At 35.4% G+C, this 111,877-nt stretch carries 113 protein-coding genes, 7 tRNA genes, 1 rRNA gene, 2 riboswitches and 1 other annotated feature; of the genes, 95 read left to right on the top strand and 26 right to left on the bottom strand.

Annotation, left to right across the window (positions count from 1 at the left end; all coding sequences use genetic code 11):
• The first annotated feature begins 10 nt into the window (after positions 1-10).
• The 3 genes from rrf to FHL05_RS00575 all read left to right on the top strand — a co-directional run bounded on the left by rrf (position 11) and on the right by FHL05_RS00575 (position 314).
• Positions 11-127: ribosomal RNA gene (gene rrf / locus FHL05_RS00585) — 5S ribosomal RNA — on the top strand.
• Between the two features lie 9 nt (positions 128-136).
• Positions 137-209 (top strand) — tRNA-Asn (locus FHL05_RS00580).
• Between the two features lie 14 nt (positions 210-223).
• A tRNA-Ser gene (locus FHL05_RS00575) sits at positions 224-314 on the top strand.
• Between the two features lie 177 nt (positions 315-491).
• Here FHL05_RS00575 and FHL05_RS00570 read toward each other — a convergent pair.
• From FHL05_RS00570 to FHL05_RS00530, 10 genes are all read right to left on the bottom strand, one after another.
• Positions 492-1,670: a tyrosine-type recombinase/integrase gene (locus FHL05_RS00570; RefSeq protein WP_153385070.1), complete on the bottom strand. Its 1,179-nt coding sequence runs from the start codon at positions 1,668-1,670 to the stop codon at positions 492-494.
• Between the two features lie 164 nt (positions 1,671-1,834).
• Positions 1,835-2,173: a hypothetical protein gene (locus tag FHL05_RS00565; protein ID WP_153385069.1), complete on the bottom strand. Its 339-nt coding sequence runs from the start codon at positions 2,171-2,173 to the stop codon at positions 1,835-1,837.
• A complete protein-coding gene (locus tag FHL05_RS00560; protein ID WP_153385068.1) occupies positions 2,174-2,665 on the bottom strand; it encodes a hypothetical protein in 492 nt (163 codons plus the stop codon). It abuts the gene before it with no gap.
• A 101-nt stretch (positions 2,666-2,766) separates the two neighbouring features.
• The gene (locus tag FHL05_RS12660) at positions 2,767-2,889 is read right to left on the bottom strand and encodes a hypothetical protein (RefSeq protein ID WP_272950448.1); all 123 of its coding nucleotides are present in this window, start codon (positions 2,887-2,889) and stop codon (positions 2,767-2,769) included.
• 138 nt (positions 2,890-3,027) lie between these two features.
• Positions 3,028-3,348, bottom strand: a complete 321-nt coding sequence (locus tag FHL05_RS00555) for a hypothetical protein (RefSeq protein WP_153385067.1) — start codon at positions 3,346-3,348, stop codon at positions 3,028-3,030.
• Between the two features lie 85 nt (positions 3,349-3,433).
• The gene (locus tag FHL05_RS00550; protein ID WP_153385066.1) at positions 3,434-4,807 is read right to left on the bottom strand and encodes an SNIPE associated domain-containing protein; all 1,374 of its coding nucleotides are present in this window, start codon (positions 4,805-4,807) and stop codon (positions 3,434-3,436) included.
• A gap of 113 nt (positions 4,808-4,920) precedes the next feature.
• A complete protein-coding gene (locus FHL05_RS00545; RefSeq protein ID WP_153385065.1) occupies positions 4,921-5,592 on the bottom strand; it encodes a hypothetical protein in 672 nt (223 codons plus the stop codon).
• A 1-nt stretch (position 5,593) separates the two neighbouring features.
• Complete coding sequence (locus FHL05_RS00540) at positions 5,594-5,962, bottom strand: hypothetical protein (protein WP_010019093.1); 369 nt, start codon at positions 5,960-5,962, stop codon at positions 5,594-5,596.
• Positions 5,963-6,044: 82 nt separating this feature from the next.
• Positions 6,045-6,455: an ImmA/IrrE family metallo-endopeptidase gene (locus FHL05_RS00535; protein ID WP_153521781.1), complete on the bottom strand. Its 411-nt coding sequence runs from the start codon at positions 6,453-6,455 to the stop codon at positions 6,045-6,047.
• Positions 6,445-6,807 (bottom strand): helix-turn-helix domain-containing protein, encoded by a 363-nt coding sequence (locus FHL05_RS00530; protein WP_153521779.1) that lies wholly within the window; start codon positions 6,805-6,807, stop codon positions 6,445-6,447. The genes FHL05_RS00535 and FHL05_RS00530 overlap by 11 nt, the downstream gene beginning before the upstream one ends.
• A gap of 139 nt (positions 6,808-6,946) precedes the next feature.
• On the opposite strand from FHL05_RS00530, the gene FHL05_RS00525 reads away from it, so the two are divergent.
• Both FHL05_RS00525 and FHL05_RS00520 read left to right on the top strand, forming a co-directional pair.
• Positions 6,947-7,165: a helix-turn-helix transcriptional regulator gene (locus tag FHL05_RS00525; protein WP_153521777.1), complete on the top strand. Its 219-nt coding sequence runs from the start codon at positions 6,947-6,949 to the stop codon at positions 7,163-7,165.
• Positions 7,166-7,288: 123 nt separating this feature from the next.
• Positions 7,289-7,516, top strand: coding sequence for a hypothetical protein (locus FHL05_RS00520; RefSeq protein WP_152999977.1), 228 nt, complete (start codon positions 7,289-7,291; stop codon positions 7,514-7,516).
• Positions 7,517-7,718: 202 nt separating this feature from the next.
• Here the strand turns inward: FHL05_RS00520 and FHL05_RS00515 are convergent, their stop codons facing one another.
• Entirely contained in the window at positions 7,719-8,348 is a 630-nt protein-coding gene (locus tag FHL05_RS00515; protein ID WP_153385061.1) for a hypothetical protein, read from the bottom strand.
• 130 nt (positions 8,349-8,478) lie between these two features.
• On the opposite strand from FHL05_RS00515, the gene FHL05_RS00510 reads away from it, so the two are divergent.
• From FHL05_RS00510 to FHL05_RS00285, 48 genes are all read left to right on the top strand, one after another.
• Positions 8,479-8,958: a hypothetical protein gene (locus tag FHL05_RS00510; protein WP_153385060.1), complete on the top strand. Its 480-nt coding sequence runs from the start codon at positions 8,479-8,481 to the stop codon at positions 8,956-8,958.
• Positions 8,958-9,140 carry a helix-turn-helix domain-containing protein gene (locus FHL05_RS00505; protein ID WP_010019101.1) on the top strand — a complete coding sequence of 61 codons (183 nt, stop codon included), beginning with the start codon at positions 8,958-8,960 and terminating at the stop codon, positions 9,138-9,140. Before FHL05_RS00510 ends, FHL05_RS00505 begins: the two co-directional genes overlap by 1 nt.
• 12 nt (positions 9,141-9,152) lie before the next feature.
• Positions 9,153-9,386 (top strand): hypothetical protein, encoded by a 234-nt coding sequence (locus tag FHL05_RS00500; RefSeq protein WP_010019102.1) that lies wholly within the window; start codon positions 9,153-9,155, stop codon positions 9,384-9,386.
• Positions 9,387-9,398: 12 nt separating this feature from the next.
• Entirely contained in the window at positions 9,399-9,650 is a 252-nt protein-coding gene (locus FHL05_RS00495) for a hypothetical protein (protein ID WP_153385059.1), read from the top strand.
• Between the two features lie 61 nt (positions 9,651-9,711).
• Entirely contained in the window at positions 9,712-9,834 is a 123-nt protein-coding gene (locus FHL05_RS12655; protein WP_272950446.1) for a hypothetical protein, read from the top strand.
• A 2-nt stretch (positions 9,835-9,836) separates the two neighbouring features.
• Positions 9,837-10,754, top strand: coding sequence for a phage recombination protein Bet (bet, locus tag FHL05_RS00490; protein ID WP_153521775.1), 918 nt, complete (start codon positions 9,837-9,839; stop codon positions 10,752-10,754).
• Positions 10,678-11,580: a PD-(D/E)XK nuclease-like domain-containing protein gene (locus FHL05_RS00485; protein WP_238333962.1), complete on the top strand. Its 903-nt coding sequence runs from the start codon at positions 10,678-10,680 to the stop codon at positions 11,578-11,580. The genes bet and FHL05_RS00485 overlap by 77 nt, the downstream gene beginning before the upstream one ends.
• Positions 11,581-11,591: 11 nt before the next feature.
• The gene (locus tag FHL05_RS00480; protein WP_153385057.1) at positions 11,592-12,488 is read left to right on the top strand and encodes a DnaD domain protein; all 897 of its coding nucleotides are present in this window, start codon (positions 11,592-11,594) and stop codon (positions 12,486-12,488) included.
• 191 nt (positions 12,489-12,679) lie between these two features.
• Positions 12,680-12,958 carry a helix-turn-helix domain-containing protein gene (locus tag FHL05_RS12780; protein WP_153385056.1) on the top strand — a complete coding sequence of 93 codons (279 nt, stop codon included), beginning with the start codon at positions 12,680-12,682 and terminating at the stop codon, positions 12,956-12,958.
• On the top strand, positions 12,951-13,421 hold the full coding sequence (locus FHL05_RS00470; RefSeq protein ID WP_153521773.1) for a RusA family crossover junction endodeoxyribonuclease: 471 nt from the start codon (positions 12,951-12,953) through the stop codon (positions 13,419-13,421). The genes FHL05_RS12780 and FHL05_RS00470 overlap by 8 nt, the downstream gene beginning before the upstream one ends.
• Positions 13,378-14,115: a Rha family transcriptional regulator gene (locus FHL05_RS00465; protein WP_153521771.1), complete on the top strand. Its 738-nt coding sequence runs from the start codon at positions 13,378-13,380 to the stop codon at positions 14,113-14,115. Before FHL05_RS00470 ends, FHL05_RS00465 begins: the two co-directional genes overlap by 44 nt.
• On the top strand, positions 14,112-14,270 hold the full coding sequence (locus FHL05_RS00460; RefSeq protein WP_153385053.1) for a hypothetical protein: 159 nt from the start codon (positions 14,112-14,114) through the stop codon (positions 14,268-14,270). Before FHL05_RS00465 ends, FHL05_RS00460 begins: the two co-directional genes overlap by 4 nt.
• 55 nt (positions 14,271-14,325) lie before the next feature.
• Complete coding sequence (locus FHL05_RS00455; protein WP_010019121.1) at positions 14,326-14,535, top strand: helix-turn-helix transcriptional regulator; 210 nt, start codon at positions 14,326-14,328, stop codon at positions 14,533-14,535.
• Positions 14,525-15,025: a single-stranded DNA-binding protein gene (gene ssb, locus FHL05_RS00450; RefSeq protein ID WP_153385052.1), complete on the top strand. Its 501-nt coding sequence runs from the start codon at positions 14,525-14,527 to the stop codon at positions 15,023-15,025. Before FHL05_RS00455 ends, ssb begins: the two co-directional genes overlap by 11 nt.
• 268 nt (positions 15,026-15,293) lie before the next feature.
• Positions 15,294-15,746 (top strand): replication terminator protein, encoded by a 453-nt coding sequence (locus FHL05_RS00445; protein ID WP_153385051.1) that lies wholly within the window; start codon positions 15,294-15,296, stop codon positions 15,744-15,746.
• A gap of 128 nt (positions 15,747-15,874) precedes the next feature.
• On the top strand, positions 15,875-16,003 hold the full coding sequence (locus FHL05_RS12650) for a hypothetical protein (protein ID WP_272950445.1): 129 nt from the start codon (positions 15,875-15,877) through the stop codon (positions 16,001-16,003).
• A 102-nt stretch (positions 16,004-16,105) separates the two neighbouring features.
• A complete protein-coding gene (locus FHL05_RS00440) occupies positions 16,106-16,291 on the top strand; it encodes a hypothetical protein (RefSeq protein ID WP_153385050.1) in 186 nt (61 codons plus the stop codon).
• Between the two features lie 9 nt (positions 16,292-16,300).
• A complete protein-coding gene (locus FHL05_RS00435) occupies positions 16,301-16,522 on the top strand; it encodes a hypothetical protein (RefSeq protein ID WP_152999975.1) in 222 nt (73 codons plus the stop codon).
• On the top strand, positions 16,509-16,691 hold the full coding sequence (locus FHL05_RS00430; RefSeq protein ID WP_059074304.1) for a hypothetical protein: 183 nt from the start codon (positions 16,509-16,511) through the stop codon (positions 16,689-16,691). The genes FHL05_RS00435 and FHL05_RS00430 overlap by 14 nt, the downstream gene beginning before the upstream one ends.
• An 86-nt stretch (positions 16,692-16,777) precedes the next feature.
• Positions 16,778-17,230 carry an ArpU family phage packaging/lysis transcriptional regulator gene (locus FHL05_RS00425; RefSeq protein ID WP_010019135.1) on the top strand — a complete coding sequence of 151 codons (453 nt, stop codon included), beginning with the start codon at positions 16,778-16,780 and terminating at the stop codon, positions 17,228-17,230.
• Positions 17,231-17,865: 635 nt separating this feature from the next.
• Positions 17,866-18,450, top strand: coding sequence for a helix-turn-helix domain-containing protein (locus FHL05_RS00420; protein ID WP_153385076.1), 585 nt, complete (start codon positions 17,866-17,868; stop codon positions 18,448-18,450).
• Positions 18,437-19,876, top strand: a complete 1,440-nt coding sequence (gene terL, locus FHL05_RS00415) for a phage terminase large subunit (RefSeq protein ID WP_153385049.1) — start codon at positions 18,437-18,439, stop codon at positions 19,874-19,876. Before FHL05_RS00420 ends, terL begins: the two co-directional genes overlap by 14 nt.
• Before the next feature lie 16 nt (positions 19,877-19,892).
• Positions 19,893-21,548, top strand: a complete 1,656-nt coding sequence (locus tag FHL05_RS00410) for a phage portal protein (protein ID WP_153385048.1) — start codon at positions 19,893-19,895, stop codon at positions 21,546-21,548.
• Complete coding sequence (locus FHL05_RS00405; protein ID WP_153385047.1) at positions 21,548-22,519, top strand: minor capsid protein; 972 nt, start codon at positions 21,548-21,550, stop codon at positions 22,517-22,519. The genes FHL05_RS00410 and FHL05_RS00405 overlap by 1 nt, the downstream gene beginning before the upstream one ends.
• A 153-nt stretch (positions 22,520-22,672) precedes the next feature.
• A complete protein-coding gene (locus tag FHL05_RS00400; protein WP_153385046.1) occupies positions 22,673-23,344 on the top strand; it encodes a DUF4355 domain-containing protein in 672 nt (223 codons plus the stop codon).
• A gap of 11 nt (positions 23,345-23,355) precedes the next feature.
• Positions 23,356-23,673, top strand: coding sequence for a hypothetical protein (locus FHL05_RS00395; protein ID WP_010019148.1), 318 nt, complete (start codon positions 23,356-23,358; stop codon positions 23,671-23,673).
• A gap of 4 nt (positions 23,674-23,677) precedes the next feature.
• Positions 23,678-24,706, top strand: a complete 1,029-nt coding sequence (locus FHL05_RS00390; RefSeq protein ID WP_153385045.1) for a major capsid protein — start codon at positions 23,678-23,680, stop codon at positions 24,704-24,706.
• Between the two features lie 112 nt (positions 24,707-24,818).
• The gene (locus FHL05_RS00385; RefSeq protein WP_153385044.1) at positions 24,819-25,175 is read left to right on the top strand and encodes a phage head-tail connector protein; all 357 of its coding nucleotides are present in this window, start codon (positions 24,819-24,821) and stop codon (positions 25,173-25,175) included.
• A 20-nt stretch (positions 25,176-25,195) separates the two neighbouring features.
• The gene (locus FHL05_RS00380) at positions 25,196-25,495 is read left to right on the top strand and encodes a hypothetical protein (protein WP_153385043.1); all 300 of its coding nucleotides are present in this window, start codon (positions 25,196-25,198) and stop codon (positions 25,493-25,495) included.
• On the top strand, positions 25,495-25,974 hold the full coding sequence (locus FHL05_RS00375) for a hypothetical protein (protein ID WP_153385042.1): 480 nt from the start codon (positions 25,495-25,497) through the stop codon (positions 25,972-25,974). Before FHL05_RS00380 ends, FHL05_RS00375 begins: the two co-directional genes overlap by 1 nt.
• 8 nt (positions 25,975-25,982) lie before the next feature.
• Complete coding sequence (locus FHL05_RS00370) at positions 25,983-26,387, top strand: hypothetical protein (protein WP_153385041.1); 405 nt, start codon at positions 25,983-25,985, stop codon at positions 26,385-26,387.
• Between the two features lie 60 nt (positions 26,388-26,447).
• A complete protein-coding gene (locus tag FHL05_RS00365) occupies positions 26,448-27,236 on the top strand; it encodes a hypothetical protein (RefSeq protein WP_153385040.1) in 789 nt (262 codons plus the stop codon).
• A gap of 26 nt (positions 27,237-27,262) precedes the next feature.
• The gene (locus FHL05_RS00360) at positions 27,263-27,541 is read left to right on the top strand and encodes a hypothetical protein (protein ID WP_153385039.1); all 279 of its coding nucleotides are present in this window, start codon (positions 27,263-27,265) and stop codon (positions 27,539-27,541) included.
• Positions 27,542-27,612: 71 nt separating this feature from the next.
• On the top strand, positions 27,613-28,080 hold the full coding sequence (locus FHL05_RS00355; protein ID WP_153385038.1) for a hypothetical protein: 468 nt from the start codon (positions 27,613-27,615) through the stop codon (positions 28,078-28,080).
• 164 nt (positions 28,081-28,244) lie between these two features.
• Positions 28,245-28,424 (top strand): hypothetical protein, encoded by a 180-nt coding sequence (locus tag FHL05_RS00350; protein ID WP_153385037.1) that lies wholly within the window; start codon positions 28,245-28,247, stop codon positions 28,422-28,424.
• Positions 28,425-33,017 (top strand): tape measure protein, encoded by a 4,593-nt coding sequence (locus FHL05_RS00345; RefSeq protein ID WP_153521767.1) that lies wholly within the window; start codon positions 28,425-28,427, stop codon positions 33,015-33,017.
• The gene (locus tag FHL05_RS00340) at positions 33,017-33,940 is read left to right on the top strand and encodes a phage tail domain-containing protein (RefSeq protein ID WP_153385035.1); all 924 of its coding nucleotides are present in this window, start codon (positions 33,017-33,019) and stop codon (positions 33,938-33,940) included. Before FHL05_RS00345 ends, FHL05_RS00340 begins: the two co-directional genes overlap by 1 nt.
• Complete coding sequence (locus FHL05_RS00335) at positions 33,940-35,724, top strand: prophage endopeptidase tail family protein (protein WP_153521765.1); 1,785 nt, start codon at positions 33,940-33,942, stop codon at positions 35,722-35,724. The genes FHL05_RS00340 and FHL05_RS00335 overlap by 1 nt, the downstream gene beginning before the upstream one ends.
• Positions 35,724-36,443 (top strand): hypothetical protein, encoded by a 720-nt coding sequence (locus FHL05_RS00330; RefSeq protein ID WP_153385033.1) that lies wholly within the window; start codon positions 35,724-35,726, stop codon positions 36,441-36,443. Before FHL05_RS00335 ends, FHL05_RS00330 begins: the two co-directional genes overlap by 1 nt.
• The gene (locus FHL05_RS00325) at positions 36,444-37,490 is read left to right on the top strand and encodes a BppU family phage baseplate upper protein (protein WP_153385032.1); all 1,047 of its coding nucleotides are present in this window, start codon (positions 36,444-36,446) and stop codon (positions 37,488-37,490) included. It begins immediately after the preceding gene.
• On the top strand, positions 37,477-37,767 hold the full coding sequence (locus FHL05_RS00320) for a hypothetical protein (RefSeq protein ID WP_153385031.1): 291 nt from the start codon (positions 37,477-37,479) through the stop codon (positions 37,765-37,767). The genes FHL05_RS00325 and FHL05_RS00320 overlap by 14 nt, the downstream gene beginning before the upstream one ends.
• 14 nt (positions 37,768-37,781) lie before the next feature.
• Positions 37,782-39,035, top strand: a complete 1,254-nt coding sequence (locus tag FHL05_RS00315; RefSeq protein WP_153521762.1) for a hypothetical protein — start codon at positions 37,782-37,784, stop codon at positions 39,033-39,035.
• An 11-nt stretch (positions 39,036-39,046) separates the two neighbouring features.
• A complete protein-coding gene (locus FHL05_RS00310) occupies positions 39,047-39,439 on the top strand; it encodes a hypothetical protein (RefSeq protein ID WP_153385029.1) in 393 nt (130 codons plus the stop codon).
• Positions 39,439-39,579 (top strand): XkdX family protein, encoded by a 141-nt coding sequence (locus FHL05_RS00305; protein WP_153385028.1) that lies wholly within the window; start codon positions 39,439-39,441, stop codon positions 39,577-39,579. Before FHL05_RS00310 ends, FHL05_RS00305 begins: the two co-directional genes overlap by 1 nt.
• Positions 39,580-39,619: 40 nt before the next feature.
• Positions 39,620-39,934 carry a hypothetical protein gene (locus tag FHL05_RS00300; RefSeq protein WP_162000144.1) on the top strand — a complete coding sequence of 105 codons (315 nt, stop codon included), beginning with the start codon at positions 39,620-39,622 and terminating at the stop codon, positions 39,932-39,934.
• Complete coding sequence (locus FHL05_RS00295) at positions 39,924-40,202, top strand: phage holin (protein ID WP_162000143.1); 279 nt, start codon at positions 39,924-39,926, stop codon at positions 40,200-40,202. Before FHL05_RS00300 ends, FHL05_RS00295 begins: the two co-directional genes overlap by 11 nt.
• A gap of 1 nt (position 40,203) precedes the next feature.
• The gene (locus FHL05_RS00290) at positions 40,204-41,232 is read left to right on the top strand and encodes a GH25 family lysozyme (protein WP_153385025.1); all 1,029 of its coding nucleotides are present in this window, start codon (positions 40,204-40,206) and stop codon (positions 41,230-41,232) included.
• Positions 41,233-42,431: 1,199 nt separating this feature from the next.
• Positions 42,432-42,505, top strand: a tRNA-Arg gene (locus FHL05_RS00285).
• A 52-nt stretch (positions 42,506-42,557) separates the two neighbouring features.
• Here the strand turns inward: FHL05_RS00285 and dapF are convergent.
• On the bottom strand, positions 42,558-43,529 hold the full coding sequence (gene dapF / locus FHL05_RS00280) for a diaminopimelate epimerase (RefSeq protein WP_153385024.1): 972 nt from the start codon (positions 43,527-43,529) through the stop codon (positions 42,558-42,560).
• A gap of 14 nt (positions 43,530-43,543) precedes the next feature.
• Entirely contained in the window at positions 43,544-44,902 is a 1,359-nt protein-coding gene (locus tag FHL05_RS00275) for an aspartate kinase (protein WP_153521760.1), read from the bottom strand.
• 146 nt (positions 44,903-45,048) lie between these two features.
• Positions 45,049-45,232, top strand: a riboswitch (Lysine riboswitch).
• A 78-nt stretch (positions 45,233-45,310) separates the two neighbouring features.
• Here FHL05_RS00275 and lysA point away from each other — a divergent pair.
• From lysA to FHL05_RS00220, 11 genes are all read left to right on the top strand, one after another.
• Positions 45,311-46,594: a diaminopimelate decarboxylase gene (lysA, locus tag FHL05_RS00270; RefSeq protein ID WP_153521758.1), complete on the top strand. Its 1,284-nt coding sequence runs from the start codon at positions 45,311-45,313 to the stop codon at positions 46,592-46,594.
• Between the two features lie 15 nt (positions 46,595-46,609).
• Positions 46,610-47,314, top strand: coding sequence for a 2,3,4,5-tetrahydropyridine-2,6-dicarboxylate N-acetyltransferase (gene dapD, locus FHL05_RS00265; RefSeq protein WP_153385021.1), 705 nt, complete (start codon positions 46,610-46,612; stop codon positions 47,312-47,314).
• Positions 47,315-47,316: 2 nt separating this feature from the next.
• Entirely contained in the window at positions 47,317-48,474 is a 1,158-nt protein-coding gene (locus FHL05_RS00260; protein WP_153385020.1) for an N-acetyldiaminopimelate deacetylase, read from the top strand.
• Positions 48,475-49,344 (top strand): 4-hydroxy-tetrahydrodipicolinate synthase, encoded by an 870-nt coding sequence (dapA, locus tag FHL05_RS00255; RefSeq protein WP_153385019.1) that lies wholly within the window; start codon positions 48,475-48,477, stop codon positions 49,342-49,344.
• A gap of 10 nt (positions 49,345-49,354) precedes the next feature.
• The gene (dapB, locus tag FHL05_RS00250) at positions 49,355-50,128 is read left to right on the top strand and encodes a 4-hydroxy-tetrahydrodipicolinate reductase (RefSeq protein ID WP_153385018.1); all 774 of its coding nucleotides are present in this window, start codon (positions 49,355-49,357) and stop codon (positions 50,126-50,128) included.
• Positions 50,129-50,218: 90 nt separating this feature from the next.
• Positions 50,219-51,403: an aminotransferase class I/II-fold pyridoxal phosphate-dependent enzyme gene (locus FHL05_RS00245; protein WP_153385017.1), complete on the top strand. Its 1,185-nt coding sequence runs from the start codon at positions 50,219-50,221 to the stop codon at positions 51,401-51,403.
• A 25-nt stretch (positions 51,404-51,428) separates the two neighbouring features.
• The gene (locus FHL05_RS00240; RefSeq protein ID WP_153385016.1) at positions 51,429-52,490 is read left to right on the top strand and encodes an aspartate-semialdehyde dehydrogenase; all 1,062 of its coding nucleotides are present in this window, start codon (positions 51,429-51,431) and stop codon (positions 52,488-52,490) included.
• A 159-nt stretch (positions 52,491-52,649) separates the two neighbouring features.
• Entirely contained in the window at positions 52,650-53,960 is a 1,311-nt protein-coding gene (locus tag FHL05_RS00235) for a hypothetical protein (RefSeq protein ID WP_153385015.1), read from the top strand.
• 271 nt (positions 53,961-54,231) lie between these two features.
• Positions 54,232-56,430, top strand: a complete 2,199-nt coding sequence (nrdD, locus tag FHL05_RS00230; RefSeq protein WP_153521756.1) for an anaerobic ribonucleoside-triphosphate reductase — start codon at positions 54,232-54,234, stop codon at positions 56,428-56,430.
• A complete protein-coding gene (gene nrdG, locus FHL05_RS00225) occupies positions 56,360-56,941 on the top strand; it encodes an anaerobic ribonucleoside-triphosphate reductase activating protein (protein ID WP_153385013.1) in 582 nt (193 codons plus the stop codon). The genes nrdD and nrdG overlap by 71 nt, the downstream gene beginning before the upstream one ends.
• 271 nt (positions 56,942-57,212) lie before the next feature.
• The gene (locus FHL05_RS00220; RefSeq protein WP_153521755.1) at positions 57,213-59,012 is read left to right on the top strand and encodes a heavy metal translocating P-type ATPase; all 1,800 of its coding nucleotides are present in this window, start codon (positions 57,213-57,215) and stop codon (positions 59,010-59,012) included.
• Here the strand turns inward: FHL05_RS00220 and FHL05_RS00215 are convergent.
• On the bottom strand, positions 59,007-59,624 hold the full coding sequence (locus FHL05_RS00215) for a DNA-3-methyladenine glycosylase (protein ID WP_337692528.1): 618 nt from the start codon (positions 59,622-59,624) through the stop codon (positions 59,007-59,009). The two genes, FHL05_RS00220 and FHL05_RS00215, sit on opposite strands and share 6 nt — an antisense overlap.
• A 129-nt stretch (positions 59,625-59,753) precedes the next feature.
• Here FHL05_RS00215 and FHL05_RS00210 point away from each other — a divergent pair.
• Together FHL05_RS00210 and FHL05_RS00205 are read left to right on the top strand one after the other, a co-directional pair.
• Positions 59,754-59,825 (top strand) — tRNA-Glu (locus FHL05_RS00210).
• Positions 59,826-59,830: 5 nt separating this feature from the next.
• A tRNA-Val gene (locus FHL05_RS00205) sits at positions 59,831-59,903 on the top strand.
• A gap of 92 nt (positions 59,904-59,995) precedes the next feature.
• Here FHL05_RS00205 and FHL05_RS00200 read toward each other — a convergent pair.
• Positions 59,996-60,670, bottom strand: coding sequence for a hypothetical protein (locus FHL05_RS00200; RefSeq protein WP_153521753.1), 675 nt, complete (start codon positions 60,668-60,670; stop codon positions 59,996-59,998).
• Between the two features lie 92 nt (positions 60,671-60,762).
• Positions 60,763-60,842, top strand: a riboswitch (SMK box riboswitch).
• Here FHL05_RS00200 and metK point away from each other — a divergent pair.
• Positions 60,840-62,036, top strand: coding sequence for a methionine adenosyltransferase (gene metK, locus FHL05_RS00195; RefSeq protein ID WP_153521751.1), 1,197 nt, complete (start codon positions 60,840-60,842; stop codon positions 62,034-62,036). (Overlaps the previous riboswitch by 3 nt.)
• A gap of 73 nt (positions 62,037-62,109) precedes the next feature.
• On the top strand, positions 62,110-63,585 hold the full coding sequence (locus FHL05_RS00190) for an MDR family MFS transporter (protein WP_153521749.1): 1,476 nt from the start codon (positions 62,110-62,112) through the stop codon (positions 63,583-63,585).
• Here the strand turns inward: FHL05_RS00190 and FHL05_RS00185 are convergent.
• Entirely contained in the window at positions 63,532-64,182 is a 651-nt protein-coding gene (locus FHL05_RS00185; RefSeq protein ID WP_153385007.1) for a phosphatase PAP2 family protein, read from the bottom strand. The genes FHL05_RS00190 and FHL05_RS00185 overlap by 54 nt on opposite strands.
• Positions 64,183-64,262: 80 nt before the next feature.
• Here FHL05_RS00185 and FHL05_RS00180 point away from each other — a divergent pair, with 80 nt between their 5' ends.
• From FHL05_RS00180 to FHL05_RS00170, 3 genes are all read left to right on the top strand, one after another.
• Positions 64,263-65,555 carry a glucosaminidase domain-containing protein gene (locus tag FHL05_RS00180; RefSeq protein ID WP_153521747.1) on the top strand — a complete coding sequence of 431 codons (1,293 nt, stop codon included), beginning with the start codon at positions 64,263-64,265 and terminating at the stop codon, positions 65,553-65,555.
• Positions 65,554-65,764, top strand: a binding site (T-box leader). It overlaps the preceding gene by 2 nt.
• 40 nt (positions 65,765-65,804) lie before the next feature.
• Positions 65,805-68,219, top strand: a complete 2,415-nt coding sequence (gene leuS, locus FHL05_RS00175; protein ID WP_153521745.1) for a leucine--tRNA ligase — start codon at positions 65,805-65,807, stop codon at positions 68,217-68,219.
• A gap of 383 nt (positions 68,220-68,602) precedes the next feature.
• Complete coding sequence (locus tag FHL05_RS00170; RefSeq protein WP_153385075.1) at positions 68,603-70,240, top strand: putative polysaccharide biosynthesis protein; 1,638 nt, start codon at positions 68,603-68,605, stop codon at positions 70,238-70,240.
• A gap of 45 nt (positions 70,241-70,285) precedes the next feature.
• Here FHL05_RS00170 and FHL05_RS00165 read toward each other — a convergent pair whose 3' ends face one another.
• Positions 70,286-71,140 carry an NAD(P)H-hydrate dehydratase gene (locus FHL05_RS00165; protein ID WP_153385004.1) on the bottom strand — a complete coding sequence of 285 codons (855 nt, stop codon included), beginning with the start codon at positions 71,138-71,140 and terminating at the stop codon, positions 70,286-70,288.
• A 67-nt stretch (positions 71,141-71,207) separates the two neighbouring features.
• Here FHL05_RS00165 and FHL05_RS00160 point away from each other — a divergent pair.
• Positions 71,208-71,291 (top strand) — tRNA-Leu (locus FHL05_RS00160).
• A gap of 87 nt (positions 71,292-71,378) precedes the next feature.
• On the opposite strand, the gene FHL05_RS00155 is transcribed toward FHL05_RS00160, so the two are convergent.
• Together FHL05_RS00155 and FHL05_RS00150 are read right to left on the bottom strand one after the other, a co-directional pair.
• On the bottom strand, positions 71,379-72,752 hold the full coding sequence (locus FHL05_RS00155) for an FAD-dependent oxidoreductase (protein ID WP_153385003.1): 1,374 nt from the start codon (positions 72,750-72,752) through the stop codon (positions 71,379-71,381).
• 132 nt (positions 72,753-72,884) lie between these two features.
• Complete coding sequence (locus tag FHL05_RS00150) at positions 72,885-73,271, bottom strand: hypothetical protein (RefSeq protein ID WP_153385002.1); 387 nt, start codon at positions 73,269-73,271, stop codon at positions 72,885-72,887.
• 154 nt (positions 73,272-73,425) lie between these two features.
• Between FHL05_RS00150 and mscL the strand changes: the two genes are divergently transcribed.
• Positions 73,426-73,812, top strand: a complete 387-nt coding sequence (gene mscL / locus FHL05_RS00145) for a large-conductance mechanosensitive channel protein MscL (RefSeq protein ID WP_153385001.1) — start codon at positions 73,426-73,428, stop codon at positions 73,810-73,812.
• A 60-nt stretch (positions 73,813-73,872) separates the two neighbouring features.
• Here the strand turns inward: mscL and FHL05_RS00140 are convergent, their stop codons facing one another.
• From FHL05_RS00140 to FHL05_RS00130, 3 genes are all read right to left on the bottom strand, one after another.
• Positions 73,873-76,794 carry a hypothetical protein gene (locus tag FHL05_RS00140; protein WP_153521743.1) on the bottom strand — a complete coding sequence of 974 codons (2,922 nt, stop codon included), beginning with the start codon at positions 76,792-76,794 and terminating at the stop codon, positions 73,873-73,875.
• 218 nt (positions 76,795-77,012) lie between these two features.
• On the bottom strand, positions 77,013-78,365 hold the full coding sequence (locus FHL05_RS00135; RefSeq protein ID WP_153521741.1) for a sensor histidine kinase: 1,353 nt from the start codon (positions 78,363-78,365) through the stop codon (positions 77,013-77,015).
• Complete coding sequence (locus FHL05_RS00130) at positions 78,334-79,020, bottom strand: response regulator transcription factor (RefSeq protein WP_153384997.1); 687 nt, start codon at positions 79,018-79,020, stop codon at positions 78,334-78,336. Before FHL05_RS00130 ends, FHL05_RS00135 begins: the two co-directional genes overlap by 32 nt.
• A gap of 223 nt (positions 79,021-79,243) precedes the next feature.
• Here FHL05_RS00130 and FHL05_RS00125 point away from each other — a divergent pair, with 223 nt between their 5' ends.
• The gene (locus tag FHL05_RS00125) at positions 79,244-81,685 is read left to right on the top strand and encodes an ArnT family glycosyltransferase (RefSeq protein ID WP_153521783.1); all 2,442 of its coding nucleotides are present in this window, start codon (positions 79,244-79,246) and stop codon (positions 81,683-81,685) included.
• Positions 81,686-81,705: 20 nt separating this feature from the next.
• On the top strand, positions 81,706-82,674 hold the full coding sequence (locus FHL05_RS00120; RefSeq protein ID WP_153384996.1) for a glycosyltransferase family 2 protein: 969 nt from the start codon (positions 81,706-81,708) through the stop codon (positions 82,672-82,674).
• Between the two features lie 222 nt (positions 82,675-82,896).
• On the opposite strand, the gene FHL05_RS00115 is transcribed toward FHL05_RS00120, so the two are convergent.
• Positions 82,897-83,874, bottom strand: a complete 978-nt coding sequence (locus FHL05_RS00115) for a GMP reductase (protein ID WP_153384995.1) — start codon at positions 83,872-83,874, stop codon at positions 82,897-82,899.
• A 320-nt stretch (positions 83,875-84,194) separates the two neighbouring features.
• Here FHL05_RS00115 and glnA point away from each other — a divergent pair, with 320 nt between their 5' ends.
• The gene (gene glnA, locus FHL05_RS00110) at positions 84,195-85,523 is read left to right on the top strand and encodes a type I glutamate--ammonia ligase (RefSeq protein WP_337692527.1); all 1,329 of its coding nucleotides are present in this window, start codon (positions 84,195-84,197) and stop codon (positions 85,521-85,523) included.
• Positions 85,524-85,951: 428 nt separating this feature from the next.
• On the opposite strand, the gene FHL05_RS00105 is transcribed toward glnA, so the two are convergent.
• Complete coding sequence (locus FHL05_RS00105; RefSeq protein WP_153384994.1) at positions 85,952-86,233, bottom strand: hypothetical protein; 282 nt, start codon at positions 86,231-86,233, stop codon at positions 85,952-85,954.
• Between the two features lie 236 nt (positions 86,234-86,469).
• On the opposite strand from FHL05_RS00105, the gene FHL05_RS00100 reads away from it, so the two are divergent.
• From FHL05_RS00100 to FHL05_RS12645, 7 genes are all read left to right on the top strand, one after another.
• Positions 86,470-87,591 carry a hypothetical protein gene (locus FHL05_RS00100; protein ID WP_153384993.1) on the top strand — a complete coding sequence of 374 codons (1,122 nt, stop codon included), beginning with the start codon at positions 86,470-86,472 and terminating at the stop codon, positions 87,589-87,591.
• 13 nt (positions 87,592-87,604) lie between these two features.
• Complete coding sequence (wsfD, locus tag FHL05_RS00095; RefSeq protein WP_153384992.1) at positions 87,605-89,095, top strand: glycan biosynthesis hexose transferase WsfD; 1,491 nt, start codon at positions 87,605-87,607, stop codon at positions 89,093-89,095.
• The gene (locus tag FHL05_RS00090) at positions 89,082-90,644 is read left to right on the top strand and encodes a hypothetical protein (RefSeq protein ID WP_153384991.1); all 1,563 of its coding nucleotides are present in this window, start codon (positions 89,082-89,084) and stop codon (positions 90,642-90,644) included. Before wsfD ends, FHL05_RS00090 begins: the two co-directional genes overlap by 14 nt.
• A 49-nt stretch (positions 90,645-90,693) precedes the next feature.
• Entirely contained in the window at positions 90,694-91,923 is a 1,230-nt protein-coding gene (locus tag FHL05_RS00085) for a glycosyltransferase family 2 protein (RefSeq protein WP_153384990.1), read from the top strand.
• Positions 91,924-91,942: 19 nt separating this feature from the next.
• Entirely contained in the window at positions 91,943-93,973 is a 2,031-nt protein-coding gene (locus FHL05_RS00080) for a cellulose biosynthesis cyclic di-GMP-binding regulatory protein BcsB (protein ID WP_153385072.1), read from the top strand.
• A complete protein-coding gene (locus tag FHL05_RS00075; RefSeq protein WP_153384989.1) occupies positions 93,960-94,814 on the top strand; it encodes a diguanylate cyclase domain-containing protein in 855 nt (284 codons plus the stop codon). The genes FHL05_RS00080 and FHL05_RS00075 overlap by 14 nt, the downstream gene beginning before the upstream one ends.
• A gap of 371 nt (positions 94,815-95,185) precedes the next feature.
• A complete protein-coding gene (locus FHL05_RS12645) occupies positions 95,186-95,311 on the top strand; it encodes a hypothetical protein (protein WP_272950444.1) in 126 nt (41 codons plus the stop codon).
• A 133-nt stretch (positions 95,312-95,444) separates the two neighbouring features.
• On the opposite strand, the gene FHL05_RS00070 is transcribed toward FHL05_RS12645, so the two are convergent.
• Positions 95,445-95,515: transfer RNA gene (locus tag FHL05_RS00070), tRNA-Gly, on the bottom strand.
• 165 nt (positions 95,516-95,680) lie between these two features.
• On the opposite strand from FHL05_RS00070, the gene FHL05_RS00065 reads away from it, so the two are divergent.
• The 6 genes from FHL05_RS00065 (at position 95,681) to FHL05_RS00040 (ending at position 102,926) form a co-directional block, all read left to right on the top strand.
• Positions 95,681-96,157: a hypothetical protein gene (locus tag FHL05_RS00065; protein WP_153384988.1), complete on the top strand. Its 477-nt coding sequence runs from the start codon at positions 95,681-95,683 to the stop codon at positions 96,155-96,157.
• Positions 96,158-96,615: 458 nt separating this feature from the next.
• Positions 96,616-97,848, top strand: a complete 1,233-nt coding sequence (gene arcA / locus FHL05_RS00060; RefSeq protein WP_153384987.1) for an arginine deiminase — start codon at positions 96,616-96,618, stop codon at positions 97,846-97,848.
• Between the two features lie 58 nt (positions 97,849-97,906).
• Positions 97,907-98,944, top strand: coding sequence for an ornithine carbamoyltransferase (gene argF / locus FHL05_RS00055; protein ID WP_238333961.1), 1,038 nt, complete (start codon positions 97,907-97,909; stop codon positions 98,942-98,944).
• A 161-nt stretch (positions 98,945-99,105) separates the two neighbouring features.
• Positions 99,106-100,047: a carbamate kinase gene (gene arcC, locus FHL05_RS00050; RefSeq protein WP_153384985.1), complete on the top strand. Its 942-nt coding sequence runs from the start codon at positions 99,106-99,108 to the stop codon at positions 100,045-100,047.
• 251 nt (positions 100,048-100,298) lie between these two features.
• Entirely contained in the window at positions 100,299-101,993 is a 1,695-nt protein-coding gene (gene argS / locus FHL05_RS00045) for an arginine--tRNA ligase (RefSeq protein ID WP_153384984.1), read from the top strand.
• A gap of 12 nt (positions 101,994-102,005) precedes the next feature.
• Positions 102,006-102,926 (top strand): prenyltransferase, encoded by a 921-nt coding sequence (locus tag FHL05_RS00040; RefSeq protein WP_153521739.1) that lies wholly within the window; start codon positions 102,006-102,008, stop codon positions 102,924-102,926.
• A gap of 107 nt (positions 102,927-103,033) precedes the next feature.
• Here FHL05_RS00040 and FHL05_RS00035 read toward each other — a convergent pair whose 3' ends face one another.
• Positions 103,034-103,915, bottom strand: a complete 882-nt coding sequence (locus FHL05_RS00035; protein ID WP_153384982.1) for an RluA family pseudouridine synthase — start codon at positions 103,913-103,915, stop codon at positions 103,034-103,036.
• 92 nt (positions 103,916-104,007) lie between these two features.
• Here FHL05_RS00035 and FHL05_RS00030 point away from each other — a divergent pair, with 92 nt between their 5' ends.
• From FHL05_RS00030 to FHL05_RS00005, 6 genes are all read left to right on the top strand, one after another.
• On the top strand, positions 104,008-106,083 hold the full coding sequence (locus FHL05_RS00030; protein WP_153384981.1) for a PBP1A family penicillin-binding protein: 2,076 nt from the start codon (positions 104,008-104,010) through the stop codon (positions 106,081-106,083).
• 9 nt (positions 106,084-106,092) lie between these two features.
• On the top strand, positions 106,093-106,431 hold the full coding sequence (locus FHL05_RS00025) for a YlbF family regulator (protein WP_153384980.1): 339 nt from the start codon (positions 106,093-106,095) through the stop codon (positions 106,429-106,431).
• A 67-nt stretch (positions 106,432-106,498) separates the two neighbouring features.
• Entirely contained in the window at positions 106,499-107,662 is a 1,164-nt protein-coding gene (locus FHL05_RS00020) for a metallophosphoesterase family protein (protein WP_153521737.1), read from the top strand.
• Positions 107,663-107,664: 2 nt separating this feature from the next.
• Positions 107,665-110,109, top strand: coding sequence for an AAA family ATPase (locus FHL05_RS00015; RefSeq protein WP_153521735.1), 2,445 nt, complete (start codon positions 107,665-107,667; stop codon positions 110,107-110,109).
• Complete coding sequence (locus FHL05_RS00010; protein ID WP_238333960.1) at positions 110,090-111,028, top strand: 3'-5' exoribonuclease YhaM family protein; 939 nt, start codon at positions 110,090-110,092, stop codon at positions 111,026-111,028. The genes FHL05_RS00015 and FHL05_RS00010 overlap by 20 nt, the downstream gene beginning before the upstream one ends.
• Positions 111,029-111,245: 217 nt before the next feature.
• The coding region (locus FHL05_RS00005) for a transposase family protein (RefSeq protein WP_162000142.1) at positions 111,246-111,877 on the top strand (632 nt) is incomplete at its 3' end.

Genomic DNA, 111,877 nt, shown 5'->3' with positions numbered 1-111,877 from the left:
GCGAAAATAGTGTGGTGGCGATAGTGAGAAGGATACACCTGTTCCCATGCCGAACACAGAAGTTAAGCTTCTCCGCGCCGAAAGTAGTTGGTGGGAAACTACCCGCGAGGATAGGGAGCTGCCACGCTGTTATTATTCCGGATTAGCTCAGTTGGTAGAGCATCTGACTGTTAATCAGGGTGTCGTCAGTTCGAGTCTGACATCCGGAGTTTTTTTTTACCTTGGAGAGTTGTCCGAGTGGTTGAAGGAGCATGATTGGAAATCATGTATACGGGTATTGACCTGTATCAAGGGTTCGAACCCCTTACTCTCCGTTAGAGGTCAGGCAACGTTGTGCAGAGTGATGCACGTAAATGAAAAAGAGCTGTTATATCAATGATATAGCGGCTCTTTTTTTGTATATTCATTTTTATCTTGTGCAACTGTATGAACTAAAATGCACCTAAATGAAGTCTTTTGTTGTCACGATGTTGTCACGGAATTAAACAGCATTATTTATCATCATCATTACTTTTTTTGGATTTCTTATCTAAATTATTTAAAGCATCTAAAATTTTATTATCAGATTTATCAGTAGCATGAAGGTAGATATTCATTGTTGTCGATAAGTCCTTATGTCCTAATCGCTTTTGCAAATCCTTAACAGTTAGATTAGGATTGTTATCAAGTAGCAATGTTCCATGTGTATGTCTGAATCCGTGAAGTGTTACGTTGTGATTTAAATCGATTGCATTATTTATTACTTTTTGCCATCTTCGTGGTGTATTGATGGAATAGTGATCATCAGTCGTAGTGCTGTAAAAAATATATTGGTTTTCCTGGTCCTTCAGGAAGACCTTTTTTTGTTGCAGCTTTTTCCAATTTTCTAGGACTGATACTGTTTCAGAATCAAGTATCAGGTTCCTGATATCTTCATTCTTAGTAGATTGAATGCTGTAGCCTTGATTATCGATGAATACCAGGGCTTTATTGATCATAATCTTATTACCATTGAGGTCTTTCCACTTTAAAGGAAGGATTTCCTCACGTCTTAAACCAGTAAATGCTATGAGTCTAAAGAAAGCATATTTTTCATAGTCGGATTTTCTAGCCATTTTTAAAAATCGTTCTTGTTCTTCAATAGTATAGAAATTTTTTCGATTTCTTTTCTTTTCAACCTCATCCATTCTGTTGCTACGCTTTGGAATAGATAAACGATCCATTGGATTTCTTGATATGTAATCACGTCTAATAGCTTCTTTAAACACGCTATTAGTATAGTTGCATACAATTTTGTAATGAATCAGATTGGCTACCCAATTATCCAGGGCTCTTTGACAGTCATTCACATCAATATCTTTAATATACTTTTCGCCGAAAAAGGGGATTATATGAAGTTCAAATACTTTTTTAGTTTTATAAAAAGTTGTTGGCTTAACTGTATTCATGTAACTACTAAGCCAAGCTTCATATATCTCTTGGAATTTAATATGGCCACCATGGCGGTCAAAGTCATTATTAAGTATTTCCTCCCTCAGATTGATGTAGGCAATCTCTGCTTCATTAGGTGTATAGAAACCACGTTTGGTAGTTGTGTGCTTGTCGTCGACCCTTATAGCAAATTTATATCTAGTTTGGCCATTCTTTAGAACATAGGGTTTTATTGTTTTTGAAACTCGTTTTCTAGGCATAAAATGCAACCTTTCATAAAAACGTAAGAAATCACGTTTTTTTAATTTTATATGTATGTAATTGGTACACTTAAATAATTAATTTTCGAGAAAACAGGAGATATTTTGAAATTTAGGGGCACGTATGTTCTTTTGACGTTAAAAATAAAAAGCCAATTAAGGCTTTATTTTGTTAGTAATGCGACTAGTAGACTAGTGAAAACCGCTCCAAAAATTCCTAGAATCCAATATAATATCTTATTGCTTGATTCAATTTGAGACTTCATACTAGTTATTTTTTCTTCGATGACATCTGATCGATGATCAATTTTTTCGGATAATAATTCTTGGGTGTGTTTAAGTTCCTCTTTGGTAGCGTATTTATCCATATCAGATCCACCTCCATCATTATTATAGTGATCTGAACTACTCTTACCAATTGTATCACTATCGAAGAAATTTATATCTTCAAGTGGAACGCGTTTAATTTTTTCATTATTAATAGGTATTACTTTATTATCCATCTATTTGCCCTGTTGAAGATAATAAGCAGGTATGACCGTACTAAAGAGATTTTCTCTGCTCATTTCTCCATCCTTTAATGATTCTCTATTTATAACAATATTCACCCCTAATAAATTAAAATTAGTACCAATGAAAGGTGATTTAAGTTCAAAGGTATAATCTAACTGAAAAACCCCGTTGTTTGATTGCAATTTTGGATTATCGGAATTAATTAACTCATTAACATTAGCCTTTATTCCGGCTGCTGGTTTTATACGTTCAAAGCCGTCAGGGCTGGGTGTATCCGATCTGTTATTCATAGCGTATAAATTAAAATCTAGGGACTGTATTATATTTGTTCCCATGGGTATATAAGTATCTACTTTTAAATTGATTTTTATTTTTGAATTATCATTGTCAGAAGTATATATTTCTCCTTCTAATAGTTTGATTTCAAATTTTGTAATGCAGGCGTCATAATTGACAGTATATTTATCGAAAGGGTTTTTCATGTAAATTCCTCCTAAAAAACGTACTTTTTATAAATTTCAATTTTATCTAAATCCAAATATTTGCAAAATATTCGCATCAACATAATTTTTGTATAAAAGAATCATTGTCCAGTATAGTTACCATTCTCATCAATATAGCCTTGTTCCATTCCTGTTTGAAGCTGTTGTTCGCCAAATGTTTTCATATTCTCTGGTGTACTTTGCAATGCTTGTAAAGTAGACATGCCGTGGTCAGCTTTATAAGCAGCAGGGGACTCACCATATTTGTTAACAAATCCTGTTAAAGTATTCTCATCATATGAGATACCGTTACTTGCTTGTTGTTGTGTATTCTGATTACTTTGAGCAGGTTGTTGCTGGCTTTACTGATTGTTGGTATTTGTACCTGATGCTTGTTGAGATTGCTGAGAAGTCTGATTTTGAGCCTGTTGGCCATTATTAGTTTGTTGTGAATCAGTTTGATTTGATTCTTGTTGATTGCCGTTATCAGTATTCTTTTGATTAGACTTATTAGAAGACTTTTTCTTTTTAGAAAGGGTCTTCTTTTTTGTGGTTTTCTTTTTAGCCACCGCTGTTGTTTTATCATTTTTGTCAGCAGAAGAACTGGATGACTTGTTATTTGAACATGCTACTAGTGAAAGAGTAGTAACAATTAGTAGAGCAGAAGTAATAATACGTTTCATTTCGATATCCCCCATATCGTGAATAATAGATTCCAGAGTTACTGTTAATTATTTTTGTGTTATATAAATTAATAAAATATAAACCCTAATATTCCAAAGCCAATGATTGATTATATTCAACTGCTTCTGGAATCTCATGAAAGTCAACCGTCAAATCCTTATATTCTTCTAAGACTTTTTCAATTTCATCAATTGATACGTGAAAATATTCTTTTCTATTATTAACTTTGTTGATACGTTTATCATTAAAACGTTGGTGTAATTCGGCTTCTAGTGAATATGCATCATATGAGAATATAAATGCATGAACATCAAATTTGAATGGAACAGATGCGGATCCTAATTCATCAATCCGTTCTTGAGGATCAAGTCTCCTTGTAACGCCAATTTTTACTACATCTGGTCCAAAAGAGCCGATATTTGAAATTATATAGACATAACCAGCCGTGGCATTTTCTTGTCGATAATCCAAATCGTTTTTCTCTGCTTCACCTTTAGAGATATTTTGATTTAGTTCATCAATGCTTTGCTGAACGTCGTCACGTTCTTTTCCCTCTAAAGTCGATAATTTAGCAGTAAGTTCTACGAGTGCTTTTTTATAATGATCAAGTTCTTTATTTAATTTCTTTTGAGCGTCTTGGATTTGCTTTTGTGCTTTTTTATCTTCTCGTTCACGTTCACGCTGTTCACGTAATTCGTCTTTTTCCTCTTGTTTCTTTTCAGAGTATTCATATGCTAGATGTAGTTCATCTATCTTGCTGTCCAAGTATTCAGGCGCAATAGAAATTCCATTCGGATCATTTAGTTTATTCAATTGGTCGTAGGATTTATGTATACGTTTCTCTATACGATCTATATTAGAATAAGTTATTTTGTTGATTGCAGCTTCGCATTCACCATTAAAGGCTCTAATCAGTTGTTTTCCGTTTTTCTTTTGCATTGAGCGGCCTTTTGCTTCTGAGTTGTTTAAGGTCATTGGGGTGAAAATAGAGTATGCTTCAAAGCTACGAATCATTCTTTTTTGTGTTTGACGGACCTCATCAAGACGAGCCTTATATCCAAGAGAATTTGCAAAATCATACCGTGGTTTATAGAGTCCGTATGACTGCATGTTCAATTTATCTTCAGTGTCATCCAATTCCTTTTTCAGTGATGATATTTGTGAAGTTAAATTCGAAATTTCATTACGTAAATTGGACTCTTCGGTGGTTAATTTAGACAATGTGCTTTCATGCGTTTTCACTATGTTACTAAGTTCAGATTTTTTTGAGCTTAATTCATCTTGTTTCTTTTTAATTAGTTCATTTAATTCAGCCGGTTTCATTTGACTAGCAGTTAATTTTAAATTGGCCTGTTGAGTAAGTTCATTGTTCCTATTTGTGAGTTCGGCGTTTTCATTTTTAAGTGTTTCTATAGTTTCTTTGTACTGCTGTGTTTTGAATAAGTCAGAAAGTGACATCATTTTACCCCTTACAAAATAGTTTTTTTGTCCTCATATCTTGAATGTATTTTATATACCTAGAATTTGCTTCTTCTTGGAACTGTCTAAAATAAAAAGCCGTTTCCGGCTAATTATTGATTTAAATTTAAAGTTATGTCGTAATCATGTTGAGCATTTTCATCTTCATAATTGTCTGTATCGTAGTAAGCATCAAACTTAAGACGTAATGTCTTCATATCACTAATCTTACTTAGCTTTTCAATAGGGAAGAGGATATCACCTTGTTTTGTAACACCTTTGGAGATTTCTCCCGCCCAATTTTCTTTGTACCCTTTAACGGTATCAAGAACAGCATCTACTTGTTGTCCGTCGTTTGTTACTAAGGTACCTTGATCAGGATAAGTCGTAATGTCTCTGTTAGCTGCGACACTCATATGAATGATAATATAGCCCTCAGCTTTAGTATTTGAGTCATCATCTGAAGTGTATGGATTCAATTTAAAGATAGATACCTTTGAGACTTTAATGTTGGCTGGTTGCCAAGAATTATCATTAAATGAAACGTCATAAGATTTTTGATCTAAAATCTTGTGATTATCGTAATTGATATCCAAGGTATCTTTATTTGAAGATGATTTTGTACCTTTTTCTGTTTGTGTTGTAGTGTGTCCAGATGCCTTATTAGAAGTATCGTCATCGGATGAGCTTCCACCACTACCAATCATTCCAAAAATAATAACAACTAAGACAACAACAATAAGCCAAAACCACCAAATTTTATAGAATGGTTTATTATTTTTCATCCTAGTTCACCCCCTTAGCATTTTTTGATGGGTGATGTAGGAATACGAATACAGTTCCAACGATTAATACAACCATAGCAGGGAATGCCATAGCACCTGACAAGAAGAATAGAGCGTTACCAATAATTCCTAGAACAGGTCCAACAATTGAAATATTGTGTTGTTTACTTTGAATTAGAGCAATAACATTAATAATTAAACCGATTGCGGCCATAACATAGAAGAATGTTCCTGCACCGTTTGTCATACTTGTACCATCAAATGCATCACTTGCAGCCGTACTAAAAATAACAGGCCATGAAACTGCAAACAAAACACAGTTAATAATATCTAGAATCCCAGTCCAGATGTTTATTTTTAGATTCTTCATAATAAAAAAATCCCCCCTAAATTTCAGCTTTTAATGTCGTCAGTGTTTGGACATTTTTTAAATAAGCTTTTTGTACAATTGGTTATAATGATTTTTTTATTTCTCTAATAACTATATCTTCGAGATGATATGGAATACTAAAATGATCCATAAATTGATGTACATTTATATCCCAAGCATTTTTGTCTTCCAAATATGGCGGAAGTAGTAAGGAAATAGCATACTCGTTGGCTTCTAACTCCATGCCATACTTATATGGAGTGAAATAGAGGACTTTAGTTGATTGTTGACCAGATAAAATATGTCCCAATTCATGAGCCAGTTGAAAAGTAATTTCCGATTTGTTATGCCATCTTGAGTTCATGGCTATACATCTGGCTTCTATATCAGTCGCCGGTGGTGTATATGGATCTAAAGTATCAAAAAAGACTACGGATATATTATTGTCAAGAGCGATGTTCATCAAGTAAGGTTTAATTTCATTATTTGTCATTTTTTCCACCCCTAAAAAATCTTCTCATTATTTCAAGATCTTCAGGTGGAATAGGTTTCCCTTCATATGACATAACAACGTCGTCATCAGCTAAATCAACGTATTTCTTTTTATAATCTTTGTCCGAATATCCAGCAAGTTTCATTAATTTATCGTAATCAGTATTATAAACTTTTGATAAGACTTTAAGTGTCTCAGGAGATGGGCTAATCTTATTTCCTCTTCTGCTTACACCTTTTTCAAGGTCCGATATATAACTATGACTGATCTTTCCATTAGTTCTTTTGGAAACGTCTCTCAATGATTCTTTACCACGCAATTCTCTTAAATAAGAGCCTAATTTGTCAGGCATATTTTCCACCTCCTAATAGTATTGTAATATATAGTTTACAAAAAAATGCAATCTTTTTTGTAAAACATGGTTTACAAATAGTAAGATATGTATTACTATATTTCTTGTAAGATAAAGTTGACAAGGAGGTTAAGAAAAAATGAATAACAAAATTTCTGTTTTAAGAAAATCTAAGGGTTTAACGCAAACCGAACTGGCTAAAAAGATTGGTATATCAAGACAATATTTGCGAGATATTGAGATCGGAAAGAGTGTACCCTCGGTGAGCATAGCTAAGGGCTTTTCAGATTTTTTTAATAAATCAATTGATGATATTTTTTTTGAAAATAATGTCGTACATGGTTTACAAAAAACCTGATTATCAACATCTTAATAGTACACAAACACCGATTAACACATCCATGTCTAATCGTTACCTCAAGTTTACTAATAAGCTGTTTCAGCTATAGACAGGATATGGAGACAAATAAACGAGAAGGGGATGATAACGGTGAAAAATGAAGAAATCGAGTTATTAAAAGAATTAAAGAATGAATTAATTAAAACTCGAAGAATGATTTTCTTTATACATTGTCAAAATTATTACGATAAATATGGTATTTATCCTGATGCACTATATGAAGTTGATCCTGAAGAATTAAAAAAAGTCGGTATCAATTTAGATACCGACAAAGATATTTACAACTATCAGAAGGAATCAAGAAAATGAAAACAAGTAAACCGAAAATTAATATTGATGTTCGTTTAAATTCTTTAGATGAACAAAAAGGGTTGCTACTTCAGATTCTCTAAGGAGGTAGTAGAGATGATAGACCAAGGTGAAGAATACTTTATATTTTCATCAGCAAGAAGATTCAAAACATATGAGGACGCAAGTGATTTCCGAGATAAATATTTTCCTGGAGAGCCAGTTATGACACTTCTTTCACGTGAAAAGGCAGAGAAACTTCTTTTGTCTCGGAAAAAACAAAACCACGCTTTGGACGTAAACACTTTGGAACGAAACGTGAATGACGAAGGCGACCAAGTAAATTATGAGGTTGAGCAAGCTTCATCAAAACTATCCCATTTTCGCATGGTTCCTTGGAATGAAAAATTAAATCCAGTTGAACAAAACCGTGTGATTGTACGGTTCCATAGTTGGCCTGTGGCAGCCATACTGCAATTGGTTCATTGGATATTCCGTCGGCATTAACGGAAGTAATTGATTCAGCCTTTATACCGTTTAAGTTATTCATGCTGTTAAATGTGAGATTTGTGTAATAAAAAACTTCATGAGTATTTAAAGTTACTCTGAGATCAAAAAAACTTACATCATCTTCTGAAGGATTAATAAGCCACACAGATAAACGCTGAGTACTTGATTTTTTATTAACTAGGGAAGTTCCATTATTTAGGCCAATTTCAGAGATTCGTTGAGTTTTTTCGTCAGCTCGCACAATTAGCTTTGAATGTTCCTGTTTCCAAGCTATAAAGCCAGCTATTGCAGTAATAATCGCAATCCATTGAGTAGATATTTGTTTTATAAGCCAATCAATCATTTTTTACCTCGTTAAATGGGAAAAGGTTTAATTGTTTTATCTTAGTTAGATTCATGTTATTCACCACCTTTCTTATTCAAATTATAGACGTTATGTACAGATACGAAAGGCAAAAAAGGAGGTGATTGTTTTGAACGATGTGGATATTTTCGCAGAGTTTTTAACAATGAAATATGAGAAAAATATAAGTCCTGGGCAATTAGCAAATGCCGCAGGCGTCAGTGAACGAAGTACATACGATTGGATGTATAACAAGCATATTCCAGACAAGTATTTGGATTCAATCACTTCATATTTTAAAGATGGATTCTTTACTTACGCTGTAATTTGCTACAAATACAATTATCCGTTTATTGATTTTAGAAAGAGATACCGAAGTGATTCATTATCAATGATTCTCGCTTGTGTGAAGGAAGCTCATGAAAGTGATTTAGCCTTTACTGATTTAGAAGAAATCCTTAGCCAAGTCGAAGATGATGACAATATTAGATATTCCAGGGATGTTAAAGAAGTAACGGAGTCAGCAGCAATATCCTTTATAATCTCGATTCAATTGGGATATGAACGACACATGACACCAAAACTAGTAATGATTGAAGGTCGAAAATAATGGCAAAAGCAAATGAATTCTTAACCGTCGATGAAGCTGCAGCATATGCATTGGTTAAGCGTAGAACCATCTACAACTGGTTACATCAAGGCTTACCAAGTTACAAGTTAGGCAGACGTCGTATTGATCCAGATGATTTAGATGAGTTCATCAGTAAGAAAAAACAAAATATTTTAATTTAAGGAGTTTTGATTATGTTTGATCCAGAGGAATACAAGAGACAAAGAAAACTAGCAAAGAGCTCTTTCAAAATTGAACAGGTTCCAGAAAAGACACTATTACTAATCAAACAAGGGTTCTCAAACATGGAGGAATCATTTGATACGCAAATACCTGAAGAACTCATTTACGAATGGTCTGAAGCTGATTTAAATGCAAGCTTGATTCGTTCAGAAAAGGATAAATATACGTACAGATTCACATTTTAGGAGGTGATACAGATGTTTACATCAGATGCAATCTTTGGTTTTGGGATGTTTATTGTAATTGGTTTAGGAATTGGTTCAGTTGCCGAAGAAGAAGGAGGTTTCCTAAATATGTTTGATATTGATGATAAGAAACGTAAATCAGTTCAAAAGTTTTGGCACAAGCATCTTGATTCATTGTTTGGCAAATCAGATAAGGTCACTACTGATACTTATACAGACCGTACACCTGAAGCCATAAAAAAAGACTCTCTATCCACTAAATAGAGAGTCCAAGGTATTACTAATAATTTATACATTTATTTTAACACAAAAGGAGAATCACACTATGGTTGATTTTAATTATGATGTTCATTTATCCGATGAACAAAGCAAGATTGATGAAGATAGCTTATATGAACGTAAGCAAGAAGAATGGGACATTTTAGCAGATAAGGGAGAGGAATATTAATCATGACAAATGAAGTTAGTAGAAAAGACGACAAAATGGAAGTTGAATATAAAGTCAATGGTCAAAACATCAAATTGACGGGCAACATGGTCCAGAACTTTCTAACAAATGGTAATTCAAAGATTACACCACAAGAAACCATGATGTTTTTATCATTGTGCAAATATCAAAAATTGAATCCATTTATTAATGAAGCTTACATCATCAAATATGGATCAGCACCAGCTCAAATTATTGTTTCCAAAGAGGCCTTTATGAAAAGGGCTGAATCGAATCCAGACTATGACGGTATTGAAGCAGGTTGTATTGCTATCAATGAAGATGATGACGAGCCTAGATATACCAAGGGTGCTTTTATTCTTCCAGATGAGACCTTAGTTGGTGGTTGGGCACAAGTTTATCGCAAAGATAGAAAAATACCTACAAGAATTGAAATTTCATTAACTGAGTTTCAAAAAACAAAAAATGGACGTCCATCATCAACCTGGGCTTCCATGCCGGCCAATATGATAAGAAAGACCGCTATGGTAAATGCTTTACGTGAGGCATTCCCACAAGATTTAGGAAACATGTACACAGAGGACGATAAACAAGAAGCTAGTGAAACACCTAAAAATGCAAGTCAAGCATCTCAAGGCAATATAACAAATATCAATGATTTGGCAAAGACCAAAAAGGAACAAATTAAAGTAGCTAACGACCCTAAGGATGTCACCCCTAAAGCTGAAGATAAAAAGCCTGTTCAAAAGGTTCAAGTACGTAAGCCCGTTGATCTAAATCAACTAGATAAATTTGAAAAAGAACAAAAAGCGTTTTTGAAACAAGCTAAAGAAGGAGGAATTGATGACGATGCTGAAACAAATGGATCAGAGCCAGTTAAAGAAGACCCAAATCAAACAGAACTCTTTGACACAAAATAATTACTACGATTTATCTACTGATATTTCTTGGCAATCGCCAACTTTCTTCAAAAAGTTTTTAGCATGTGAAGCTGAAACTATGGCAGAACTTAACAAAGAATACAAGCCAGATTTTAAAGAAGCGCTGTTAGTTGGAAATTATCTACATACTTATTTTGAAAGTCCAGAAGCACATTTGAAGTTTGTATTTGATAACAAGTGGGATATCTTTTCAAAAAAGAAAGCCACTAAGAAGGATGCTGCTGATGGTTTAGATAGAAATGGGCAGGTTCTAAAGAACAGTATTACTGCGCCATTTGAACAAGCTGAGAGAATGATACAGGCTCTGGCAACTGATGAAGGTTTTATTGATAACTATCAAGGTGATAAAGAAGTTATCGTTACAGGTCAAATTGACGGTGTTAACTGGAAGGGCAAAGTTGATTGTTTAAATCTTGATAAAGGTTACTTCATTGATCTAAAAACTACTCAGCAACTTGATAAAAAATATTGGAATGTTGAGGAACATGGATGGGATTCATTTGTAGCTCATTGGAATTATCAACTTCAAATGTACGTCTATCAACAGCTAATACTTCAAACGTATGGAGTTTTATGTACACCATACATAATTGCCGTAACTAAAGAAAAGATTCCTGCCAAGGCTATTATTTCGATTCCAGAAGAAAGAATGCTGGAAGCTGAAGATCAGATTTATGAAATGCAGGACCATATTGAAGATGTTAAAGCCGGACGTGTTGAACCAACTAGATGTGGCAAATGTGATTATTGTAAGTCAACCGCAAAACTAGGAAAGATTGTCAGCATGGATGACTTAATAGAATAGGGGGTGCAAATTTGGATTACTTCAAGCAAAGACGAGCTTACAGAAAGCTGAAACGGGACCAAATAGACATCTCAACTGGTCAAAATAATCTGTATCGCGAGTTATTGGACTATGCGAACGATGAGTACCAGCTGGATACGCTATTTACCTTAAAGAATTCTGCGTTGCTTGATCTTACTGGATTATCCGAAGCCGGAATGAAAAAGGCTAGGAATGAATTAGTTCAACTTGGATTAATCAAATACGTCCCTGGTAAGAGAAACCAACAAAAACCGAAATACCAAATAATCAAGCTTTACAGTACCAGTTGGGACACTACAAACAGTAAAAGTAGCTCAACTGGTACCCCAAACAGTAGCTCAACTAGTAACCCTACTAGTAGCTCAACTGGTAGCTCCAAAGAACTTACTAGTACTAGTACTTATAACCTAACTAGTAACTCTAATAATAATCAAGATGATCCTAATCCATTCGTGCCATTGATCAACATGTACCAGCAAGAGTTTGGAATCATGTCACCGACAGCCAAACAACAAGTATTTGATTCAGTCAGTGACTTTACTAAGGGCGGTGCTACCGATCAACAAGCTTCTGAAATTATCCAGTATGCCATTAGCATTGCTGTTAGTTATAACAAGCGATATTGGAATTACACCAGCAAAATACTTGATGACTGGGTTAATCATAGTTTATTTGATCTGGACAACATCAAAGCTTATCAAAATAAACCACATAATCCAAAAGGCAGCTACAAGAATTTTAATCATAAGCCTAAAGAACAGGCAACTGATTGGGACAAGTTAAAAGCTAAAGAACCTTTGGATAACTCGAGCAATTTACAAGATAGATTAAAAAAATTAAGGGATGAAAAAAATGTTACAAGGCAAGACAAAAACACTGTCATATAGGCGTCCACAGGCACCTGTTTCAGATGATAGACGGACAGTTATAGACGAAATATCCAGAGAAAGCGTGTATCTGGAAAGAGTAATTGACAATTTACAACATCAATTTGAGCACATGGATTATTTGAGAAATAATCACTCTGATTTATTTTCAAGTCCATTTCTCATGCTGAAGCTTGAAAATTCACTTCTCAATGCGTACAGCTTACGGAAATGCTACGATGCTGAGCTTAGAAAGTTGGTGGCTGAAAATGGTTAAGTTTGATCTAAGAGATTTGCTAATTCCAAGAAATTTGACATTAAGAGAGTTTTCTGAAATATCAGGGATCAATTATTGGACCGTAGTACACATGTCACAGAGAACGTACAAGTCAATAAAGATCACTGATGTTGAGAAAATCTGCGAGGCTTTAGACATCATGCCAAATCAATTATTCGGATACGAAAGTAAGAGAGAGATAGCAAGTGAGTAATCAATTGAAATTAATAATCGATGGTGAACCAGTACCAGCCTCACGTCCTCGTTTTAGCTCACAAGGTGGCAAAAAGAGAGGCTATATCGACAAAAAATATCGGATTTACAAAAATGGAATCAAAATGCTGTACTGGGATAAGTATCATAACAAACAGCTTTTTGAAAAAGGTGCTCCTCTCGTTGCACACATACGCTTTTACAGAAGAATCCAAAAAGGATTATCCAAAGAAGAGCATAAGAGGCGTGCTAATCATGAGGTAAAGCCGACTGTGAAGCCCGACTTGGACAACTACGAGAAAGCTATTTTTGATGGCTTAGCAAAGGCTTGGTTCGATGATGGGCAAATTTGGAAACACGACACTGAAAAGAATTACGACGAGCACCCACGTACTGAAATTTTAATTGAGGAGTGGAAAAATGGACGATTTAGTAATTATGAAAGATCAGCAAGCAGTAACTAGCAGCTTACAAGTAGCGAAAACATTTAATAAGAACCATCGAGATGTATTGAGAGCAGTTGATGATTTAAAAGAGGGGGTTGCGCAAAATTGGGCAGACCTATTTTACGAAGATACATATACTCATCCTCAAAATAAACAGCAATATCGAATTATTTATATGAATAGTGATGGATTTACGCTATTGGCTATGGGATTCACCGGCAAAAAAGCAATTAAATTTAAGCTTAAATACATTGAAGCCTTCAACAAAATGGAAAGTCACATTAAAACTGGCGGTTTCAAAGTTCCATCAACAATGGCAGAAGCTTTACGTCTAGCTGCGGATCAGCAAGAACAAATTGAAACTATGAAGCCAAAAGCTAATTATTTTGATAAAATCATGGCTAGTAAATCATTAATGATTACTACGACAATCGCAAAGGATTATGGAATGAGTGCCAAAGCATTTAATGACCTACTTAAAAAACTCAAGATTCAATACAAATTGGGTGGCATCTGGTATTTATATTCTAAATATCAAGATAACGGCTGGGTTAGCTCATCAACACGAATGATTGATGGCAAGCCACGTACCTTAACCAAATGGACACAAAAAGGTCGTGTAGGACTATACAACCTATTAAAAGCTCACGATATTGTTCCTATGATTGAAAAGCTAGATATTACTACTGTGACTATTGGAGGGCAACAATGATAAATATTGATAAAAAAAAGGCCAATTCAATTAAGAATTGGCAGAATATAGTGATTGTAAATAATGATTCAGAGCCAATTGCCGTAATTTCAGACAATCAGATAATATTGAAAAGTGGTTATAAATATGAGATTGATGTTGGATTAGACAATTAGCCCAAATTATTAATATTGTGCAGAACGAAAGTTCTTATACAAGATGGAGTGTAAAATGTACAAAAATAACTTAAAAAAAATACTCAAATCTAAAAATATTAATCAAAGTGAGTTATCAAGAATTGCCAATGTGCCACGGACAAATATAGTTTCTATTATTAACGGTAAAATAAAGAATCCAACTATTGGATTGATGATTAAGATTGCTGATGCACTTAATATTAGTTTAGATGAATTTAGAGGTGATAATACAAATGATAAATAGAGTAGTCCTAGTAGGTCACCTAACACGTGATCCAGAACTTAGATATACGACGAACGGTGCAGCAGTTGCCAGTTTCACGATTGCCGTAAACAGACAATTTACTAATTCTCAAGGTGAACGTGAAGCCGATTTTATAAATTGTGTTATTTGGAGGAAAGCTGCCGAGAATTTCACCAATTTCACTCACAAAGGTTCACTTGTAGGTATTGATGGACGAATTCAAACACGTAACTATGAGAATCAGCAAGGACAGCGTGTATATGTCACTGAAGTGGTCGTTGAGAACTTCTCACTTTTGGAAAGCAGAAAAGATGCAGAAAATCAGCAGCAAAATTCCAGTAATACCAACGACTACAGCCATCAACCGCCGAAAAAAAGTAGAAACGATGCAGTAAACACAAAAAGTGATGTAGCAAATTCAAGGAGCGGTGATCCATTTGCTAATAATTCCAAACCAATAGATATCTCGGATGATGATTTGCCATTTTAAATAAGGTGGTGTGAATGATATGAATTACCAGGAGATTTACAGGGATTTTGTTAGAGAGAGATTTGTAGATGAGTCTCACAATATCATTCGTGCAATTCTTTATATTCATAGAAATTTTTATAAAACACCAAGGTCATTTCAACGGGCCGATAGAGAATTAGACGATGATATTAAAAATGAGATTATTCTAGGAATTTTAAAGGATGACAAGTTAGCAAGTAAATATAAATTATGTCGGATTTGATTATTAAACAAAGAGGTTAAACACATGACAAAAAAGTTAATCAATTTCAATTTATCCACGATGTCGGATGGTGGAGTACAAGAAAAGTTTGAACAAGAATTAAAAAAGGTTGCTGAAAATATCTTGGATCCAAATACCGATGCGAAGAAAAAACGTACCGTGACAATTACATTGACATATCTTCCAAATGACAACAGGGATGCTATCGCGGTTTACTCTGAAGTTAAGTCTAAGCTCGTTCCACAAGATGGGGTATCAACTACGTTACTCGTTGGTAGGAACTCTAATACAGGCTCAATCGAAGCTAATGAGCTTAAATCTGGGGCCAAAGGACAAACTTATTTCGATGAAAATGGGGATGTTCGTACTGATACTGGTGAAAAAGTTGAAGATGTCGAAGACAAAAAGGAAAAAGATAGTTCAAAAAAAGCTGCTCGAGTAATCGATTTACAAAAACAAAATACTAATATGGCATAGGTGATAGAAATGGCGGATTTAACTTATGAAGCGATTGAGAAGATTCAAGAAATGGCTGAAAAAGCCAATAGCAAAGATAGACTCGTTCAAATGGCTTGCTGACAATATGAAAAGGATGGTTTGTAATAATGATTGATGATGTATCAGCATGGGCATTACAAATAGCTGCAGAACAATTAGGATATGAAGACTTTAGTGAAGTCCCACCTCAAAGCATGGGAGAAGTTTATGAAATTGCTGAGGAAATAGACTATTAAAGTTTCGAAGATTAATGTAAAGGGGTTAAATAATGGGAGCAATCGAATCAAGTGATGAGACCAAGAACAAAATAATTCAATCAATTTTACAGGAGGACGAGCTTGCTAAAAGATTTAAATTGTGCCGTGTATGAAATGCGTTGCAATAAGTATCCGTGTGTTGAAATTGCTGATGCTTTACATATTAGCGATGAAGATGTTGAGTTTATTGACAAGGCCAATCAAGAACATTTGGCAAAATTAGAAATGATTAGATTAGGAAGGTTAAATCTTAGCGATTTTAATTAGATGATGAAAATGACAGATGATAATTTAGCAGTCTATCAAATGCGTGAAAATAGATATAAGAATAAAGAAATAGCAGCTGCTATGCATAAAGAGCTTTTTTATATAGAAGACATAATACGTCAAAATAACAGGATCGGTAAAAAATTATATAGAGAAGACGATGAATGGCAGCGGTTGAATGCTAGAAGGAATAAACATAGGAATGAGGCGTTAAGTAATGGTAAATCTTAAAGACATCAAAGTGAATATTAACGTTGATACGACAGATATTTCAATGAGCGACGAAGTTAAGAATGAGTGGGTCAATGATCCATTGGATAAAATGTTAGATAAATGGAAACATAGTGGGCCAAAGCAGAGACGATTGATTAAGATCAGCAAGTCAAAGAATCATAATTAGACAACAAAAAAGCCACCCACAAAGTGAGCAGCTAATTAATTGATTCCAGCAAATCAATTATATCATAAGTGGAGGCTGTATATATCGTGGGATTACTATTACCAGATATTGATGAAGAAAAAACAATTAAGAATGTTAAAAATTATTTTGAGCATGAATTTCCAAGATTAATTGCTCAATCTCACATGAGCCTCACGTATGTGCAGTCTCCAAGTTTTGATTGTATTGGGAGTGGAATTAATACAAGAAATACTCAAGAGGATAAAATTGTGGGTAAATTAGGTGCAAAGGAATATATCCAAATAACGATGAAACTTATTAGCAACTGTCCGCATGATTATATGGTTATTTTGAAAAATTATTATATCCATAATATGACGAACATTGATTTGCAAGAATTATTAGGCTATGGACAAACGCGATGTAATGAGCTAAAGAATATGGCTTTGCTATACTTTGCTGATGCTTTTATTGATTATTACGATTTGCATGTTTATATTCCAGAAAATAAAAAAAGCGATGTAATGCCGACGTATTAGCGATGTTTTAGTGATGAAAGAGCGTTACACAAGCGACCACTTTACGTGTTATATTAGTATTATCGAAAGATTAAGAGATATGCGGTTACTCTACCGCTTAAAAGGAGCTCATTTGTTAGAAGAGTTATGATAACGCTCTTCATTTCGTGAGAACACATGGGTGGGCTAAATTAAAAAAATAATTAGTATTTCCCTCAACAATATTTAAATGTTTTTCCTTCCAATTTAGCTTGAGGTTCGAATCCTCATTCTCACATTGGCCGGCGGAAAACGGTCATAAAATATAAAAGAAAACGTTAATTGATTCTTTTGTAAAACAACAACGGTAGTCGGTGGCGCAAAGGGTAACGCTAAATACAAATGATGGTGTATGGTTCGATTCCATGCCTGACTATATAAAGAAGATCAGTCAATTATGGCTGGTCTTTTTGTTTTGGAGGAAAATATGAAATTTGGTAAAGCAATTAAATTAATGAAGCAAGGCAAGAAAAAGCTTATAAAGATGTGGAACCATGAAGATGATTAATACACCTTGTGGCTACATGACACCACTAGAATATAAAATGATTAATTACATTGATCGTGATTTGAAAAAAAAGAGAGAAAAACTTAAGCCAAGAAAGTAGGTGATAATGTTGGCTAAGTCGAACATTGGCGAATGGATAACTTCCGAAGGACTACTTCAATTAGAAGGCTGGGCACGTGATGGCTTAACTGACGAACAGATTGCCCATAATATTGGAATTGTTCCATCTACGCTTTATGAGTGGAAAAAGAAGCAATCGGAGATATCGGAGGCCCTAAAAAAGGGAAAATCGGTTGTTGATCGTGAGATTGAGAATGCTCTATTCAAGCGTGCCAAGGGTTTTACAGCTACTGAGACACAATATAAAGTAGTTGCAGTTGACGATGAATTAATTGAAGTCAGAAGACGTGACTACGCTAATAAGTGGAAGTTGAAACATCCAGATGCTTCTAAACAAGAAATAGAGGATGCTGCTATCAAAGGCGTGAAAACCACTAGAAGAATCAAGTTAGGAGTAGTTGAAAAGGATATTCCACCTGATACGACCGCTGCTATATTCTGGTTAAAGAATCGTAAGCCTGAAGAATGGCGTGATAAGCATGAGACTGAGTTATCTGGTGGCTTAAACGTTCATAACCCATATGCAAATCTTACTGATGCCGAATTGAAGAAGATTGCTCATGAACAGAAGTGACTGGATCAGACGTGGTGCAGAGATTGAATTAGCAAGAAGACATTTTTTTGATTTTTGCAAGTTGAGAATGCCTGACTTTTATAAACCCAACCGTACATACTTGGTTGATTTATGTAATGATTTGGAAGAATTCTTAACTAGCGATGATCAAATACTAGTAGTTAATGAACCACCACGACATGGAAAGTCTTTGACGGCCACCAATTATGTTGAGTGGCTACTTGGAAGGGATGGCACTGAAAGAATCATGACTGGATCATATAATGAAACGTTATCCACTGTATTTTCTAAGTCAGTTCGTAATACCATTCAAGAAGTTAAAGCCGATGACAACATACTTGTTTATAATGATATTTTTCCAGACACTCACATTAAATATGGTGATGCTGCTATGAATATGTGGAGTCTTGAAGGCAGTCCGGTTAACAACTACCTTGCTACATCACCAAGTGGTACGGCCACTGGTTTTGGTGCTGATCTAATTATTATTGATGATGTTATCAAGTCAGCTCAAGAAGCTAATAACGCTAATCGATTAGATGATATTTATCATTGGTACATTGATACAATGCTTTCACGTCTTGAAAAAGGTGGCAAAGTTTTAATCATCATGACACGGTGGGCCAGTGGCGATCTGGCTGGACGTGTGCTGACTGAGATGCCGAAAGCTGGATACAAGGTCAAACATATTAACATGAAGGCTCTACAAGATGATGGAACGATGTTGTGTGATGATGTCCTATCACTTGCTGAATACAAGCAAAAGACATCGGTCATGAGCCCTGAAATTGCAGCTGCTAACTACCAGCAAGAGCCAATTGACTTGAAGGGTACTTTATATCAGAAGTTCAATACATACACGAAACAACCTGAGTTCAGTGGTATCTATGCATATTGTGATACTGCTGATGAGGGTAGTGATTATCTTGTATCAATCGTATATGGGATGTACAAGCAAGAACCCTATATATTAGATGTGGTCATGACACAGGAACCAATGGAAGTCACTGAATCTTTGGTTACTGAAAGTTATTACCGAAATAAGGTTAACCTTGCTAGAATTGAATCTAACAATGGTGGTAAAGGATTTGCACGTCAGGTTGATACCAAATTAAAGAATGAGTATAAAACAAATCGTACTGTTATTAATTGGTTTCACAATAGTCAAAATAAGGATGCACGTATTCTATCTAATTCGAGTTGGGTAGAAGAACATATGCATTATCCTGAGGACTGGAAGTCACGTTTTCCAGTCTTTTTTGATGCAATCAAGAAGTATCAACGTGCTGGTAAGAATCTGCATGATGATGCTTCAGATGCTTTAACTGGTGTTGCTGAATCAGTTATGTCAATGGAAACTAATAACCACAGTCAAAACAGAAAGCAACAAATTAAGAGTTTAAGAAATCTAGGACTAATTAATTAGAAAGGAGCTGATGTTAATGGCAACAGATACAGACCCGTATGCACTAGGGCAATCAATCCATATGCTAAATGGTAAGCGTTGGGTTGGCGGTTTACTCAAAGCTAACAAGCAATACACAATGCCAGCTGATGATTGGAATGAAATTAAGAACGATCCCGAGAAAATTAAAGAAGTGTTGCAGTATTTTGTTACTCAACATTATCAATATCAACTGCCTAGAATATTGGAGCTTGAACGCTATTACAAAGGTGAAAATGACATTCATTTTGCTAATACAAATATATCAAGTAGCAGAGCTGACAACCGTGTTACTTTTGGATTTCCTAAGTTCATCACTAATACACGTGTTGGTTATTCTGTCGGTAATCCTATCAAGTTTCAATACAATAAAGATGATAGTAACGATGAGGATTTAAAAAATGCATTAGATAATTTTAATAGTCGAAACGATGAAAGTTATCACGAAAAAGTGATGAAGAAGAATCTAAGTATTACCGGTCGAGCTTATGAGCTTGAGTATGTCAAAGAAGGCACAAATGATGTAGCAATCAGACCGATTGACCCAGCTAATGCATTTATTGTTTATGATTCATCAATCGAGCAGCATTCGTTATTTGGCGTTAGATATTATCTTATTGAGTACATGAATAAGCCAAAATATTATGCAGAAGTATATACAGACGACGCCATTTATTATTTCAATGATGGTGAAACTCCTGGAACTGATTTAGTATTTGATCACGTTGATGAACACTACTTTTTTGGCGTTCCATTGACTGAATATATTAATAATGACGAACGCATGGGCGACTGGGAAGCCTCACTCGACAAAATTGATGCCATTGATAAAGCTGTATCGGAAATGGCCAATTCACAAGAAGATTTTGCTAATGCTATTTTGAAAATTATTGGCAATTTTGATATTAGTGATGCTGACGGTGAAGAGCCAAAGCACCCACAAATCGACCGCAAGAATGCAATTATGTGGTTGCAACCTGATGTACAGCAAAATATCGGTGACAATGGCAACACCGTGATTCAGCCAGATGTTGGTTACGTTACTAAGGATTTAAATGTGGCCGAATGGAAAGTATATGTTGACCTAATTCGTGCTCAAATTCATATGGACACAAATACGCCCGATACATCAGACGAAAGTTTTTCTTCTAATTCATCTGGTGTTGCAATCCTTTATAAGCTTTGGGGTAGTGATCAAGAGCGTTCCATTCAAGAGAGTTTATATACACGTGGTCTTATGAGGCGTCTTAGACTCCTTGGAAACTATTTGGAAGTTACTGGTCAAATAGCTCATGCAGAAGACGTGGAGAACTATCAAATCATATATACACCTAACTTACCTAAGAATGACCAAGAAACACTTCAAAATGCTCAAATACTTGCTAATCTGGGTACTGAGTCAGATCAAACTATTCGGGAAGTTGTTGAGAAGTATACAGGCATTTCACCAGAAACAGAGCAGCAACGTGTTGATGATGAGAACAAGCGAGAACTCAATAGCGATCCAATGCAGAAAGTATTTAATCGAGTTCAAACGCCTGATCCAATTAAAACGATTGACAGTAGCAAGCCCGACCAAAGCAAGCCCGACCAAGCTAATTCAAGCTCAACCATTTTAGATAAGATTAAAGGTTTGTTTGGCGGTGGTAAGTAATGAAACTTACTGAAAAGCAAGCTATAGCAATTGCTCAGGCTATTTATGGTAAGCAAGATGAGCGTGTGAAGCAGATTGAACAGCTTTATAAAAATACACAATCAAATGTTATTGATATGATTGCTGCCTTTATTGCTAACAATTCAAATTGGAATGGTAAAGCTAATCCTGATGAGATAGCAAACTTCTTATCCAATTTGAAAGACACGTTTAGTAATGTCGGTAAAGATGACCAGGCTACCATTAAGACAGCATTCAAAGGTAATCGTTTGAAAACCAACGGTGATGTGTTAATTGCTAAGGTTACTCAAGAGTTTGTTAAACAGATGGTGGCTCAAAAGTTGCAATTGAGTGTAAGCACGCAGAACATCCCTGATGTAGTTAACTCAAAGAACTATAAAAGTGCAAAGAAAAAAATCAATACTTATAATCGTCAATCAAAACGATCAATGAATATTGATTCTATATTGCAACGGACAGCACGCAACGCTGTGTTAGATCGTCACGTTGATTCTGATATGTTTAGCTCAATTAATAAGCAGACACTTCAAACTATTCGTAAGGTTAGGGATGTCGCTGAAAGAGCTGCTAAATCACCAAAGGATTCTCTTAATTGGCAAAAGGAAGTGGCAAATATTTTGACTGGTGGCCATAAAGCTACTAATGGTCAAATGGGCAGAGCTGCTGGCATGATTCGAACCGCTACTGGACAGGCGTTAAACAGAACAAGATTGGAAAAGCTAAAGAGTGACAAAGTTAAGAAATATAAGTTTATTTCACTCGAAGCACCTAATACATGTAAAGATTGTGCTGATTTAGATGGAAATATATATGATGTTAAAGACGCAAAGGAAGGCGTTAATTTTCCTTTGATGCATTATAACTGTCAATGCACTGTGATTGAAGCCAATGATAAAAACGATTGGGATACTTCTGATCATGATGTTAGTGAAGAACTAGATAGCTTATAGAAGGCAAAATATGTCTGATGTATATATATAAATAATTTTGAGTAGTCATGCTAATGTATGGCTTTTTTTATTGCCATTTTTGTTGGTTGCTGGCGTAAAAAAACAACTGATGAATAAAAGTTATACCACTTAAAAGTATGGAGGAATCTAAGTATGAAATCACTATTACAAGAACCAATCAAACTAAATTTGCAATTCTTTTCTGAGGAAGGCGGAAACGGATCAGATAACGAGGGCAGCAAAGGCCCAGAAAATGAAAATTCTGACAACAGTTCCGATGAATCAGGCAAAGAGAATGATAAAGACAGTTCTGATGGTGAAGATGACGGCAAGATGTTCACTCGCTCTGAATTGCGAAAATTGATCGGTAGTGCTGTTAATGAATATAAGACTAGCAAACTACCTAATTTGTTAAGCGAAGCAGAACAAAAAGGCGCTAATAGAGCCAAAATGACTGATGAAGAGCGTATCGAAGCTGATACAAAGGAACGTGAAGACAAACTTAATAAAAGAGAACAAGCCTTAAATCAGCGTGATGCCTTATCTGATACGACAACAAAATTATCCGAGAACGGATTACCTACAAGTTTTGCCAGTATGTTGAGCGATCTTCATGAGGATAAGCGTACAAAAAATGTCAAAGAATTTAAGAAGGCATTTAGTGAAGCTGTTCATAAGGGCGTTCTCGAAGCTACTAAGGGTGGAAAGACACCTCAAACTGGTGGTAGTGAACATACTGAAGATATTGGCTCCAAATTTGCTGAAATGGCAAATAAGCAAGGTCAAGGATTGAACAATAATCCTTGGTCAAAATTAAGAAAATAGGAGGATAAACTATGTTTTATGAAAAAAATGTTCATGTAGATGAACTCAATTTTTTAGATAGTGAGAAGTATGTAGCATTTTCCACTAAGGTAGATGCTACTACTCCAGGAGTGGTTAATGGTGTACTACCTGCTGGCTCAATTGTTCCATCTAACGATGCGAAAGCTCACGCAGTTACTTTAAACGAGGTAGATGTGTCACATGGACCTGAATTAGTTTCAGGGATCGTTGATGGCTTCATTAATGCCAAACGTTTGCCAGTTGCACCAACTGCCGAAGCAGTGGCGGCGCTAAAACGAATTACATTTTCAAATTTAGAGGAGGCTTAATTTAATGCCAGAAATTTTAGATTTATTCAATCAAAGAGATGTGCTTTCATACGTTAATAATCGTCAATATCCTGCATATTTAGGCGATTCACTATTTCCATCAAGAAAAGTATTAAGTCTAGATGTTGAAATTCTTGAAGATAGATATACAACACCTGTAATAGCTCCAATGTCATCATTCGATAGTGAAGCACAAATTGGAAGCCGTGAAGCTGATAGACGTTATGCAGAACTAGGCTATATCAAACGTAAGATTCAACTTAAAGAAAAAGATTTGGTAGCACTTAGAAATCCAAGAAACCCACAAGAACAACAATACTTAACTCAATTGGTTTACAACGACACCGACCATATGGTAGAAGGTGTGCAAGCTCGTGTTGAATTAATGCGTATGCAATTACTTGCCAACGGTGTTGTTTTACCTGATGATGCTGATTCTAGCTGGAAGATTGATTACGACTTACCTAAGGAACATCAAGTAACTGTTACTAAGTCATGGGATGACCCATCAAGTGATCCAATTTCAGATATTAAAGCTTGGGTTAATACTTTGGATATCGTGCCAACTAGAGCTTTGACATCAAGAAAAGTTCTCCAAGCTTTGGAAGAAAACAGCTCAATCAAAGCACTATTTAAGAGTTTGGGTGTAATTCCATCTGATGGATCATTAAATCAAATTATGCAAAGCCTCGGATTACCTGTTATCGTTACTTATGACAGAAAGTACCGTGCACAAAGCGCAACAGGATCATATACTAAAGAACGATTCTTCCCAGAAGACAAATTTGTCATGTTTGATGATAATACTTTGGGTGAAACACTTTATGGACCAACTCCTGAAGAAAGCCGTCTTATGTCAGGAAACAGTAACGACATGATGGTTGGGAATATCTTTGCCACAATGTATGAAGAAGGACATGATCCTGTGGGTACATGGACAAAGGCAGCTGCTACATCATTGCCAACTCTTGCTAGTCCTGATGAATTGTTCCAAGCACAAGTTCTATTATCTGGATCTACGAAGTCAAAATAGATCCGCCATCAAGTTCGGATGGCGATAAAACTAGTCCGGATAAACCAACTAACGTGAAGTCGGTAGCTACTACAGATGGTGCCATTATTTCAGCTGAGTAGGGGGTGATTTAATGGCTGATGAAGTTAAAATTGAAGATTCAATCCTTAAAGATTTCAAAACTTTAAAGCATATCAAGAATGATGAAATGGACGATATCTTTAAAATATATATCAATCAAGCTATGCAAGAAGTTGAATTGTATATTGGACGAGATACTCTGCCAGACGTTTTGAAAGGTATCATTACTCAAATGGCCGAGGCTAAGTTCACTAAAGCTGGTTCAGAAGGTACGAAATCTTCTAGTGAAGAAGGTCTATCTTATTCTTATAACAGCAATGATATTGAACAGTTCTATCCTCAATTAAACAGATATTTAGACAATCTAAAGGGTAGTGATAACCGTGGGAGGATAGTGACGTTCGATTGATTATAAGAGATGTAGTTTTATTGACTAAATCAAATAAAAGGAATACCGATATCCTAGATCATCGAGTAGTTTATAATGAACAAATTGTAAGAGGTGCAAGAGTTACTGAATTGAATGGCTCACAGTCTCAAAATAATGCTATTGGAAGGCAATACAACCATTCATATGTAATCAGATTAGAAGGTATTTATAACGCTGATAAGATAGCTTTTATTGAGGATTATCAAGAAAATAATTCACATGTTTTACAAATTGCACAAATTAGAAAACATCATTTTAAAACTGACATTTATTGTGGTGATACCGAGGTGAAAAGCTAATGGCTTGGAATAATGAGCATGTACCGGTAGTCAGAGTTCAAGCTAAGGATAATTTTAGCGATCCACTAATTGCTATGGCTAGATCACTAAAACAATCTGGCAATTCTGATTTGGCAGAGATGGTACTTAAAGATAAAGCGCGACTCAAAGTCAATGTGCCTAAGGCCGTTGATAGGATTGCTAATGATGAAGTTGACGGTGCTCAAAAGTTAATCAAAGAGCGCCAATATCATTCAAAATCTGGCTATGTAGGACATGGTAATTTGTGGAAGTCAGTGGTCAAGCATCCAAGCAAAGACGGTATGAAGTCGGATATCTATGCTAATGCTGAATCTAAAGAAGGATATGAGTATATCCAGGCCTTCGAATATGGTTTGAAGAATAAAAATTACCCTGCCCATCACGTTATGCATGATTCAGGGATGAATTTAGATGTAGATAAGTACTCAGATGAGATTATTAAAAAATCGATAAAGTAGGTGATTAATTGATTTCACCACAACATGACATGTTGCAATCAGCAATCAGAACGTTAGAGATTATTACGGATATACATATATTAGATTTAGATGCAGTTGACAGTAATGAATATCCTCAAATTATTGTTTCAAGTGGTCAAAATATTGATGCAGAGCGTGCTAAGAATGAACAGCGTTCTACATATACGCTTTATGTTGACTACTTTGATGATGTTGATAACGATCATGGCTTGATGATGGATACATTATTTAGTATCCGTGAGTATCTCAAGTATTTGAGATTGTCCAATTACAATTGCCAATCTTATGCGTTTAATCAATCATCAGAAACAATTGATAATTCAACTTCTAAATCGCTGAGACATGTAACAATTACATTTGATTATCACATTACAGAAAAATTAATTATTTAGACATTCATTTATAAAATGGGTGTCTTTTTTTATGTAAATTATTAGAAAAGAGGAATTGAAATGGTAGATACAGCAGTATCCAACAAGTTTAAAGCTGAAGTTCGTGGCCGTGATGCCGATAACATTATTTATCTTTACAAACGTATCAAGCACGAACCACTAACAAATAAGATTCATATTTTAGGACTCCAGGGTGCCACATCAGGAACTAATACACGTACATTACAATCTACAGCAACTAAGAGGGCCAATATTAAAGGTGTCGGCTCAATCAACCAACAACGTACTGTAGATGTAATCTTTTCTGCTCCGGAAAAGAACAAGAAAGATTTGTATTGGGACTTATATGCAGCCTGGGAAAAGGGTGAATTAATTGGTCTATGGAGAATGGATCTAAACACAATGCACGGTACTAAGCCGCATCGTAAGATTCAAGCACAATTCTCACAAAGTTTTGTTCCCAACCTTCCTAACACAGAAGCATTGGGTGGAACAATGACATCCAATCTCCAATTCGAAGTCAATGGTATGGAACGTGCAATCAATTCAGATGAAAATGCATTCGAGCTTGATGAAGAAGATCTTGATGATGGTATTTTGGATGACCTAGCCAAGTTCTATAACTTCTCACATGGTACTGATTTGGGTGTTGATGATAATGGTGACTTCGTTGATAACACTGTTGACGATGACACTATTGAGGTTCAAGACACAACTACCGGTGAAGATGTGATGGGACCAGCTTACAAGCCTGTTGACGATGATACTGGCAGTGAAAAAGCTCCAGAAGAACCGCAAAATGTTCAATCTGAGGCAACCGGGACAGGTGCAGATGTTTCATCTAGCTAAAAAATAATTAAAGGAAGTATTCAAATATGGCAGACAGAACTAATCAAATAGAAATTATTTACGACAAGACTGGCAAAAAAGTTGTTGAAGGAACTAAAGGTGATTTATCTACTGTAATCACTGGCCTAACCGGTGGCACAACTGTTGCAGATGGTGATTATAAAATTTCTTTCAAGGATGCAACAACCGGACTTGAATCAGAAAAGGTAGACGTTCCAGGCTTTACAGTTGAAAAGGCTCCAGACAAGCCAGCAGACGTGAAAGCAGACGCCACAAGTGACGGGGCAAATGTCTCAGCTGACTAGCTAACTTAAAAGCATTCTCACTTTCTTGAGTGGTGGTGGTTGGAATCAAATTCATTTTAGGAGATTTAAAAATGCTAACTCTAAAAATCAAAAATAAAGATGTCGAACCATCGTATAATTACAGACTTTACAAGAATATTGCTGGTGCTGATAAAGATAAGCGAACTACTAATTTTTATGATTTTCTAGATGGACTCTTTATTGATGATCCTGATACAATCATTGACTTCTTTAAAGCAGCGGCTGGTGGTGACCTTGGAGAAGATGCAATTGTTGATCAATTGGACAATGAAGGTGCTTTTGACGATATTCGTAAAACAACGGATGAAATCCTTAAGGGCCTTGCCACATCAGGTTTTTTAAAATCAAAGGTAGAAGCCTACAAGAAATACGGGAATCATGTGATCGACAGTATGAAGGCGACCTTAGAAATCGACTCACTCAAGCCAGAAGACGAAGAAACGACTCAAATTCAAATCAATCAAGCAGAAGAACAGATGAAGAACGCAGAGAACAGAATGAAAGTCATGAAGAAGTAAATGAGTTTGACTTAGATGAGCAAATTACCAGGGCTAGAAGAATAATCGGAATTACCAACATTGATGATTTTTGGAAGCTCACTCCTAATGAATTTGATGACCTATGTAGAGGTGCTTTACTAGCTCAATACGACAATTTAACTAATCAGCGTGTATCCAATTCAATGGTTCGGCCAGTTGGTCTAATTGACGATATTCAAGGTCAAAGTCAGCAAATAGATACGGTATTGAGTCAGATTAAAGATTATGCGGAGAAGTTTGGTAAAGAATCCGACGATTCCGAAAGAAAGCAGATGGACGCAAAGGCATTCTACGAATTGGTTATGCAAAGGGGGCGAGAATAGATGTATGACATAGTTGTTAATAAGATTATTAATTTCAAAGGTACTGATCAATTAACCTCAATAGCTAACAAGGTCAAAGAGGCTATTGACGGTATCAAGGATAAGAAAGTAAAACTTGGCGCCACTCCTGAAGACCAAGGCATTACTTCGTTTGGACAAAAACTTCAAGGATTGCCTAAAGATGTTCGAACAACTCTAAAGGCGATGGCTGAAAAGAACGGTTTTGATACGTTTGAAGGTTACATGAAGACTGTTCCCCAAGATAAGTACACTCAATTAAAAGCTAACGTTGAAAAAGGTGGATTCCAGGCATTTAAGAACGACTTGAATAGTCTGCCACGTACCCAACAATCCAAATTAAGGGCAATTGCTGAGCGTGAAGGATTTACTACTTTTGAGCAGTACTATCAAAAGGTACCTAAAGAAGCCCGTACAAAGCTCGATGCGATAGCTGATACGCACGATATTGAGGATTTCCTTCGTGAAACTGAGAAGATTCCTAAGCATCTTAATACCAAAGTCGATGCTGATGTTAATGGTGGTAATAGTGCACTAGTTAACTTCAGCAATCATATTGATAAGGCTAAAGAGAAAACAAGCCAATTTAAATCAATTCTGGCAGGTAGTTTTGTTGGATCTATAATGACCACGGGACTTATGTCCATTGCTGGCGGTTTGAAGTCAGCAACTTCAGCAGCTATGGAATACGCCAATGCACAGCAAACCATGAATGCCACTTGGAAGACTTTAACCGGTAGCGCCAAAGATGGTCAAAAAATGGTAGATATGACCAACAAGATGGCTATAGCTGCTAATAACTCTACTCATATGGTTGACCAGTTAAATCAAAAGTTCTATTCAGTCAATGATAGTGCTGAAACTACTAAGAAATTAACAACTTCAGTATTAACACTACAGGATGCATTCGGTAAAACTGATGATGAAGTTGAGAACTTCGGAACTCAGTGGGGACAAATGGTTGCCAATGGGAAAGTATCCGCTCAAGATATGATGTCGTTCGTCAATGTCTTTCCTAAGTTGAGAATTGAACTGCTCAAGACCGAGCAGAAGATGACTGGTAACAAGAATCTAACGATGAAACAGCTGAACGACATGATCTCAGCCGGTAAGGTTTCATCAGATACCATGGATAAGGTATTGGAAGATACTGCAACCAAGTACGGCAAGGCTACTAAGAATTTTGGTGCCACAATAGCCGGAATGAAACGTACTATCCAAAGTCAAGTTCCTGTTTTGTTATCAGCGTTCACTGAACCATTTCTCAATGCTCAAAACCCAATTTACAAGACTGTATCTGATTGGGTAGCAGATAAACGCACTAAGGACAAATTTAGCGACTTAGGTAAAACTATCTCTAATGGGATGTCTGATGCTATGAGTGCTCTCTCAGGTGGTACAGGTGGACAAAAGGACTTTGCTGCCAATTTAAATAGAGGTATTGATTCGGTCAATAAAGGATTCAAAGTATTTTTTGGATACATAACTGCCCATGCTAAAGACTTGAAGACAGTTGGCGGTAGTCTAAATGAAATCCTAAAAGTATTTCTCAATGCTATCTGGAAAGATGTCGGCTCCATCATTACCACTATTGGTAGTAGTTTGGGACTGATGAAAGACAGCTCAAAAGATGCAAGTGATCCATTACATGCAGTTGCTGATGCCTTGAAGGGTATTGCAAAACACAAAACGGTCATCAAGGCTATTGCCGGTTATCTGGTAGCAATGAAAACATTCAAGATGGCCAAGGGTGCATTTGATCCACTACTAAAATTGGCAGGTATGCAGTCAAAAGGTGGCGGACTTCTTACAAAAGTTGTTGGTTCAGGTAAAAATGAAAAGAAAGTATTCAGATTCGGTACTGAAGGAATTGCAGCAACAAAGAAACAGTTATTAGGACTAAAAGATTTATTAGGTAAAGTGACTCAAGGCGGTAAATTCTCAAAAGTTAGTGCCGGTAATATGACAAAAGGCGCAAAGATTGGTACAGGGGTAACGACTGCCGCTGTTGCTGGTGTTGCTACTATGGATGTAGTCGGTGCATTAAAAGCCAAGAATCCAGAGAAAAAATTTGAAGGATTTGGTAAAGCTGCCGGTGGAGCAATCGGTGGTGGAATAGGTTTCATGCTTGGTGGTCCAGCTGGTGAAGCTATCGGTGCTACATTAGGTCGTATGCTTGGAAAGCTCGGTGGTAAAGCTGCTAAAAACTTCACTGACGGATGGAATAAAAAAGGCCGTGGTGCAAAACCACCAAAGGGAATTATCCAGAAGGCTGGCTATTATTCAAGAAAAGCTGGCGATGCTGTTGTTAATTGGACAAAGGGTATCGCTACTTGGATGGGTAAGCATAAAAAAGAAATACTTCTTACTTTGGCCAACCCGTTTTTAGGTATTGGTGCCTTTATTTTAAAGGATACCAAAGTCGGTAAAGATTTCCGAAAGTGGGCATCTAATGCAATAAAGAATGTTCAAAAGGGCTTCAAATCCTTTAATAAAAAAGCTGGAAAAATTGGCGGTGGCATCTCTAAAGGCATCGTTAAAGGAATGAAAGGCTTTGGCAAGTTAGCGCTTTATGCGTTAGCTTTTCCTGTCGGTATTGGTGTAAAGATAACTAAACCACTTGTTAAGCCAATTAAAAAATCGATTTCTTCATTGGTTAAATCAATTAAGAAAGATTGGAATGGGTTAACAAAATGGCTCGGTAAAATCTTTAATCCAATAGCTAAAAACTGGCAAAAATCTTGGAAGAAAATTTCTAAAGCTATAGATATGAAGAAATTCTCCAAGGATATGTCTAATACTATGTCAGACATGTCTAAGTCTATTCAGAAATCATCAGATGATGTTGGCAAACAGATGTCTAACATGTCTAAGTCAGTCAAAAAGTCTAAATGGGCTAAGGATTTAAAAGAGAAATTCAATGAAGCTCAAAAGAATGCAGGTTCTTGGAGTTCTGGCATGAACGACTGGTGGTCAGGATTTAGCTCTGGATTTTCAAAATCTTGGAACTCAATTTGGTCTGGCGTAGGTTCTTACTTTAGCAAAAAGTTTAGTGGATTATCTAAATGGTATAGCAATTTTTCAAGTGGTATGAAATCATGGTGGTCTGACTTTAGTTCTAACTTCAAATCAGCTTGGCACTCAGTCTGGAAAGGAATATCTGACACATTCAAAAATATTTTTGATGGATTAAAGGATATTGCTAAAAATGCCTGGAATGGAATCATTGGAATCGTTAATTCAGGTATTGGAGCTATCAACGGTGTTATCAAGATGTTCGGTGGAAAGAGCTTAGGAAAAATCAAGACTCTTGAAACTGGATCTAATTACCATAGAGGTGGATTAGCAAAGATTAATGATGCTCACTCAAGTGTTTATCGTGAAATTGTTAAATTACCAAATGGACATATGTTCTCGCCTCAACAAAGAAATGTTGTATTGCCATTGCCACAAGGTTCATCAGTTTTACCTGCTCAAGCAGCAAGACCATATGTCGAAACTGGTTTAATTCCTCACTACGAAAATGGTATTGGAGATAGTTTATCTAACTTCTTTGATATGGCCAAAAGCGGAATATCTGATGCGGCTAGTGGCGTAGGCTCTTGGGTATCTTCTAAGATGAAAGAAATTGGTGGAGATATCGAAAAAGGTATTAAATTTGCTAAGGACTTTATTAAAGACCCTGTTGGGAATTTATCTAAGGCATTCGAATCAGTCACAAATGGTAAATTTGCTAAAGAAGAATTTTCAAGCAAAATGGGACCTGCTACTGGTCATGGAATTGTTAAAGCTGTCGCCGATAGGGTTAAGAGCTTGGCTGAAAGTTTTAAGAAACAACTTCAATCAGTCACAGTTTCTGGTAAAATGCCAGCCACTGCATATGGTCCAATGATTAAAGCTGCTGCTGCTTATATGCATCAATCAATTACTGATTTTAATGTCGATATGATTGAAAGAATTATTGCTAATGAGTCCGGTGGTGATCCTAATATCACAAATAATTGGGATAGTAATGCCAAGGCCGGACACCCATCTACTGGTATTTTGCAATATATTGAGCCAACATTTATGCATTATGCAATGCCAGGACATACCAATATTCACAGTGCCTTTGATCAATTGATTGCGTTATTTAATGATGCAACTTGGCGCAGCGATATGGGTATGGGATATAACGGAAAATATGGCGAATGGCGTGGGCAAGCTTCAGGACCTAGTGGTCCAAGATTAATGGCCAACGGTGGTCATGTATTTAATGCTACAAGTGCCATTATCGGTGAAGATGGTGATGAGTTTGCTATTAATCCATCTAAACCTTCCGCCATTCCACTTCTTGGCGATTTGATTGGTAGAATGGCAGACTTCCATCCAGAATTTAGAATGTCATCAAACATAACAAGTAATATTTCTTCAGACATTGGTAGAAAGCTGGATAGTGTTATCAATTTGCTTGGTTCAATCAATGGAAAGGACTTCCAACCAGAAGTCAATATTGCAAGAACTTCAAGCAACTTAAATCGACAAAACAGACGTGACACTGATATTTATGCTTATCAGAGAGGGATGAGACAATAATGACAAATCAAGTATTTAAGGATGAATTGACTAATCCAAAGCCACATGCATACGGATTCAGCCATGGGCGAGATAGTCTATCATCTTTACCTGAAGATCCAATTGAAGTGGCCATTAGTAGTGACGGTGTCAATTGGAAATCATATTATGACGTTCAAGATTTGTTTGGGGTTCATTGCTATGATTGGGATGTTGCTCAAGCAAATCCTATTGATAACTTCCAGAAAATTAATACTAGAGATGGTCAACATTTAACATCATCTAATTTTGATAGTAGAGATATCAATTCTACCTGGATGGTAGATGGAGAAAATGAAACAGAATTCAGAATGTTATATTCTGAATTGCATAATTTCTTTATGACTCGCAGTGGCTTTTGGATTGTATTCGGAAACGAACCGACTTTCAAATATCGGGTTAAAACTAAAGTATTTGCTCCAACGTATTTCAATGAACATCAAGCCAGCTTGATTATTACATTTAATAATTACACTGGAATGCGTGAGAGTGTTGGAACGTCACTAGAAATATTTAAAAATAAAAACTTCTTTTCATTTGGCATGGGAATACCTAATAAAGATATTTCCTTCGAGTCCAAAGAAAAGAAGTTTTCTATTTATAATCCTAGTTCTGTGATAATTGACCCATTAGGGCAAGATCACGTACTAAAAATTCACATTACAGGCGTTGGTTCGCCAACCCTTACCAATAAGACTACAGGAGAAGTATTTACCTATAATCGAGTTTTAAGTACAAATGATGAATTGATTCTTAATGGTGTTAATCCATATATTAATGGCCAACCCGATGGGATTAACAGCAATCATGGAACAATTTCACTTGCAAAAGGCGATAACGAGTTTGAAATTTCTGGCCTATCAAATTCAGATATCTCTTTTGAGTTTTACTTCATTTATTTCTAATGGCTTTTAACGGACACAAAATTTACATTCAATCATTTGATGGCCAGAAAGAAGAATGGTTGACGTGTCTAAATGAAGATTCTTTTCAAGTCGATTGGCAAGTGAGTTCTAGTTTTCAAGTGTCTTTCACTGCCTATCTTAATGATCATGACGGCGTGTCTTTCGATATGTTGGAAAATGATACGTATATCGTATTTGATGGCCAACGCTATCAAATCAAGCAGAGTGTACCTAAATACATTGATGACCTTGTTACTAAAGATGTCACTGCCACACATGAGATCTTCAATATTCAGAATTTCAGACAATTCAAGGTCAATAAGGGAAGTCAAAGCTATTCTATTGATTCAATGCTGAGTTTTATCTTTGGTAGTCAGTACAATACAAACGGTTTTACCTATCAAATCAATGGTAACTTCAACAATGTTGATATCACCGATTGGGGTAATTGTTCCGGACTTGATGCAGTTCAGAAGGCTGTCGATTCTTATGGTGCCAAGTGGTATCCGGACGGTAAAACAGTCATGATTTTTGATAGCAATAGTTATAAGAATATTAATAATAAACAATATATTTGGTCGCATAACACGAATGACATCGAATTATCTGTTGATTCTACTTCAATTGTTAATGGTGCCATGCTTTACGGTGCTACGGTTGATGATGAACATAACACTACCGCTGATGGTGGTGCCTCATCTGATTCCACGGGTACTACTAGCGGTGGTGGAAGTACTTCAGCAGCTACCTCAACCGGTAACGCCAGAGGGACTATCTCAACGATGGAAGATGGCGGTGCTCCCGTTTATAGTTCACCAGTTGGAAATAGCTCTTTAACAGGTCAAAAACTGCCAAACGGCTCTAAATGGGCAGTTGATGAACAGGTTTCTATTGATGGCGTAATTTGGTATCGGGTTGGAATTAATGCATGGATCAATTCGAAATATATGCCTTTTAATAAGTCTGACGATATCAAACCAGAAAGCCATGTTGTTGAGCAAACTTGGGGGCAAGGTACTATCAAAGCCGCTGACATAACAACTGGCAGTGGGGATGATGAAACTACCACAGCACCAACCTCAGCTAAGATATATGATTCCCCATATTCCGGACAACATGAGATTACTGGTAGAGTTTTGGACAATGGTACACAGTGGAAAATCAATGGAACTGTATCAGATGGATACGGTGGGAAAACTTGGTACCAGGTTGCTACAAATGAATGGGTATGTGCCGATGATATCAATTTCGATGGTGATACTGATGTTGAACCGACTGCAGTAGAAACTGCAACGGATGACACAGCTAAGACAGAAACAGACGAAGTTAAATACTACTTCGAGCCGTTTTTTTACTACAACGCTAAATCTAGTGCTAAACACGGTTTGATAATCGGTGAAGATATTACTAATGACCAAATTAAAGATGCAGCTGCGATGAAAAAATATGCTGATTCAGTTATGCAGACGGAGCCAATTGTTGAACTAACAATCAACGTGAGTTTTCAAGATGATACGTTGAAATTAGGTGACACAAGCTATTTGAATGCAGAGCCTTTAGGAATTCAAACAATGATTACTTTGAATGGTGTGAGCGGTAATCCTTTAACAAACGATTCACCTATGACATTGACTCTGGATAATTCAACAGTGTCCAGAACCAATATCAATTATGACATGTCGGACAAGATACGATTATCAAACAGAAATAATAAGCTTCTTACTAAAGAAGTTCAAAAATTATCAGCAAAAATAAGAAAATTAGAAAGTCAGGAGGGGAGTTAATGCAAGGATATGATGGAACAAGTCAATTTTATTCTCCAGACTTACATCAGGATGTCCAATTGATTGAGTATGGTAGACTGCCTAACAATCAAATAACGCCAACATCTAAGACTGGCACTACTTACATCGATCAGGCTAATAATCAAATTACTGAAGTTATTGGTAATGATCAAGCTGGTAGAACAGTAGTAAAGCATTACAAATTGATTGATTTGAAGCAAGTATTGAAATTTCCAAATCTACAAAACATTACCGGATTTGACGGCAATCAAGTTCATTTAGACCGACTAACTCAAGAATTAGTAGGGCCTTCGATGTTTCATTCAAACAGCTACAACATTGAGACAGTCGAAAAGGCAATTAATTTATTGCTAAAGAATCAGGCAATTCAATCCGATAACGAAAATTCAATTATTAAATTTTTCAAACAATTAACTGATGAACAATTATCTGAATTAACTCAGTCAATTTCTAAATTAATCGATGAAAGATATTATTCTAAGTCTGAAGTAGATGGGAAATTGAAGTATCTTCAACAACAAATCAACAACCTGAACAATGCTGTTGAATACAAGCCAGATAGCAGCAGTCTTAATAGTGTATTTCCACCTTCATACACAGGAGATAAACAAGTAGATATTAACGATGAAATTCAAGATGCAAATATCGAGGATAAGATTGATTCACTTAAACAAAATTTAGAAAAGGAGAAAGATTAGATGGCAGATACAGCTAATACGGATCCAACTAATCAGGAAGCCAATATCCCTGAATTACATATTCCTGTTGGAAGTCAATACAGTACTCTAAAAACTGACATTCCACTAGAACAACCAATGATTTTCTACCTAGATGGTTCTAAGACATTCTATCTTCCACACGAAGATACAGACGATGAACATATTCATAATCTGCCTCAAGGTGTGGTTGATACACTAACCAATAAACGAATCTTTCAAGAAATCAGTATCCGTCAAGGCCAATCAGGGATGCTTAAATCACCAATACTATTTTTGACTAAAAACGGCCCTGTGGACATGACAAATTGTTTGATTCGATTTGAAGGTAATGACCATGCTGGAGCTGAAATATATGATGATGAGGGATTCAATCGTGTTCAAGCTAAACTTGGTCAAATCATTTGGTCACCACCGGCTGAAGTGGCTCAAACACCTGGATATTATAAGAATTGTCACTTTGTAATTGAATCTCCAGACAGAACTAAGATTTACACGACTTTAGATTTCTCACTAAATGTCATTGCTAACGATGTGGCTTATCCACGGGCAATGGCTTTTTATGTGTCTGAATATCAAAGAGCTTTGTTCCATATCAAAGAAATGCAACTTTCAGCCGATCATCAATTAAATTACCTTCTTAATTCATATGCTGCAATCATTGCGGATAATTTGGCATCGGTTCGTCAAAAGATGCAAGAAATTTCTGATGAGTTAGATGAAAATTTAAAAACCGGCAACGATAAAATTGACGGCTATGTAGCAGAGAACAAGGAGAAAATTGTTACTTTGAATAAATCTGTTGATGATGCTCAGACTCGAATGGATGGATTAACTGAGCAAATCAAAGGTTCAAATATAGTAACTCATGATGGACTCTATTCAGATGTTCAACTTGGGATTAATACGGGGGATATTGTTTTGAATATGAATGATGTGATTTTAGATCCTAAAATTGAAGAAAAAATTGATGCTATGAGTAAAGCATTAGATTCTGATAGTGGAGATGATTCAAATGGCGGCAAATAATGATTTAGAGAAAGTTGCAGTATTGGTAACTAAGATGCCAATTGGTATCAAATATAAAAATGCTCAAGGTGAATATTCGACTGCACCACTTGATCCAAAAGATAGCAAAATTGATGGAACCAATGCCTTTCTAGCAGCAGACTCTGCTCAAAGTGTTATTCAAAAACAAATCGATAAAATTGATACCTCGGATAAGATTGAGGATCCAGACATTTTGAAAAAAATCGAAACTATGACTGCTGCACTCGATTCTGATGCTGCAGCTTCAACTAATTAAGAGGAGGGATATAAATGGCAACAAATAAATTAACCGAAGTCGCCGGTCTTGTTGCACAGGCTGTTATGGGTGCAAAGGTTAAAGATAAAGATGGTAATGCTAAAACCGTAAAACCCACTGGGGATGATAATCTTTTAGATTTAAGAGATATCGTTGCTGGTGGTTCTAGTTTTTCAGGTGGAGATATAACCCCTGATGATGGTACAGATACTTCAGACGGAGTTAATATTATTCCTGGTTCATTAGATGATGGCTCAATAACAAGTCGTAGATTAGAATGGTCAGGTACCACTTCAACTACTGAAGCAACTAATATTACTTTCATGAATGATGTCGGATTGAATCTGAACCAGGTCGGTGATGGATTACAATTTTGGGGTCACATGCAACGAATTAAAGTTACTGATGGTGTCAAGGCTGATGCTGATATAGTTCCATTAAATTTCGACCCTAAAAATGTTAAAAAGAATGATTACTATACAACGACCAGTCCTATACCTTTCTCTATCAGTAGAGATAAGCTTCCTACTGCTAAGAAGGTGACCATAACTTTGAATGGTGTTGGGGAAGGATTAGATAATATAGTAGACCATGTTTCACCAACAATTTCATTTACTTTTAATCAAGATAAAACACTGACTGTTTTGCCAACGGAAGGACATGATTTAGACGCTGGTACTAAAGATGATACTGGTACTAAAGATGATACTGGTACCGTTAAAACTAATGGAGCTTTCTATACTTTTGTATTGGATTATATTAATAACTATTCGATTCAAGATCCGATAGCTCAATTGCCTCCATCGGTTAATTTGTTTAGTGGATCTGCAAGTGGCGAAATTGCATTAAGTGGAGCCAATGAATTCTTTGATAATGTTATGGATGGGTTAGAAATAACATTTGATCCTTTACTTCATACAAATATTGTAGATAAGGATAGAAAAGAAGTTTCTTATAATCTTACAGATATTGGAGTGCCAACTAGTATTAAAGTACCTAAAGCAAAATTAATAGAAAATTTTGAGTTTAATGGATTTGATAAATTAACACCAACAGTTTTAGCAGTTAAAAATCCTATTTATCAAACTCCTGGGTATCTTCAATTTTTGGGATATTCAGCTAATACTATAAAAATATTAAAAAATGCGATTACCGTTAATATTGCTGTTAAAACGTCACAAAGCAGTTTTAATAATTTAAACGATTCTTCATATGGAAAGGTTAATTACACATTTTTGGTCACAAAAATAACGCCTTACAAAAACTAGAGGAGGTAAAAATGAAAATATCAATTAAACTAGATACTAATAGAAATATTATTGGTATCAATAATACGAATGATTCTGCTGCGGAAACTCAATCCAAAATTAAAGGCTGGTTACTAATTGAAAGTGATCCAGCCTTTTCTATTGAGAATAAAGAACTTTGGACGGTCAGAGAAACAGATAATACTTTAGTTCATATTTCAACCGGTATGACACCAGATGAAGAAAAAACACAGGCTGATGCATTATTAGGAAAAAATGTAGGCACTGCTTTGGCAGCAGCACAAGGTGCGGATAAAAAAGCAGATAACGCTGTTGCAGGATTAGCACAATTTGGGAAATTAGTTGCTCCTTTGTTAGCTACTGCACAGTCAAGTTCAAATACAGATGACGGAGGTACTAAATAATGTTTGATTTTATTAAATTTATGTATTCAATTGGTGGATATCGAAATAAAGATGTAGCTGATTTTGTTGGGATAGGAAATATTGATGCTGATCAATACAAGGAAATCACTGGTGAAGATTATAAGAAGGGAGCAGCCTAATGGCTGCTCTTTTTTTGATATAAAAGAAAGAAGGCGAACTATGCCACCACATGCATTCCTGGGCTACTCACTTTCAGAACTTGGAAGTATATTCCTTTTAATAACTGGATTTGGTGGGTGGTTTATTTGGCTAGTCAATCATTTCATAACTAGGCCCCTTCAAGATTCGATTAATAATTTAGCAAATACGGTTCAAGACTTTAAAAACTCTTCAAAAGAAGAACATAGAGAATTTAAAGATCATTTCGAAAAACTTGATAAAAAGCTAGAAGAGCATGAATTGAAATTGACTCGAGATAATGAAGAAATCAAAACATTATTTAATAGAAAGGAAAAAGATAACTATGAAAAATAAGTTAACATTAGATATTCATTCAAAGGCGTGGTGGGTATCGTTAATTTCTTTAATTTTAGTATTTGGCCAGCAAATTGGTCATTTGTTTGGTTGGGAAATTACATCTGAACAAATCAATCAAATTATGGGAATAGTTAATACCATTTTATTAATTGGTGGTTCTCTTGGTTTGATTACCGACACATCAAAAGGTAATACGGATAGTAATACTCCCACAGAAGTACAAACACCAACATATTCAAATTCTACTAATCTGAGGAGGAACTAACATGACTAAATATTTTGCTGATATATCAAGTTATCAAAGAGACGATTTAGCATTTTTTCAGAATTTTATTAGTGCCGGTGTTCAAAGTGTTTTGATCAAAACAACTCAAGGTAGTGCTAATGGTTCAAATTATCTAAACCCTAAAGCATTAAATCAAACAAGAAATGCTATCAAGTCTGGTATGAATGTTGGATTTTACCATTATTTTCTAGCGATTAGTGTTACTGATGCAATCAATGAAGCAAAATTCTTTGAACAATCGGTTACTAATTTAGGATATGGAAAAGATACTCCACTTTGCGTAGATGTTGAGGATCCATCATTAAATACTTCAAAAGTTGCTAGTTATGTTGATACTTTCATTAATTACCTTGAAACACAAGGTTATACAAATGTATTCCAATATAGTATGGCTAGTTGGTTCAACCAAGGTATTCTTGATGCTAATAAGTACCCGACTTGGGTAGCTAGCTATGGATCAAGCGATTGTGGAGCAAGAGGTAACATTGTCGCTTGGCAGTACACATCAAGCTGGGGCGGTGGCTCTCAAGACATGAGTTATGACTGGGGCATCTTTGATAAGCAGCCAGCTAAAACTGAAGCAACCACGCAACCTAAAGTTGAACCCCAAAAGCCTAAAGTAGAAAATGTTATCAAATTAACTGAACAAACACGTCCAGTGGATAGATTAGGTATTGAACGACCTGAAACGTATAATGTGGGATCAACTTGGAAGAGTTCAGATATTGTCATGATCAATAGTGAACCACATTACCAAATCGCTACTGATATTTTTGTTCCTCTTTCAAAGACGACTTTTAAGGATTTTATTATCGTTAAATATATTGATGATTCACCGGCACCGGTCTTCAATAAGAAAGGAAAGCGTGTACAGAATGCGTCTGTCAGCACTACCAAATCTTTTAAAATTGATGGATTCAAGATTATTAACGGCATTCCGATGGCTAGAATAGCTACGGATGAATACATTCCGTTCGAGTACACTTCTGGATCTGGTTTTAAAGGCTAGATAGAATTAATGTATACACTAATGCATAAAGTAAATAATAATCAAGATTCAGAACAATTAGCTCTCACTCAATATTGGGTGAGAGCTTTTTTTATTTTGGAACTACTTATTATCTATTTGTTAAAGATGATAATGGATTGATTGAAGTCTAAATGTTAGAATGAATGAAATTAAGATATTTCACTTAGAAAAATGAAAAACACAATATAATAGGAAGAAACAAACAAAAAATAGCCTTTTGTTGTCATTGGTGTTGTCACGAGAATAAAAGTACGCTATACTAGTTGTTGCAGTAAGCCGTTGGGCATTTCTTGTGGAGACCCTTACTCTCCGCTTTGATAAATTCATGATTGTTCATTTTAATTTCTGAACATATAAAAAGACTGTTATATCAATGATATGGCAGTCTTTTTTATTACCTTTAATTTCACAAACTTTTATTAAAACATATTATTTAGTTACCATATAGTTTTGGTCTTTCACCATATGGATTTTTGTGCAGTAATCATTTGATTATTATCAGTATTATTTTATAAATTAAATATTTTTTATTTAATAGTTTAGTTTTTCCAAATAAAAGCTTGGATCAACTCTGTTTATTTTAAAGTTGCTATAGTTATTAGTGATGATTAGTGATGAAACGAAGAATAATATTATTATACAGGATAGAAAGAAAACTTTTTAAATACAACTAATGTAAAATATATATAATATACGGCCATAAAATCAAAAAATGTATATGAAAAATTTGATAAAAAACAGAATGCATGATAGAGTTTCATTTGTAGAAGTCAATCCCTCCATTCCCACTTTTGTGGCAGGTAAGTCCTGAATAATGGAGGTTTTTTTACGTCCAAAAATTCAAATAAATATTCTCAACAACTTCATTTTGAAGAACAAAGATAGTTATTTAGTAACAAAGAAATTATTTTTCCAATAAATATGGTGAGTTACTATTTCTATAAAATAAGTTAATATGTCTTTTGATGTTGTTACAGTAATAAAGATACGGTATAATTTAATACATTGTAATTCGTAAGCAGTTTCCTTTGAGCAAATAAGGATATTTTTTATAGTTTAGAACCACAATGAGAATCAAATTGAATTATCTTTGTAATATATTTAATATTTTTTATTAAAACATATACATATATACAGAGTGTATGCTATAATTATTTTTGTTGATTTATTAGTGCTATGCGCCTATAGCGCAATTGGATAGAGTGTCTGACTACGAATCAGAAGGTTGTAGGTTCGACTCCTACTAGGCGCATCAAATAAAAAAGACTTTTGAGATTAAGTTCTCGAAAGTCTTTTTTTTATATCTAATTTTTATTATTGATACTGTTAACAAATTGTCGATAATTATCTTCTTCGCCAGTAATGGTTACTTGAATCGTTTGTAATTTATTTTGATGAAGTTCATCTTCAGGAACTTCCAATTCGTGAGTAAAGGTAGCGTTACCGATCAATCTGATTTGACTGTTTTCTGGCTGACTTTCCAAAGTAATATGAGTTTTGACCATTCCACCAGGATTATAAACCTCAATATCTTTTTCAGGGTCAAATTGGTCAGAGTGAAGCATTGCAAACATCAAACTAGTTGCTGACATCCCGGTGCCACAAGCATTAGTAAAACCAACGCCACGTTCGTAAGTTTGTACAAATAATTTATTGGTGTTCAAAATCTGTGCAAAACTGACGTTGACACCTTCTGGGAAATAAGGATTTTTCCGATTCAATCTTTGTCCCAAATCACCCAATTCTAATTGACTAACTTCAGGAACGAAGCTAATCAAGTGCGGATTAGGAACAGCAACGGCAGAAAAACTTTGGTCAGGTAGAAATTCTGGTACGTGTTCATCAATCATTTGATCTAAATCTTTATAGGCGAATGGTAATGTATCTTTTTGGAAACTAATTGGCGAAATTTCAACGCTAAAGGCTGGAACGTTTTCATAAAAATCGTCAGCTTTAGACACGCTTAAATCTGCCGACATCGTTTCAACTTTGAAATCTTCCAAGTGATATTTTTCGCAAAGATAACGACTGACAGTCCTCAATCCATTGCCACACATCTTAGCTTCACTGCCGTCAGCATTAATAACTCGCATTTTGCCTAAGCAATTTTCACTAGTGTCGATTACCAAAAGACCATCAGCACCATCTAAGACATCCTGGCACAAGTTGATTGCTAATCTTTTTAGTTCTTCATCATTCAAAGCTTTTTCCAGTAAAGTTTGGTCGAGGATAAAAAATTTATTTTCAGAACCATGGACCTTGAGTAGTTTTACCAATTTGATCACCTCAGTTAATTAAAAAAAGTTTTATAAATCTGTCTGACAGCATCATCTGCATCAGCTTCTTGAACACCAATCATGATTGAAATCCGTGAAGCGCCTTGGTTAATCATATGAATTGCAATATTATTTTGAGTTAAGGAATCAATGATTTCACCAAGAGTATTAACATTATGAGCGATACTTTCGCCTACCACCATAATAATTGCATAATCATCAATCCATTCCAAATAATCGGGTTGTAAGACTTCTTTGACATCGTGACATAAATGCTCAATGGTAGTCTTGTTAAGCTTAGACCGGTCAAAAATGACAGTCAAATCGTCAATTCCAGATGGCATGTGTTCATAAGAAATGCCGTACTTATAAAAAATTTTCAGTAGTTTAAGAGTAAAGCCCACTTCCTTATTTAGCAAATAACGATGTAAGTATAAAGCTGAAAATCTTTTTGAACAAGCGATTCCGGTAATTTGATTGGATGGGTTGAATAAAAATTGTTCCGGAACGATCAAGGTACCATCAGCTGCAGGATTGTTAGTATTTTTAACGTTAACAGGTACCTGACCTTGAATAGCTGGGATAATGGCTTCGTCTTGGAAAACCGAAAAGCCGGCATATGATAATTCACGCATTTCTCGATAAGACATTTTTTTGATTGCCTGGGGATTTTTAACTACGTGGTTATTGGCTGCATAAATTGCATCGACATCAGTGAAGTTTTCGTACATATCGGCATGCAATCCTTTGCTGAGCATTGCTCCAGTGATATCTGAGCCGCCCCTTGAGAAAGTATAAATTTCTCCTTTTTGGTTGTAACAGAAAAAGCCTGGAAAGACTAAACGACTATCTTTAGGAAGAGACAGTTTGTCTAGATTTAAATATGTTTCTGGTGAAATATCGGCGTCATTAGGTTGACCATGAACGATAATACCTGCATCTTTAGGGTCAACAAATTTAGCTTTGATTCCTTCTTTATTTAAAATTTCACTTAGTAAAATGGCATTTAAAAATTCCCCGTGAGCTTTAAATGTGGCCATTAGGTGTTCTTCATCTGAATATTTGGCTTTTGCTAGGTCAGTCAGTTTTTTCTTTAATTTCTGAATAACTTTATCGTCAAGTTGAAAGTGGTCACTGATTTCATGATATCTTGAGATAATTTCTTTTATATAGTTTGTATAATCTTCGTGGGCGATAACTGTTTTTGCATAGTCGATCAAAAGATCGGTAACTTTTGTATCACCTGCGAAGCGTTTACCTGGAGCCGATGTAACGATAACTTTTCTTTCAAAATCTTCATTAATAATCTTAATGACCTTGTCAAATTGTTCACCGGTTGCAAGAGAACTGCCCCCAAACTTGATGACCTTCATAAAATACACCTCTAAAAATTAAATAGATTTTAATGATGAGTGTACCATTTTTTGCTGTCATGACAAGAAAAAAAATTAAAATATTAGAAATATGAGAATATTACTAATTTGGCTTGACGAATAATGAGTGTTGTTATAATCTTAATACCAATAAAAGAGGTCGCAATCAACATCAGTAAATGAGGGAGCTTCTGTAAGAGCTAAGAACTTATTTGAAAGGGAAGATTGCCGAAGCACTAAATTTTACAGAATTTAGCGAGCTGGGACGTATTAACAAAAGAATACGGACTGTCGTGGCTAAACTGTCAGTCACGTTGAGCTTATGACAAAATTGATGCAGATATCGTGTGGATCTCTTTGTTATATGCAAAGAGATCCTTTTTTATTTGGTAAAAAGGAGTAGTTGAGATGATAAGAAATGAATTGACCAGCAAAAATGGACATTTGATTATTGGCGGCGTGGATAGCGTTGACTTAGCCAAAAAATATGGTACGCCGCTTTATGTATTTGATATTGAAATGATTCGTAGCCAAATAAGAAAATTTAAAGCTGCTTTTGAAGAAAATGATTTAAATTATCAAATCAGCTATGCTAGCAAGGCTTTCGCAGTTAAAGCCATTTACCAAGTTATGAAACAGGAAAATGCTCATATCGATGTAGTTTCTGGAGGCGAGTTATTCACCGCTCTTGAAGCAGGCTTTCCAAGCGATAAGATAAGTTTTCATGGTAACAATAAGTCCTATGCCGAGTTGGAAATGGCTGTGAAAAATCATATCGGTGTAATTATTCTAGATAACTTTCACGAAATAGAATTATTGTCAGATGTTTTACAAAGTAATAATGCGTCCGTAAATGTGATGCTGCGTTTGACCCCTGGTATTTCAGCTCACACGCATAAATACGATCAAACTGGTCAGACCGATAGTAAATTCGGCTTTGATGTTGAATCTGGTCAAGCTAGTCAAGCTGCTAAGGCGGTTTTAAATAATAAGCAGATGAATTTATTAGGAATCCATGCTCATATTGGTTCACAGATTTTTGGTACTGAAGGCTTCATTATGTTGGCCAAGAAGATGATGGAAATCGCTAAACAATTAAAGGAAGAATTTAATTATTGGCCTCAAGTTATTAACTTAGGCGGTGGTTTTGGAATCAGCTACAACCAAGATGACGACCCAATTTCAGCTTCAGAGTTTATTTCTAAAATTGCTGCTGAATTAAAAAAATCTGATGAAAATGTTCCAGAGATTTGGATTGAACCTGGACGCTCGATTGTTGGTGCTAGTGGCTACACGCTTTATACGATAGGCTCTAGAAAAGATGTTCCTCAGCATCTACCATATGTCTCAGTCGACGGCGGCATGGGAGATAATATTCGTCCAGCCTTATATCAAGCTAAATATGAAGCAGTCGTTGCCAATAAGATGGATGAAAAAGATGTAGAAACTGCTCATATCGCTGGCAAATATTGTGAGTCTGGTGATATCTTAATTGATAAGCAAGCTTTGCCAAAGACAAAACCTGGCGATATCTTAGCAATTTTAGATACTGGGGCTTACGGATATTCAATGGCGATGAATTATAATCGCAATCCTAGACCCGCAGTTGTCTTTGTTGAAAATGGTCAGTCCAAGTTAGTGGTTAAGCGCGAAACTTATCAAGATTTAATTAGTTTAGATTGTGATTATTAATTGGAGGAAAATTAGATGTCAAAAATGAGTGCAGAAGAAATTATTAATTTTATTGGAAATTCAAAAAAAACGACCCCAGTCAAAGTTTATTTACAAGGGGATGTTACTAAAATAAGTTTTCCTTCAGAAGTAAATGTTTTTAAAAGCAATGATTTAGCAATTATTATTGGTGATTTTAAAAAAATCTATCCTATTTTAGAGCAAAATAAATTAACCGATTATTATGTTGAAACAATAGCCCAAAATTCAGCCGTACCGATGCTTGATATCAAGAACATCAATGCACGAATTGAACCAGGTGCAATCATTAGAGATCAAGTTGAAATTGGTGATGGAGCAGTTATCATGATGGGTGCTGTTATCAATATCGGTGCTGAAATTGGAAATGACTCAATGATTGATATGGGAGCTGTTCTCGGTGGTCGTGCAATCGTTGGAACAAATTCACATATTGGTGCTAATGCCGTTTTAGCCGGTGTCGTTGAACCAGCTTCAGCTCAACCAGTTAGAATCGGCAACAATGTTGTAGTTGGTGCCAATGCAGTTGTTCTAGAGGGAATTCAAGTTGGCGATGATGCTGTTATCGGTGCTGGTTCCGTCGTTACCAAAGATGTTGCCAGTGGAACCGTCGTTGCTGGTGTTCCTGCTAAGATTCTTAAAGAAAAAGATCAAAAAACAACTGATAAGACAAAAATAGAGAGTACTTTAAGGAAGTTATAATCATGGTCTTAAGTGAAACTGAATTAATTGATATTAGACGTCATTTACATACGATTCCAGAACTTTCATTAGAAGAATTCAAAACGCATGACTACCTCAAACAAGTGATAAGTAAATTTTCTCAAGTCAATATGGAAATTAAAGAGCTACCAGAACTTCCAACTGCTCTGTTGGTGTTGATAAAAGGGAGCAATCCTAAGAGAAATATCGGTTATCGCTGTGATATGGATGCGTTGCCTGTTAACGAAACAAACGGCTTAAAATATGCATCTCAAACAAAGGGTGTGATGCATGCCTGTGGACACGATATTCATATGACCGTGGCTTTAGGCATTCTAAGTTATTATGCTGAGCATCAACCAAAGGATAATTTGATATTCTTCTTTCAACCAGCCGAAGAAAGTCAAAGCGGCGGTAGAAAAGCTTATGATTTGGGAGCTTTTTCTAAACGTTTCCAGGTCGATGAATTTTATGGATTGCACGATAATGCCCAATTAAAAACTGGCGTTATAGGTTGTCGTAACGGTACTTTGTTTGCCGGGACAACGGAAGTAAATGTTGATATTAAAGGAAAAAGCGGTCACGCTGCATATCCACAGCTAGCTAATGATTCGATTGTTATTGCTGCTAATTTCATTGAGCAAGTTCAAACTATTATTTCACGAAATATTGATCCAACTCGTTGTGGAGTAATTACTTTTGGAAAAATTGAAGCCGGTGTAATTAGAAATGTTATCGCTGGTAAAGTTCATTTAGAAGGAACGATTCGAGGTTTGACGCAAAGTATGATTGAATACTTGCGTTTAAGGATTTCCGAAATTGCTGAAGGCTTGGAGAAGTCATTTAATTGTTCAATCAAAATCAATTTCAATCAGGGCGGTTATTACCCAGTTGAAAACGATCCAGTTTTGACTAAACGTTTTATCGAATATATGCAACAAAATAAAGCTGTTGATTTTGAAGAGACAGCTCCAGCTATGACAGGTGAAGATTTTGGATATTTGTTGAATAAAATTCCCGGAACAATGTTTTGGCTAGGGGTGGAAAGCCCTGGTGCTTTACATTCAGCTGACTTTTTGCCTCACGAAGAGGCGATTGAACAAGGAGTCAAAGCAATGGTTGGCTTTTTAAATTATCGAATGAATTTGGAGGAGAAATAAATGTTTAACGATGTTGATTTGATGACGGCTATTATTACGCCATTTGCACAAAATGGAGAAGTAGATTATAAAGCTCTAAAGAAATTGACAGAGCATTTATTGGCTACAGGAAGCCAAGGATTCGTCATTGGTGGAACGACTGGTGAAACTCCTACTTTAACTGAAAAAGAAAAATTAGACTTATATCAAGAGTTCGTTAAGATTGTAGATCACCGAGTTCCAATAGTTGCGGGTGCCGGCAGTAATAATACAGAACAGACGATTGATTTTATTAATAAATTGTCAAAAATTGATGGTATTGATATGGCTTTAGTAGTAGTTCCTTATTACAACAAGCCTAATCAACGAGGGATGATTGCCCATTTTGAAACAGTTGCCAAGAATTCACCTTTACCAATTATGATTTATAACATTCCTGGTCGAACAGGCGTCTTGATGGAAAAAGAAACCGTCGTTAAATTAGCTCAAAATAGCAATATTTCTGGAGTTAAGCAGTGCAATACCCTGGAAGATTTGGAATACATTGTTGAACATACCGATAAAGATTTTGCAGTTTACAGTGGTGAAGATGCTCAAGCTTTGTTTGCTAAGGTGATTGGTGCTAATGGCGTTGTTTCTGTAGCTTCTCATATTTATGGAAACGAAATGACAGAGATGTATAAGGATCTTGATGAAGGAAATTATCAAATTGCTGGCAAGATTCAACGTCAATTAACTCCTAAAATGAGTGCTTTATTTATGTATCCATCACCATCGCCTGTTAAGGCAGCTTTGAACCAGTTGGGTTATGAAGTTGGTGGCTGTCGTTTGCCAATTGTTTCTTTGAATGATGAAGAAAAAAATATTTTATTCAAAAAATTAGATTTATAGGAGCTTTCGTATGATAAAAGTTATTATTTCTGGTTTCAATGGTTCAATGGGTCAAAAGGCTGTCAATATGGTCAATTCAGCGTCTGATATGCAACTAGTTGCTGGATATAATTCAATTATTACTGATCTTGATCCGAAAACCTATGGATTATCGGATGATGTCAAAGTGTTTAATAAATTAGCTGATATTAATATTGAAGCTGATATTTGGATTGACTTTTCAGTTCCAAGTGCTGTTTTTGAAAATACTAAATTTGCAATCGAACAGGGGATTCGACCTGTGATTGGAACTAGTGGAATGAGTGAAGATCAAACTTCTGAATTAAAAAAATTGGCTGATTCAAAAGAATTAGGTGGAATTATTGCTTCAAACTTTGGACTTTCAGCTGTTTTAATGATGAAATTTGCGCAGGTAGCTGCAAAATATTTCTCGGAATCAGAAATTGTTGAAAAGCATCATGAAGATAAAATCGATGCACCTTCTGGTACGGCCATGAATACGGCTCGCTTGATTTATCAAGCTCGAGGTAAAGATCAAGAACAACATAGTAGTGAAGATCCACTTCATACAAGAGGTGGAGATTATCATGGAACTAAGATTCATGCACTTCGCTTGCCAGGTTTTGTAGCCGATGAAGAGGTCATCTTTGGCGGCGTCGGTGAAACATTGACGATTTCTCAAAGTACAAGCGACCGTGAATCATTTATGACTGGCGTTAAATTAGCAATCCATGAAGTTATGAAACGAAACCAACTAGTAATTGGTTTAGAACAAATCATTTAGAAATTATTTAAAAAAATTACAAAAGCTCTAATAATTTGACGGAGTTTGTTATAGAATTAGATTATTATTAATTTTAAGGAGTGTTGCACAATGCCAGAATTAGATTCATCAGTAAAAAATGTAGTAAATGAGACCCTTGCCCCAATGGGAAGATCACAAATTAGAATCTTTGCTGAAAAATTTGCAAAAATCCCTGGTTTGATTAAATTGACTTTAGGCGAACCAGATTTCAATGTTCCAGAACATGTAAAAAATGCCGCCATTGAAAGTATTAAAGAGAATAAATCGCATTATTCTGACCAAACGGGCTTTCTAAGTTTACGTAAAGCTATTTCTGGGTATTTGGATAAGCAATTCGACTTACAATATGATCCGGCAACTGAAATTATAGTGACAATTGGTGCTACTGAAGCAATCTTTGATTCACTTGCTGCCATTATTAATCCTGGCGATAAGGTAATTATTCCTACACCAACATTTGCTCTTTACATTCCTATCGTAAAGATTCTTGGTGGAATTCCCGTCCAAGTTAATACCACAGCTGATGGTTTTCGTTTAACAGGTAAAAAATTAGAAGAAGTTATTGAAGAAGAAGGACCTGATAAGGTCAAAGCCCTAATGCTTAATTTCCCTGGTAATCCAACAGGATTTGTTTATTCGCAAGCTCAATTGCAAGAACTAGTTGATGTCGTTAAGGATAAGAATATGTTCGTTATTTCTGATGAAATCTATGCCGAATTGACTTATGGTCATAAACATATTTCTTTAGCCAAATTATTACCTGGAAAAACACTTTTGATTAATGGTCTATCAAAATCACATGCAATGACAGGGTATCGTATCGGTTACGTAGCCGGTCCTAAAGATTTCATTACCCAAGCTGGAAAGATGCATGCCTTTACGGTTACAGCACCTTCTAACCCGGCTCAGTTCGCTGCACAAGAAGCTTTGGAAAATGGAATCGACGATCCAGTTGCAATGAAGAAAGTTTACCAAGAACGTCGTGATTACTTAGTTGAGCAATTAAACAATTTGGGGTATGAAACAAAAACCCCTGAGGGTGCTTTTTATACCTTTTCAAAGATTCCAGAAAAATTCCATTTAACTTCAATTGAATTTGCCGATAAATTGGCAACAGAGGGTCTCGTTGGAGTTACTCCAGGAGTTGCCTTTGGTGAGGGTGGCGAAGGTCATTTCAGAATTTCCTATGCTTCATCCATGGAAGATATTAAAGAAGCTATGAAACGTTTAAGAAAGTTTACAGAGAGTTTATAAATTTGAATTAAGGGATGAGTTATTTATGAGTGATGAATATACAGTAGCAATTTTAGGTGCCACAGGAGCTGTTGGGACACGTTTGATTCAACAATTGGAACAGTCGACTATTCCAGTTAAACAAGTTAAGTTACTAGCTTCGTATCGTTCAGCTGGTAAAAAATTACAATTTAAGGGACAAGAAGTCACCGTTGAAGAAGCTAAACCAGAGTCCTTTGATGGAGTCGATTTGGTCTTAGCTTCAGCAGGTGGAGCTGTTTCTAAAAAGTTTTTACCCGAAGCTGTAAAACGCGGAGCCGTTTGTGTTGATAATACGAGTGCTTTTCGAATGGAAAAAGATGTACCATTAGTTGTACCTGAAGTTAATGAAGCTGCTTTATATAATCATCATGGAATAATTGCCAATCCTAATTGTTCCACGATTCAGATGATGGTGGCTCTAGAACCAATCAGAAAAGCCTTTGGCTTGAAGCAAATCATTGTTTCAACTTATCAAGCTGCCAGTGGCGCAGGGCAAAGTGCTTTGAATGAATTGTATACTCAGGCCCAAGATTACCTTGATGGTAAAGACATGAAAGCAGACATTTTTCCAACTAAGGGCGATAAGGAACATTATCCTTTAGCTTTCAACCTATTGCCACAAATCGACGTCTTGGAAGATAATCTTTATTCTCATGAAGAATGGAAAATGATTCATGAAACTAAGAAGATTATGTTGGGCGATATGAATTCACCAAAAATCAAAGTTACAGCTACTTGTGTCAGAGTTCCAGTTCCTATCAGTCACGGTGAATCTATTTATATTGAAGTTGAAGATAAATCAGCTACGACTGAAAAAATTCAACAGTTGATTAAAGAAGCTCCAGGAGCAGTCTTACAAGATGATCCTAAGCATCAGGTTTATCCACAACCAATCAATGCAGTTAATAGTCGTGATACTTTTGTAGGACGGATTCGTCCAGATTTGGAAAATGACGGTGCTTTTAATATGTGGGTTGTTTCTGACAACTTGCTTAAGGGTGCAGCTTGGAACACGGTTCAAATTGCTGAACGTTTAGTTGCTGATAATTTAGTTCACGTTAAATAATATGAAGTTTCATTAATTCTTTTTTGAATTAGTGAAGCTTTTTTTGATATTATTTGTTACCAAGTAGAGGAATTAATGAAAAAACTGATGTCTCTGGAATCATTTTTTCCTTATATCTGTTAAAATATTTAAAGACATTAATTCTAGGTGAAAAAAATAATGAAGCGAATAACGAGTATATTTAACGAAGGCGTTTTGGACCTTTTGGCCAACGCTGGAGTTGCAATACCATATTTTTTCTGTTTGACCTTATATAATCAAAATAAGAGTGTATTTGCCTATGCTTTGCCTTTCCTAATGCTTTATACATTTAGAGCTTTAGGGATGCTTGTAACGACATTCATAACGTTGCCTGCTTCAACCATGTTGGCAATGTCTAGTTTATTGGGAGTCATTGGTTCTCTTTTTATTTTAGGAGCCAGTCATCCTGTTTTTGGTATTCTTGGAGGAATATTCTTAGGTCTAGCTTCGAGTTGGATTTGGCCATATTATTTGACAGTAAGGTCAAGAGGTCAGATGGATAAAGAATTTAAGTTCAATCGAATGCACACCTTGTCAGTTGTTTTAACAGTTATTTTGTTGTTGATCGTACAATTGATTGCCTCAAAGACGAAATTTTTGAATCTGTCATTTATCTTATTAGCCTTCTTGTTCTTTGCTTCCATGGTTGGAGGCTTACAAGTAACTCATCGATTGACTTTTTATCAAGGGATTGAACGAAAACCTAAATTCAAGGTTAATTCACTTTTCAAATTGATACTTTTAGCCAGTTTAGTTATGTTGATTTTTATTATTCGTTATACTCGCTTAAAAGCTGTTTCTAATTCGATTGATTTATTAATTAGTTTAGCAGCCATCGTCTTATTCTTATTTTTAGCCTATTATCAAATAGATATTCACAGAAAAATATTTCCAGTGAGTTTAGTTGCCATTAATCGTGGCGTCGTGATGAATTACGTGATGTTGTATGCAATTTTTGATAGTACGATTCGCTTTGGATTCAATAGTTTGATCTTAATTTATACGATTTATTTAGTAGGTTTTCAGTTAGGACCTATCTTTCTTAAAAAATTTCAATCATTGCGTTATCCTCTGTTATTGCTGGGATTAATTTTGGCGCTATTTGATTATACGTACTTTATCGGCCTGTTCTTTTGTTCTGTCTTTGTTGGAGATGACAATCGGATTTTAAATGATAATTTGTATCACAAAGCAGATATCGATTCTGAACGAGCTTTTTTAATCAAGTATCAGTTATCATGTGTTGGTAATGTATCGCAACAATTAGTTTATATGACAACGATTTATTTTGTCAGTTTCTTTACTAAAATCAATGCTTTAGGTTTCTTCAACAATCATATTACTGATGGACCAGATATCGGCATCCTTTATGGCGTACATATCTTCATTACTGCTATCGTCTTTGTTTATGCAGCTACAACTTTTTATTTTGCTCGTGGAAAAGAGTAAAAAGCCATTACAACGTTACAAGATATAAAATAGTTATTTTTGGGAATTGATCCTAAAAGGGTTGCTACTACTGTTTTAGCGATTGATGCAACGACGTAAGAACACAGTTATATAATTATAAATTTATAAAAAATGATTCTAGACTACTATATATAGTATGCGTGTGTTATATACCACACCATATTGTATTTGGTAGTCTTGTTTTTTTATGATTTTTTTTGTAGAATAACTTCAGTAAATGTTTTAGCAAGTTGAATTTGGGGGAGTAAGCATGGAAGAGCCATTGGATAAATTAAAAGAAAAATCAGTTAAGAAAAGAAGTGGCGTGATAACTAAATTTTATCCTTATAAGATTAGATTTATTTTGGACAAACTAGGTCTAAGCAGTGAAGAAAAATCTAAATTAGAAATGGATTTCCTCCATTATTTTGAAAATGATAGTTTGATTTTAACGACTAAGATTCATGAGTTTATTTTCAATTCATTAAAAGAAAAGCAGGCCAATCAATATGAAGAATATTTTCAAGGCGATCAAGCCAAGTTTGCACATGCTACTAATGTTCAAGAAAATATTGGGCGATTATTCAAGCGCAATGCTGATGTGATTCATGAAAATGCTAACAAGGACAGTAATGTTTTTAATACGCAACGTGATTTAGAGGCTGGAGTAACTAGTCGAGCATTGGGATTAAAGATGTTGCCAGAATTAGTGGCCAAAGCTCATTTACGTGGCGACATTCACTGGCATGACTTAGATTATTCTCCGGTTACTCCTGAAACTAATTGTTGTTTGATTGATTTTGATGAAATGCTCAAGAATGGTTTTAAAATTGGCAATGCTTGGGTATCTTCTCCAAGATCGATTCAAACGGCAACAGCTCAGATGTCGCAAATAATTGCTAATGTAGCGTCGTTACAATATGGAGGCTGCTCAGCTAATCGAATTGATCAACTATTGGCACCTTACGCAAAAATAAATTTTCAAAAACATTTAAGTGATGCTAAGAAATGGGTTCCTAAAAATAAACAAGATGAGTTTGCGCGTGAAAAGACGAAAAAGGATATTTATGATGCAATGCAAGCCTTGGAATATGAAATCAACACGCTTTATTCATCTCAAGGCCAAACGCCTTTTACGACCATTAATTTTGGATTAGGAACTAATTGGATCGAACGTGAAATCCAAAAATCAATTTTGAAAATTAGAATCAAGGGATTAGGTAAGGAACATCGGACGGCTATCTTTCCAAAATTGACTTTTACGATTAAAAGAGGCTTAAACCTTAATCCCAGTGATCCAAACTATGATATTAAAGAATTGGCCTTAGAATGTTCAACCAAGAGAATGTATCCTGATCTTTTGATGTACGACAAAATCAAAGAAATTACAGGTAGTTTTAAAACTCCGATGGGCTGTCGCTCGTTTTTACAAGGTTGGAAAGATGAGACTGGTAAAGAAGTTAATTCAGGGCGAATGAATCTTGGCGTTGTAACGGTTAATTTGCCTAGGATTGCCCTAGAATCAAATGGTGATAAAACCTTATTTTGGGAAATATTTGAAGAAAAAATGCAACTTTGTCACATAGCCTTGGAGTATCGAATCAAGCGAACTAAACAGGCTAAACCTGAAAATGCTCCGTTATTGTATATGTATGGAGCCTTTGGCAAACGTTTGAAAAAGACTGACAAAATAGATGAACTCTTTAAAAATCAACGAGCTACGGTTTCTTTAGGTTACATTGGTCTTTATGAAGTTTGTACCGAGTTCTATGGAGATAAATGGGAAAACAATCAAGAAGCACATGATTTTGCTGAAAGTATCGTTAAGGCCTTAAGTCAAAAATGTCATCAATGGGCTCAAATTAGTGGATATCACTATAGTCTTTATTCAACTCCAGCTGAATCTTTGACGGATACTTTTTGTCGAGATGACTTGGACAAATTTGGCTCGGTCCCTAATATTACTGAAAAAGAATATTATACGAATAGTTTTCACTACGATGTTCGCAAACACCCCAATCCATTTGAAAAATTGACTTTTGAAGAGGTTTTTCCAAAGTATGCTTCTGGAGGATTTATTCATTACTGCGAATATCCAAACTTGCGTCAAAATCCTAAGGCATTAGAAGCTGTTTGGGATTGGGCTTATGATCACGTTGGTTATTTAGGAACTAATACTTCAATTGATCAGTGTTTTGAATGTGGTTTCAAGGGTGAATTTAAAGCAACTGCTCGAGGATTCGTTTGTCCAAAGTGTGGAAATCACGATCCTTTAACTTGTGATGTGGTCAAACGGACTTGTGGGTATCTTGGTAATCCTCAACAAAGACCAATGATTCATGGTCGTCACGTAGAAATAGCTTCACGTAGAAAAAATATAACTTCGGAGATGATACAGCATGCGGCAAAATATGAGAGAGCCAAACAATCCGACTCCCAAAGAATGGTTAAGCAAGGACCACAGTCTTAAGAGGATTGCTGATTACAAGCCTTTTAATTTTGTTGATGGGGAAGGGGTTCGATGCAGTCTATATGTATCGGGCTGTCTTTTTAGATGCCCAGGGTGTTATAACGTTGCGGCTCAAGATTTCCGTTACGGCAAGCCCTATACAAAAGAGCTTGAAGATAAGATTATAACGGACCTAGATCATGATTATGTTCAGGGGTTAACTCTTTTAGGTGGAGAACCATTTTTGAATACGGAAGTTTGTTTATCGTTATGTAAACGAATCCGGAAAGAATTTGGTCATAGCAAAGATATTTGGTCATGGACTGGTTATTCATGGGACGAGATGATGAAAGAATCAAATGATAAATTGGAATTATTATCATTATTAGACATTCTAGTTGATGGTCGTTTTTTGTTGCGTAAGAAAGATTTAACTCTGCAATTTCGTGGTTCTTCTAATCAAAGAATCATTGATGTTCAAAAATCTTTAAAACAAAATAAAGTTGTTATCTGGGATAAATTGGTTAGATAATCGTTTTATCGATTGATAAATTAAATCATACTAGTGATAGTCATATCAAATTCATGATATGACTATTTTTTAAACTATTTTTTGATAATTCTGCTAATTGGTACTCAATCTATTTATTGACCTTGCTAACAAAACCACTGATGTAGACTAATTTGAAAATAATATAAAAATGAAACCTAAATGAGAATTATTCCAGCTTAATACTTTATCTTTTGTGAGAGACCGGTTATACTTTGATTGAGAAAGAAGAATTAGAGAGGATTGTGATTTTATGAACTCTGACAAAATCAAATTATATGGTACTTTGACCATTGGTTTCATTGCCGCAGTTTTAGAATTCATTTTCCATTTACCATATTATGCACAATTGATAATTAGTATTTTAGGACTTTTATTAGCATTGATTATGTTTATCGATATGATAAAAGTTCTTAAATCTGGTAATTTTGGAATTGACCTTTTGGCAATTACAGCTATTGTTGCCACAATTGTTTTAGGGCAATATTGGGCTGGTTGGATCGTGTTACTAATGCTGACTGGTGGAGATACTTTAGAGGAGTACGCTGCTAATAAGGCTAAAAGTGAATTAAAATCATTGCTGGATAATACTCCTTCACAAGCTCATTTAGTTTCTAAAAATGATTTAGTCGATGTTGAGATTGATGATGTTAAAGTGGGGGACGAGTTACTGGTTCGTCCAAAAGAACAAGTGCCAGTTGATGGAATAGTCATTGAAGGGAATTCCGAAGTCGATGAATCTTCTTTGACTGGTGAATCAGTTCCGGTTAATGTCACGACTGGAACCTCTGTTATGTCTGGTTCAATTAATGGCGAAAATCCTTTTAAGATAAAAGCAGAAAAAATTGCAGCTGATTCAGAATATCAAGCAATTGTTAAATTAGTTAAGGAATCAGAGACTCATCCAGCACATTTTGTCAGACTAGCTGACCGTTATGCGGTTCCTTTCACTTTGATTGCTTATATTATTGCTGGATTAGCTTGGTATATTTCAAAAGATCCGGTAAGAATTGCTCAGGTTCTAGTTGTTGCTTCACCATGTCCTTTGATCTTAGCGGCTCCAATTGCCTTTGTTTCGGGTATGAGTCGTACCAGCCGTAACGGCATTATAGTTAAATCGGGAACGGCTTTGGAAAAACTAAATGCTGCTAAAACGGTAGCGTTCGATAAGACAGGAACCATTACCATGGGAAAATTAGTTGTTGATGATTTCCAGGTAACAAATGGCTTTGATGAGAAAACTGTTTTAAGTTATGCGGCTTCACTTGAACAAAATTCAAGCCATGTAATGGCTGAGGCCATTGTCAATTTTGCTAAGGAACATAATCTATCGTTATATAACGCTGAAGATTTGAAAGAAATCACTGCTAAAGGTATTGTTGGTAAAATTCAAGGTCACCAGGTTAAAGTTGGTCAAGGTAGTTTTGTAACTGATCAAAAAGTTGAAGAAGTAAAAGGCTCTGGTGTTTATATATCAATTGATAATCAATATGCTGGCAGTTTTAGTCTTTTGGATCAAATTCGGCCAGAATCGAAAATGACCATTCAAAAATTAAAAGATTTTGGTATCCAGAATATTTTAATGATTTCTGGAGATAAAAAAGAAGCAACCGAAATGGTTGCTTCAAGTGTAGGAATAACAAAAGCTTATCCTTCTAGTTTACCGGCTGACAAAGTAAGAATTATCGATAATCTAGATAAGGATTACCATCCAACTGTAATGGTCGGCGATGGAGTAAATGATGCTCCAGCATTAGCTTTAGCTGATGTCGGCATTGCAATGGGATATAAAGGTGCCAATGCTGCTAGTGAATCTGCTGATGCAGTTATTTTACAAGACGACCTCAGTAAAGTTAGTACCGTGATAAAAATATCTCACGACACAATGAGGATTGCTAAAGAAGCGGTTTTGTTAGGTATATTTATCTGTATTGCCTTAATGGTAATTGCAGCTTTTGGACTGATTCCAACTATCATTGGAGCTTTATGCCAGGAAGTAGTCGATACAGTGGCCATTCTTTATGCCTTACGTGCTCGTAGCGACAAATTATAACCAACCGTAAGTATCTAAATTCATATCACGCTTGGGCAATTTAGAAACATAAGGATTTCCTTTTACAATAAAGCGCATATTTTTTGAAGTCCATGGCTCCTTATTTTTCACGCCGATCCTTGGCGTGGCTAATATTTCTTTTGGAGTCTGAATTTTTTTGTCTGAAAAAACAAAATTGTTTTCATTTAAAACGGTTCCTGATAAAGTTTTGTCTGTGATACCAAAGGCGGCCATCCACTTAGCAGGTCCATTAGTTGCATCAAAACCAGTTTTGCCACGGTTTTCTTCCATCAAATCAATTCCTGCCAGTGGCTGTAGTGCGCGAATTAAAATTCCATTTGGAGTACCAGCTTTTTGAATACTGATATCCATATCTAACCAACTGTGGATTGAATAAATGTAAATAGTACCGCCAGCTTGGTAAAGGGGATCGTTTGCTTTGGTATGGCGACTATTGTAACTGTGAGCAGCCATATCGATAGGTCCTAAGTAAGCCTCTGTTTCGACAATCAGACCTTTGAAATGGCCTTGGTTAGAATCATATGTAAAACTGTGTCCCAACATGTCTTGGGCCAAGTCCATAGTTTTAGATGTTTCAAAGTAATTTTGCACGTTCAAAATCCATTATCCTCCTAATTTTCAAAAAAGTTTCAAAAAGTTTAAAAAAAAGCTTGCTAGACCTTAATTATTATTGTATTATATTTCTTGTGCTTGAGAGAGCGACAAACAAATAAATATTATGACCCGTTGGTCAAGTGGTTAAGACACCGCCCTTTCACGGCGGTAACATGAGTTCAAATCTCGTACGGGTCACTTTTGGAGGATTAGCTCAGCTGGGAGAGCATCTGCCTTACAAGCAGGAGGTCACAGGTTCGATCCCTGTATCCTCCATCAAAAGTTTAAAACATCTAACTTCGGTTAGATGTTTTTTTGTTTAAATTTTGAAATAAAAAAGCCCAAATGCGGTATTTGGACTCTAAAGGTTAAATAATTAAAATTAAATTTCCAACGATGCGATAGAAAAGGTTCGGTTGTGAAAAATTCTTGTATTTTTTCAGTAATGACATAATCATGACAAAAATTATGATAACCACAGCAGTCCAAAGACTGATATAACCTAGTAGAAATAGGATGAAACTTAATCCAGAGATACTGATCAATTCAATATAATCAGTTTTTGCGCCTTCAAAATAATTAATTAAGACTGTTGCTAGATTTACTAACAATAAAGGAACAATAAAAGTTATTGAGATAAAGTGCATATAAGTGAAGGCTAAAGCAATTGACATAAAGCTTGGGACAATAAAATCAGCTATCAGAGAGGCAATATTTTCGCTATTCTTTGGTAAGTAGCGAATTAGGTATAAGAAAACTAATTGAGCAAAAATCAAAATCATAACAAAGTTGTTTAAGGAATGAATTGATAAAATAGCTAATAATAAATAGATAGCACTGTATAGAAGGTGAAAATATTTATTAGGATTCAAGGTCAAAATGAATTCTTTATATAAGGCAACCATTGCGACCATGATGATTAAGAAACCATGAATTGAATAATTGTTGAGACCATGTACGAAAATAAAAATGAACGGAAAGATATGGTAACTGATAAATTCAATCAAAGCTAATAATAATTTTTTAGATTTTAACTTATCCATAGTGACTCCTTTGATGTATAAAATAATATTAATGTAGAAAAAGTTTAACGTCAAACCATGATTTTTCATGAAAATGGTCTAGTTTTGTGTTAACCTATTAAAAGGTTCCTGATGGGATCCTTTTTTTGTTTAAGGAGAGGCCCTGTAACCGAAAAGGTGGAAAGAAATTATGTCAAAAAATTATTTATTTACTTCTGAGTCAGTTTCAGAGGGACATCCAGATAAAGTTGCTGATCAAATTAGTGATGCAATTCTCGATGCAATTTTAGCAAAGGATAAAGATGCACGTGTTGCCTGCGAAACAACTGTCACAACTGGTCTTGTATTAGTTGTTGGTGAGATTTCAACTTCAGCATATGTCGATATTCAAAGTGTAGTTCGTAAGACTATCACTGATATTGGCTATGATGGTTCAAATCCTGGTTTCGATGGAAATAGCTGTGCCGTTTTAGTCGCACTTGATGAACAATCACCTGATATTGCTCAAGGTGTTGATGACGCGCTAGAAAGACGTGACAACAACAAAGATATTGATCCATTGGACCAAATTGGTGCCGGTGATCAAGGATTTGTTTTTGGTTTTGCAACAAATGAAACTAAAGAGTTCATGCCTTTGCCAATTTCACTGGCTCATAAGTTAATGAGAAAGACTGCTGAAGTTAGAAAGAACGGAACAATTGATTACTTGATGCCAGATGCTAAGTCACAAGTAACTATCGAATACGATGAAAACGATCATCCAGTTCGTGTTGATACAATTGTTTTGAGTACTCAACATAAAGCTGAGGCTAGTCTGGATCAAGTTAAAAAAGACATCAAGAAATATGTTATTGATGAAGTAGTTCCAGCAAACATGATGGATGACAAGACTAAGATTTTAATTAATCCAACAGGTCGTTTTGTTATCGGTGGACCAGAAGGGGATTCTGGTCTAACTGGACGTAAAGTTATCGTTGATACTTACGGTGGTTTTGCTCGTCATGGTGGTGGTGCCTTCTCAGGTAAGGATGCTACTAAAGTTGACCGTTCAGCTAGTTACGCTGCCAGATACATCGCTAAAAACCTTGTAGCTGCCGGTGTTGCTGAAAAGGTTGAAATTCAAATTGCTTACGCTATTGGTGTGGCAAGACCTGTATCAATTCACGTTGATACATTTGGTACTAGTGACTTTTCTGAAGAACAAATTGAAAAATGTATCAATGAGTTCTTTGATCTTCGTCCACTAGGTATCATTGAAATGCTTGATTTACAAAGACCAATTTATAAGAAGACGGCCGCATATGGTCACTTCGGACGTACAGATATCGATTTACCATGGGAAAAACTTGATAAAGTTGATGATATCAAGAACTTCTTACATATTTAATCGGTGATTACAGAGGCGTTCTTAAAGGTAAACTTTAGGAAGCGTCTCTTTTTTTTATGGGAGGAATTATTTAATGGCACAAAAAAATCAATCGAATGTTGTAATTGTCACTATCGCGGTATTTATTGCGACATTTATGACAGCAATTGAGGGGACGATTGTCTCGACGGCGATGCCAACAATTATTGGAAGTTTGCATGGCGTCAGTTTAATGAACTGGGTCTTTTCAATTTATTTGCTGATGACGGCGGTAGCTACGCCTATTTATGGAAAATTATCAGATATTATTGGACGAAAACCGATTCTTTTGATAGGTTTAGTTATTTTTGTTATTGGTTCGACTCTTTGTGCGATGTCGAACTCGATGTTGACATTGATTTTAGCTCGGGTGATTCAAGGTATTGGTTCTGGTGCCATTCAGCCTTTGACTTTTACGATTATCGCTGACATTTATCCACTGGAAAAAAGAGCTAAAATCCTTGGTTTCAATGGTTCCGCGTGGGGAATTGCTGCAATTATTGCGCCATTATTAGGTGGTTTTATTGTTGAACAATTAAGCTGGCACTGGGTTTTCTTGATTAACTTGCCAGTTGGTCTATTGACTATGGCTTTGATTTGGTTCTTCTTTAAAGAAGACAAGAGAGAACATGAAAAAATAAAAATTGACTATTCAGGTACAATTTTGTTGATTTTGGTTCTTTTGCCATTGATGTTGGCACTTCAATACATTGGTAGCACTAATCCAATGTTGCCAATAGGTTTAGTTTTAGTTTCGATTATTTCAATCTTTGTGTTTATCAAAGTTGAAAAACATGTTAGTGATCCAATTTTACCTTTAGAGCTATTTAAAAATAAAACTTTTGTTATTCAAAATGTTTTAGCACTTTTGGTTAGTGGTTTCTTGATTGGTTTTGAAGCTTATATCCCAACTTGGATGCAAGGTCTACTAGGATTAAGCCCTTCAATGGGAGGATTTGCTGTCACACCTAGTTCCATAGTTTGGATTTTGGGTTCATTCTGGGCTGGTACGTTGATAAAAAAAATGGCACCTAATCGTGTCATTTATATCAGTCTCTTTTTCTTAGCCATTGCTAATGGTTTGTTATTGTTAGCAAATGCCAGCACGCCATTTTGGTACTTCTGCGGTTTAGCAGGGATTGCAGGTCTAGGTTTTGGTTTAACGATTACCACAACTACTGTCACAGCCCAAACGGTTGTCGACCCAGAAAATGTTGGAGTGGCAACGAGTTTTAATACGTTGTTGCGGACTATTGGTCAATCGATGATGGTTTCAGTTTATGGAATCGTTTTGAATACAGCTTTAGCCAAAGGGGCTGCAGAAAACAAAAATATTACAGTCGATATGATGAATCAATTGATTGATCCACAAACGGCTAGTTCCTTGCCACATCAGCTTTTACCCAAAATGCGACAAATTCTTTTTTCAGGATTGCACAATATTTACGTCGCTTCTCTTGTACTATTAGTAGTGGGATTAATTCTTAATGCCTTTGAGTTGAAGAATAAAAAAATCCTTCATGCTAAATAATAGAGTATTGAAAGTTAGGATTGTAGCCGCTAAGAGGTAGCCACCGAGGACATCGCTAGGATAGTGGACACCTAAAAAGATTCGACTGTAACCAACCAAAATAACCAACAAAATGGCAATCATACTGATAATTATTTTGATGCTGATTTTTTTGAAGATAAATAAACTAATTATCAGTACTGAAATGTATAAAGCAAATGAACTGGCAGAATGTCCACTGGGGAAACTATAACCTCCGGCATAGACGAAATGATGATGTTCAGGGCGTGGTCTTTGAACGATCAGTTTGATCAAACTATTGAGTCCAGCAACGACGACCTTATTTAAGACTAGAAAAATGGCAGCATAGTTATATTTTTTAATTATTAATATGATAAAAATAATCGCTGCTATTGTAATGGTTTGATAGGTGTCACCAATATTGGTAACTTGTCGGAAGAAAGTAAGCGTCAGGTCATTTGCATGATAGATTTGCCTAATTAAAGTCATGTCGAAGTTTTTGATTAAAGTTGTTTTTAGAGCTACATTCAAGCTCCAAAAGCAAAAGGCGACCAGTAAAAGTATATTTAGGATAGTTATTTTTGCAAATATTTTCATAATTTTTGATCTCTCTATTGTTTAAGTTTTTGTTAAGAAATATAATAAAGTATAAAGATTTTGAGGGAGAGCAGATACTTATGGTTATAACACGTCGTGAGCGCAAAATCGAAGATAGTCGTTTGACTAAATTAAATAATAAAAAAAATAAGAACGCAAATTTACGTCGAAATATGACAATTTTGGGGTCTAGTGTTTTTGTCGGCACTGCCGTAGCTGAAATTACTAGTATTTCTGCGCCAACGCCAGTTAAGGCTGAGGCTTTGTCGGTCAGCAATTTAATATCACAAAATTCAGCGGCAGTTACTACTCCCGTAAGTTCCACTGGTGTCGGTGATGAGCAATTTCTTGATTATATTGGTAATTCGGCTCGTAAATTAGCTTCTAACAATGACCTGTATGCGTCAGTTATGATTGCTCAGGCCATGGTTGAAAGCGGTTGGGGAACTAGTGGCTTAGCAAGTTCGCCAAACTATAATCTCTTTGGTATCAAGGGAAGTTACAAGGATTCATCTGTTAATATGGGTACTCAAGAAGATGATGGAACAGGTAATCTTTATTCAATTAGTTCTAATTTTAGAAAATATCCTTCATACAAAGAGTCTTTGGAAGACTACGTCAGTTTAATTCGTGGCGGTACTTCAGAAAATTCACAATTATACGCTGGAGCTTGGAAGAGTAACACTGATTCTTATAAAGATGCTACAAAATTTTTAACAGGCCGTTATGCAACCGATACAACATATGCTGATAAATTGAATAGTATGATTGAAAAGTACGATTTGACTCAATTTGATACTAATCTTTCAGATAAGGATCAGACATACACTGTCAGTCAAGGCGATACTGTTCAATCAATTGCTGATAAATTTAATATAGATAAGAACAGTTTGATGAGTTTGAATAATTTGAAGACTGATAATTATATTTATCCAGGCAAGACTTTGACGATTAAAAAGATTATTGGCAATGACGCCACACAGACAACTCAAGCTGCATCGTTGACGAATTTGGCAAATACTACGAATACCAATAGTTCTAATGACAACGATAAAATTGTTGATACAGGGAATGTTTCAGACGCTTATGGAACTCAACAAGCTCCAGTTATTGTTCAAGATGAACGCAATGGAGTTAAAAAGTATGTTGCTTCTGACGATACGACCGATACATCTTCAATCGATGTGCAAAATGATTATAATTCAAATGATAATAACGATTCAGGAAATAAAAATAATTATACTGTAACTGTTCAAAGTGGCGATACAATTGATTCAATTGCTTCACAAGCAGGAACAACGATTGACAATATTAAACAATTAAATAACTTAAATTCAGATTTATTGGTTGTCGGTCAATCATTATTGGTATAGAATGTAAAACAACGGAAATAGTAGATAATAGAAATGCTTCTCAGAAAGTGCATGGGGATGTGAATGCATAGATTTCTATTTTCGAACTCGTCCACTGATTTAGTTGCCGAACTTCAGTAAGCGACTGCGAATGATCCTCGTTAAGGATTTCAAGAGTCGTACTTATTTAGTGCGGAACTTAGGTGGTAACGCGATAACTCGTCCTATGATTATATAATCATGGGACTTTTTTTGTATAGGAGGAAAAATATGTACAATCACAATACCGTAGAGAAAAAATGGCAAAAGTATTGGAAAGAACACGATACTTTTAGAACAACTAATGATCCAAAGAAAAAGAATTTTTATGCCTTGGATATGTTCCCATACCCATCAGGACAAGGACTTCACGTAGGTCACCCTGAAGGATACACAGCAACAGATATTGTTGCCAGAATGAAACGTGCACAAGGATATAATGTTTTGCATCCAATGGGCTTCGATGCTTTTGGGTTGCCAGCTGAACAATATGCTTTGAATACGGGTCACAATCCTGCTGACTTCACAGAAAAAAATATTCAAAACTTCAAGCGTCAAATCAATTCATTAGGCTTCTCTTACGATTGGGATCGTGAAGTACAAACAACTGATCCTAAGTTCTATAAGTGGACACAATGGATCTTTGAACAAATGTACAAAAAAGGTCTCGCTTATGAAGCAGAAGTACCAGTTAACTGGTCTCCAGATTTAGGTACAGTTGTGGCTAATGAGGAAATTATCGATGGCAAAACAGAGCGTGGCGGTTTCCCAGTTATTAGAAAACCAATGCGTCAATGGATGCTAAAGATTACAGCTTATGCAGACAGATTGATCGATGACCTTGATGATATCGATTGGCCAGAAAGTATCAAAGAACAACAAAGAAATTGGATTGGTCGCTCAGTTGGTGCTCAAATCACTTTCCCAGTTGTTGGTTTTGACGATAAAATCGATGTCTTCACAACTAGACCAGATACTGTTTTTGGAGTTCAATACATGACTTTAGCTCCAGAACATGATTTAGTTGATAAGATTACTACTCCTGAACAAAAAGCAGCTGTAGATGCATATAAAGAAAAAGTTTCACACAAGTCAGATCTTGATAGAACTGATTTGAATGATGAAAAGACCGGAGTCTTCACAGGAGCTTACGCTACTAATCCTGTCAATGGCGACAGAATTCCAATTTGGATTTCTGATTATGTCTTGGTAACTTATGGTACAGGTGCCGTTATGGCCGTTCCTGCTCATGATGATCGTGATTTTGCTTTTGCTAAGAAATTCAATTTACCAATGAAACAAGTTATTGAAGGAAATCTTGATGACGGTGCCATTACTGGTGATGGCAAACATATTAATTCTGATTTCTTGGATGGATTGAACAAAAAAGATGCTATCGATCGCATGGTTGAATATCTTGAGGATAAAGGCTTTGGTAAGAAAAAAGTTAACTATCGTCTTCGTGATTGGGTCTTCTCACGTCAAAGATATTGGGGTGAACCAATCCCTGTCATTCACTGGGAAGATGGAACGACTTCATTAGTTCCAGAAAATGAATTGCCATTGGAATTACCAGCTGATCAAGATATCAAACCTTCAGGTACTGGTGAAAGTCCACTTGCTAATTTAACTGATTGGGTAAATGTTGTGGATAAAAATGGTCGTAAAGGTAAACGTGAAACTAATACGATGCCACAATGGGCTGGTTCTTCATGGTATTACTTGAGATATATCGATCCACATAACGATAAAGAGTTGGCTGATTATGACTTATTGAAACAATGGCTACCAGTTGACTTGTATATTGGTGGAGCTGAACATGCTGTCTTGCACTTGTTATACGCAAGATTTTGGCACAAGGTATTATATGATTTGGGTGTTGTCCCAACTAAAGAACCATTCCAAAAATTATTTAATCAAGGAATGATTTTAGGCAAGGGTCATGAAAAGATGTCTAAGTCTAAAGGTAATGTCGTTAACCCTGATGATGTCGTTGAATCATACGGTGCTGATACTTTGAGAACTTATGAAATGTTCATGGGTCCATTGGATGCTTCAATTGCCTGGTCAGAAAATGGCTTGTCAGGTTCAGCTAAATTCTTGGATCGTGTTTGGAACTTATTCATTAATGATGATGATTACAGCACAATTCGTGAAGGCTTCTTAACTAAGGAAAATGACGGTAAATTAGATAAAGTTTATAATGAAACAGTTAAGAAAGTAACTGAAGACTTTGATGCTTTACACTTTAACACTGCTATTTCTCAAATGATGGTCTTTGTTAACGAAGCACATAAGGTTGACACAATGCCTAAGGCTTACGCTGAAGGTCTAGTGAAGATGCTTGCACCAATTGCTCCACACATGATGGAGGAACTTTGGAGTAAGTTTGGTCACGATGAATCAATCAGTTACGCTAAATGGCCTACTTATGATGAAAAGAAATTGGTTTCTGATACAGTTGAAATCATTTTACAAGTCAATGGTAAACTTAGAGACAAGATTAAAGTTGCTACAGGAACTTCTAAAGATGATTTAGAAAAAATGGCTACAACTGATGAAAAAGTTAAGAAATTTACAGATGGCAAAAATATCGTTAAGATAATTGCTATTCCTAATAAATTAGTTAATATCGTAGTAAAATAGGAAATAAGAAAAAGAGCTTCGGATTTTCCGAAGCTCTTTTTTTACGTCATTGATGGCAGAGACCAAGCAGTATTTAATATTATATATGATATGAAGGAATTTCAATTGAGAATAATTGCTTAATGCAAACTTTTAGGTGAGTTTTAATAATGAATCAATCTCTTGCCATCAATAGATTTATATTACCATTTATCTTGATTAAATAGCCTTTACAATTTATCGTATCTGTAAAGTTTAAGCAACATTTGAAATTAATTTGCAATTTAGTTAATTTAAGAGTAATTTTAGATTTTTAAGATGAGAACTTTGCTATAATTAAATGGACAGTTTTTAAGGTGGTGCATGTTTTGGGCGTAAATAATAGCCGTGATAATGAAGAAGTTATGCCGGTGTTGGAACCAGAAGTTTCTTCACAAGATACCATGTTGAAAGGTTCAGCATGGATGACGGCTGGAAGTATTTTTTCACGTATTTTAGGTGCAATATATATCATCCCTTGGATGGCTTGGATGGGCTCATATTATCCAGCTGCTAATGCTCTATTTGCCAAAGGATACAATATTTATAGTTTATTTTTAATCGTGTCGACAGCAGGTATTCCGGGTGCGATATCGAAACAGATTTCACATTATAATGCCTTAGATCAGTATTCGACAGGTAACAAATTATTCAAACATGGATTAAAAATCATGACTTTTATGGGAGTGATTTTTGGAGCCATTATGTACTTTGGAGCACCAGTTCTAGCGACATTGTTCACTGATGGCGACCCACGAAGTATCCCAGTTATCAAATCTTTAGCCGTAGCGGTTTTGATAATTCCTATCTTGAGTATTTTAAGAGGTTATTTGCAAGGCTATGCAGATATGGCGCCTTCAGCCATCTCGCAGTTTATTGAGCAGATTGCTCGTGTTGTTTACATGTTGATTGCGACTTATATCATTATGGTCATTAATAAGGGCAGTTATATTAATGCTGTTGTTCAATCGACATTTGCGGCTTTTATCGGAGCAGCTTTTGCAATTGGAATCCTAGTTTTAGCTCTCTTAAAGAAACTACCAAAATTAAGGCAGCTTTCGCGTAACGGTAAGCCAGTGACTGATGTAAATGAAAGAAACTTTACTAAAGAGATTTTTGAGCAAGCTGTTCCATTTATCATTCTCGATGCCGGAATAACTTTCTTTAATCTTTATGATCAGTCAACTTTTAATCAATTTATGAGAATGTTCGTCAATGCGACGGGTGCACAATTGGATAACTATTATTCATTGTTTGGTTTTCAAGCTAATAAATTAATTATGATTATCGTGTCATTGTCGACCGCTATGGCCGTTACAGCAGTGCCGATTTTATCTGGCCTCTATTCAAAAGGAGACGAAGGAAAGATTGAAGGACAAATTTCTAATACTTTGGAGTTATTCTTTTTTATTATGATTCCGGCTTCTTTAGGAATGTATGCTGTGGCTCAACCATTATGGACGACATTCTATCGTTATGACGCCTTAGGAGTTTTGATGTTGCAATTCTCATCAGTAATTTCAATTCTACTAGGATTGTTTACCGTTCTTTCCGCAGTTTTGCAAGCGTTGTATCGTAATCGTTTAGCTATTAAGTACTTTGTTTATGGTTTTATTGTTAAAGTGGTCGTTCAATTGCCAATGATTGCCATCTTCCATGAATTTGGACCTTTAGTAGCAACCAGTATCGGAATGGCCGTAGTTTGTTGGTTAATGACTAAAGAATTACATGCAATTTATCCATTTGATACTGGTCGAATAACTCGTCGTATCAGTGGAATCATTCTCTTTTCATTGATTATGTTCGTGTCAGTAATTTTTGTTAACTGGGTCGTTTTCCATTTCGTTGGCAATACTGATCGAATCATCAGTGTAGTCGTTTTGATTCTTGAGGCAGGATTAGGTGGCATAATTTACGGTTATCTAGTTTTGAAAACTTCCTTAGCTGATAAGATTCTAGGATCTAAAGTTGCTCGAATCAGAAAAATCTTTAATATGAAATAAATAAAAATCATCAATTTTTTTAAGAATTGATGATTTTTTCATTTCTTATGATAAATAGTGCCCATTTTCATAGCTGAAACTAGCCATGTACTTTGGTAGTTTTTCAATCAAGAGCGAAGGCAAGATAACGTAATGTTTTTTATTGAGTTTATCGGCAATATAACTATGAATTAAAAGGGCTGCCGAAATTGTTTCAATTGAAAATCCAAATTGACCAATAAAACCAGCCATGATACCTGTTAAAGTATCGCCCATACCACCAGTAGCCATACCAGCATTTCCAGCAGTTATTTGTAGGACCTTGCCTTGATAATAGATTTCTGAATGATGTTTTTTCAAAACTAAAGCGGCTTTGGGGTTTAGCTTATGCAATTCATCAATATTATTGAGTTCATTTTGCTCATGAATTTTAAGCGTCGAGAGTCGTTCCCATTCTCCTTGATGTGGCGTCATAATAATTTTAGCATTAGTTGTCAGCGGTATTTTTTCTTCTGCAATTAAGGTTAATGCTGACGCATCGATAATTACTGTCTGATTTTTCGTAGCTTCTTTTAAAACAACTTTAACCAAGCCCTTGGCAACCGATGAGATTCCTAATCCAGGGCCGATTGCAATGACGGTATTATTCTGGATTGCTTCTAAGAGGTCGTTTTTATTTTGATAATCAATTGTCATAGCTTCAGGAATCCGCGTATTGATAGCAGTGAACTTTTCAGGGACGGTTGCAACTGTCACTAAACCGGCACCGCTAGCAACAGCAGCACTGCTACAAAGGATGGCGGCGCCACCAAAGTGAGTTGATCCAGCGATAATCAGGATTTTTCCGTAATTTCCTTTGTATGATACGGGATTTCGGAGAGTGATTACTTGATTCAAGATGTTTTTATTGATTTTTTCCATTACAATACCCTCCATTTGTAGTATCATTTTAATTGTAAGCCAATTTAGTGATTATTTGTATTGTTTTGCCGCTGTGGCGGAATTGGCAGACGCGCAACGTTCAGGTCGTTGTCTAGTTTTCTAGGTGCGAGTTCGAATCTCGCCAGCGGCATAAATACAGGAAAAAGTTAGGAAGAAGTGCAAAATGCATTTCTTACTATCTTTTTTATATAAAAAAACTACTTTTTAAGATTTCTAATTAGAAATCAGTTTCACCTAGTGCATGTTGAGCAGCAACGTTTAAGATACTCCATTGTCTGTCAAAACCAGGTTGGAAGAAGAAGTCAGCATCGGCTAAATCTTCAACGGTTAATTTATGTTGAATTGCTAAGGCTAGAACATTTCCTTGAGCAGTGATGTCATAAGTTGAAAGAACGGCACCACCTAAGAGAACGTGTGAACTTGGATTGAAGAACAATTGAACACAAACTTTAGGATTATCTTTTCCTTGAGGCACGTAAGCAGGTCTCAAGTCTCCTGAATAAAATGATGATTTAATTTCAACGTTTGAGTTCTTAGCTGTAAAACTGTTGAGGCCACTTTCAGCAAAGTGATAATCAAAGACGCTCAAAGCTGAAGAACCAACAACGCCACCAAATGGCAATGCAGGAACTTTCTCGAAGAGATGCTTGATAACGTATCTTGCTTCACGACGGGCGACAGTTGCTAAAGCGATGGGAACATGGTTATCAGCGGGGATTGAATAAGCCAATGTAGCATCACCGATAGCATAAACATCTTTTAGATTGGTTTGTAGATATTCGTCAACTTTGATCCAACCACGATTGTCTAGGTCAACAGTACCTTTGAGCCAATCAGTATTTGGTTTGACACCAGCAGCTTGGATAACTAAGTCGCTAGGGTATTCAGCTTTGTCAGTTTTAACGCCAGTAACTTTGCCATTTCCAGTGTATTCTTTGATATTAGCGCTAGTTACAACTTTAACGCCCTTATCTTCAAGGTGAGTAGCTAAGATGTCAGTCATTTCACCATCAAGGTAAGTACCTAATGGACGATCGATAACATCTAAGATAGTGACATTTTTGCCGGCTTTTTTACTTGCTTCAGCAGCTTCAATACCGATATATCCAGCACCAACGATTGTAACGTTTTTCACTGCTGGGTCTTCAAGTTTAGCTTTAATCTTTGTTGCCCAATCGTAACCACGCATTAGAAAAACATTTTCGAGGTCGTTTCCAGGAACGGGGATGGACTTAGGATTTACACCAGGACTAAGAATAAGTTTGTCATATTCGTAGTCAGCGTTAGTATTGTTTTTCGTATCGACAGCTGTAATTGTTTTCTTGTCAGCGTCAATTTTTGTTACTTGGTGGTTATTTAAAATTTCGACATTTTTGTTTTCAGAGAAATCGCTTGGTCTGAAATTACGAACGTCATTGACATCGGTGACACTATTTTCAAGATATAATTCAGTACCACAAGACATGAAGGAGACAAAATCGCCAGCCTCGAATAATTTGATATCAACGTCGTCGTAACGCTTAAGCAATTCAAGAATTGATTGATGCCCACCGTGTGATGCACCAATAATTACTACTTTTGTCTTTGACATAAAAAAACCTCCGCTTTGATTTATAAAATAACTTAATACGTTCTAAGAATATATCTATTAAAAAGAGGTGTCAATCGATAAGTTAGTTGACAATAGTAAATAATTTAAGTGAAACTAAGAAACAAATTACATCTAAAAAATCAGCCTTGATAGTACTTGAGTCAACGTTTTAGGATTCATTGACAGTCCATCTTTTTGCATTAGCTGTTGAACTTGTTCTTTAGTTTCTTTATCTTTTATTTTCTTTAAATATTGAAAGCCTTCAATAGTTAGACCATTCAATTTGATTAAAGTGACGTATTTAAGGGGACTGATGATTCCAGAAATAAGGTTATCGTTGATCATACTAATCGTAGTATCTTGCATGTCTTGAATTAAAAACTGATTAGCATTATCGCTAGCAATATAATCTTTAACGATTTGGTACTTTTGTGCCTTGTCTAAAAGTTCTTGGAAATCTTTGGGATTGTCTTCAGCCATAATTTCCAAAATCATTTTGTAAATATCAAACTTATTCATTTTTTCACAGCCTTTCACATCTAATTATAAATTAAATTGCGAAAACTTTAATACAAAATAATGGCAGATATCTTGTCTATAGTTAATTATTTGCATAAATACCCTTTAAAACGCCATAATTAATGGTAGAAATAAATTTTAGGAGATTTGGGAAATGTTAAAAGAATTTAAAGATTTTATCAGTCGAGGCAATGTCATGGATCTTGCCGTCGGAGTTATTATGGGTGCTGCTTTTACAGCTATCGTTCAATCATTAGTAGGCAATTTGATTAATCCTTTAATCGGTCTCTTTTTAGGAAAAGTAAATTTGAGCAACTTAGTTTTGGAAGTAGGGGATGCGACCTTTAAGTACGGAACTTTTATTGAATCTATCATTAACTTTATCATTATCGCCTTTGTCGTTTTTCTATTGGTTAAATTTATGAATAGGATTATCAAAACCCGTGAAGCTGAACCAGAAGAGGACAATAAAGATGAAGAAATCGTAATGTATTTGAAGAAGATTTCTGAATCATTGGATGAAAAAGAAAACAACAAATAAAAAACGTAACTAGCTGAAAAAATCAGGCTAAGTTACGTTTTTTTAGTGTCATAAGGATTTTTATTCAATTGAATCAATTGTTTGCCAAGTCCATTGACTGACATATTCACCAAAGACAGATTTATTTTTGACTGACTTAAAGGTTAGTTCGAGATTTTTTAAAACTTCATTGGTGAAATCATTAGTAAAATGCCATGGCTTTTCATCTTTTTTAACGGATTGACCTATTATTAAATTTTTAGAACTGACCCTTTTATTTTTCCAATAGACTTTATGAGAAATATATTTAGATTTATCGGTTTCTAAGGCTAAGGCTTTAGTAGAAGTGTCCGGATCGTGACTAGATTGACTATCATCGCCATCTTCACTATGATGATGAGTTTCTTCTTGATTTTTATTAGATTTGTAAAATCTTGCAATCGATAAGGTAACGTTAATTGGATGAGAACTATTTTCTCTAAAATCATCCAGGATAATTTTTCCTTCTTTTATGGTTGGCTTTATTTTTTTAGAACTAATTGGTGAAATAACTAAACTTCCTAAATCGATTTTTTGGGGTGCAATCAGTTGGGTACTGCCTGATTTGTGTTGAAAGTAAAAATCTTCTTTTCCAATATTGTCTTCGTCATCAACAATTTTAAAAGTGATTTTATGTGGTTTAAAGTCGTTTTGCGAACCAATATTTAAATCTTGAAGTTCCCAAAATGCGAAGCGACTATTATCTTTAACAGGAACATTTTCCTGAATAGCTTTTTCTTCGCCGTCGTCAATTGAATAGGAAATAGATTTGATGTTTTTGCTGTCCTTGTCGCTCCAAATACCTCTCAAGGTAATCTGATGGGAGAAAGGGGTGTGCGGATCTTCGTAACTAGAACTAGGCGAGATAACATTGATTTGCGGTTGGTTTGTTGTATCCTTGATGAATCTAAAAATCGTTTCTTCAATTGTAGATAAATGACCTTCACCATCTTTCATAATGAAACGAATGCGATGTTTGCTCTTATCAAGGCCTCGAAGAGGGATGGATTTTTTGATTTCGTTGACTTTGCCGCTTGCAGCTTCATTATTAGTTTGGACGCCATTCGCAAGTATTTGCAGATCATTAGGATTCATACTATCGACCGTGTAATAAATTGTTGCGTTAGTGCTGTCAAAGTCGAACCAACTGCCAGTAATGGGGAGGTCTTTTTGGCCAAGAATTAAGATATTTGGTTTGTCGTCAGTCCCTTTATCATCAATTTTCAAAACAGGATTGAAGTCTTTACCATTAACGTCTGTTTTAGTTGTATATTGTATTTTGGATGATTTACCAACCTCTAAATCGATTGTCGGCGAATGCATTGTTAAACCAGTATCCCACATTGATTCAGCTCTTGATGCACCTAAACGTGTTCCTGCGGTTAAATTATTTTCAGCATCGCCTAAATCACGTTGATCATCGAATGCATTATAGAGATTTTCGGGAACATAAGGCGATTTATATGTTTGAGTTTTACGATCGTAAAAGTTATTTCCGACTAAGCTGACTCTTCCTTTTGGCTTACCGACTTTCCACGGATAATATCTTTCGGTTGTTCGACCGATTTCTAACAAGCCATGAGTAACCATGTATCCTTTAGTAGCAATGTATGAATGTGAAATTGACCTTGCGGCCCAGGCCTTAGGTGGATAATTGCTTTCTTTAGTATAAATACTAGTTCGGACTTCATCGTTTTTTGATTGGATATACATTCCACGATTATTACCCAAAGAATACATTGGTAAATAATTTCCAGCTTTTTTTCCGTCAACGGAAATAATTTCTTTGCCATCTTTATTTAGAGAAAAATCTTGGTTAGAAAAAGCTGTGAAGTTATTAATTGTTGTTTTCCCAGTATTTTTAGATGAAATAATAGTGATTATTCGTCCGCCTTTGTCAAACTTCTGGCGAATCGTAGTAGTCACTTCCGGATTGGCGCGGCCTTTTTTTTCAGAATCAAAAGCTCTTTGTCGAAAAACCAAACGCTGTTCCTCAAAACCGGTATTAGGATCGATTCGATAAAAGAAACGTGGCCTCTCTAAAAAGGCAAAACTGTATCCTGCTTTATCTGGACCAGAAGTACCTGGCAATAGCCAATTATCGGTTTGTTGCACAGTATTATAGAGGGTGTTAGAGACAAAAGAATTCGGTGAGCCGTAAGGTCTGTTTTCTATTTCTAAATTATACAATCCTGTATCAAGATTCTGGTTGTCTCCATAGTGAGTCGTGTAAATATGGTTATTGGGACTTCGTAATCCATCGGAAATACGACTGCCTTTGTCAGCAAATAAAATGGCTGAATTAGCAGCTGTCAAACTGACTTGCCTTGAATCACCCTTTTTTTGATAAGCATCTAAAAGCGATATATTTTGGGATGCATAAACATAATCGCCAAAATAAAGGTATGGCCTAGTGGTGGTGCCATCTGAGTGTTCTAAAATCGGTCCTTCACTTAATCTTAAACTATCGGCCTCAGTCCAGGTTCCTTCTTCAAAGTTGGCAATTTCTTCTTCAGTTAACCATTCATCATCTTCTGCAGCGAGTCTAGAATCTTTAGTTTGTTCATTCATTTCTCTGCGGAAAATTTCATTGTGGTTGGAGTCTAGTGCAATCAGTGTAAAATCTTTTTTGTTAGTAAGCAGCATTTTGAAATCAATTTTGTCAGGATTATCAAGTGTAACTTTAATTTCTTCAGAAGTTATTTCCTCAATTTTTTGCGCTCCCAGTTCCTTTTTTAATGCTTGAATGTCGATAGCATTTTCTGTAGTGGTTTTAAAAAATAGTTCTTTTTTATCTTCCAATACATAACTGATGATTAATTCCTCGTGGTCTTTAGTTTCAAAGTGTTGAACTACATCAGCATCAGTTACAGGCTTAGCTTTGGTGATGGTTGGTTTGGAAAATAATATTGTTAGAAAAAATACAAAAGTAAGCTCTAGTATAATTAATCCTTTTTTTAACACAAGCAATCCTCCCTCGCAAACAATTTTATAATCTTATCATTGAGTGAAGAATTTTCTAATTCAAAAATTAGGAGGTTTTTTTTTGTTAAATGAAGCAAGAAATATTAATTGTTCAATGAAAAATATTAATTTGAAATAGAAGTTATAGTGTCTATTAAAATATTTATGAAACTAAAAGCACGGCCTATCAATTTAGGCCGTGCTTTTAATGATTAAAATTAATCGTTCTTATGGGTTTTCTTGATTGGTAGTTCAACTACAAATTCGCTTCCATGAGGCAAATTATCTCTTACAAAGATGTTTCCTTTATGATTAGTGACAATTTGTTTGGCAATTGCCAACCCCAAACCATGACCGCCGCTACTTTGATTTCTAGATTTATCAACTCGATAGAATCTTCCAAAGACTTTTTGTTTATCACTGTCACTGATGCCAACGCCAGTGTCGGAAATAATGAATTGATATTTGGAATTTTCAACGTGATCATAAATTTTAATTGTGCCATTTTTAGGAGTGTATTTTGTAGCATTGTCCAACAAAATTATCAATAATTGTTTAATTTTATTACGGTCAAGATTAAGCGTCGGTTTATGACGCAAGTTTATTTGAAAGACCTTTTCTTGTGAATTGATGATGTCCTTAAAAGGGATGATTGGGTCTTTTAAGAAGAACTGTGGTTTGGTTAATTCAAAGTACAGTTTGGTAGTTGCCTGGTCGAATCTTGCTAAATCCAAGAGGTTATTCGTTAAAGAATTCAAACGACTGACTTCATCGAGTGACACTGAAATTGCCTCGGCTTCATCGATGATTTTTTGCTTAGGTTTAGTTAGCATGTACTCTAATTTACCTTGGATAATTGTCAACGGCGTCCGTAATTCATGGGCAGCATCATTAACAAATTCAGTTTGTTGCTTCCATGATTTGACGATGGGCAACATGTTGATACGAGCTAAAAAGTATGAAGTAATTAAAGCGGCAATCCAAAAGAGAAAGAACGTGATAATTAGAATCTTTTCAAAGTTTTCCATTGATTGAATCTGGGTATCGATGTTTTGCATGATTAAAACGTAATGTCCAGCATACATTGGATTATTATTATTTTTCGATACTTTGATTAAAATAGAACGGAAATTCATATTGTTTATCGTGATAGTTTGTTTCAAATTCAAATTCTTTTTTCTCAATTTAATGTTTTTAACAACAGAGTATCGATTACCAAGACTAGACCGGTTCAGTAATTTACCTTTTGAATTGAAAATCAAAATTGAAGTTTGAAAGGGCGCTTTGGGTTCTGGCCGGTGGAATTGATCGTCAGGACCTTGTGGAGTAGGAGAACTATTAACTTTTCTTTGCATATTAGGTTGTTTTTTTATAGCCGTGACTTGAGACTTGATGTCTTTATCAATGCTTCGATAGGTTGAAGATTGAAAAAGATTAAAAATAATCAATCCTAAGGTTAAAAATAAAATGGCAAAAGCAGCCATTATTGAAAGAAAAAGCTTAAATTGCTGGCGACGCGTGATGCGATTTTGTTTAGAATTAAGCTTCATCTTGGAAGATGTACCCAACATTTCTGATGGTCTTGATTAGGCCATCATTTTTTGATGGACGAAGTTTTTTTCGTAAGTTGCTCATGTAAACTTCGACCACTGTAATGGAGGTATCCGAATCGAATCCCCAGATACGTTCAAAAATTTGATCTTTGGTCAAAATTGTATTTTTATTTTGAAACAAATATACCAATAAATCATATTCTTTTCCATTGAGTGACAATGGATTTCCGCCAGCAATAATTTCGTGGTTATTGAGATTTATTTCAAGATTCTTAATTTTTAAGGTTGAATCGTCAGTTAAAACACCAGTCCGCTTTAATAAGGCTTTAACACGAGCTAATAATTCTTCACGATGAAATGGTTTGGTTAGATAATCGTCAGCTCCAAGATTAAAACCGTGCACTTTATCATCAATATCGGCTTTAGCTGTCAAAATTAAAACCGGTGTATTTATTTTTGCATCACGGATATTTTTTAACACATCATAACCGTTCATTTCAGGCAACATAATATCTAAAATTATTAAGTCGTAGACATTTTCTGTTGCAGCAAATTTTCCGCTGAGGCCATCGCCTTCAATGTCTATTTCTGAGAAGTCGCTTAAAAAAGAGGCGATGTTGTCAGCTAAATTCTTATCGTCTTCAACTACTAAAATTTTTATATTATTTGTCATAGCAAACTCCTTTGTCTATTTCATATATACAATTATAAATCATATTATCCGATTTAAGCTTAGTTTAAGCTAGTTTGTCTAATCTTGTTTTTGTTGTTAGGAAAGGAAATTTAACAGATGAAAAAATTTTTACAATTAGGACCGATTGTTTTTTCGATTTTAATTTATTCAATCATTTGTTTTTTAGTAAATATTGCTATTTAAAGATTGGAGAAGCTAAATGATGAACTCAAAAGAACCAAGTCGTGTTCAAAATAACAAAAAATCCCATTTCTTAAATAAATTAAGAACTATTAAATATGATTATTGGTTAATAGCCATTTTGATTTTAGCGGCATTTTTATATGCTTGGAATATTTGGGAAGCCGGTGAGGCCAACAACTTTTATACTGCTGCAGTCGTTAGTATGACTAAAAGTTTTAAGAATTTCTGGTATGCCAGCTTTGATCCTGCTGGTTTTATTACGGTTGATAAGCCACCAGTTGCATTGTGGTTTATGACGATCAGTGCAAAAATCTTTGGCGTTCATGGCTGGAGCGTAGTTTTACCATCAATTTTGTTTGGAATTGGATCAGTTTATTTAATCTATAATTTGATTTCTAAACGTTTTGGTAGAATTCCAGCTCGAATTGCCGCTTTGATTATGACATTGACGCCAATTGTCGTGGCTGATTCAAGAACTAATAATATGGATGCAACTTTGATCTTCTTCCTGTTGCTGTCGTTTTGGTTTGTACAAAAAGCTGTTTTGAAACAACAACAACGCTATCTTTGGATTGGTTTTGCTTTAATTGGTTTCTCGTTCAATATCAAAATGTTGCAAGCCTTTATGGTTTTACCAGCACTTTATTTGTATTACTGGCTAGCAGCTCAGACCAATTGGAAAAAGAAGTTATCTCACTTATCGATTGCAACGATTTTTCTTGCAGTCTTTACGTTATTTTGGCCTTTGTCAGTTGATTTAACCAATTCTTCGAACCGTCCTTATGAGGGTGGCTCTGAAACTAATTCAGCTTTGGAATTAGCCTTTGGATATAACGGTACTCAAAGATTATTAGGTCAAACAACTGGAACAGGTGGAGCCTTCCCAGGAATGGGGAACTCTTCTAAGAAAAATGGTAAATCCATGACCCCACCATCTGGCAAGAAATCAAAAAAGCCAAGTGGGACTAAAGCAAATAAATCAATGACGCCTCCAAGTGGGTCTAAGAAATCCGCAAAGGGTAATCCACCAGCAATGCCCAATTCAAATAAAAAATCTGGTTCAAAGACTCAAGCTGGCAATGCTCCTAAAATGGCTGGAGGAAAGACTGGTAATACAGGTAATGCTCCTACCGGTGGTGGTACTGGCGGTGGAGGCTCTGGAGCCTTCAATATCGGTACTGCCGGACCATTTAGATTGCTTCAAAAAGAATTAGGACCACAGATCAGTTGGTTGATGTTAATAGCTTTATTTGGATTAGTTTCAAGTTATGCTTATTTTAGAGGTTCCAAGATGAAGAAATGGTATTCACTCAATTCCCAAAGAACGGAACTTTGGTTGTGGATTGGTTGGCTGGTACCAGTAGCTGGATTCTTCTCTATTGCCAGTTTCTTCCATCCTTATTACATGATTATGTTGGCACCCGCAATAGCTGCTTTAGCTGGAGTTGGAATTTACACTATGGTAAAACAGTGGCGTGAAAAATCATTCTGGTCAATGTTATTGCCTTTGTCGATTCTTTCCACAAGTATTCTTCAGGCCTGGTATTTGAACAATTATTATCCAACGTTATCTTGGGTCTTGTTGATTGCTGGTATTATTATTTCAATTCCGCTATTCGTTTTACCTTGGATAGCGATTAAATTAAAGAACAAACGAGCTTGGCCGATTGCAGCTTTAATAATCGTTTTATTGGCACCTACTTGGTGGTCGCTGACTCCAACGCTTGCTGGGTCGAGTGATGGGATACCAAGTGCCGGGCCATCATTGCTTACTGCCTTAGGCAATGGCGGCGGCATGGGAGATTCCCAAGTCGATTCCACCTTGTTGACTTATTTGGAAAAACACCAAGGAAAAGCCGAATATTTGTTTGCAACAGATGACTCAAGTACAGCTTCTCCTTATATCATTGCTACTGGTAAAGCTGTTATGGCAATGGGTGGTTTCAATGGGACTGATAAAGCTATCACGCTTAGTCAATTCAAGAAACTTGTTAAGGAAGGCAAATTAAAATATTACTATTCTGGCGGTAAAACCGGCGGTTCTAACAATGAAATCGTTAGTTGGATTAAAAAACATGCCAAAAAAGTTAATCTTAAGACCAAAAATTCTATAACTGGTAGTGCAAGTTCTGTAACTGTTTCTACTAAAACAGAGACTAAGACGATACCACAAACGCCTAGTCAAAATAATGAAGACTCATCTTCAACGCCACCAACGAAGCCTAGTGGTTCAAATAAGCAACCTCAAAATGGTCAAGGGCCATCTGGACAAGCACCAAGTGGTCAAAAACCATCTGGTAATAAGAAACCAAGTGGCAAGAAGATGACTAAGTCTCAAATGAAGAAATTACAAAAAAATATGAAACAGCCAGGTATGAAGGAACCATCTTCTATGGGACAAGGTCAAGGCGGTCCTGGTCAATCAGGTACGCTCTATGATTTATCCAGTATTTATAAGTAATCAGTGAAAGGACATCTTTTATGAAAAATCAATTAATTTCAATCGTCTTGCCAGTCTTTAATGAAGAACCTGGAATTCAAGCTACAATCGATACTTTACTAAATTATATTGAGCAGCAAGAAGAAGACTACGAATTGATTTTCGTTGATGATGGATCGACGGATAAATCAGTTCAAATCATTAATAAGGCACTTGAGCAACATTCAAATATTAAATTAATCGAGTTTTCCCGTAACTTTGGACATCAGTTGGCAATTACTGCCGGACTTCAATATACGAAAGGGGATGCAGCGGTTGTAATGGATGCTGATTTACAAGATCCTCCAGAAGTAATCCCACAAATGATTGAAAAATGGCATGAAGGCTATGAAATTGTTTATGGAAAGAGAATTCAACGAGACGGCGAAACTTTTTTCAAAAAATTTACAGCCAAAATGTTTTATCGTGTTTTTAGAAAATTAGCCACAATCGATATGCCTCTTGATACAGGAGATTTTCGATTGATGGATCGAAAGGCTGTTAATCAATTATTAAAATTGCATGAGCAAGATCCTTTTGTTCGAGGTCAGGTAACTTGGATTGGTTTTCGGCAAACTAGTGTCAGATATCATCGTCAAGAAAGATTTGCGGGTAAGACTAAGTATCCACTTTCCAAGATGATTAAATTAGCATTAGATGGCGTCATATCTTTTTCGCTGAAACCTTTGCATTTTGTAAATATTTTTTCGATTGTACCTTTTGTAAGTGCAATTTTTTCTTTAGGCTACATGATTGCTAGTAACAATTTTAGTTTAGTTTCAATTGGAATAACGGTCTTGTTATTTACGCTTGGCTTATTGATGCTAGCCATTGGCATCCTTGGCAGTTATGTGGGTCGAGTTTTAGACCAAGTTAATAATCGTCCACGCTTTATTGTCAGCAAGACTAAGGGCTTTGAACAAAGGAATAAAGCAATCCATCATTTCAGTGCTCAAAGAATAAATAATTAATAAAAGATTAGAAAAATTCTTTTTTACTTTAAGAGATTTCTGGCTTTTTAATTGCCAAGTAATGTGTTACAGTAATGTTAAATTTGATAGTTATTAAAGTTGTTTGATGGACAACCTATCTTATCAAATTGAACATGAACTATCCCATTCATAAAAAAGAAGCTGACGAACACCCAGTCGTCAGCTTCTTTTCTTTTTATCTATTTTATTTTGTCTTCTATATTAGTAGATATCGCCATTGTAAATAGAATTTTTAACAATTACGTAGTCAACTTTTCGAAGCGAATTAAGGTCTTTACCACCAGCATAGGAGATTGAGGATTGAAGATCTTGTTGCATTTCAGTTAAGGTGTCTTTGATTTCACCTTTGTAAGGAATCAACATTCTTTTTCCTTCAACGTTTTTATAAGCACCTTTTTGATATTGAGATGCTGAACCGAAATAGGCTTTGTACTTTTGACCATCTTTTTCAATGATTTTACCAGGGGATTCCTTATGTCCGGCTAGTAGTGAACCAATCATGACCATACTGGCACCAAAACGGATAGATTTGGCGATATCGCCGTCATTTCTCACACCGCCATCAGCAATGATAGGTTTGCTTGCAGCCTTGCCGCAAAGACGAATAGCAGCTAATTGCCAGCCACCAGTACCAAAGCCAGTCTTTAATTTAGTGATACATACTTTACCCGGTCCAATGCCCACTTTAGTAGCGTCTGCACCAGCGTTCTCTAGTTCACGAACTGCTTCAGGAGTACCGACATTACCGGCAATTAAAAATGAATCAGGTAAATTCTTTTTAATATATTTAATCATTTGAATTACTCGATCGCTGTGGCCATGAGCAACATCAATCGTAATATAGTCAGGCTTTAAACTTTCGTTGACAAGTTGATCGATAAAATTGAATTCCTCTTTTTTAATACCAACGCTGATTGAAGTGAAGAGGTTTTTTTGATTCATATCTTTAATAAAGTCAATACGTTTTTCAGGTTCGAAACGATGCATGACGTAAAAATAATCATTTTGAGCTAACTTTTCAGCCAGCTTTTCATCAATAATGGTTTGCATATTGGCAGGAACAACCGGAATCTTAAATGTTCTAGGTCCAAATTTCACACTAGTATCACATTCTGAACGACTGTCAACAATACATTTATTCGGAATTAGTTGAATATCTTCATAGTCGAAAACTTGCATTTATTTATACACCTCATTAATTACGAACAATTATTATTTTTATATTCAATTTCGTTCGTATCTATAATTTAACTGTAATTTACTGAGAAGTCAAATTAAAATTACTAATTATCTAGGGTGTAGTTAGGTAGTGTGATAGAATTTTCATATATAATAAATTTGGTATTTAATATTGGAATTTTTTGAAAAAAGAAATGAAAACATTTGACACTAATAAATGTAATTGGTATCATCATCTTATTATTAATAAAACGGTTTATTAATAACGTTTGTTAGAGTCTCTCAAAAAATTGGTATATACATAATAGGAGTGGTTAGAAGTGCGACAATATACTGCAGAAGACATTACAAAAATGGTAAAAGATGAAAACGTTGAGTTTATCTGCCTGATGTTTACAGATATCAACGGAATCATCAAGAATGTGGAAGTTCCAGTTTCACAATTGGATAAAGTTCTTGCCAATAAGATTACCTTTGATGGTTCATCTATTGATGGTTTTACGAGAATTGAAGAGAGCGATATGTTGCTCCATCCAGATTTGTCTACATGGTTGATTTTCCCATGGGGCGAAGAACATGGTAAAGTTGCACGTTTGATCTGTGATATTTATAAGACAGATGGAACTCCGTTTGAAGGCGACCCTCGTGTTAATCTCCAAAGAATCATTAAGAAGATGAACGACATGGGTTACACTCATTTCAATATTGGACCAGAACCAGAATTTTTCTTGTTCAATACTGATTCACAAGGAAATCCTACTTTACATCTTAACGATGATGGAAGTTACTTTGACTTCTCACCAGTTGACTTAGGTGTAAACGTTCGTAAGGATATTGTTTTAGAATTAGAAAAGATGGGCTTTGAAGTCGAAGCTAGTCACCACGAAGTTGCCCCAGGACAACAAGAAATTGATTTCAAGTATCAAGATGCTTTAGCTGCTGCTGATAGTATTGAAACTTTCAAATTGGTAGTTAAGACAATTGCTAAAGAACATGGCCTCTATGCAACGTTTATGCCTAAACCAATCCAAGGAATCAATGGTTCAGGAATGCACATCAATATGTCATTGTTCAATGGCGATGACAATATCTTTGATGATGAAAATGATCAATTGTCAGACCTTGCTAAACAATTCTTAAGCGGTATCTTAAAACATGCTCGTGCTTTAACAGCCGTTAATAATCCAACTGTTAATTCATACAAACGTTTAGTTCCAGGCTATGAAGCTCCAACATACATTGCTTGGTCAAGCAAGAACCGTTCACCATTGATTCGTGTACCTGCTGCATCTGGCAAGTCAAAACGTATCGAAATGAGAAGTGTTGATCCTACAACAAATCCATACCTTGCAATCGCATGTATCTTAGATGCTGGCCTTGACGGTATTCAAAGCAATTATGATTTGATGCCAGAAGTTAAAGACAACATTTATGAAATGTCAGAAGAGAAACGTCGTGAAGAAGGTATCGTTGATTTGCCATCTACTTTGCACAACTCCTTGAAAGCACTACGCAAAGATGAATATGTTCAACAATCACTTGGCAAGGGACTAACAAATAGTTTCTTCATTGCTAAGAATGCTGAATGGGCAAGATATCAACAAACAGTTTCCCAATGGGAAAGAGATACTTACATGTCCCAATATTAATTTACAAATTTCAAAATAATAGCACCACTCAATTCTAGTTGAATCGGGTGGTGCTTTTTTATATCTATGTTTAAATTAAATTGTGCAAGTGAATAAATTAATTTGCTTATTGTTTATTAGTATAAATCGATTGTAATAATAAGGTTGTTTATTAATTGCTTTTTTTATGAGAGGAAGATAAAAAATCCTAGAAAAGGTGACGGTTGAAAACACATTTAAGTTTTAAAATATTTGAAAAGCGTGAAAACCGCTACAAAAGACAATTAATGAATAGAGAATTAAATATTTATTTGGATGCTTTTCTCTGGAAATTCATTTTTTTAAATGTTAGTATTTAGCGTAATCAAAATTCTGATTACTGCTTTCCCCCCAGAGAGCATAAAGAGCCTCAGCTTAGCTGAGGCTCTTTTTTTGTGCAATTGACTATTTTATTCTCTAGTAAGGCTTAAAACCGCAGAGGCCTTTAGGGAATTTTTATTGTCTTTTCCAATGGTGAGCCAGTCTGCAGCACTGATGAGACCTTCAAGTTTATTTTCTTCATCATCTTCAGTCACTTTACCATCTTCAAAATTGCCTTTGAAAATGCAATCGAGATAGTAGTGATCAGCGTTACTTGCCATTAAAGATGATTGGTATTTCCAAGCGATAATATATGTTTCTTCAGTAATATGGATACTTCTTCCATTAACGAGATTGATATTTAAAGCCATGATACCGCCTCCTTAGTTTGATTATAGCAAAAATTGGTAATTAACTTGTAACTTGAGGAAATTACTTTTAAAAATTGAAATTGAATTAATAAAAGAATAAATTGTTGAAAAATTTAAAAGTTTATTAAAAATATTTTTTCTGAATAGGTTTTGCCGATAGTGTACGGATTGTATATCTAAAAAAAATATTCTGTTATAAGCTGTTAGCTACCAAGAGTTTTTGTGTGAGGTTGAGAATGAAAAGGAAAGTTTTATTAGCTTTATCCTTATTGTTTTTTTTATTAATGAGTGGCTGTATCAATCGAAAAATTGATTACCAGATTCCTACTAGTAAAAGTCAATTTATTCACCAAGGAAATCACAATCGATACCAATCTCAAGAAAAAATGTTAAGAGAGTTTATCGAAAACAAATTAGTTACTAAAAAAGGTATCTACACCAATTTTAAGCAACAAAAAGTCTCAAAAGACTCCGCTAGTGGGCACGAAATGTTGAGCGAGTCATCCGGCCTTTGGTTGGAATATTTAGCTTATACGCATCAATATCAAAAATTTCGTCAGTTTTATCAAGCGACGAAAGAAACTTTTAACCAAAAAACGCAGTTTAGTTACCGTTATGATCCTAAGACTAATAAATTGAATAATGTGAACGCAACTCTGGATGATTTGCGAATAATTCGCGCCTTACAGATTTATGCAGACTTAACGAATAGTAAATCTTTTAAAAAAGAAGCTGCTAAACGATTTGCCATGTTAAAGAAAAATACGATGTCTAATGGTAAAATTGCCAGTTTTTATGACGTGAAATCAAAGGAAGACAGTGCTGAAGGTTCGCTGTCATATTATGACTTAATGACTTTGAAATATTTTGAGTCAGTTTCCAAGAAATCTAAAAAAATGTATCGACAACAATTAGAGGTCGTTGAAAGTGGTTATTTAGGCGATGCCTTTCCACTTTACGCTAATTATTACGACTGGTCCGATAAGTCATACAGTCAGGACAATTTGAATACCTCTGAATCGTTAGAAACAATTTTGCATTTATCTGAGGTTAAGAAGGTTAAAGAGGCTTCACTGAATTGGCTAGAGCATCAAGTGGATAACGATACGCTTTATAATAGTTATTCGGTAAATGGGGGAGTAATCGATAAAGAGCATTCTGCCGGAAGTTATGCCTTAGCTGCGATGATTTTTTCAAGGGAAAATAATTCTAAAATGTATCATCGAGCAATGGGATTGGTTCTTAAATATCAGGTTACCGATAAATCTTCTGCAATTTATGGTGGGATTGGGATTGGCCAAAAAAATGAAGCTTATTCTTACAATAACTTGATGGCATTAATGGCTTCTAAATACTGAGGATTAAATAATTATGAGGGAAAAAGCAAAATATTTATTAACTAAATTTGCTCAAAAAGTTTCACCAGCCACTTTAGCAATCATTTTGATTATTTTGACTAGCAGTTCTTTGTTATTCGTATGGCCAATTCACGGCTTAGCGGATAACGGAAATTTTTATCGAGCAATTGCTGGCAATGGGATTTATCGTTTGCCGACATCATACAGTCAATATAGTGATTATGTCGTTCCTAAATTTGGGCTTTTACAGTACTTTAATGAAAATAAGGTTCAATTATTTTCATCACAAAATTTATTTATTCAATTAGCAATTTTATTGAATAAAATTTTTTACAGTCACACGATTTTTGATATCCGATTCTTGGGCTTTGTCTACTATGTGTTTTATCTTGGGGGAATTTATTTATTTACTAATTCGTTAACAGCCCCCACTCGAAAGTTCAAGAATTATCTGATGGCAATTTTCATTGTCTTTGCATTTGGCGATTCAGCTTTTACGCTTTACTTTAATTCTTTTTTCGCTGAACCGGGAATGCTGATTCTGATGCTTTATCTGTGTGCAGCTATTATTTCTTTAGCAAGAAATATTTACGTTCACCATTGGCCAATGATCACTTTGTTTTTTATCGCTTCAATACTTTTAGTCACGATGGGGTCACAAAATGCAATTTTAGCAATCAGTTTAGCAATTATGGGATTAGGAATAATGTTTTTGCCTAATTTTAAGACACGTCGTTTGGCGGCAGGTTTTGGGATTGTACTGATTTTACTTTCAGGGATAGGAATTTATAAAACTGCTAGTTCTGAGGTTTTTGCGGCTAATGATTATCAAACCTTTACTCATGGGATTCTAGATGAGAATAGCGATCCAACAAAAAAAATCGAAAAAAATGGAATAGATGGTCAATTCGCCTTGATGCGCAATGAACCTTACTATCCAAAGGACTATACGGCTTTAAACCCGAATAGTGAAGATGTTAAGAAAAATTTGATTAAAAAATCTAATTTAAGCTGGGTCATTAAATATTACGCGACTCATTTGAAACAAATGGGAGATTTATTGAACGTTGCTGCAAAAGATTTAACAGCTATTCAGCCAGAATCAGTTGGTAACTATCCAATTGATTCGGGTCATGAGGCTAAAGAACAGGTAACTTATTTTACATTTTATAGTACCTTTTTTTCAGCCTTATTTCCTAGTCGGTATACATTTAATTGTTTAATCGCTGTCGGACTTATTGCCGCTTTTAGCGTAGGTTTTTACAAGGATTTTCGTGCTAAAAGATATCAAGGAATTTTACGGTTGTTCTTGATTATTGGATTGATGACGATTGTCGTAATTGCGCCCATCTTTGCTATTTTGATAGATGGCGATGCCGATTTATCTAGAAGGTTGTTTATGATACCAATTAGTTTAAATATAGCGCTGTTGATTTTTATCAATGATGTTTTCAATCACACATTATGGAATACCGAAGTGGGGGATGGTGTTGTCAGTGAATAGACTAAAACAAATTTTGCTTGCTTTTCTCTTGTCCATTGGGATTATTTTGACATTTGTTTCTTCGCAGACAGTTCGCGCGGATGTGGAAAGTGATCAAGTTTTATTAGTTTATGATTCTTCAAATGAAGCTGAAAATGCTCAAGTAAAAATTGATGCGTTACAACGCAGCTTGACGAGTATGAACCTTTGGGTCAAGACGGTTAATCAAAAAGATTATCAAAAAAATATGTTAAATCAGCATTATTTAGGCGTTATAACGATGATCAATTGGGAACAAGTGGGGTTGCATAATCAAGACTTCATTAAGGATCGAGCTAAGTTTTCAGGAATCAAATTGCATATTGGCAATAATTTAACGGATAGAGAAATTTCTGATTTAGATGTAAAGGTAAAAAGGCTTTATCAACAACAATTGCTTTTAACCAGTGAAGGAAACAAGAAATTGTTGCCATTTAGTCAGAATGTAACGCTCGTAAGTAAAGCAAGTTCGACATCTGACAAAGTTGGAACCTTAAAAACTCAAGATAACCTTACTAGCTATCCCTTTGGGTTTATCAATGGAGAAAGTGGATACTTGCCGTTTTTTTCCGCTAGTGGACTTGAAATGTTGACCCAAGTACAATTTTTAGCCAAATTATTCCATCGAGTTGGGAAATATCACCCTGTGCTAACTTTTACCAATGTTTCACCATATAGCAACTTAGATTACTTAGACGAATTGAGTGATTTTTGCTATCAAAATCAGATACCATTTGCAATCAGTACCGTTTCTGTCAGTAAGAACATTGAAATGAAAGCTTTCTCTCGGTTTACCAAGGTATTACGTAACGTAGAAAATCGTGGAGGAGTAATTTTTCTCCAAATGCCTGAAATGGTAACGACGGCAGATAGCAATGGTGAGATTTTGGAACAGATGATGCGAAAGTATTTGGTTAGTCTGGCGAAAGAGCAAGTTTTTCCAGTAGGGATAAGTGCTAAAGGTTTTTGGAATCAGGATACGATTTTGCGAAGTCACTCTTTGCAATTTTCAGATAATTGGCTGCTATTACCTAATGAATCTAAGCCGCTTCATTTACAAGAAGATAATGATGCACAGGTGGCACGACAAAATCTTTTGGCTCTGCCTGCACAGTCATTAAATAGACTGACGAAAACCCAAGAGACGACCTTTAGTGCCCCAATGGCCTTAACCATTTCAATGCCAAATACTAAGAAGAGCATGCAACAAGCAAAGTCAAAAATTAATAACTTAGATTTGAGCTGGTACGATCCGGTGGCTGACAATTTGCAAACTCGAATTGAAACGGATACGACGGTTGTTGAGTATCGAGGTGGAGATTATTTTGTCAATGGGAAAAGAGAAGCTATTCAAGCGACTAATAAGGTTTTTAATAAGCAATTTTCAGATGGCAAACCCAAGTCGTCGTTTAGTCGCTATTTCCGCATCCAAGGCGATATCTTAACAGTGTTTTTCATTATCATCATGATAATATTCATCGTCTTTATCTTCATTGGACGTAGGATTTATTGGAATAGGTTTAAGCGCTAAAAAAATAGTTAGAGGGGGAATCCTTATCTCAGTTTTAGAATTCTTTTTAATGATTGCAGTACTTTCAATCTGGGGGACATTGGTTGTTAACCTGTTACTGACCGTTGCCGGGTACACCTGGTATTTGCGACATGTTAACCTGGATGATCCCAAACTTCCGAGAAAAATACCATTTGTGAGTATTTTAGTACCGGCGCATAACGAAGGTATTGTCATCGTTAAAACTGTTTTGTCGTTGTTGAGTTTTGATTATCCGCAAGATAAGTATGAAGTTATTGTGATTAATGACAACTCAAGCGACGATTCAAGTGAATTGTTAGGTAATTTGCAACAACAATTTGGAGAAAAAAGATTGCAAGTTATCAATACCGATAACGTCACCGGTGGAAAAGGTAAATCAAATGCTCTGAATATTGGTTTAAGAAGAGCAAAAGGGAGCATTATTTCGATTTATGATGCCGATAATACACCGGAACACGGTGCTTTGAGAATTTTGGTAGCTGAATTGCTATCAAATGATAAATTGGCGGCCGTTATTGGGAAATTTAGGACTAGAAATAAAAATGCTAGTCTGCTAACACGCTTTATCAATATTGAAACACTGTCTTTTCAGTGGATGGCCCAAACCGGACGACAACAATTGTTTAATCTTTGTACGATTCCGGGAACGAATTATGTTATTAGAAGAAACGTTATCGAAAAAGTTGGTGGCTGGGATGTTAAAGCATTGGCTGAAGATACTGAGATCAGTTTTAGGATTTATCAAATGGGTTATCGAATCAAGTTTCAACCTCGGGCTGTCACTTGGGAACAAGAACCACAAACTTTGGATGTATGGTTTCATCAAAGGACGCGTTGGGTCAAAGGAAATATCTACGTTATCTTGAAAAATGCCAAACTATTATTTCAAAAAAAAGGCCGTGTCATTCGTTTTGATTTGATATATTTTCTAACAATTTATTTTCTCTTGATGACATCTCTTTTATTATCGGATGCGGTGTTTGTTTTATCGGTCGCCGGATTGGTTCATTCTAATCTACAAGGTTTCAGTACTTTCTTATGGTTCTTCGCAGTCGTCATGTTTATCGTCAGTACCTTTTTAACGATTACGACTGAAAGAGGAGAGTTAACTTTCAGTAATTTATTACTGATTGTCTACATGTATTTAGTTTATAGTCAAATGTGGCTTGCAGTTGCAGCTTACGGAATGGTGGGGTATATTCGTGAACAAGTATTTCATAAACAAGCAAAATGGTATAAAACTAAGCGTTATAAATAAAGTTTTGATTTCTCTTCTGATGCTTTTTGCAGTCTATTGTGCAACGTCAGAGACAACAGTTAAAGCTGAAGATGATCAAACTTACACGCAGCAATTTCAAAATAATATTATGACAATTTCTGGCAAATCTGTGGAAACTGATATGTACTTTAATAAAATGGATTATTGGCAAGTTGATAAAGCAACATTTAATTTCAACTATCAAGTTTCACAATTGGCTAATAGTCAAGCATCTGATATTACAGTGTCGTTAAATGGCGTTAAATTTTATTCATTTAGACCGCAGGATTCAACTGGATTTCAAACTGAATCGGTTGATGTTCCCTTAGATTTAATGAACGGCAGCAATAAATTGACAATCAGTGGACAAATTCTAAACCAGGACAATCAAGTGCAAACACCTGCAAATTGGTTAACTGTGGGTAAGGGATCCAATGTTAATTTTGAATATCAATTAGAAGATGCTGATGAAACATTAAGCTCATTTTATAACCATTTCTCTGGGCAAGATACGATTGCACATCAGAATTCGCAAATATTGACAGCCAATAAAGCCTCAGCTGCAGAACTAACTGCGAGTATGGTGGCTTTATCCGGTGAAGCACGAATAATAACGGAGAACAGTCAAATTCCGGTTATTAAATTTGATCAAGCTAAAACTCAGATGGGTGATTACTCTTTAGTAATTTCTAAATATCAACATTTACCTAAACAGTTGAAAAAAGTAATCTCGAAAAAGGATGTCGATGATCAGGCGATAATTAAAACTTACTATGTCAACGGGAAGCATTATCTGATAGCAACCTCGCAAAATGACAAACTCCTTGAAAAAGCGGGTCGCTTTATTGCTAATGAAGAGTTGATGAAGCAAACCAATAAAGATACGGAAGTTATTACCAATGAAACTGATACGTTGACTTCAACGTTGCATGACAACGGAGTGAGGCATTTAACCACAACGCCAGAGCGAATGGAAGGTGCTGGTCACAAGGAAACTAGCTACTTAGTGCAATTGCCAAATGATCGGATAAACGCTAATGGTTCAAAGATTCAATTGCATTTTAATTACAGTAAGAACCTTGATTTTAGTCGGTCCTTAGTGACCGTTTATGTTAATCAGACTGTAATTGGCAGCAGCAAGCTCCTTAGCAAAAAAGCTAATAATGATTCGATTACAGTTGATGTGCCAAAGAATTTAGTTTTGGGCAGCAGCTTTACAGTTCGAGTAGCTTTTGATTTGGATTTGAAAGGTAATTCTGAAGCTGACAGTGGCAATACGCCTTGGGCTCAAGTTAATCCACAGTCGAAAATGTTGATTAAGTCGCAACGAAATAACGATTTACTCTTTAGCAATTACCCATCGCTTTTTATTAAAGATGAGACTTATGATCATTTGGCCGTGGTCGTCCCTAAAAAGCTCAGTGGAAATGATTTTAAGGCTTTGACTAATATCTTTAATTTGATTGGTAATTTTGCTAAGAGCAATACTGGTGAAATTAAGTTTTACAATGAGATACCCAATCAAAATGTCTTAAAAAATAGCAATGTAATCGTCATTGGAACTCCCCAAAATAATCAGATGATCAAAGAACTGAATTCTCATCTTTATTTTAAATATACCGATGATTTCAAACGAATCGCCGCCAATGAAAAGATGAGTCTTGAACAAGATTATGGGAGAAATATTGGGACTGCTCAATTATTGCGTTCGCCTTATAACGATAAACGAGGCATGTTAGTAGTAACAGGTGCCACGACTAATGACGTTTATTTAGCATCGACCCAAATTAATTTTCAAAATAACGTTCAAAAATACAATGGGGATGCCATCGTGGTCGATATGAATAATGGACATTTTGGCTATCGATTCAAAAAGAATAAAGCTATTGATAAGAATCTAATGACAAAGAGACAGATTACAAAAAATTCACAGTTGATTATTTATCTGGGAATTGCTGTATTAATTATTATTTTGATTGGTTTCGGTGTAATTTTAACGCTCCACAAACAGGGATTTTTGAATGGAGGTAATCGCAATGGAAAATCATGATGCTAAAAATTCATTGTATGAGGACATTGGACTGTTGCTTTTCCTAACTTTATTCAGTGCTGCTGCAATATTGATGGTATTGAGTGGAAATATTTTATTAAATGTAATTTATCTATTCTGCACGATTTTGTTATTGATGATTACTTATTTCTTTGGTATCTTGCCGAGTTTGATTGCCAATATTATTTTTATTTGTATTCAGGTAGTCATTATGGTTTATCAGTACGTAACTTCAATTACTCATATACCATGGCAACTGAGTTTTTGGATGTTGATTCCAATTTTGATGTCGTTAGCACTGTACTCAATGACCCAAAATCAAGTAGCTTTACAAAAAGCTAATCGAGAATTAAGAACTACCTTAGTGGAACGTGGCGCATTTGATGAACAGACCAATTTGCGAACAACGGTAGCTTATATTGAAGATATTGCTGTATTTGCGGAAACTAATCGTCGCTTTAAGATTCCAGTAGCTACGGCAATCATTAAGATTCGCTACTTTAATGATTTGAAACGAATGATGAGTGCGCAACAATTAAGACAACTTTTACAATTGACTTCTGATGCCATTAAAGAAAAAACGAGAAATAATGATATTACGTATCTATTAGATAATGAAGATCCAACTTGGGCAATCCTGCTCTATACCGATGATAAAGGAGCTGACATTGCTACTAAAAGGATTGAAGAAGGCTTTGAAAAACGGCTTGAGGAAGATTCATCATTAAATAATTTGGCGATTTCAATGAAAGTCGGAATCGCACTTTGGAATGGGGAAACAATGAAAACTCCATATGATTTGATGAATGAAGGGATTCATGAAACTCAATATGATGTTTAAAAAAAGCTCTGACAATTTGTCAGAGCTTTTTGTTAGTGATTTATGATAAGTAAAAAAATCGCAAAAAAGACAATATCCAGAATGGCCGACCATTCGTACCATTTATCTGGCTTTTTAAATTCTACAGCGTTGTGGCCTCTCTTATGAAAGTACCACGACGGATATTCTTTTTTGGACATATTCTTCATTTTGCATCTTCTCCTTATTCTCTGGTTTCATTATATCTAGAATTGGATAAATTTGCCACCGTAACAAATCAAAATATCATTAAAGATTAAAAAGAAAGGGCTTGCATTTTAATAAATAAGGAATATAATTTCATTTATTATCCGTTGAGCAATATTAAGAAATAAGTAGATGGAGGTAAACAAATGAAATATCGTGTAGAATTAAATACTAAATCTCAATTGTTTACTGTCGAAGATAAAAACAAACATGTTTTTGCTGATGGTAAAACAATTGAAGAAGCAGTAAAAAAACTCAAAACAGTTTCCTAAAAAGCTTAAGCAAAAAGACATCGCCATTTGGGGATGTCTTTTTAATTTGAATCATTGTTTGAATCATTAAATGAAAATAAAAAAGCCATCAATCTAAAAAGATTGACGACATTTATTAAAGGAAATTGCTTCAAGCGAACTACGAGAATCGAACTCGCGACACTAGCTTGGGAAGCTGGTATTTTACCATTAAACTAAGTTCGCACTTTACAACCCTCTTATTATACAATAAATTTTTCCAAAAAGATAAGATTTGTTTAAAAAAGTTGTCATAATTTACAATATAAATTGATTTTTAGTTTTCATTACCATAGAATCAAGGTTGACGATAGATTTCTATCAATAAATTGCATCAAGGAGAAGATTATAATGAAAAAAACATTGGTTACTTTAATGGCCGCTGTTTCATTAATGGGTGGTTTTGCTACTGTTGCTACTGGTTGTTCCAATACTGCTACTAAGCAAGTTGAACAACATTCTGCAAAGAAAATTACAAAGAGCGAAGTTAAGAATCAAGATTATGTTGGTGTTAGCAAAGATAATAAGAACGAATACATCACCTTCTTCACTGGTAAAGACAAAAAGACAGTTCAATTTGTCCGTGTTAATAAAGATGGCTCCAAGAAAGTTATTACTGATTTCAAGAAAGCTAAGTTAGTTCTTAATAAAAAGAACCACAAGAAATTCAAGATTGATGGATTTAGAGTTATCAAGGAACCTGATTTTGACTGGAATTTTGTAAAGGTTGGCAAGACAACTATTAAATCTTCTGATGGCAAACAATGGAAATTATATAATGGATCACACAAGCAAGCAGTTAAAGCTGCTCAAAAGAATGCAAAATAATCATGAAAAGGCCGGAAGTTAAATTTCGGCTTTTTTTATTCATCAAGTTTTACATAAAATAAAGCTTAAAAATTATTTTTAAAAATAGATTTAAAAAAGGTTTATTTAAGTTCAAAAGTCTTTTATTTCAAAACAAAGAATTTTCATCGTATTTGATGGAGATTCTTTTTTTGTAAATAATTGCTCTTTTAAATGAGTATAAAATTAACTTTTTAAACATTTCTGAAAACAATTTTAGAATTATTTGTCAAGCAAAAATATTTTTAAAAATTTAATTTTAATCATATTTTCTTTAATCATTAAGATAAGTTGATAAGAGCGATAAAGGATTGAACTTTTTTCAAGATTAAAATTATAGAAATAAAAAGAAACTAGCTTATGAAACCGCTTGCAAATATAACTTTGGTTCTTTATAGTGAGGTTTGGTAACGAAATTTAAAATTGGGGAGTGATTTTTTATGACTATGCCAATCCATGTTACTTCAGAAATTGGAAAATTGGATGTAGTAATGTTGAAACGTCCCGACCACGAAGTAGAAAACATTACGCCTGATACAATGCCCCGACTATTGTTCGATGACATCCCATATTTGCCAATTGCTCAAAAAGAACATGACCATTTTGCTCAGATTTTACGTGACAATGGAACAGAAGTTTTGTACTTGGAAAATCTGGCAGCAGAAGCAATCGATGCTGGAAATATTAAAGAAGCATTTGTAGAAAAAATGCTTCGCGAGTCGGATTATGCACAAGGAGCCGATCATGATGCCTTGAAAGAATATCTGATGAGTTTAGATACTAAAGCGATGGTTAACCAATTGATGATTGGTATCAGAAAGAGCGATATTGACTTTATCCCGACAGACTTAGTCAGTGCCGCTGAAGATAACGATTATCCATTTTATCTCGATCCAATGCCTAACCTTTACTTTACTAGAGATCCAGCAGCTTCGATCGGCGATGGCTTAAGTATCAACCATATGACCTATCCTGCTAGACAACGCGAATCAATGTTCATGGAAGTAATTATCAAATATCATCCTCGCTTTGCCAATAAAGGATTGCATATCTGGCGTGATAGAAATCACACGCACCGAATTGAGGGTGGAGATGAATTGGTCTTAAGCGACCACGTCTTGGCAATCGGAGTTTCTCAAAGAACCTCAGCAACAGCTATTCAAGATATTTCTCGAAATCTTTTTAAAGATAGCAATTACGATACGGTTATTGCTATCAAAATTCCGCATAACCATGCAATGATGCACTTAGATACCGTCTTTACAATGATTAATTACGATCAATTTACTGTTCATCCAGGTATCTTAGGCGAAGGCGGCAAAATTGATACTTGGACCATTCATCCTGGAAAAGATAATGAATTGACTTTTGAACATAATCAAGATTTAAAAGCCGTTTTGAAAAAAGAACTTGGTTTAGACGATCTGGACTTAATCCCAACAGGAAACGCAGATCCAATCATTGCTCCAAGAGAACAGTGGAATGATGGCTCAAATACTTTAGCAATTGCTCCTGGAGTAGTAGTTACATACGATAGAAATTATGTTTCTAACGAAATCCTTAGAAAACATGGCTTAAAAGTTTTAGAGACAGTTTCAAGTGAATTGTCTCGTGGTCGTGGGGGTCCTCGCTGCATGAGCATGCCATTAGTTCGTGAAGATTTGAAAAAATAAAAGGCACATGAAAAAATTGTGATAGACTAATTTTAATTCACAATTAGGAGGAATGATTTTGGACTATAAAGGTAAAGAAACTTCAGTATTTCAAGGTAGAAGTCTTTTAGCAGAAAAAGACTATACGCCTGAAGAATTAGAATATTTAATCAATTTTGCAATTCATTTGAAGGCTCTTAAGAAAAAGGGCATTCCTCATCATTACCTAGAAGGTAAAAATATTGCCTTACTATTTGAAAAAAATTCAACCCGGACACGTTCAGCTTTTACAACAGCTGCGATTGACCTTGGTGCACACCCTGAATTTTTGGGTGCCAATGATATTCAATTAGGTAGTAAAGAAAGTGTCGAAGATACGGCTCGTGTATTGGGAAGCATGTTTGATGCTATTGAATTTAGGGGATTCTCACAAAAAACAGTCGAGGATTTAGCCAAATATTCTGGCGTTCCCGTTTGGAATGGTCTAACTGACCAATGGCATCCCACACAAATGTTGGCTGACTTTATGACAATGAAAGAAACCTTTGGCAGTCTAAAGGGCAAGACCTTAACATTTGTTGGCGATGGTCGTAATAACATGGCCAATAGTTTTCTAGTTACCGGTTCAATGCTCGGCGTAAATATTCATATCGTTGCTCCTAAAGAATTATTCCCTGATCAAAAAGTCGTTGATATTGCTCAAAAATATGCTGATGAATCTGGCAGCAAATTCTTGATTACTGATGATATTGAAAAGGGCGTCAAAGGCACTAACGTTATTTATACTGATGTTTGGGTATCAATGGGTGAAGAGAGCCAATGGGAAGAAAGAATCAAGCTTCTCAAACCATATCAAGTAAATATGGATATGATAAAAAAAGCCGGTCAACCTGACGACCAGATCATCTTTATGCATTGTTTGCCTGCCTTCCATGATACAAATACGAAGTATGGACAAAATATTAAGAATAAATACGGTTTAAGCGAGATGGAAGTAACAGATGAAGTTTTCAGAAGCAAATATGCTCGTCAATTTGAAGAAGCGGAAAACAGAATGCACTCTATCAAAGCCATTATGGCAGCAACTTTAGGCAATTTGTTTATTCCTAAAGTTTAAAGTTATTAAAGAAGGGTCTAGCGTATCGTTAGGCCCTTTTTTATCGAAAGTTAAAGACAATTTCTTAGGAGAGATTAAATAGCATTTTTGTAAAAATTGGTGTATCCAAAAATTGCATCATCTAGAGTAAACAAAATTTCAAAGTTTTAGGAGAGGTAACTATGACTAAAGAACGTGTTGTTGTGGCTTTAGGCGGCAATGCTATTTTAAGTAAAGATGCTAGTGCAAAAGCTCAGCAAAAAGCAGTCATGAAGACGAGTGAATCGCTCGTGGAATTTGTTAAAAATGATCAAGATTTAATTATTACGCATGGAAACGGTCCGCAAGTAGGGAATCTATTGTTGCAACAGGCAGCCGCCAATAGTAAAAAAAATCCAGCTTTGCCGTTAGATACTTGTGGCGCTATGACCCAAGGAAGTATTGGTTACTGGTTTCAGAATGCTATGAAAGAAGTTTTATTAAAAAATGGTATCAATAAGCAGGTAGTCACATTAGTTACGCAAACAATCGTAGATAAAAATGATCCAGCTTTCAGTAATCCATCAAAACCAATTGGTCCATTTTATGATAAAGGCGAACTCAATCAATTGCGTCAGGAACATCCTGATTGGACGATAGTCGAAGATTCTGGACGGGGTTATAGAAGAGCCGTACCCTCTCCAAAACCGGTGGAAATCAACGAATATCCGGCAATTGAAGCTATTTCCAATTTAGGAGTGATTCCAATCGTTGCTGGCGGTGGCGGAATACCAGTCGTTAAAGATGGCAATCGTTTGATTGGTCAAGAAGCTGTGATTGATAAGGACTTTGGTGCTTCAAAAATTGCTCAATTAGTTAAGGCAGATAAATTGTTTATTTTGACTTCTGTGGGGGGAGTTTTCTATAATTTTGGTAAACCAAATCAAAAAGAAATTTTTGACGTAACAGCTGATGAGATTCAAAAACACATTGATAACCATGAATTTGCTAAAGGCAGCATGATGCCTAAAGTTCAAGCGGCAGTTGCTTTTGTCAAAGCATCTGGCAAACCGGCAGTTATTGGTGCCTTGGATGATGTTAAGGAAATCATCGCTGGAAATAAGGGCACTGTTATTCACAAATAATGATTGTTATTGTGATTTTTATGTGCTATCATACTTGTGCAAAAGAAGGAATAATTGATCAAAAGATTTTAAGCGAGGCCATGTTTTGGTGAGAGTTGGCTATTTCAAAGATTGAGTCGCACCTTCTTATAAAAACAAATAATTCAATTAATGAGTGGATATTAATCAATTAGAGTGGTACCGCGGGAAATCTCGTCTCTTTCAATATGTTTATTGGAAGAGGCGTTTTTTTTATCTAAAGGAGGATAAATATGGATTTTAAAAAACAAGTAGTAGATACACTAGTTAAAGTTTTACCAGAAGAAATAACTGAGGAACAAGTTAACAAATTAATCGAAAAGCCTAAGACATCAGAACTTGGTGATTATGCTTTTCCAACATTTATCTTAGCTAAGTCATTGCACAAAAATCCTAAGATGATTGCTGAAGAGTTGGTTGAAAAAATTGATACAACTGGTTTTGAAAAGGTTGTTAACACTGGTGCCTACATTAACTTCTTCTTAGATAAAAAAGCATTTTCAAATGATGTTATCAATGAAGTTTTAACAAAAAATACTGATTACGGTAATGCTGATGAGGGTAAAGGACGCAATGTTCCTATCGATATGTCATCGCCTAATATTGCAAAGCCAATGTCAATGGGTCACTTACGTTCAACCGTTATTGGTAATTCAATTGCCAAAATTATTAGTAAGTTAAATTACAATCCAGTTAAAATCAACCACTTGGGTGACTGGGGAACACAATTTGGTAAGTTGATCGTTGGATATAAACTATGGGGTTCAGTTGAAGAAGTTGAAGCTGATCCTATCAATAATCTCTTGAAATATTATGTACGTTTCCATAAAGAAGCTGAAGAAAAGCCAGAATTAGACGACGAAGCTCGTGCTTGGTTTAGAAAGATGGAAGAAGGGGACAAAGAAGCCTTGTCTCTTTGGACATGGTTCAAGGAATTGTCTCTTAAGGAATTCCAAAAGATTTATGATCGTTTGGATGTTAAATTCGACCACTTCACTGGTGAATCATTCTACAACGACAAGATGGATGCTATCGTTGATACGCTTGAAGAAAAAGGCTTGCTTAAAGAAAGTCGTGGAGCTGAAATCGTTGATCTTTCTGAATATGACTTATCGCCAGCTTTGATTAAGAAAACTGACGGTGCCACACTTTATATCACGCGTGATTTGGCTGCTGCCAAGTATCGTAAAGATACCTTTGACTTTGTGAAATCACTTTATGTCGTTGGTAGCGAACAAGCAGAGCATTTTGCTAAATTAAAGATTGTACTTAAGAAAATGGGTTACGACTGGTCAGATGATATCGACTACATTCCATTTGGCTTGATTACTACTGGTGGCAAGAAGCTTTCAACTCGTTCTGGACGTGTTATCTTGCTTGAAAATGTCCTAAATGATGCAGTTGATCTTGCTAAGAAACAAATCGAAGAGAAAAATCCTAATTTGAAAGATAAAGAAGCTGTCGCTGAAGCAGTTGGTGTCGGTGCGGTTGTCTTCCATGATTTGAAGAATGACCGTCGTGATAGTTTTGACTTCAATCTTGAAGATGTTGTTCGTTTTGAAGGTGAAACTGGTCCTTACGTTCAATATACTAATGCTCGTGCTTTAAGTATTTTGAGAAAATCAGGAGTTTCTGATTACGAATCAATCAGCAATCACGCAATTTCAGATCCAGAAGCTTGGGACACAATTAAGATGTTGCAAAACTTCCCAGCTGTTGTTGAGCGTGCTTCTAACACATATGAACCATCAGTTGTTGCTAAATATGTTTTGAAATTAGCTAAGAGCTTCAACCAATACTATGCCCACAGTAGAATCCTCGCTGACGACGATGACTTGAAGGCTAGACTTTCATTAGTTAAAGCAGTTTCAATCGTCTTGCAAATGTCACTGGGTCTACTTGGCGTTAAGGCTCCTGAAGAAATGTAGGGTGAATTCGTTTTGAATAAAAAACTTTTTAGCGAACTTTCGGAAATAAAAACAACCACGCTAGATTTAGCCTGGTTGTTGCTCGCAATCTGTTTTATTTATTTAAACTATGGAACCTTCAATATTTTATACGGTATTTTAGGATTCGTGACGGTTTTCTTTATCCATTTATTTATCAATTTTCATAATAATTATATGGATTATCGAAACTCTCATGATGAAGAATATCGTGAAAAAATCAGTACTATCGGCATTAATCGTGAATCACTGGCAATAGTCAAAAAATGGATGTACGGTTTGGCCATTTTTCCATTAGTAATTGGGGCTTTTCTGGTTTATCAGACCGATTGGATAACTTTGATGATTGGTATCATTGGAGTTTTGGTCGGTTTGTTATATTCGGCAGGTCCTAAGCCGCTTAATTCCACTATGTTTGGTGAAATCGTGGTGGCTATTGCCATTAGCCAGTTGATTCCAATAGCCTACTCCTATCTAGGGCTATTTGGATCAGGTAGATTTGATTCTAGCACAGCCATCTCGGTAATCTTGGTTAGTTTACCAAATACCTTTGCCTTCTTTTGTGCAGAGTTAAGCAATGGCACCTGCGACTTAGAAGCAGATCTAAAAAATGGTCGTAACACATTGGTTAGTAAAGTAGGAAAAGCCAATGCATTGAGTTTATTTAAAGCTAGCTGGGCTTTAGCTTTTATGTTGATACCCATCCTAGCTTTGTTGAAAGTAACGCCTTATATTACCTTAATAGAAGTGTTGCTTTATCCAAATATTTGGGACGATCTTCGTCCTTACTTAAAGGAACAAGTTAAGACAAAGACGTATCCTTTAGTTATTAAAGCTGTAAGTAAATTCTCTGTGACATATATTTTATTGATTGCTGTCGGGGCAATCATTAAATTAATTACAGTAAAATTTTAATTGCAGTTTTCCACAGAAAGAGTTAAAAAAATCACTCCTAAAACTTCTTTCTGAAGATAAAAGAAGAGCTCACCTAATTGTCGGGATTAGGTGAGCCTTTTTGGTTGCTAAAAATAAGCACATACTAAATTATACATATTTTTTGATGGTTTTGCTGAAATTATTTTTAATTCATTGGTAAAGGGTTCTCTAAAAACCAATTTGTGGGCAAATAGTAAAAGTTGGCCTGTCTTTTTTGAAGAGTTATATAGCGGATCATTAACGATAGGCCAATTATTATATGCCAAATGAACACGTAGCTGGTGAGTTCTTCCTGTCAAAAGGTTTAATTGAACTAATGCAAAACGGTCATTCTTGCGTAAGACTTTATATTTGGTGATAGCTTTTAAACCATCAGAAGCGGCCATCCGCTTACGAACGTCGTTGGGGTCTTGCTTGATGGGTAAATTTATTTCTCCACAATTAGGTATAGGAGCATTTAAATCTATAACAGCTAAATATTCCCGAAAGAGCTTTTTGCTGCTGAGTTGTCGATTAAAGATTGGTACCAAATAAGGCGTTTTTGAAATCAAAACAAGTCCGGATGTTTCCATATCGATTCGATGCACCATATAGGGATGACCATTTTTTAAATATGTTTCAACGTCATTCATTAAAGAATCTGATTCAGTTTTTAAATTAGGATGGGTTTTTTTACCAGCTTTTTTATTGACGATTATAATATCGTCATCTTCGTAAACAACGTCGATAGGGTCTTTTCCAGGTAAATAAGTTTGTTTGGTTCGTGGTGGAAAATTGAAAATCAAAGTAATTTTGTCGCCATTTTTCACGATTGTATTGAAAGAATGATAAGTTCCATTGATTAGAACGTCTTGTTGGATACGAAAAAAATGTTGCCATTTTTTAGGAATCAGCCATTTTTTTAATAGCTGTCTAATTGTTAATTTTTCTTGATTCTGCTGGTAATAGGTGATGGTTTTTTGGTACATTTAATTGTTGACTCCTTAATTATTATGGGGGTAATTCAAAAATTGGTTCCATAATGTGATAAAATTTGTTCTTATATAGAGGTATTTAAACGATGAATAATAACAATGGTTTTTGGGATTGGTTAAAGCCCAAATTACTAATTGCGTGGTCTTTTATAAAGAAATATTGGAAAAGATTCCAAATTACACGTTGGTTAGTTTTACTAGTCTTAATAATGATACTAGTTTTAAGCAGTTATTGGACATATAAAGCTAAAACTGCAGATGTTTCTGATTTGGAGTCATCTTTACAGACAAAAACGACTATTTTAGATAAAGATGGCGATAATGCTGGTCAATTGTACGCTAGTAAAGGAACTTATGTTAAGTACAATAAAATTTCAAAGAATATCCAAAATGCTGTTATTTCGACTGAGGATCGAACATTTTGGACTAATCCAGGCTTTAGTATCAAAGGATACGCCAGAGCTGCTTTAGGATATCTAATTCACCATGGCATTACTGGTGGTGGTAGTACTTTAACTCAGCAATTGGCAAAGAACTCGCTCTTAACGCAAAAGCAAACTTTAGCTCGTAAGGGTGAGGAATTATTTTTGTCGATTGAAATCAATCGAATTTATTCCAAGAAACAAATTTTAACGATGTATTTGAACAATGCCTATTTTGGCAATGGCGTCTGGGGCGTTCAAGATGCATCTGAGAAATATTTTGGTGAGGATGCGTCAGATTTGAATCCGGCTCAAGCTGCTGTTTTAGCAGGAATCCTGAAAGCACCTAATACTTATAATCCAATTGATAGTATGAGCAATGCCAAATCTAGACGTAATTTGGTCTTAGATTTGATGGTTGAAAATAAGAAATTGACTGCATCTCAAGCATCATATTACAAGAATACAGCAATTAATTTAGATGATAACTATCAAGTTGCTAGTTCTTACAAATATCCTTATTTCTTTGATGCGGTAATTGATGAAGCCGTCAACAAGTATGGTCTTAAAGAAGACGATATATTGAATAAAGGTTATAAAATTTATACGACTTTGGATCAAAATATTCAAAGTTCAATGCAAAATACTTTTGATAATAGTTATCTGTTCCCAGCTAATGCTAGCGATGGAACGAAGATTCAAGGTGCGTCAGTAGCAGTTGATCCTAAAACTGGTGGCGTCTTGGGCGTTATCGGTGGTCGTGGCGATCACACCTTTAGAGGATTCAACCGGGCAACGCAAATGAAAGAACGTCAGCCTGGATCAACCATCAAGCCATTGGCAGTGTACACTCCGGCTATTGAAAATGGTTATAGCTATGATTCTGAACTTCCAGATGAAATAACTAGCTTTGGTAAAAATAAATATACGCCAACTAATGCTGATGGACTGTATCAAAAGACGATTCCAATGTATAAAGCTTTGACACAAAGTGAGAACGTTCCTGCTGTAGCATTGTTAGATAAAATTGGTGTCAAAAAAGGTGTCAATTCGGTCGAAAACTTCGGTATCAATGTTCATAAGAGCGATCAAAACTTAGCCTTAGCTTTAGGTGGAATGAAATATGGCGTTTCGCCAATGCAAATGGCACGAGCTTACACAGCTTTTGCTAATCAAGGCAAGTTGGCATCAACTCACTTTATTACTAAAATCGTTGATTCGACAGGAACTGTGATTGTTAATAATACTGATACGTCGAATAAACAGATTATCAGTAAAAATACAGCTAAAGAAATGACTAGTATGATGCTTGGAGTTTATAATTCTGGTACTGGTAAAAATGCTAAGCCATCAGGCTACCAAATTGCTGGTAAAACTGGTAGTACGGAAGTGCCTGAATCTTGGGGCTATGCTGGTACTAAGGATCAATGGATGATAGGCTATACGCCTGATGTCGTTGTTTCTAGCTGGATTGGATTTGATAATCCTGATAGTACGCACTTTATTCCAAGCACGAGTGAAGATGGGATGGCAAAATTATTTAAGAGCGAAATGAGCGGTATTTTGCCAGACACCAAGGGAACTAGTTTTGGAGTTAAAGACGCTGCCAAACTTGCTCAAGGCGAAAGTGACGATTCTGATGACAATGATATTACTAAATCTATAAAAGATGGAGTAAATAACGTTAAAGATAAGGCCACAGAATGGTATAATGATATTAAGAATTTTTTTGGTCAATAGGAGGACTTTATGAACATTTACGATAGCGCCAATCAACTCGAACAAGATTTGAGAAAGACAACGGAAGTTGCTGAATTGAAGCTTGCTTTTGAAGCTGTAAAGGCCAACGACTTAGCATACAAGCTTTTCGACAAGGTTCAAAACAAACAATTTGAACTTCAACAAAAACAAATGCAAGGTCAAGAGATTACAGACGACGATGTTAAATCCATGAGAGAATTAACTGACCAACTTTCAAATTACAGTGAAATCCAAAACTTAATGGAAAAAGAGCAAAAGATGAATTCAATGATGGATGAATTGAATAAGATCATTTCAAAGCCTATCGCTGAAATTTATCAAGATTAATAATAAGGATAAGGACTTAGGGCTTAATTAATTTGCTCTGGTCCTTTTCTTTTACGGGAGAGTAGTAATGAAGTTTTTGCATGCAGCTGATTTACATTTAGATACGCCATTTGTTGGTATTAGTAATTTTTCAAAAGATTTGCAAAAAAAATTACAAGAATCAACTTATAAAGCCACTGAAAATTTATTTGAGACAGCTTTGAAAGAAAAAGTTGATTTTGTGATTTTAGCCGGAGATATTTTTGACGATACCGATAGCTCACTAAAAGCGCAGATGTTTTTAAAAGAACAATTTGAAAAATTGAATCAAGCAAATATTAAAGTTTATCTAGTTTACGGTAATCATGATTATTATCGCAATAATTTTGCTGTGGTCGATTTTCCTGAAAATGTCGTTGTCTTTGGTCAAGATGTTACAACAATTGAACAGACAGCTAAAGATGGTCAAAGAGTGGGCATCACTGGATTTAGTTATTATCAACAGCATATTAATCAAAATATTGTTTCAAATTATCCAGCACGTGGCGATTTCGATTATCAAATCGGTATTTTGCATGCAGGCGTCGGCGATGATAATTACGCGCCGTTTCAAATCCAAGACCTCTTAAAAAAAGGCTATGATTATTGGGCTTTAGGACACATTCATAAGCGTGAGATTTTATGCGATTCGCCAGTTATCGTTTATCCTGGAGATATTCAAGGTCGAAATCAAAATGAAACTAGTCCTAAAGGTTTTTATATCGTTGAAGAAACTGACCATAATACGAAGATGAAGTTTGTAAAGTCGAGTATTTATACTTGGGAAAAAGCGGAATTAACGGCTAAAAAAGATGATACTGTCGACTCATTGATTACGAAGATAACTGATTTATTGAGTACTCCTGGCTCGTTAATTACTTTAACGATTAATAATGCTCAGAATTTAAATGACGATGTCGTTAAGACGATTGAACGAAATGAGGTAATGCAACATTTTATTAGTGTTGCTACTCAAGGTATCCTTTATAAAATTTATCTAAAATTTACCGATAATCCACAATTAGCTAAAATAGATCAAAAATATTGGGATCAAGCTAAGTCAAACGTGCTAGATTTAGATAAAATAAAAGATATGGATAGTAAATTATATTCTGAGCCGATTATTCGTGAACATATCAATGATCCAGAGTTCATGAAAAATATTAAGGAACTAACGAGAAATATGATTAATCAAAAATATACTGGAGAATAGTTGTGAAATTAGTTGAAGCAAAGGTATACGGCTTCGGCAAATGGATTGATCAGGAATTTAACTTTGAATCGGATTACCAAGTTATTTTTGGATCAAATGAAGCCGGAAAAACCACATTATTGAATTTTATAAAAAGTATTCTCTTCGGCTTTGCATCAGCTCGGGGAGACAACAAGTATCAACAATATAAACCCAAAAATAGTAGCAATTATGGTGGAGAATTAACATTTGAAGCAAAAGACAAAAGTCATTGGACGGTAAAAAGGGTCGATGGCAAGGGAAATGGCGAGGTCACTTTATTCCATGATGGCCAAGTTGTTCCAGATACTTTGATGGGCCAAATATTGGGTAATTTTACAAAGGATGACTTTGAAAATACTCATATTTTTGACGATCAGAGTATTCTTTCAATTTATAGTCTGGATGAGAATAAATTAGAAACTGAAATCATGTCGATTGGGGCTGTTGGCAGTAAAGATTGGTTGAAAGCTGCCGATAATTTAAATTCCGATGCGGAAAATATTTATAGACCACGCGGTCAAAAACAGCCTTTAGTCGTGAAATTGAAACGACGCGATAAATTGCTTGAAGAAAAAGCTGAAATTGAAAATCAACAAACAGCTTATCAACGAGTTAAAGACCAGTTAAGTTTGGTCAATCGTGATTTCGATGATAATGAAAGGTTATTGAAACAAGCTGATGAAGCTGAAGATAGCTTGCGTAATTTGGATAAGAAATGGTCCCGTTATGAACAATTTCAAAAAAATAAGCATCCAAATGAAAGCTCTATTCAAATAAGCAACGATGATTGGGAAGAGGTTCTAAAGGCTAATCAAGAACTGAGTACTTTAAAAGAGACGCAAACGACTAATAAGGTTTCGGAATTAAACAACGTCGAGAAAAATATTTTGAAGAATTACAATGCGAATAAAAGTCAACTAGATTATATTCGCAATCAAAAATTTGAATTGCAAAATTTACAATTTCATCGTGACGATATGAATTCCAAATTGTTAAAAGTCGATACTCAAGTTGACCAATTATTTAAGAATCACCCGCAATTAGCTGAAGATATGTTGCCTTTGACCAGTGGTGAATTGGATCAATTGACGCCGCAAACTAATAGTGAAGTTAATATTCCTTTGATAATTTGTGCAGTGGCAATTGTTTTAGCTTTTGTAACAAGTAATCCACTGCGGTTCTTATTCATTGTTGTTGCTGCTTTGAGTGTCTTTTGGTATTGGTATCAAAAGAAAAACTTGGCAGCTAAGAATAATTTAGCTAATTACGCTTTTCTCAAACAAAAGGGCTATGAGAATCTTTCTCGCGAAACCATCATTAATCTTCAGGAAACTGTCATTGCTCTAGACAATTTTCATACGAGTCAACGTGGATTAGTCGATGGCATCAAGTCGATTGAGGTCGATTTGAATAAGTGGCGTAAAATTTTACTTCAGTTGAATGTTTTAGATGAGTCATATAAGTCAGACAAATATAATGAACAAATTGAGAAGTACTTTGCTGAATTGGACCAGATTAAAGCTAAAGCTGATTTGGCACAACAGAATCAAGCCGTCACTCAAGAAATGGCTGATAACAAGACTCAGCATTTAGCAGAACTGAAAACTAAAATTGAACAAATCTTAGCAAAATATAAAATTGTTAATCTGAATTCTTTTGTTCAAATTCACACGCAACAAGTAGAGAATGTTAGGGCAGTAAATCAATTCAAGCAGGATAAAGATTTTCTGGGCAGCGATTTAGCTCAGCTACAAAAATATCCTGACCGAGAAACCCTAAGCAATGAATTGTCTGCAGCAGTTGCAAAGAAAAATGAGCTATCTGATAAAAATAATCAATTGAGTCGTCAGATGGGTTCTCTTAAAGAGCAGATGCAACAGATTTTTGATAATACTCAGTATCAGAGAATCGTTAGTGAATTGGCTCAAAACCAAGAGGATATTTTAGAAAATTATGACGAATGGCTAGCTGAAAAACTTGCGAGCGATTGGATTAAAGAAATGCTCAATATAGCTACGGAAAATCGTTATCCGAAGATGATTCAAAAAGCAACGCAATACTTTGCTCTGTTAACGGATAATAATTACGTTAAAATTGATTTTAATGATAAAGATATTATGATAACTAGCGCAGATAAGAATCTCTTTGATGTGCATGAATTGTCCAAAGCTACAACAATTCAATTGTACTTGTCATTACGTTTAGCATTCGTGACTGAAATATCAGATTTAATCAAGTTGCCAATATTGATTGATGATGCTTTTGTGGATTTTGATATATCACGAACTGAGAACGTCTTTAAATTGATTCAAGAGATTTCTAAGAGCAATCAAGTTATTTACGTTACAGCCAATGAACCAAAAGTACCAATCGATCATATTTTGGAGCTCCAAGGGGGAGAAGAGATTGCCGAAGCATATAATTGATTTTAATAAAGGTGAAAATATGAGTTTGGAAGTTATTATTAAACGTTCAGATTTTCGCCTTGCAAAAAATGGCAAGAACTTTTTGTCATTAGTATTTGAAGATAAATCAGGCCAAATTCCCGGTAAGTATTGGGATGCTAGTGAAGAAGATGCTGAGCACTATCACGTAGGCGCTGTCGTTCAATTAGAGGGTCGTCGTGATTTGTATCAAGGTAAACCGCAAGTAAATATTACTCGCTTGGGGGTACTTGATCCAAAGACAGTTGATATGTCTCAGTTCGTTCAGACTGCACCGATGAAAAGAAAAGATATGGAAGCGGAATTTGATGATGTTTTCTTACAGATAACTAACGGATCTTGGAATCGAATCGTCAGATACCTTTTTAAGAAGTATCATGACCGTTTCTTTACGAGTGCCGCTGCGAAAACTAATCATCATGATTTTCAAGGCGGATTGGCTTATCACACTTTGAGTATGGTTAGAATGGCTGAAAATATTGCAGATCAATATCCTCAAATTAATCGAGCTCTATTGATTGCTGGTGCCTGCTTGCATGATTTTGGAAAAATTATCGAACTAACTGGCAGTCTTGATATCGAGTACACTTTTGAAGGCAATATGTTAGGTCACATTATGATTGTCGATGAAGAAATCGTCAAGGCAGCTTCAGCACTTGATATCAGTTTAGAGAGTGAAGATATGATTCTTTTACGTCATATGATTTTGTCGCATCATGGTCTTTTAGAATATGGCTCTCCAGAACGTCCTAAATTGCTTGAGGCGGAAGTTTTGCACAATATTGATATGATGGACGCTTCAATCAATATGATTACTAAGGCACTTGATAAGACTGAAAAAGGGAAGTTTTCAGAACGAATCTTTGGTTTAGATAATCGTTCGTTTTATAAACATAGTTAACATAAAATTAAAAGAGGTCCGAATTCCAATTGGAATTCGGACCTCTTTTGTTATTGATTCAATTTTTTATTGAACCTTAATTATTTGGTTCTAAACTTTCTGGTGTTGATGAATAAATCAACGCCAGTTTTTTATTCTCTTTTAGATAAAAAAAGAACATCACTGTTCTCGTGTTAAGATTTAAGCAACCAAACCAAATCAAACAGGAGTGAACATGATGTCCCAAGACAATTTTATACTATGTGCATTAGATATAAAAGACGATAATATAAAAATTATTTCAGTAAAAGATGCCAAAATAAAAAAACGTGGCGTTATAAAGCGTATTAAAGTTGTGAATGCCGAATTATCCTACGCCTTACATAAGTGCCCTCAATGTGGAAAGAACTCATTAGTTAAAAACGGTAAAAGAACTACTAATGCGAGACTGGCCAGTTTTAGTGGTGTTGAATATCATTTAGTAATTAAGAAACAACGATTTTTATGTAGGAACTGTGGAAGCACCTGCGGTGCCCACAGTGACTTATTGATCAAAAATCATACAATGACTAAGCAAGTTAAACACAGAATCTTTTCCATGGCTAAAGAATCCTTTACTTTGTCATCCATGGCTAAGATTATTGGTATTTCGGCTAGTACTGTAGGCAGGATTTTGTATGGTAATACGAAGATTCCACGTAGATGTTCACATTTACCTGAAAATATTTGTTTCGATGAATTTCGCTCAGTAAAAAATCTTTTTACATTTATAGCTATTGATGCAGATACACATAGACTAGTTGAACTGATACATGACAGACTATCCAGAACAATAATTGAACACTTTATAAATCAGTATAGCTTGTCAGA

The sequence above is a fragment of the Companilactobacillus halodurans genome (genome assembly GCF_009600995.1).
In the GTDB taxonomy this organism is placed as follows: domain Bacteria; phylum Bacillota; class Bacilli; order Lactobacillales; family Lactobacillaceae; genus Companilactobacillus; species Companilactobacillus halodurans.
The sequence above is the reverse complement of the archived record's forward strand: the minus strand, read 5'-3'. Positions and strand labels throughout refer to the sequence as shown.

What these genes read in the sequence shown, in the direction of transcription:
- FHL05_RS12780 (WP_153385056.1), top strand. Translation starts at nt 12,680, where the DNA reads ATGCGTACAGCTTACGGAAATGCTACGATGCTGAGCTTAGAAAGTTGG.
- wsfD (WP_153384992.1), top strand. Translation starts at nt 87,605, where the DNA reads ATGAGGGAAAAAGCAAAATATTTATTAACTAAATTTGCTCAAAAAGTT.
- FHL05_RS00365 (WP_153385040.1), top strand. Translation starts at nt 26,448, where the DNA reads ATGGTAGATACAGCAGTATCCAACAAGTTTAAAGCTGAAGTTCGTGGC.
- FHL05_RS00125 (WP_153521783.1), top strand. Translation starts at nt 79,244, where the DNA reads ATGAACTCAAAAGAACCAAGTCGTGTTCAAAATAACAAAAAATCCCAT.
- FHL05_RS00275 (WP_153521760.1), bottom strand. Translation starts at nt 44,902, where the DNA reads ATGAAGGTCATCAAGTTTGGGGGCAGTTCTCTTGCAACCGGTGAACAA.
- FHL05_RS00120 (WP_153384996.1), top strand. Translation starts at nt 81,706, where the DNA reads ATGAAAAATCAATTAATTTCAATCGTCTTGCCAGTCTTTAATGAAGAA.
- FHL05_RS00245 (WP_153385017.1), top strand. Translation starts at nt 50,219, where the DNA reads ATGCCAGAATTAGATTCATCAGTAAAAAATGTAGTAAATGAGACCCTT.
- FHL05_RS00570 (WP_153385070.1), bottom strand. Translation starts at nt 1,670, where the DNA reads ATGCCTAGAAAACGAGTTTCAAAAACAATAAAACCCTATGTTCTAAAG.
- FHL05_RS00460 (WP_153385053.1), top strand. Translation starts at nt 14,112, where the DNA reads ATGATAAATATTGATAAAAAAAAGGCCAATTCAATTAAGAATTGGCAG.
- FHL05_RS00560 (WP_153385068.1), bottom strand. Translation starts at nt 2,665, where the DNA reads ATGAAAAACCCTTTCGATAAATATACTGTCAATTATGACGCCTGCATT.
- FHL05_RS00300 (WP_162000144.1), top strand. Translation starts at nt 39,620, where the DNA reads ATGCCACCACATGCATTCCTGGGCTACTCACTTTCAGAACTTGGAAGT.
- FHL05_RS00535 (WP_153521781.1), bottom strand. Translation starts at nt 6,455, where the DNA reads ATGACAAATAATGAAATTAAACCTTACTTGATGAACATCGCTCTTGAC.
- FHL05_RS00465 (WP_153521771.1), top strand. Translation starts at nt 13,378, where the DNA reads ATGGACGATTTAGTAATTATGAAAGATCAGCAAGCAGTAACTAGCAGC.
- FHL05_RS00150 (WP_153385002.1), bottom strand. Translation starts at nt 73,271, where the DNA reads ATGAATAAGTTTGATATTTACAAAATGATTTTGGAAATTATGGCTGAA.
- FHL05_RS00435 (WP_152999975.1), top strand. Translation starts at nt 16,301, where the DNA reads ATGACAGATGATAATTTAGCAGTCTATCAAATGCGTGAAAATAGATAT.
- FHL05_RS00180 (WP_153521747.1), top strand. Translation starts at nt 64,263, where the DNA reads ATGGTTATAACACGTCGTGAGCGCAAAATCGAAGATAGTCGTTTGACT.
- FHL05_RS00500 (WP_010019102.1), top strand. Translation starts at nt 9,153, where the DNA reads ATGTTTGATCCAGAGGAATACAAGAGACAAAGAAAACTAGCAAAGAGC.
- dapA (WP_153385019.1), top strand. Translation starts at nt 48,475, where the DNA reads ATGTTTAACGATGTTGATTTGATGACGGCTATTATTACGCCATTTGCA.
- FHL05_RS00320 (WP_153385031.1), top strand. Translation starts at nt 37,477, where the DNA reads ATGGCGGCAAATAATGATTTAGAGAAAGTTGCAGTATTGGTAACTAAG.
- FHL05_RS00130 (WP_153384997.1), bottom strand. Translation starts at nt 79,020, where the DNA reads ATGACAAATAATATAAAAATTTTAGTAGTTGAAGACGATAAGAATTTA.
- bet (WP_153521775.1), top strand. Translation starts at nt 9,837, where the DNA reads ATGACAAATGAAGTTAGTAGAAAAGACGACAAAATGGAAGTTGAATAT.
- FHL05_RS00390 (WP_153385045.1), top strand. Translation starts at nt 23,678, where the DNA reads ATGCCAGAAATTTTAGATTTATTCAATCAAAGAGATGTGCTTTCATAC.
- FHL05_RS00530 (WP_153521779.1), bottom strand. Translation starts at nt 6,807, where the DNA reads ATGCCTGACAAATTAGGCTCTTATTTAAGAGAATTGCGTGGTAAAGAA.
- FHL05_RS00155 (WP_153385003.1), bottom strand. Translation starts at nt 72,752, where the DNA reads ATGTCAAAGACAAAAGTAGTAATTATTGGTGCATCACACGGTGGGCAT.
- FHL05_RS00170 (WP_153385075.1), top strand. Translation starts at nt 68,603, where the DNA reads ATGCCGGTGTTGGAACCAGAAGTTTCTTCACAAGATACCATGTTGAAA.
- FHL05_RS00455 (WP_010019121.1), top strand. Translation starts at nt 14,326, where the DNA reads ATGTACAAAAATAACTTAAAAAAAATACTCAAATCTAAAAATATTAAT.
- FHL05_RS00310 (WP_153385029.1), top strand. Translation starts at nt 39,047, where the DNA reads ATGAAAATATCAATTAAACTAGATACTAATAGAAATATTATTGGTATC.
- dapB (WP_153385018.1), top strand. Translation starts at nt 49,355, where the DNA reads ATGATAAAAGTTATTATTTCTGGTTTCAATGGTTCAATGGGTCAAAAG.
- FHL05_RS12660 (WP_272950448.1), bottom strand. Translation starts at nt 2,889, where the DNA reads ATGTCTACTTTACAAGCATTGCAAAGTACACCAGAGAATATGAAAACA.
- FHL05_RS00350 (WP_153385037.1), top strand. Translation starts at nt 28,245, where the DNA reads ATGGTTCGGCCAGTTGGTCTAATTGACGATATTCAAGGTCAAAGTCAG.
- FHL05_RS00220 (WP_153521755.1), top strand. Translation starts at nt 57,213, where the DNA reads ATGAACTCTGACAAAATCAAATTATATGGTACTTTGACCATTGGTTTC.
- FHL05_RS00065 (WP_153384988.1), top strand. Translation starts at nt 95,681, where the DNA reads ATGAAAAAAACATTGGTTACTTTAATGGCCGCTGTTTCATTAATGGGT.
- FHL05_RS00340 (WP_153385035.1), top strand. Translation starts at nt 33,017, where the DNA reads ATGACAAATCAAGTATTTAAGGATGAATTGACTAATCCAAAGCCACAT.
- terL (WP_153385049.1), top strand. Translation starts at nt 18,437, where the DNA reads ATGAACAGAAGTGACTGGATCAGACGTGGTGCAGAGATTGAATTAGCA.
- FHL05_RS00555 (WP_153385067.1), bottom strand. Translation starts at nt 3,348, where the DNA reads ATGAAACGTATTATTACTTCTGCTCTACTAATTGTTACTACTCTTTCA.
- FHL05_RS00545 (WP_153385065.1), bottom strand. Translation starts at nt 5,592, where the DNA reads ATGAAAAATAATAAACCATTCTATAAAATTTGGTGGTTTTGGCTTATT.
- FHL05_RS00240 (WP_153385016.1), top strand. Translation starts at nt 51,429, where the DNA reads ATGAGTGATGAATATACAGTAGCAATTTTAGGTGCCACAGGAGCTGTT.
- lysA (WP_153521758.1), top strand. Translation starts at nt 45,311, where the DNA reads ATGATAAGAAATGAATTGACCAGCAAAAATGGACATTTGATTATTGGC.
- FHL05_RS00375 (WP_153385042.1), top strand. Translation starts at nt 25,495, where the DNA reads ATGGCTTGGAATAATGAGCATGTACCGGTAGTCAGAGTTCAAGCTAAG.
- metK (WP_153521751.1), top strand. Translation starts at nt 60,840, where the DNA reads ATGTCAAAAAATTATTTATTTACTTCTGAGTCAGTTTCAGAGGGACAT.
- FHL05_RS00115 (WP_153384995.1), bottom strand. Translation starts at nt 83,874, where the DNA reads ATGCAAGTTTTCGACTATGAAGATATTCAACTAATTCCGAATAAATGT.
- FHL05_RS00200 (WP_153521753.1), bottom strand. Translation starts at nt 60,670, where the DNA reads ATGGATAAGTTAAAATCTAAAAAATTATTATTAGCTTTGATTGAATTT.
- ssb (WP_153385052.1), top strand. Translation starts at nt 14,525, where the DNA reads ATGATAAATAGAGTAGTCCTAGTAGGTCACCTAACACGTGATCCAGAA.
- FHL05_RS00295 (WP_162000143.1), top strand. Translation starts at nt 39,924, where the DNA reads ATGAAAAATAAGTTAACATTAGATATTCATTCAAAGGCGTGGTGGGTA.
- FHL05_RS00345 (WP_153521767.1), top strand. Translation starts at nt 28,425, where the DNA reads ATGTATGACATAGTTGTTAATAAGATTATTAATTTCAAAGGTACTGAT.
- FHL05_RS00185 (WP_153385007.1), bottom strand. Translation starts at nt 64,182, where the DNA reads ATGAAAATATTTGCAAAAATAACTATCCTAAATATACTTTTACTGGTC.
- FHL05_RS00290 (WP_153385025.1), top strand. Translation starts at nt 40,204, where the DNA reads ATGACTAAATATTTTGCTGATATATCAAGTTATCAAAGAGACGATTTA.
- FHL05_RS00400 (WP_153385046.1), top strand. Translation starts at nt 22,673, where the DNA reads ATGAAATCACTATTACAAGAACCAATCAAACTAAATTTGCAATTCTTT.
- FHL05_RS12655 (WP_272950446.1), top strand. Translation starts at nt 9,712, where the DNA reads ATGGTTGATTTTAATTATGATGTTCATTTATCCGATGAACAAAGCAAG.
- FHL05_RS00135 (WP_153521741.1), bottom strand. Translation starts at nt 78,365, where the DNA reads ATGTTGGGTACATCTTCCAAGATGAAGCTTAATTCTAAACAAAATCGC.
- FHL05_RS00445 (WP_153385051.1), top strand. Translation starts at nt 15,294, where the DNA reads ATGACAAAAAAGTTAATCAATTTCAATTTATCCACGATGTCGGATGGT.
- FHL05_RS00355 (WP_153385038.1), top strand. Translation starts at nt 27,613, where the DNA reads ATGCTAACTCTAAAAATCAAAAATAAAGATGTCGAACCATCGTATAAT.
- FHL05_RS00430 (WP_059074304.1), top strand. Translation starts at nt 16,509, where the DNA reads ATGGTAAATCTTAAAGACATCAAAGTGAATATTAACGTTGATACGACA.
- nrdG (WP_153385013.1), top strand. Translation starts at nt 56,360, where the DNA reads ATGCGGCAAAATATGAGAGAGCCAAACAATCCGACTCCCAAAGAATGG.
- FHL05_RS00330 (WP_153385033.1), top strand. Translation starts at nt 35,724, where the DNA reads ATGCAAGGATATGATGGAACAAGTCAATTTTATTCTCCAGACTTACAT.
- FHL05_RS00360 (WP_153385039.1), top strand. Translation starts at nt 27,263, where the DNA reads ATGGCAGACAGAACTAATCAAATAGAAATTATTTACGACAAGACTGGC.
- FHL05_RS00020 (WP_153521737.1), top strand. Translation starts at nt 106,499, where the DNA reads ATGAAGTTTTTGCATGCAGCTGATTTACATTTAGATACGCCATTTGTT.
- FHL05_RS00550 (WP_153385066.1), bottom strand. Translation starts at nt 4,807, where the DNA reads ATGTCACTTTCTGACTTATTCAAAACACAGCAGTACAAAGAAACTATA.
- FHL05_RS00025 (WP_153384980.1), top strand. Translation starts at nt 106,093, where the DNA reads ATGAACATTTACGATAGCGCCAATCAACTCGAACAAGATTTGAGAAAG.
- FHL05_RS00080 (WP_153385072.1), top strand. Translation starts at nt 91,943, where the DNA reads ATGCTTTTTGCAGTCTATTGTGCAACGTCAGAGACAACAGTTAAAGCT.
- FHL05_RS00525 (WP_153521777.1), top strand. Translation starts at nt 6,947, where the DNA reads ATGAATAACAAAATTTCTGTTTTAAGAAAATCTAAGGGTTTAACGCAA.
- FHL05_RS00565 (WP_153385069.1), bottom strand. Translation starts at nt 2,173, where the DNA reads ATGGATAATAAAGTAATACCTATTAATAATGAAAAAATTAAACGCGTT.
- leuS (WP_153521745.1), top strand. Translation starts at nt 65,805, where the DNA reads ATGTACAATCACAATACCGTAGAGAAAAAATGGCAAAAGTATTGGAAA.
- FHL05_RS00335 (WP_153521765.1), top strand. Translation starts at nt 33,940, where the DNA reads ATGGCTTTTAACGGACACAAAATTTACATTCAATCATTTGATGGCCAG.
- FHL05_RS00485 (WP_238333962.1), top strand. Translation starts at nt 10,678, where the DNA reads ATGACGATGCTGAAACAAATGGATCAGAGCCAGTTAAAGAAGACCCAA.
- argS (WP_153384984.1), top strand. Translation starts at nt 100,299, where the DNA reads ATGGATTTTAAAAAACAAGTAGTAGATACACTAGTTAAAGTTTTACCA.
- FHL05_RS00100 (WP_153384993.1), top strand. Translation starts at nt 86,470, where the DNA reads ATGAAAAGGAAAGTTTTATTAGCTTTATCCTTATTGTTTTTTTTATTA.
- FHL05_RS00305 (WP_153385028.1), top strand. Translation starts at nt 39,439, where the DNA reads ATGTTTGATTTTATTAAATTTATGTATTCAATTGGTGGATATCGAAAT.
- mscL (WP_153385001.1), top strand. Translation starts at nt 73,426, where the DNA reads ATGTTAAAAGAATTTAAAGATTTTATCAGTCGAGGCAATGTCATGGAT.
- FHL05_RS00505 (WP_010019101.1), top strand. Translation starts at nt 8,958, where the DNA reads ATGGCAAAAGCAAATGAATTCTTAACCGTCGATGAAGCTGCAGCATAT.
- FHL05_RS00495 (WP_153385059.1), top strand. Translation starts at nt 9,399, where the DNA reads ATGTTTACATCAGATGCAATCTTTGGTTTTGGGATGTTTATTGTAATT.
- FHL05_RS00030 (WP_153384981.1), top strand. Translation starts at nt 104,008, where the DNA reads ATGAATAATAACAATGGTTTTTGGGATTGGTTAAAGCCCAAATTACTA.
- arcC (WP_153384985.1), top strand. Translation starts at nt 99,106, where the DNA reads ATGACTAAAGAACGTGTTGTTGTGGCTTTAGGCGGCAATGCTATTTTA.
- FHL05_RS00260 (WP_153385020.1), top strand. Translation starts at nt 47,317, where the DNA reads ATGGTCTTAAGTGAAACTGAATTAATTGATATTAGACGTCATTTACAT.
- FHL05_RS00075 (WP_153384989.1), top strand. Translation starts at nt 93,960, where the DNA reads ATGGAAAATCATGATGCTAAAAATTCATTGTATGAGGACATTGGACTG.
- FHL05_RS00385 (WP_153385044.1), top strand. Translation starts at nt 24,819, where the DNA reads ATGGCTGATGAAGTTAAAATTGAAGATTCAATCCTTAAAGATTTCAAA.
- FHL05_RS00035 (WP_153384982.1), bottom strand. Translation starts at nt 103,915, where the DNA reads ATGTACCAAAAAACCATCACCTATTACCAGCAGAATCAAGAAAAATTA.
- FHL05_RS00235 (WP_153385015.1), top strand. Translation starts at nt 52,650, where the DNA reads ATGAAGCGAATAACGAGTATATTTAACGAAGGCGTTTTGGACCTTTTG.
- FHL05_RS00405 (WP_153385047.1), top strand. Translation starts at nt 21,548, where the DNA reads ATGAAACTTACTGAAAAGCAAGCTATAGCAATTGCTCAGGCTATTTAT.
- FHL05_RS00165 (WP_153385004.1), bottom strand. Translation starts at nt 71,140, where the DNA reads ATGGAAAAAATCAATAAAAACATCTTGAATCAAGTAATCACTCTCCGA.
- FHL05_RS00190 (WP_153521749.1), top strand. Translation starts at nt 62,110, where the DNA reads ATGGCACAAAAAAATCAATCGAATGTTGTAATTGTCACTATCGCGGTA.
- FHL05_RS12650 (WP_272950445.1), top strand. Translation starts at nt 15,875, where the DNA reads ATGATTGATGATGTATCAGCATGGGCATTACAAATAGCTGCAGAACAA.
- FHL05_RS00395 (WP_010019148.1), top strand. Translation starts at nt 23,356, where the DNA reads ATGTTTTATGAAAAAAATGTTCATGTAGATGAACTCAATTTTTTAGAT.
- FHL05_RS00315 (WP_153521762.1), top strand. Translation starts at nt 37,782, where the DNA reads ATGGCAACAAATAAATTAACCGAAGTCGCCGGTCTTGTTGCACAGGCT.
- FHL05_RS00325 (WP_153385032.1), top strand. Translation starts at nt 36,444, where the DNA reads ATGGCAGATACAGCTAATACGGATCCAACTAATCAGGAAGCCAATATC.
- arcA (WP_153384987.1), top strand. Translation starts at nt 96,616, where the DNA reads ATGACTATGCCAATCCATGTTACTTCAGAAATTGGAAAATTGGATGTA.
- dapD (WP_153385021.1), top strand. Translation starts at nt 46,610, where the DNA reads ATGTCAAAAATGAGTGCAGAAGAAATTATTAATTTTATTGGAAATTCA.
- FHL05_RS00105 (WP_153384994.1), bottom strand. Translation starts at nt 86,233, where the DNA reads ATGGCTTTAAATATCAATCTCGTTAATGGAAGAAGTATCCATATTACT.
- FHL05_RS00540 (WP_010019093.1), bottom strand. Translation starts at nt 5,962, where the DNA reads ATGAAGAATCTAAAAATAAACATCTGGACTGGGATTCTAGATATTATT.
- nrdD (WP_153521756.1), top strand. Translation starts at nt 54,232, where the DNA reads ATGGAAGAGCCATTGGATAAATTAAAAGAAAAATCAGTTAAGAAAAGA.
- FHL05_RS00515 (WP_153385061.1), bottom strand. Translation starts at nt 8,348, where the DNA reads ATGATTGATTGGCTTATAAAACAAATATCTACTCAATGGATTGCGATT.
- FHL05_RS12645 (WP_272950444.1), top strand. Translation starts at nt 95,186, where the DNA reads ATGAAATATCGTGTAGAATTAAATACTAAATCTCAATTGTTTACTGTC.
- FHL05_RS00410 (WP_153385048.1), top strand. Translation starts at nt 19,893, where the DNA reads ATGGCAACAGATACAGACCCGTATGCACTAGGGCAATCAATCCATATG.
- FHL05_RS00520 (WP_152999977.1), top strand. Translation starts at nt 7,289, where the DNA reads ATGATAACGGTGAAAAATGAAGAAATCGAGTTATTAAAAGAATTAAAG.
- FHL05_RS00085 (WP_153384990.1), top strand. Translation starts at nt 90,694, where the DNA reads ATGATTGCAGTACTTTCAATCTGGGGGACATTGGTTGTTAACCTGTTA.